Source organism: Anaerobium acetethylicum, assembly GCF_900096945.1.
Lineage (GTDB): Bacteria > Bacillota > Clostridia > Lachnospirales > Lachnospiraceae > Anaerobium > Anaerobium acetethylicum.
Genome location: NZ_FMKA01000007.1, coordinates 1 through 115,343, shown reverse-complemented (window position 1 = coordinate 115,343; position 115,343 = coordinate 1). Strand labels below are relative to the sequence as shown.

The 115,343-nt window shown below is 44.9% G+C and carries 95 protein-coding genes (1 of these 95 running past the window's edge); 71 read left to right on the top strand and 24 right to left on the bottom strand.

Going from position 1 to position 115,343, the window contains the following annotated elements; all coding sequences use genetic code 11:
• Both BJR36_RS08270 and BJR36_RS08265 read left to right on the top strand, forming a co-directional pair.
• A protein-coding gene (locus BJR36_RS08270) for a family 78 glycoside hydrolase catalytic domain (RefSeq protein WP_091232636.1) crosses the window boundary here: on the top strand, positions 1-67 show its 3' portion. Its footprint begins 2,471 nt before the window's first position; 67 of the gene's 2,538 nt are visible here — the last part of the coding sequence; its start codon lies off the left edge, out of view; the stop codon is at positions 65-67.
• Between the two features lie 521 nt (positions 68-588).
• Complete coding sequence (locus BJR36_RS08265) at positions 589-1,992, top strand: MATE family efflux transporter (protein ID WP_242875503.1); 1,404 nt, start codon at positions 589-591, stop codon at positions 1,990-1,992.
• Positions 1,993-2,062: 70 nt separating this feature from the next.
• Here BJR36_RS08265 and BJR36_RS08260 read toward each other — a convergent pair whose 3' ends face one another.
• The 3 genes from BJR36_RS08260 to BJR36_RS08250 all read right to left on the bottom strand — a co-directional run bounded on the left by BJR36_RS08260 (position 2,063) and on the right by BJR36_RS08250 (position 5,307).
• The gene (locus BJR36_RS08260; RefSeq protein ID WP_091232629.1) at positions 2,063-3,643 is read right to left on the bottom strand and encodes a response regulator transcription factor; all 1,581 of its coding nucleotides are present in this window, start codon (positions 3,641-3,643) and stop codon (positions 2,063-2,065) included.
• The gene (locus BJR36_RS08255) at positions 3,640-4,626 is read right to left on the bottom strand and encodes a sensor histidine kinase (protein WP_091232626.1); all 987 of its coding nucleotides are present in this window, start codon (positions 4,624-4,626) and stop codon (positions 3,640-3,642) included. Before BJR36_RS08255 ends, BJR36_RS08260 begins: the two co-directional genes overlap by 4 nt.
• 75 nt (positions 4,627-4,701) lie before the next feature.
• The gene (locus BJR36_RS08250; protein ID WP_169823633.1) at positions 4,702-5,307 is read right to left on the bottom strand and encodes a hypothetical protein; all 606 of its coding nucleotides are present in this window, start codon (positions 5,305-5,307) and stop codon (positions 4,702-4,704) included.
• A gap of 301 nt (positions 5,308-5,608) precedes the next feature.
• Here BJR36_RS08250 and BJR36_RS08245 point away from each other — a divergent pair, with 301 nt between their 5' ends.
• From BJR36_RS08245 to BJR36_RS08215, 7 genes are all read left to right on the top strand, one after another.
• Positions 5,609-7,144, top strand: a complete 1,536-nt coding sequence (locus BJR36_RS08245; protein ID WP_091232621.1) for an ABC transporter substrate-binding protein — start codon at positions 5,609-5,611, stop codon at positions 7,142-7,144.
• A gap of 246 nt (positions 7,145-7,390) precedes the next feature.
• On the top strand, positions 7,391-8,269 hold the full coding sequence (locus tag BJR36_RS08240; RefSeq protein WP_091232695.1) for an ABC transporter permease: 879 nt from the start codon (positions 7,391-7,393) through the stop codon (positions 8,267-8,269).
• A 2-nt stretch (positions 8,270-8,271) separates the two neighbouring features.
• Positions 8,272-9,171 (top strand): carbohydrate ABC transporter permease, encoded by a 900-nt coding sequence (locus BJR36_RS08235; RefSeq protein ID WP_091232619.1) that lies wholly within the window; start codon positions 8,272-8,274, stop codon positions 9,169-9,171.
• 31 nt (positions 9,172-9,202) lie between these two features.
• A complete protein-coding gene (locus BJR36_RS08230; RefSeq protein ID WP_091232616.1) occupies positions 9,203-10,219 on the top strand; it encodes an MBL fold metallo-hydrolase in 1,017 nt (338 codons plus the stop codon).
• A complete protein-coding gene (locus tag BJR36_RS08225) occupies positions 10,212-11,780 on the top strand; it encodes a nucleoside hydrolase-like domain-containing protein (RefSeq protein ID WP_169823632.1) in 1,569 nt (522 codons plus the stop codon). The genes BJR36_RS08230 and BJR36_RS08225 overlap by 8 nt, the downstream gene beginning before the upstream one ends.
• Positions 11,781-12,119: 339 nt before the next feature.
• The gene (locus BJR36_RS08220; RefSeq protein WP_091232612.1) at positions 12,120-12,350 is read left to right on the top strand and encodes a hypothetical protein; all 231 of its coding nucleotides are present in this window, start codon (positions 12,120-12,122) and stop codon (positions 12,348-12,350) included.
• A gap of 18 nt (positions 12,351-12,368) precedes the next feature.
• The gene (locus BJR36_RS08215) at positions 12,369-13,580 is read left to right on the top strand and encodes a helix-turn-helix domain-containing protein (protein ID WP_091232609.1); all 1,212 of its coding nucleotides are present in this window, start codon (positions 12,369-12,371) and stop codon (positions 13,578-13,580) included.
• 20 nt (positions 13,581-13,600) lie between these two features.
• Here the strand turns inward: BJR36_RS08215 and BJR36_RS08210 are convergent, their stop codons facing one another.
• From BJR36_RS08210 to BJR36_RS08200, 3 genes are all read right to left on the bottom strand, one after another.
• Positions 13,601-14,311, bottom strand: a complete 711-nt coding sequence (locus BJR36_RS08210; RefSeq protein WP_091232608.1) for an SDR family NAD(P)-dependent oxidoreductase — start codon at positions 14,309-14,311, stop codon at positions 13,601-13,603.
• A 209-nt stretch (positions 14,312-14,520) separates the two neighbouring features.
• Positions 14,521-15,156: a response regulator gene (locus BJR36_RS08205; RefSeq protein ID WP_091232606.1), complete on the bottom strand. Its 636-nt coding sequence runs from the start codon at positions 15,154-15,156 to the stop codon at positions 14,521-14,523.
• A gap of 18 nt (positions 15,157-15,174) precedes the next feature.
• Positions 15,175-16,335 carry a sensor histidine kinase gene (locus BJR36_RS08200; RefSeq protein ID WP_207648835.1) on the bottom strand — a complete coding sequence of 387 codons (1,161 nt, stop codon included), beginning with the start codon at positions 16,333-16,335 and terminating at the stop codon, positions 15,175-15,177.
• Between the two features lie 196 nt (positions 16,336-16,531).
• Here BJR36_RS08200 and BJR36_RS08195 point away from each other — a divergent pair, with 196 nt between their 5' ends.
• The 7 genes from BJR36_RS08195 to BJR36_RS08165 all read left to right on the top strand — a co-directional run bounded on the left by BJR36_RS08195 (position 16,532) and on the right by BJR36_RS08165 (position 28,186).
• The gene (locus tag BJR36_RS08195; protein ID WP_091232604.1) at positions 16,532-17,320 is read left to right on the top strand and encodes an SDR family NAD(P)-dependent oxidoreductase; all 789 of its coding nucleotides are present in this window, start codon (positions 16,532-16,534) and stop codon (positions 17,318-17,320) included.
• Positions 17,321-17,550: 230 nt separating this feature from the next.
• On the top strand, positions 17,551-20,082 hold the full coding sequence (locus BJR36_RS08190) for a family 78 glycoside hydrolase catalytic domain (protein ID WP_091232602.1): 2,532 nt from the start codon (positions 17,551-17,553) through the stop codon (positions 20,080-20,082).
• 13 nt (positions 20,083-20,095) lie between these two features.
• A complete protein-coding gene (locus tag BJR36_RS08185) occupies positions 20,096-21,403 on the top strand; it encodes a glycoside hydrolase family 1 protein (protein ID WP_091232599.1) in 1,308 nt (435 codons plus the stop codon).
• Positions 21,404-21,582: 179 nt separating this feature from the next.
• Positions 21,583-23,094 (top strand): MFS transporter, encoded by a 1,512-nt coding sequence (locus BJR36_RS08180; RefSeq protein ID WP_091232596.1) that lies wholly within the window; start codon positions 21,583-21,585, stop codon positions 23,092-23,094.
• A gap of 154 nt (positions 23,095-23,248) precedes the next feature.
• The gene (locus tag BJR36_RS08175) at positions 23,249-25,456 is read left to right on the top strand and encodes a glycoside hydrolase family 2 protein (protein ID WP_091232593.1); all 2,208 of its coding nucleotides are present in this window, start codon (positions 23,249-23,251) and stop codon (positions 25,454-25,456) included.
• Between the two features lie 15 nt (positions 25,457-25,471).
• The gene (locus BJR36_RS08170; RefSeq protein WP_091232591.1) at positions 25,472-27,220 is read left to right on the top strand and encodes a family 43 glycosylhydrolase; all 1,749 of its coding nucleotides are present in this window, start codon (positions 25,472-25,474) and stop codon (positions 27,218-27,220) included.
• Between the two features lie 93 nt (positions 27,221-27,313).
• Positions 27,314-28,186 carry a sugar phosphate isomerase/epimerase family protein gene (locus tag BJR36_RS08165; protein WP_091232589.1) on the top strand — a complete coding sequence of 291 codons (873 nt, stop codon included), beginning with the start codon at positions 27,314-27,316 and terminating at the stop codon, positions 28,184-28,186.
• Positions 28,187-28,460: 274 nt separating this feature from the next.
• Here the strand turns inward: BJR36_RS08165 and BJR36_RS08160 are convergent, their stop codons facing one another.
• The 3 genes from BJR36_RS08160 to BJR36_RS08150 are packed head-to-tail and all read right to left on the bottom strand — an operon-like array spanning position 28,461 to position 31,189.
• Positions 28,461-29,015 (bottom strand): FumA C-terminus/TtdB family hydratase beta subunit, encoded by a 555-nt coding sequence (locus tag BJR36_RS08160; RefSeq protein WP_242875502.1) that lies wholly within the window; start codon positions 29,013-29,015, stop codon positions 28,461-28,463.
• Positions 29,016-29,032: 17 nt separating this feature from the next.
• The gene (locus BJR36_RS08155; protein ID WP_091232583.1) at positions 29,033-29,878 is read right to left on the bottom strand and encodes a fumarate hydratase; all 846 of its coding nucleotides are present in this window, start codon (positions 29,876-29,878) and stop codon (positions 29,033-29,035) included.
• Between the two features lie 36 nt (positions 29,879-29,914).
• Positions 29,915-31,189: an SLC13 family permease gene (locus tag BJR36_RS08150; RefSeq protein ID WP_169823631.1), complete on the bottom strand. Its 1,275-nt coding sequence runs from the start codon at positions 31,187-31,189 to the stop codon at positions 29,915-29,917.
• Between the two features lie 432 nt (positions 31,190-31,621).
• Here BJR36_RS08150 and BJR36_RS08145 point away from each other — a divergent pair, with 432 nt between their 5' ends.
• The 15 genes from BJR36_RS08145 (at position 31,622) to BJR36_RS08080 (ending at position 49,222) form a co-directional block, all read left to right on the top strand.
• Positions 31,622-32,566, top strand: coding sequence for a LysR family transcriptional regulator (locus tag BJR36_RS08145; RefSeq protein WP_091232581.1), 945 nt, complete (start codon positions 31,622-31,624; stop codon positions 32,564-32,566).
• 57 nt (positions 32,567-32,623) lie between these two features.
• Positions 32,624-32,824, top strand: a complete 201-nt coding sequence (locus tag BJR36_RS20255) for a class III extradiol ring-cleavage dioxygenase family protein (protein ID WP_169823630.1) — start codon at positions 32,624-32,626, stop codon at positions 32,822-32,824.
• Between the two features lie 25 nt (positions 32,825-32,849).
• Complete coding sequence (locus tag BJR36_RS08140) at positions 32,850-33,815, top strand: YbgA family protein (protein WP_091232578.1); 966 nt, start codon at positions 32,850-32,852, stop codon at positions 33,813-33,815.
• 112 nt (positions 33,816-33,927) lie between these two features.
• Positions 33,928-34,632, top strand: coding sequence for an alpha/beta fold hydrolase (locus BJR36_RS08135; protein ID WP_242875501.1), 705 nt, complete (start codon positions 33,928-33,930; stop codon positions 34,630-34,632).
• A 197-nt stretch (positions 34,633-34,829) separates the two neighbouring features.
• Positions 34,830-35,057 (top strand): DUF1858 domain-containing protein, encoded by a 228-nt coding sequence (locus BJR36_RS08130; protein ID WP_091232574.1) that lies wholly within the window; start codon positions 34,830-34,832, stop codon positions 35,055-35,057.
• Positions 35,058-35,068: 11 nt separating this feature from the next.
• A complete protein-coding gene (locus tag BJR36_RS08125; RefSeq protein WP_091232571.1) occupies positions 35,069-36,283 on the top strand; it encodes a DUF438 domain-containing protein in 1,215 nt (404 codons plus the stop codon).
• A 99-nt stretch (positions 36,284-36,382) separates the two neighbouring features.
• Positions 36,383-37,675 carry a DUF2254 domain-containing protein gene (locus BJR36_RS08120; protein ID WP_091232570.1) on the top strand — a complete coding sequence of 431 codons (1,293 nt, stop codon included), beginning with the start codon at positions 36,383-36,385 and terminating at the stop codon, positions 37,673-37,675.
• Between the two features lie 117 nt (positions 37,676-37,792).
• Positions 37,793-38,398, top strand: a complete 606-nt coding sequence (locus tag BJR36_RS08115) for a lactate utilization protein (RefSeq protein ID WP_091232567.1) — start codon at positions 37,793-37,795, stop codon at positions 38,396-38,398.
• A gap of 155 nt (positions 38,399-38,553) precedes the next feature.
• Positions 38,554-43,434 carry a hypothetical protein gene (locus BJR36_RS08110; RefSeq protein ID WP_091232565.1) on the top strand — a complete coding sequence of 1,627 codons (4,881 nt, stop codon included), beginning with the start codon at positions 38,554-38,556 and terminating at the stop codon, positions 43,432-43,434.
• A complete protein-coding gene (locus BJR36_RS08105) occupies positions 43,427-44,626 on the top strand; it encodes a zinc ribbon domain-containing protein (RefSeq protein ID WP_091232563.1) in 1,200 nt (399 codons plus the stop codon). Before BJR36_RS08110 ends, BJR36_RS08105 begins: the two co-directional genes overlap by 8 nt.
• A gap of 26 nt (positions 44,627-44,652) precedes the next feature.
• Positions 44,653-45,591, top strand: coding sequence for a zinc-ribbon domain-containing protein (locus BJR36_RS08100; RefSeq protein ID WP_091232560.1), 939 nt, complete (start codon positions 44,653-44,655; stop codon positions 45,589-45,591).
• A gap of 64 nt (positions 45,592-45,655) precedes the next feature.
• Positions 45,656-46,180: a zinc-binding dehydrogenase gene (locus BJR36_RS08095; protein ID WP_091232558.1), complete on the top strand. Its 525-nt coding sequence runs from the start codon at positions 45,656-45,658 to the stop codon at positions 46,178-46,180.
• Between the two features lie 115 nt (positions 46,181-46,295).
• A complete protein-coding gene (locus BJR36_RS08090; RefSeq protein WP_091232556.1) occupies positions 46,296-47,138 on the top strand; it encodes a nitroreductase family protein in 843 nt (280 codons plus the stop codon).
• Between the two features lie 90 nt (positions 47,139-47,228).
• The gene (locus tag BJR36_RS08085; protein WP_091232553.1) at positions 47,229-48,131 is read left to right on the top strand and encodes an MBL fold metallo-hydrolase; all 903 of its coding nucleotides are present in this window, start codon (positions 47,229-47,231) and stop codon (positions 48,129-48,131) included.
• A 140-nt stretch (positions 48,132-48,271) separates the two neighbouring features.
• The gene (locus tag BJR36_RS08080) at positions 48,272-49,222 is read left to right on the top strand and encodes a PHP domain-containing protein (protein WP_242875500.1); all 951 of its coding nucleotides are present in this window, start codon (positions 48,272-48,274) and stop codon (positions 49,220-49,222) included.
• Between the two features lie 78 nt (positions 49,223-49,300).
• On the opposite strand, the gene BJR36_RS08075 is transcribed toward BJR36_RS08080, so the two are convergent.
• The gene (locus BJR36_RS08075) at positions 49,301-50,389 is read right to left on the bottom strand and encodes a serine/threonine protein kinase (RefSeq protein ID WP_091232550.1); all 1,089 of its coding nucleotides are present in this window, start codon (positions 50,387-50,389) and stop codon (positions 49,301-49,303) included.
• A 37-nt stretch (positions 50,390-50,426) separates the two neighbouring features.
• Between BJR36_RS08075 and BJR36_RS08070 the strand changes: the two genes are divergently transcribed.
• The 4 genes from BJR36_RS08070 (at position 50,427) to BJR36_RS08055 (ending at position 52,552) form a co-directional block, all read left to right on the top strand.
• Complete coding sequence (locus BJR36_RS08070) at positions 50,427-50,888, top strand: hypothetical protein (protein WP_091232547.1); 462 nt, start codon at positions 50,427-50,429, stop codon at positions 50,886-50,888.
• A 119-nt stretch (positions 50,889-51,007) separates the two neighbouring features.
• Positions 51,008-51,199 (top strand): hypothetical protein, encoded by a 192-nt coding sequence (locus BJR36_RS20555; RefSeq protein ID WP_091232545.1) that lies wholly within the window; start codon positions 51,008-51,010, stop codon positions 51,197-51,199.
• Between the two features lie 13 nt (positions 51,200-51,212).
• Entirely contained in the window at positions 51,213-52,151 is a 939-nt protein-coding gene (locus BJR36_RS08060) for a hypothetical protein (RefSeq protein WP_091232543.1), read from the top strand.
• A 23-nt stretch (positions 52,152-52,174) separates the two neighbouring features.
• Positions 52,175-52,552, top strand: coding sequence for a hypothetical protein (locus tag BJR36_RS08055; protein ID WP_091232540.1), 378 nt, complete (start codon positions 52,175-52,177; stop codon positions 52,550-52,552).
• Between the two features lie 173 nt (positions 52,553-52,725).
• Here the strand turns inward: BJR36_RS08055 and BJR36_RS08050 are convergent, their stop codons facing one another.
• The 4 genes from BJR36_RS08050 to BJR36_RS08035 all read right to left on the bottom strand — a co-directional run bounded on the left by BJR36_RS08050 (position 52,726) and on the right by BJR36_RS08035 (position 55,678).
• On the bottom strand, positions 52,726-53,406 hold the full coding sequence (locus BJR36_RS08050; RefSeq protein WP_091232537.1) for an ABC transporter ATP-binding protein: 681 nt from the start codon (positions 53,404-53,406) through the stop codon (positions 52,726-52,728).
• On the bottom strand, positions 53,399-54,556 hold the full coding sequence (locus BJR36_RS08045) for an ABC transporter permease (RefSeq protein WP_091232534.1): 1,158 nt from the start codon (positions 54,554-54,556) through the stop codon (positions 53,399-53,401). Before BJR36_RS08045 ends, BJR36_RS08050 begins: the two co-directional genes overlap by 8 nt.
• Positions 54,540-55,199, bottom strand: a complete 660-nt coding sequence (locus BJR36_RS08040) for a cobalamin B12-binding domain-containing protein (RefSeq protein WP_091232686.1) — start codon at positions 55,197-55,199, stop codon at positions 54,540-54,542. The genes BJR36_RS08045 and BJR36_RS08040 overlap by 17 nt, the downstream gene beginning before the upstream one ends.
• 68 nt (positions 55,200-55,267) lie before the next feature.
• Positions 55,268-55,678, bottom strand: coding sequence for a MarR family winged helix-turn-helix transcriptional regulator (locus tag BJR36_RS08035; RefSeq protein ID WP_091232531.1), 411 nt, complete (start codon positions 55,676-55,678; stop codon positions 55,268-55,270).
• A 266-nt stretch (positions 55,679-55,944) separates the two neighbouring features.
• On the opposite strand from BJR36_RS08035, the gene BJR36_RS08030 reads away from it, so the two are divergent.
• The 5 genes from BJR36_RS08030 (at position 55,945) to BJR36_RS08010 (ending at position 59,704) form a co-directional block, all read left to right on the top strand.
• Positions 55,945-56,769 carry a prenyltransferase/squalene oxidase repeat-containing protein gene (locus BJR36_RS08030; RefSeq protein WP_091232523.1) on the top strand — a complete coding sequence of 275 codons (825 nt, stop codon included), beginning with the start codon at positions 55,945-55,947 and terminating at the stop codon, positions 56,767-56,769.
• A gap of 85 nt (positions 56,770-56,854) precedes the next feature.
• On the top strand, positions 56,855-57,511 hold the full coding sequence (locus tag BJR36_RS08025; RefSeq protein WP_091232521.1) for a GyrI-like domain-containing protein: 657 nt from the start codon (positions 56,855-56,857) through the stop codon (positions 57,509-57,511).
• A gap of 67 nt (positions 57,512-57,578) precedes the next feature.
• Positions 57,579-58,508 (top strand): prenyltransferase/squalene oxidase repeat-containing protein, encoded by a 930-nt coding sequence (locus BJR36_RS08020; protein ID WP_091232519.1) that lies wholly within the window; start codon positions 57,579-57,581, stop codon positions 58,506-58,508.
• A 203-nt stretch (positions 58,509-58,711) separates the two neighbouring features.
• Positions 58,712-59,335: a 4Fe-4S binding protein gene (locus BJR36_RS08015; RefSeq protein ID WP_091232517.1), complete on the top strand. Its 624-nt coding sequence runs from the start codon at positions 58,712-58,714 to the stop codon at positions 59,333-59,335.
• A 54-nt stretch (positions 59,336-59,389) separates the two neighbouring features.
• Positions 59,390-59,704 (top strand): cupin domain-containing protein, encoded by a 315-nt coding sequence (locus BJR36_RS08010; RefSeq protein WP_091232515.1) that lies wholly within the window; start codon positions 59,390-59,392, stop codon positions 59,702-59,704.
• A 200-nt stretch (positions 59,705-59,904) separates the two neighbouring features.
• Here BJR36_RS08010 and BJR36_RS08005 read toward each other — a convergent pair whose 3' ends face one another.
• From BJR36_RS08005 to BJR36_RS07985, 5 genes are all read right to left on the bottom strand, one after another.
• Positions 59,905-60,582 (bottom strand): ferritin-like domain-containing protein, encoded by a 678-nt coding sequence (locus BJR36_RS08005; protein ID WP_091232513.1) that lies wholly within the window; start codon positions 60,580-60,582, stop codon positions 59,905-59,907.
• Between the two features lie 326 nt (positions 60,583-60,908).
• Positions 60,909-61,370 (bottom strand): ribose 5-phosphate isomerase B, encoded by a 462-nt coding sequence (gene rpiB / locus BJR36_RS08000; RefSeq protein WP_091232511.1) that lies wholly within the window; start codon positions 61,368-61,370, stop codon positions 60,909-60,911.
• Positions 61,371-61,457: 87 nt separating this feature from the next.
• On the bottom strand, positions 61,458-62,099 hold the full coding sequence (gene dhaL, locus BJR36_RS07995) for a dihydroxyacetone kinase subunit DhaL (protein WP_091232509.1): 642 nt from the start codon (positions 62,097-62,099) through the stop codon (positions 61,458-61,460).
• A gap of 204 nt (positions 62,100-62,303) precedes the next feature.
• Entirely contained in the window at positions 62,304-63,299 is a 996-nt protein-coding gene (locus BJR36_RS07990; RefSeq protein ID WP_091232506.1) for a dihydroxyacetone kinase subunit DhaK, read from the bottom strand.
• A 98-nt stretch (positions 63,300-63,397) separates the two neighbouring features.
• Positions 63,398-64,498: an alcohol dehydrogenase catalytic domain-containing protein gene (locus tag BJR36_RS07985; RefSeq protein WP_091232503.1), complete on the bottom strand. Its 1,101-nt coding sequence runs from the start codon at positions 64,496-64,498 to the stop codon at positions 63,398-63,400.
• Between the two features lie 546 nt (positions 64,499-65,044).
• Between BJR36_RS07985 and BJR36_RS07980 the strand changes: the two genes are divergently transcribed.
• The 7 genes from BJR36_RS07980 (at position 65,045) to fic (ending at position 72,473) form a co-directional block, all read left to right on the top strand.
• Positions 65,045-66,550 (top strand): sugar ABC transporter ATP-binding protein, encoded by a 1,506-nt coding sequence (locus BJR36_RS07980; protein ID WP_207648834.1) that lies wholly within the window; start codon positions 65,045-65,047, stop codon positions 66,548-66,550.
• Positions 66,550-67,512 (top strand): ABC transporter permease, encoded by a 963-nt coding sequence (locus BJR36_RS07975; protein WP_091232496.1) that lies wholly within the window; start codon positions 66,550-66,552, stop codon positions 67,510-67,512. The genes BJR36_RS07980 and BJR36_RS07975 overlap by 1 nt, the downstream gene beginning before the upstream one ends.
• Before the next feature lie 126 nt (positions 67,513-67,638).
• A complete protein-coding gene (locus BJR36_RS07970) occupies positions 67,639-68,652 on the top strand; it encodes a substrate-binding domain-containing protein (protein WP_091232492.1) in 1,014 nt (337 codons plus the stop codon).
• A 38-nt stretch (positions 68,653-68,690) separates the two neighbouring features.
• Positions 68,691-68,924 carry a hypothetical protein gene (locus tag BJR36_RS07965; protein ID WP_091232489.1) on the top strand — a complete coding sequence of 78 codons (234 nt, stop codon included), beginning with the start codon at positions 68,691-68,693 and terminating at the stop codon, positions 68,922-68,924.
• A gap of 289 nt (positions 68,925-69,213) precedes the next feature.
• The gene (locus BJR36_RS07955; protein WP_091232483.1) at positions 69,214-70,341 is read left to right on the top strand and encodes an ROK family transcriptional regulator; all 1,128 of its coding nucleotides are present in this window, start codon (positions 69,214-69,216) and stop codon (positions 70,339-70,341) included.
• A 362-nt stretch (positions 70,342-70,703) separates the two neighbouring features.
• Positions 70,704-71,786: a Fic family protein gene (locus tag BJR36_RS07950; protein WP_091232475.1), complete on the top strand. Its 1,083-nt coding sequence runs from the start codon at positions 70,704-70,706 to the stop codon at positions 71,784-71,786.
• A 78-nt stretch (positions 71,787-71,864) separates the two neighbouring features.
• Positions 71,865-72,473: a protein adenylyltransferase Fic gene (fic, locus tag BJR36_RS07945; protein WP_091232473.1), complete on the top strand. Its 609-nt coding sequence runs from the start codon at positions 71,865-71,867 to the stop codon at positions 72,471-72,473.
• 127 nt (positions 72,474-72,600) lie between these two features.
• Here the strand turns inward: fic and BJR36_RS07940 are convergent, their stop codons facing one another.
• The 3 genes from BJR36_RS07940 to BJR36_RS07930 all read right to left on the bottom strand — a co-directional run bounded on the left by BJR36_RS07940 (position 72,601) and on the right by BJR36_RS07930 (position 76,566).
• Entirely contained in the window at positions 72,601-74,028 is a 1,428-nt protein-coding gene (locus tag BJR36_RS07940; RefSeq protein WP_091232471.1) for a carbon starvation CstA family protein, read from the bottom strand.
• 118 nt (positions 74,029-74,146) lie between these two features.
• Complete coding sequence (locus BJR36_RS07935; RefSeq protein ID WP_091232470.1) at positions 74,147-74,869, bottom strand: LytR/AlgR family response regulator transcription factor; 723 nt, start codon at positions 74,867-74,869, stop codon at positions 74,147-74,149.
• Positions 74,869-76,566, bottom strand: a complete 1,698-nt coding sequence (locus BJR36_RS07930; protein WP_091232468.1) for a LytS/YhcK type 5TM receptor domain-containing protein — start codon at positions 76,564-76,566, stop codon at positions 74,869-74,871. The genes BJR36_RS07935 and BJR36_RS07930 overlap by 1 nt, the downstream gene beginning before the upstream one ends.
• A gap of 341 nt (positions 76,567-76,907) precedes the next feature.
• On the opposite strand from BJR36_RS07930, the gene BJR36_RS07925 reads away from it, so the two are divergent.
• The 23 genes from BJR36_RS07925 (at position 76,908) to BJR36_RS07825 (ending at position 104,215) form a co-directional block, all read left to right on the top strand.
• Positions 76,908-78,509 carry a potassium/proton antiporter gene (locus BJR36_RS07925; protein WP_091232466.1) on the top strand — a complete coding sequence of 534 codons (1,602 nt, stop codon included), beginning with the start codon at positions 76,908-76,910 and terminating at the stop codon, positions 78,507-78,509.
• Positions 78,510-78,931: 422 nt separating this feature from the next.
• Positions 78,932-80,059, top strand: a complete 1,128-nt coding sequence (locus tag BJR36_RS07920) for a calcium/sodium antiporter (protein WP_169823629.1) — start codon at positions 78,932-78,934, stop codon at positions 80,057-80,059.
• Positions 80,060-80,179: 120 nt separating this feature from the next.
• Positions 80,180-80,767: a helix-turn-helix domain-containing protein gene (locus tag BJR36_RS07915; RefSeq protein WP_091232463.1), complete on the top strand. Its 588-nt coding sequence runs from the start codon at positions 80,180-80,182 to the stop codon at positions 80,765-80,767.
• 254 nt (positions 80,768-81,021) lie between these two features.
• On the top strand, positions 81,022-81,996 hold the full coding sequence (locus BJR36_RS07910) for a Gfo/Idh/MocA family protein (RefSeq protein WP_091232459.1): 975 nt from the start codon (positions 81,022-81,024) through the stop codon (positions 81,994-81,996).
• A 76-nt stretch (positions 81,997-82,072) separates the two neighbouring features.
• Positions 82,073-82,744, top strand: coding sequence for a putative immunity protein (locus BJR36_RS07905; protein ID WP_242875499.1), 672 nt, complete (start codon positions 82,073-82,075; stop codon positions 82,742-82,744).
• A gap of 566 nt (positions 82,745-83,310) precedes the next feature.
• On the top strand, positions 83,311-85,773 hold the full coding sequence (locus BJR36_RS07900; protein ID WP_091232453.1) for a glycoside hydrolase family 3 C-terminal domain-containing protein: 2,463 nt from the start codon (positions 83,311-83,313) through the stop codon (positions 85,771-85,773).
• Positions 85,755-86,378 (top strand): hypothetical protein, encoded by a 624-nt coding sequence (locus tag BJR36_RS07895; protein ID WP_091232450.1) that lies wholly within the window; start codon positions 85,755-85,757, stop codon positions 86,376-86,378. The genes BJR36_RS07900 and BJR36_RS07895 overlap by 19 nt, the downstream gene beginning before the upstream one ends.
• A gap of 4 nt (positions 86,379-86,382) precedes the next feature.
• Positions 86,383-87,408 carry a glycosyltransferase family 2 protein gene (locus BJR36_RS07890; RefSeq protein ID WP_091232447.1) on the top strand — a complete coding sequence of 342 codons (1,026 nt, stop codon included), beginning with the start codon at positions 86,383-86,385 and terminating at the stop codon, positions 87,406-87,408.
• 67 nt (positions 87,409-87,475) lie between these two features.
• The gene (locus BJR36_RS07885; RefSeq protein WP_091232445.1) at positions 87,476-87,703 is read left to right on the top strand and encodes an HPr family phosphocarrier protein; all 228 of its coding nucleotides are present in this window, start codon (positions 87,476-87,478) and stop codon (positions 87,701-87,703) included.
• A gap of 362 nt (positions 87,704-88,065) precedes the next feature.
• Entirely contained in the window at positions 88,066-88,377 is a 312-nt protein-coding gene (locus BJR36_RS07880) for a putative DNA binding domain-containing protein (RefSeq protein ID WP_091232442.1), read from the top strand.
• 209 nt (positions 88,378-88,586) lie between these two features.
• A complete protein-coding gene (locus tag BJR36_RS07875) occupies positions 88,587-90,041 on the top strand; it encodes a family 43 glycosylhydrolase (RefSeq protein ID WP_091232437.1) in 1,455 nt (484 codons plus the stop codon).
• Positions 90,042-90,150: 109 nt separating this feature from the next.
• Positions 90,151-90,858: a LytR/AlgR family response regulator transcription factor gene (locus BJR36_RS07870; RefSeq protein ID WP_091232434.1), complete on the top strand. Its 708-nt coding sequence runs from the start codon at positions 90,151-90,153 to the stop codon at positions 90,856-90,858.
• The gene (locus BJR36_RS07865; protein WP_091232431.1) at positions 90,858-92,252 is read left to right on the top strand and encodes an ATP-binding protein; all 1,395 of its coding nucleotides are present in this window, start codon (positions 90,858-90,860) and stop codon (positions 92,250-92,252) included. The genes BJR36_RS07870 and BJR36_RS07865 overlap by 1 nt, the downstream gene beginning before the upstream one ends.
• A 144-nt stretch (positions 92,253-92,396) precedes the next feature.
• Positions 92,397-95,297 (top strand): glycoside hydrolase family 3 N-terminal domain-containing protein, encoded by a 2,901-nt coding sequence (locus tag BJR36_RS07860; RefSeq protein ID WP_091232428.1) that lies wholly within the window; start codon positions 92,397-92,399, stop codon positions 95,295-95,297.
• A 311-nt stretch (positions 95,298-95,608) separates the two neighbouring features.
• On the top strand, positions 95,609-98,008 hold the full coding sequence (locus tag BJR36_RS07855) for a glycoside hydrolase family 3 C-terminal domain-containing protein (RefSeq protein ID WP_091232425.1): 2,400 nt from the start codon (positions 95,609-95,611) through the stop codon (positions 98,006-98,008).
• A 111-nt stretch (positions 98,009-98,119) separates the two neighbouring features.
• Positions 98,120-98,719, top strand: a complete 600-nt coding sequence (locus BJR36_RS07850; RefSeq protein ID WP_091232421.1) for a hypothetical protein — start codon at positions 98,120-98,122, stop codon at positions 98,717-98,719.
• Positions 98,720-99,502: 783 nt separating this feature from the next.
• Positions 99,503-99,625: a hypothetical protein gene (locus tag BJR36_RS20875; protein ID WP_278276583.1), complete on the top strand. Its 123-nt coding sequence runs from the start codon at positions 99,503-99,505 to the stop codon at positions 99,623-99,625.
• 611 nt (positions 99,626-100,236) lie between these two features.
• Positions 100,237-100,593, top strand: a complete 357-nt coding sequence (locus BJR36_RS20040) for a hypothetical protein (RefSeq protein ID WP_207648833.1) — start codon at positions 100,237-100,239, stop codon at positions 100,591-100,593.
• Between the two features lie 9 nt (positions 100,594-100,602).
• On the top strand, positions 100,603-101,049 hold the full coding sequence (locus BJR36_RS07845) for a hypothetical protein (RefSeq protein ID WP_091232417.1): 447 nt from the start codon (positions 100,603-100,605) through the stop codon (positions 101,047-101,049).
• A 79-nt stretch (positions 101,050-101,128) separates the two neighbouring features.
• Positions 101,129-101,866 carry a hypothetical protein gene (locus tag BJR36_RS07840; RefSeq protein ID WP_091232414.1) on the top strand — a complete coding sequence of 246 codons (738 nt, stop codon included), beginning with the start codon at positions 101,129-101,131 and terminating at the stop codon, positions 101,864-101,866.
• 9 nt (positions 101,867-101,875) lie between these two features.
• Complete coding sequence (locus tag BJR36_RS07835; protein ID WP_091232412.1) at positions 101,876-102,352, top strand: hypothetical protein; 477 nt, start codon at positions 101,876-101,878, stop codon at positions 102,350-102,352.
• 118 nt (positions 102,353-102,470) lie between these two features.
• Positions 102,471-103,811: a sigma factor gene (locus BJR36_RS07830; protein ID WP_091232409.1), complete on the top strand. Its 1,341-nt coding sequence runs from the start codon at positions 102,471-102,473 to the stop codon at positions 103,809-103,811.
• Between the two features lie 104 nt (positions 103,812-103,915).
• Entirely contained in the window at positions 103,916-104,215 is a 300-nt protein-coding gene (locus tag BJR36_RS07825) for a hypothetical protein (protein WP_139133529.1), read from the top strand.
• Between the two features lie 121 nt (positions 104,216-104,336).
• Here the strand turns inward: BJR36_RS07825 and BJR36_RS07820 are convergent, their stop codons facing one another.
• Together BJR36_RS07820 and BJR36_RS07815 are read right to left on the bottom strand one after the other, a co-directional pair.
• Positions 104,337-105,401, bottom strand: coding sequence for a Fic family protein (locus BJR36_RS07820; RefSeq protein ID WP_091232404.1), 1,065 nt, complete (start codon positions 105,399-105,401; stop codon positions 104,337-104,339).
• A gap of 127 nt (positions 105,402-105,528) precedes the next feature.
• Complete coding sequence (locus BJR36_RS07815) at positions 105,529-110,076, bottom strand: DUF4214 domain-containing protein (RefSeq protein ID WP_169823628.1); 4,548 nt, start codon at positions 110,074-110,076, stop codon at positions 105,529-105,531.
• 422 nt (positions 110,077-110,498) lie between these two features.
• Between BJR36_RS07815 and BJR36_RS07810 the strand changes: the two genes are divergently transcribed.
• Entirely contained in the window at positions 110,499-114,935 is a 4,437-nt protein-coding gene (locus tag BJR36_RS07810) for a DUF4214 domain-containing protein (RefSeq protein ID WP_169823627.1), read from the top strand.
• Positions 114,936-115,343 lie beyond the last annotated feature (408 nt).

Below are 115,343 nucleotides of genomic sequence, written 5' to 3'. Positions count from 1 at the left end.
CTGCCGGCTGGAGCTGCCGGATGGGACAGTGAAGGTATATGGAAGCGGGTGGTATGAAAACCGCTGAGCCCTCCATTGGTACTACCCCCCCTATTGGTACCTGACACCATAAACAAAATTTAATGGTGTCAGGTACCAAAAAGGGTGGCAACAAGGTAGAAGCCAAAGAACTTTTTGTGAAAACAAAGTGTTCTTTGGCTTTTTCTGTTCGAGCTCCGGGCAGAGGACTGATGACAATTCTCAGAAGTACAGAATTGTCATTAGTTTTTTGTATTGTATGCAGCTTGGAACATTTTGATCGTTATCCGGTTCGTAGGAATTATATTTTATTACTATCGTGCCAGAAAATGATACTTTACTGTTGCTTTGAGTTAGCTTAACTCCGCAAGGAAATGATACATGATATAATACCGGCAGGCGGGTTATCATGGTGTCGAACGAGAGCGTTTCAAGTACGAAAGGGCTGTTGCAGAAGTTTGATACATTGATTGACAGACTAAGAAGAAAATCAGAAATTAAAGAAGGGGGCCCTGTAGATGTTTTTTCGGCATGTAGGATACAAGGCTGTAAGGTGGATTGATGAGTTTTTTGAGTGGATTGTTAGTTGATGACAGGAGTTTTTATAAGAAGACCGCAATTATCGCAATTCCGGTAACCCTGCAGTCTTTGATTGCAATTGGAATCAGCCTGATCAGTACGATTATGTTGGGTTCTCTTGGGGAAGCGCAATTAGCAGCAAGTTCCCTTGCAAATAATTTTGTGGCGATCTTCCAGATACTGTGTATGGGCATGGGGTTTGGAACAGCGGTTATGACAGCCCAGTACTGGGGGAGCAAGGATAAGGAAGCAATAAAATCCGCTGTTACCATCATGTATCGGGTTAATATTGTCACGGCACTGCTATTTATGACCATAACTTTGCTTGTGCCGGATGTTATCATGAATATTTATTCCAACGATTCTGAGATAATAGGTTATGGTATAAAATATCTGAGGATATTGGCAATGACCTATCTGCTCCAGGGGCTTTCATTGACTACAACCATAATCCTGAGGAGTTATGGCAAGGTTAAGATTCCCTTGTACTGCTCCATTGCAGCATTCCTGTTAACGATATTCCTGAGCTGGGTATTCATCTTTGGTAATCTGGGGGCTCCGAGAATGGAGATCGAAGGTGCCGCTGTTGCAGCACTTCTTGCAAGAGTTTTAGAGTTTGTGGTGATCATGGGGTATTTCCTGAAAGAGAAAGAGATTGGATATCGTACTTCAGATTTTTTTCGAAGGTGTGATGACAAGATGAAACCGTTTATGAAATATGCGGTTCCGGTCATCGTCAGTGACTTTTTGCTCGCCATCGGAATGAGCATGATTGCGATTATCGTCGGACATATCAGCTCCTCCTTTGTGTCAGCAAATGCTATCATCATGGTTGTACTTCAGATTTTTACCGTATTTACACAAGGAATATCAAATGCTGCCAGTATTATCATTGGTAACACCATCGGCGAAGGAGGCGCGGAACAATCATTTCGTCAGGGGGTTACTTTTTCGGTACTGAGTTCAATCATTGGCATCATATCCGTGCTTTTTGTGCAATTACTTGCACCTTCCGTCATAGGGTTCTACAAGGTCAGCGGTGAAACGAGGGAAATCGCATATCAGCTTATGAATGCGCTCTCCTTTACTATCATTTTTCAGACGGTCAGCAGCGTAATGACAAAGGGAGTGCTTCGTGGAGGAGGGGATACAAAATTCCTAATGATAGCTGATATTCTGTTTTTATGGGTTGCTTCAGTGCCATTGGGGATGCTGGCGGCTTATGTGCTTCATCTGCCGCCATTTTTTATTTACATCAGCCTTAGAATTGATAATTTACTGAAGACAATATGGTGCATCCATAGGTTGTTGGGGAAAAAGTGGATCAAGGTAATCGATCAGGGCAAAGTTGAGGGAGCGTATCTGCCACAGGATAGTATGGTTGATTTTGAATGACAGAAAAATCGGATGAAAGCTGGTACCTGACACCATAAACTGCATTTAATGGTGTCAGGTACCGGTATTTCTATTGATTTTTTCTGTACTCCTGCGGTGTTTTACCGGTCAGGCTCTTGAATTGCCTGGAAAAGTAGGATATATTCGGGAAGCCGCTGGTCAGAGCAATATCGCGGATACTTATTTTACTCATAAGCAATAATTCCTTTGCCCGCTTAATTCGTTCATTCAAGATGAAGGTTGTTAAGGATTCTCCGGTTCGTTCGCTGAATACATGGGACAGGTAGTCTGGGCTCAGAAAAACCAAAGCCGCTAGTTTCTTTCGGTTCAAATCATCCTCCAGGTGCTCGCGGATATATTTCTTGATCAGTTCGATGGAGGTATCGGACTGGTTGATTGCAGACAGGCAGTCAGCAAATACATCGATGGTGTGGATAATCCATTTTTTCATCAGTTCGATGGAGTTGCAGGCTTGATCAAAAATCTGCTCCGAGGTGTTGTTGTCGAATAATCTATGGGCAGACTTACCGTTTTTCTCAAGGATTGAATAGATGACCTGCATAAAATCATGATTAAACTTTATCAGATCACTTCGGCTTGCCATATTCGATTTTTGAAGTCCTGTCAGGAAGTTCAGGGCCTGAGCCTTTACCTCTTCAGGTTTGTTCTGCATCAGAAGATTAGACCATTCGTTCAGGGAAGGCATATTCTTATTGTAATTTTCTGATTTTGGCTGTGTGATATCAAAGACCTTGCGTTCCTCATTAATGTTATTGTAGGCATAGTTATGAAGACGTTGAAAGGAGCTGCCGATGTTCAGCAGGGACGTTGAATTTCCGAGATAGATCTGGAACAAGCCTGGTAATGAATTGGTCAGCGAACGGAGGATCTGGCTGCAGATTTTTTCGTGATCTTTATGAGCAGCAATATCAGTGGTGTTGATACATAATAGATACTGTTTTTCATTCACACGAGTCAGAACCGGATGAATATGAAACTTCGCTAATATTTCGAAAATAACATTTTTGATTGCATATTCGTACAAGTTGATTTCCCAACGTTCTTCTTCCTTCTTGATATGGGCCTGCAGAAGCGCGATATAATATGTCTGGTTCAATAAGGTCAGGGGAAGATGATAGCCTTTCAATTCCTTTGATATCTGCTCTGTATCCGGCGGAATGATCTGTAAGCATAAATCATTCCAGAACTGATCCTCCAATTTTTTCTTGGATATATCCCAGTACTTGGATTTTGTTTTGTATGATTCCTGAGTTTCCAATTGCCTTACTTTGTGGATTGCAGTCAGCATACAGGTATGCAGCTGTTCTGTATCGATTGGCTTTAATAAGTAATCGATACTCTGCAGCTTTATAGCGTTGCTGGCATAATCGAAATTGGCGTAAGAAGTCAGGAAGATTGTGACAGTAGGATATCCCTGGTCACGTACCCATTTTAACAGATCCAGTCCGCTCCCTTTGGGCATCTCAATATCACTGATCATAATATCAATCTGATTGGACTGATAAAACTCCTGGGCGTTCTGCATGCTGTAAGCGCAGAAGATATGCTCAAAACCAAGCTGCATATGTTCGATTGAAGAGCGCAACCCTTCAAGACTGTAATACTCATCATCAACCAACAATAAATTCAAAATGTCTCCTCCTTAATTACGCACGGGATAAATGGTAATACGATATCAATCCGTGCACCGCCTTCTGGTCGGTTTGAAAAGTGAAAATCGCAATTTTCAGGGTCGAATTGCAGGTAAGCGCGCTGCAATACATTACTGATGCCGATGTGTTTTGTTGATTCCTCATGCAAGTATTGATCTATGTTCTGCAGACGGTCGAGTAATTCTTTGTCAAAACCGCATCCTGTATCCCAAATGGTAATTGAAATAAAAGCATTGTTTTCTTTCTGTATCATGGAAGTGTTTATGTGGATCTCAATTACTTTTCCAAGGACAACCTCATATTTTATCGTATTTTCAACAAAGCTCTGAAGCAACAGCGGGATGACTTTAGCCTGTAGCGTCTCCGGGCTGATTTCGGAATGAAACGAGATACTGTCAGGGTAACGGATCTTTGACAACGCAATATAATTGTCTATATGCGTCAATTCCTGTTCTAAGGTAACTGTCTGTCCGGAGGAGATTGTGTACCGCAGATAATTGCTCAGATTTTTGAGCATCAGTTGTACCAGGTCCGTTCGGTTTATCTCAGCCAATTGATAAACCATGCTTAAACAATTGATTAGAAAGTGTGGTGTGATCTGCAGTTTGAGGTATTGGGTATGAATTCTCTGACGTACTATTTTTTCCTCATAAACGTCAATTTTTAATGACTTAATCTCATGAACCATTTCGTTAAAAGCATTGTTAACACCCTCATATTCCTCGCAGACGCCATCCGCCTGGATTTTTGTGTCCAAATCCCCGCTTTTGAGTGCGTTGATTGCTGAATTCAGACGATTCAGCGGAAGGATCACCCATTGATTGATGACGTAGCCTACCAGTGACATCAGGCAAAGAGCAAGAATAAGTATGAGGATTACAAAAGGGATGTATTTATTAATATCCATCATGAACTGGTTCTCGGGAATCAGCGAAACGATATAGAGATCGCCAAAATCCATTTTGCAGGATACGATTAAGTTATCTGCATTATCGATTTTGATATACTGATATTTCTCCTGTTCCGTTAAGGCCTGTTACGGTATTGTCCCCGCTGGTGGAATATTGCTGATTACTGTACCATTGGTATCAGACAAAAGTACGCTCTGGGTCAGTTCTTTTCCAACCAGAGGCTGGAGCATCTTTTCTGTGTCAATCCAGCAGCCAACGTAACTGTCGTGGATTTTAAAGGCACGGAACAGATAGTATTTGCCGCTTACCTTCAGGGAGAACCATTTGCCTTTGTTCGTATTTGTCAGAAAGGTATCGGACTTCATTTTTTCATAGATTACATTCTGTATGTTCCTGTACTTATCATAAGTGATTTCTGATTGTGTCTCTTCGATGTAGGTGTCGCCAGTTGTGGAATAAAGAAAAAATCCGTCCATATCATAAATGTTTAATGCAGAGCGGAAACTTTTTTGAACATGATAAATGGCGGAAAAATATTGCTCCGTCGACAAATCGTTTTTGTCAATAATCCGGACATCGACATCATCATAGGCATAATTTTTGAGATAGTTTTCTGTTGTTTCAAAACTTTCAGATAGTCTGTTCTGATAGATGACCAGAGTTTCTTTCATGGAATCATATATTTTGTTCTGAATCTCCCGGAAGACGATCAGGTTATTTGTCGTTATCAAAGCCAGCAGAAGAACAAAAACAAGGATAATAAAAGCAGCCAGACGAAAACGTAATGAGCGAGTATGGAAAAACTTCAAGTGATTTCCCCCCTGATTCAACTTATTTAATTGCATAATGATGATAACATATAGAAAATAGGCTTTCAACCTTAATGGGCAATGTCAAAGAAGGATACTAAATCACAGCATGATTGTGCAAATTCATAACAGAATAAGTCTTTTGTGAACAACATCCGCCAGTATATAATGTGTTTGTCAAAGCAAAGCTGACAAAACAAATCAGGAAAAGAGAGGGTTAATTATGAAAAAAGTTGTAGCACTGTTTTTAGTTCTAATGATGATTTTCGGTTTGGTTGCCTGCGGCAAAGCAGATAAAGGCAATGACGCCGGACAGACCTCAGAAGCAGATCAGGGATCAGACTCAGATACTGCAGGCGGTGAAATCACACATCTTGTCATGAGTTTTATGACATTTACGGGTGCACCTGCAGACACACAGAAAGTCCAGGATGCAATGAATGAAATATTAACAGAGAAGTACGGAATTGAAGTGGAGCTCCAAATTTCTGATTATGCCTCTTATAAGCAGAATATGACACTTGCTTTGTCAGGCGGAGAGCAGATCGACGTGTTCAATACAATCACAACCGGATATAATTCCATGGTACAGCAGGGATATCTTGTGGATCTGGAAGAAAATGACCTTCTGAAGAATTACGGTGCAGGAATCACGGAAGCGGTCGGCGAAGAATATATGAATGCCTGCCGTGTTAATGGTAAATTATACGGTCTGCCAAATAACCGTGATATGGCTCAGGGACGTGGTTGTGCTGCGATTGCGACAGAATACCTTGAGGGAATTGGTTATACCGTTGATAACAGTACGGAAATCATAAAAATACCTGTGGATGAACTGAATGAGATCTATGCAGAACTGCATGATAAGTATCCGGATGTTGAAGTTTACAGACCTACTATATTATCCATGAGCCAGTTCTCCAATGTTGACTTGCTTGGTAATAACGCATTTGGTGTATTGCTGAATTATGGTAAGGAACTTGAGGTAGAGAATCTGTTTACCAGTGATTTCTATAAAGAGTATTGTGCCCGCATGTATGATTACAATCAGAACGGTTATATCAGCAAGGATGCGGCAACGGATACAACAGCAGTGACTGAACTTGTGAAAGCTGGAACCTTGATGAGCTATACGACCGGTGGCAAGCCAGGCATCAAACAGCAGGAAACAAACCTTTGTGGACGTCCGATGACAATCTTCCAGACCCTGGATGATTATGTGAGTTCTGCAGCGGTAGCATCATTCCCATGGTCAATTTCAATCAATACTGTAAGCGCAGAAGCTTCCATGAAATTGTTAAATGCTTTATATACTGATCCGGATCTGGCGAACATACTTTCCTGGGGCATTGAAGGAACACATTATAAGGTTTTAGACAGCGGAATGAGCACCTTTGCAGATGGTGTAGATGCTACGACTTCCGGATGGAGCCACAATGTTACATGGCAGATGCCAAACCAGTTCATCACTTATGTATGGGAAGGCAATGACCCGGCTTTGTGGGAGAACATAAAAACATTCAATACAAATGCGCAGAAGTCATCAGCAAGTGGATTCACCTTTGACACGACCAATGTGGCAACGGAGATGACCAGCGTTCAGAATGTATACGATGAATACCAGAAGAGTGTGGAATATGGATTTGTTGATCCGGGAACAGGTATTGAAGAAATGAATGCGAAGATGCTGAAAGCCGGCCTTGATAAAATCATAACAGAAAAACAGACACAGCTTGATGCATGGGCTGCAGCTAAATAGTAATCAGATTTAAATATGTAGTAAGACAGGTAACTGTTCAGTAGTCCTGAATAGTTACTAAGATAGAACAGCAAAAAGGCCTGACAATTGACAATGAGGAATAACAGTCCAGTCATTTCCAATTGTCAGAGCCTAACCTAAGGAGATGATGGCGTGACGGATGTCAAAATACATAAAAGGGCAAATAATAACGAGAGCTCATCGAAAAAAAGAGCAAAACTAAAACGCTTTATTCCGATCTATATCATGATGCTTCCTGGACTTGTATATCTATTTATCAACAATTATATGCCGCTTCCTGGGTTGATTGTCGCGTTCAAACAATATAATGCTAAATTAGGTATTTATGGAAGTAAGTTTATCGGATTTAAGAATTTTGAATATCTATTTAAAACAACTGATGCATGGGTCATAACCCGCAATACCATCTTATATAATATTGCTTTTATCATCGTGAATACAGTAATGGCTATCATGGTAGCAGTTATATTAAGTGAATTGAACGGTAAAAGAAAAAAAGCATACCAGAGTCTCATCCTTTTACCGAATCTGATTTCAACAGTAATTATCGGATACCTGGTATTTGCATTCTTAAGTGTTGAAAATGGCTTTGCTAACAATACAATTCTGCCTCTTTTTGGTAAAGAACCGATTGACTGGTACAGTGAACCGAGATACTGGCCTTTCATAATTATCTTCGTAAGTGCATGGAAGAGTGTCGGATATAATTGCATTGTATATCTGGCAACAATTATGGGCTTTGACAGATCTTATTATGAATCAGCATTGGTGGATGGAGCTACGAGGTGGAAACAGTTTCAATATATTACCCTTCCGTTGTTAAAACCTACGATCATCATGCTTACCCTCATGGCGGTAGGAAGAATCTTCTATTCTGACTTCGGACTGTTCTACCAGGTACCGATGAACCAGGGCGCCTTGTATTCTGTTACAAATACAATTGATACCTATGTATACCGTGGATTGCTGCAGCTTGGCAATATCTCCATGTCCGCGGCAGCAGGTCTATATCAGTCGATTGTTGGTTTCATATTGGTGCTGAGCGCTAACATGCTGGTTCGCAGGCTTGATAAGGACAGCGCATTGATTCAAGGAGGGAATTGAGAATGAAGACAAGAGAAGACAAAATATATGATACGATTGGCCATGTAATCATGACGATTCTATCCCTGGTGGCGATTATACCGATTCTCCTGATGCTGGTATCTTCAGCGACGGACAATAATGCACTTCTGCAGAACGGGTATTCCTTTTTCCCGGAAAAATGGAGCTTGTTTGCATATGAATGGATCTTTAGTTCGAATAGTGCCGTAGTACTACGGGCATACGGAATGTCCTTTGTTCTGACTGGATCGGGTGTCACCATCAGTCTGATCATAACGACGCTACTCGCATATGGTTTATCAAAGAAGGATCTTCCATTCCGTGGGGCTCTGACCTTCATGGTATTCTTCACGATGCTGTTCAACGGAGGTCTGGTATCAACGTATATCAATTACACCAGGGTATTTCACGTAAAAGATACCTTTGCAGGTCTTCTGGTACCGGGCCTTTTGATGAATGCTTTTAACGTACTTTTGATGAAAAGCTACTTCGTTACCGGTGTTCCGGATGAAATCCTGGAAGCAGCTTATATCGATGGCGCAGGTGAGTTCCAGACAATGTATGCGGTAGCACTTCCCATGGCAAAGCCGATCATTGCTACAATAGGCATGTTTGTCGGCATCTCTTATTGGAACGACTGGAATAACGGTTTCATTTATCTGGTAAAGAACACGGATTTATATAGTATACAGAACCTGTTGAACCGATTGATGCAGAATATTCAGGCACTGTCACAGAATGCATCCAATCTAAGCGATGCCAGCCAGGGTCTGGCTCAGATCCCTACAGCAACTGTACGTATGGCGATGGCCACACTTGGAATCCTTCCAATTGTGATTATCTATCCGTTCATTCAGAAGAACTTTGTAAAGGGCATTACGCTTGGCGGAGTCAAAGGGTAAAAAACAGCAGAGAGTTAAGGGGGTTGGTTTCATGCGCTGGAAAAAGAATATGGATCCTTTGGATATGTCAAAGTTTCATGATGTCCTGATTGAGGATGAGGATGGAAGCATTCAGCCAAAGGATGAGCCTTATTTCAAGTCGAGATTAATAGCACCAGGGACATGGCAGGTACTCAGTGACGGTGATTATACCTATGTAATTGAAGGTGATGATGAACTCATTGCCATTGACAGTGGCATGGGTGCCGGAAACATCAGGGAGTTCTGTCAGACCTTGTCCGAAAAACCGTTGTATCGTCTTTTGAATACCCACAATCATTTTGATCATACCGCCAACAACTTTTTGTTTGATGTTGTCTACATGTCACCCAAGAGTTATGAAGGGAGATGCCAGGCGTTTGGCGGCTTTGAGGGCATGGATATTCCGGATGATTATCCCGTTGTTTTTCTTAAGGATGGCGATGTGATCAACCTGAATGGCCGTGAACTGGAGGTTTTTAATATAGAAGAACACTGCAGCGGTTCTCTTCAGTTCCTGGATCGTAAAGCACGCATCCTGTTCTGTGGTGATGAGCTGAACGGAAACTTTTTTGACAGCAGAATATCGGTAGAGCATTCATTCCGCAATGTCAAACGCTGGATGTCATTTCGGGATTCCTATGATCTTCTCTGTGCCGGAAACGGCATTCACGATGCAGACTATGTCGACAGATACTATGAGACCCTGAAGTATATTCTCGACAATCATGAGGACGAGGGAGAAGAATTCTACGCACCATATGAAGATCCCAGAGCATCTGTCGGCAGCAGGGATGGCAAGCCTGTTTTTGCGCGCCGCAGTCCTGATATGCAATTCGTGGCAGACGGTTTAAAGGCTGCTGGTTTCGAGAAACATCTTGAGCTTAGCGGTGGAAGAGGCTGCTTTTGCTTCATGAGAAAGCTGACTCCGGACGGAATCTTTGACAGGCAGCTAGAGAAGAATGGCTGCAGGGTCTGCTACTACCAAAATAGAATCTGGGATAAAAAGGAGAAAAGAAATAATGAATAAATCAAAGCCGAGGGCAATTATTACGACGGATCTGGAATGTGATGATATGAACTCATTGATCCATCTTTGCCTTTATCTGAATGAAATCGACATCGATGGTATTGTGTACACTTCGTCACAATTTCATTTTAACGGGGACGGGGAACATACGCTCGGAGAAGTAACTCCAAATTACCGCTGCATAGGGGAAGCCGCGTATATGACGCATGTAGGTTATCCGCACCCGGATCCTGAAGCGGAAAATCTTACGAGCTATCGGCCGTTTGAGGAAGGCTGGATAGAGTCCCTTTGGAAGAATGAATATGCTTTGGCATACCCTTACTTACTGAAAAACAATCCGGATTTTCCGTCGCCCGAACGATTGCTGAGCATTACAAAGTATGGGAATTTCGCATTCGAAGGAGATGTCAGGGAAGACACAGAAGGTTCTGATCTTATAAAAGAAGCCATTCTGGATAAAGATGAAAGAATTCTATACCTGCTTTCCTGGGGTGGAGTGAACACAATCGTCCGTGCGTTATTATCAATAGCAGAGCAATATAAAGGTACGGATCAGTGGGAGCATATTTATGCGTCAGTATGCCGTAAGGTCAGGATTCTGGGGGTAAATGATGGTGTCGGTCAGGATAATAGTTATAAAGACCACGCAGAGGCATTATTTCCGGACATAAAAATACTGAACACTGATTTTATGTATGGCGTATTTATGGCTTCCGTCAGTGAGCAGGCGGACTGCATCGAGACATTCCGCAGTGAATGGCTGAAGAAAAATATTAAGTTTGGTCACGGCGATCTGATGTCCAAGTATGGTCTTTTTGGAGACGGAACTTACTATGAAGGCGAGCCGGATATTTTTCAATATGGAAAGCAGCTTTCTTTGAACTGGGGATTTGACGCTGTTCCGAATGTAACGTTCAATCAATATGATTTCCTGGGAGAGGGAGACAGTGGGACCTATGTTCTGCTGTTTGATGTAGGATTAAGAGGACTTGAGAGCGGAAATTACGGCACATTACTGGGACGCGTTTTTGAAAGCGGCAAAAGACCGCAGAAGGGTTACAATTTCTTCACTGGAAGTGAAGGTAACCCTAATCGGTTTTTACGTGCGTATCAGGAGGAGTGGGCGGCCCGTGCAGAATGGTGTACGAAACCGTTTGAAGAGTGCAACCATCCGCCGATTGTCAGTGTCAGAAACGGGGATATAACAGCCGCCGCTGGCGAAGTCGTATTGCTTGAGGGAAGCGGATCAGATCCGGATGGGGATTGCTTAAGATCATACTGGTATGTATATCATCAGGGCAGTCAATATTCCGGGCTGGCTAACGATCTGCGCGTATGGGAACCGATGCGTTTCTGCACTAATTTTACGATTCCGGAAGATGCTGAACCGGGGGATTATTTTAATCTCATCCTGGAAGTGCAGGATGATGCTAAGAAACCAATTACCCGTTATGCACAAGTAATCGTGACGGTGAAAGAACCGGAAGATAATCAGGATGAAAAAAACAAAGCACAAAAGAAGAACTTTTTGGAATCGCTGTTTCGTGCAGGTGAGGAATAGCCAGATATTGGTACACCATATTGGTACCTGACACCATAAACAAAATTTAATGGTGTCAGGTACCAAAAAAGGTATTAAAAAGGCAGATGATTGCGCAAAAGACTGTAAAGATCTTGCTGAAATGCAGGGGATTACGGTCTTTTTGCATTAATACCCCTATTGGTACCTGACACCATAAACAGAATTTAATGGTGTCAGGTACCAATAAGGGGTATCAACGGTAAATGGTACCAGGTACCAAAACAATAATCAATAATCAAACATTTTATAGAATTAAGTAACCATATTTCCGCTATTCCCTGCTATAATAAGTATAAAAACAAGAACCGGAGGCCTACCATGCATATCAAAGAAAATATTAATCTAATTCAATTCCTGGAGACTGTCAGACTGTGTAAGGCAGAGGTTTATTTTGAAACCGCAGAAGGCGATTCTCTCGCCCTTCGTTCCGCTTTATGCCAATATATATTCTGCACCCTTTCAAACAAACCTGAAATCTTATATCGGGGTAATATCCGGTTTGATGATCCGGATGATGTAACTTTGGTATCCGGATATCTGAACGCTTAGTAGAAAGGAGTCACCCATATGAATATTGATGAACGGCTATCCTTCTTTCAGGGGCTTATCAGCTGCAACTACAGGGTCTATTTGTGGACATATGATGAAAAGGTCAACCTTCTGGATACAAACTGCCCGTCGGAACTGATTGCGAGCGATATGATCACGATGCTTGATTTTTCATCCATGCTTCTTGCACATGCGGGCAATGAGAATCCGTATCCGCTGATACTGGATACGGAGCTGGGGCTGATCTGGATTGCGGCATTTGAATTCAGGTCTGGCGCGCTGCACCGGATTCATGTGATCGGTCCGGCATTCACCGGGAAAAATTCGCATCTTTTTATCAAAAAGAAGCTGGACGCCTATAATCTTTCGGTTCAACTGCGGTCGCAGATTTTCAGGCAGGTGGATGATGTTCCGATCATCCCGTCAAATACGCTGCTTCAGTTTGCTGTTATGCTTCACTATTGCATCACGGAAGAACAGATTTCCATGGACTGCGTCTGCTTTAAGACAACCGGGGAGGATCAGGAATCGGATGAGATCAGACTGATCTCGGAGGAGCATCGCGGAATCTGGATCAGTGAGCAGAATTTATTGGCGATGATACGGGAAGGGAATCCAAATTATAAAAAGGAGCTTGAAAAAAGCAGGAACCTGAGCAGCGGTGTCAGGGCTGAATTCGGAGACAGTCTGAGGCAGCACAAGAATAATGTTCATGTGCTTCTGGTCCTGTGTTCCAGGGCCAGTATAGAGGGAGGCCTCTCGCCTTCTATCTCGTATTCCCTCCATGACTATTATGCCAAACTGATCGAAGAGTGCCGCAATATCTCTGAAACCACTTCTGTCGGCCGGAAAATGCTCGAAGATTACGTGCAGCGTGTGCGTCAGTCAAAAGAGTCTTCCGATGTGTCCGGGCAGATCCAGGATATCTGCGATTATATATCAATCCATGTGACTGAAAAAATAACGCTTTCGGAGCTGGCCCTTCGTGCGGGCTATACAGAGTATTATCTGTCTCATAAGTTTAAACAGGAGACGGGACAAAATATCAATGAATATATCCGCCATAAAAAAATCGAGGAGGCCAAGCTTCTCCTGTCAGGCACGCAGATGAGCATCCTGGATATCAGCAATGAGCTTTCCTTTGGAAACAGGAGCTATTTTTATTCCTGTTTCCAGAAAGAAACGGGATTATCCCCAAGCGAGTACAGGGATAAATTCTATAAGCATTAGCAGAAAAGGATGTTCAGCCGCTATTGAATGCTCATATATTTCCCTAACAGCCTGATTGCAAACTTAGGGCTGAATTTGTACATGATATTCAGCAGATTTGCATCTTTTCCGATGAATATCCGGAATTTATCTTTTTCGATTCCTGCGATGATCAGATCGGCTGCGTTTTTGGGCGTCAGCAGAAGACTGGTTCCTTTTGCACTCATATTGTTCGATTCGGTTGTAATGTTTGAATTGTTTAAGATATTCGTTGCAATGCCTCCCGGAATTACGGAAGTAACTCCTATGCTGGTACCGGACAGCTCCGCGTACAAGGCTTCTGTCAACAGCTTTACGGCCGCTTTTGATGCGCCATAGATGCTCTGCCCCGGAAATGGGAAAAAGCCGCCCATGCTCACCTGCATCACTTTTTGGACGATATCCATGTCGATCTCGCTGACCGGGATAAACGGCTGTATAATGCCTGCATTGTTGATCACCACATCGACACAGCCATGATATGCCTTTATTTCATCGACTACCTGGATCACGTTTTCTTCGGATGAGATGTCCGTCTGATGAATCGACATGCTTTTGTTTTTGCCTGAAAGCGCAAAGGTCGTGTTCAGGCCCTCGACATTTACATCCAGCGCAGCCACCTTTGCGCCCTTATTCAGCAGCGCCAATACTAGTTCCCTGCCTACGCCGTTACCGCCGCCGGTAACCACTACCACTTTGTTGTTTAATTCCATTGCAATCTCCTTTTGTAACGATTCAGGACCACTGAACAGTTACCTTCTTTTTCATAGTTTATCATTCAGATAGACATATTGTACCGGATGACTGCTTTTCTATCTATTGTACGTTTGGGCAATCCATTTTATGTAACTATTCAGAACAGCTGTTATTTGATTCAATCACATTATATGTGACTATTCAGAACAGCTGTCATTTGATTTAATCAATAAGTCACAAGTTTCCTCACGATTGCACATGCAACTGCTTCAGCCCTGGAACCAACATCCAGCTTCTGATAGATACTGGACAAATGCGCTTTGACGGTTCTTTCGGAGATGCCCATATCCAAAGCGATTTCTTTGCTTGCTGATCCCTTTACGATCCTGCCAAGAACAGACAGTTCCTTTGGAGTAAGCAGAGAGTCCTGTTGCAGCTTCCTTTTTGCCTGCAGGATATGCTGAAGTTCAGGCTGCAGGACGGATTCGCCTTTTGCAGTCCGCAGGACAGTCTGAATCATCTCCTTCCTTGCGGCATCTTTTAACAGGACGCTTTTTGCGCCTGCCTGGAGTGCCGCCTGGATATCGTCAGCATCATCCGATGTTGTAAGAACCATTGTGTTGATGCTGATTCCACGATCTTTCAGCTGTTCAAGAAACGTAATCCCATCCATGACCGGCATGCTGATATCTAAAAGGATCAAGTCAAATTTGTTCGTTTCAGCAAGAACCAGAGCAAGTGCTTCAGCGCCGTTCGATGCCTCGTCTTCGATGATAATGCTCTTCTCTGTTTCAAATATTAATTTCAGACCTTCCCTGACAATGGGATGATCGTCGACAATCAAAATCCTGTATTGTTCCATCGTGCTCCCTCTTTTCTCCTATACCGGGACGATCAGTGTAATGCAGGTCCCGCATTTTGCATGGCTTTCAATCGTGAGTTCTCCATGTATGGCTTTGGCTCTTTCCTTCAGGCCGATCAGGCCGTAATGTCCGTAAGAGGTTCCTGGACGGGAACAGGCAAATCCAATCCCGTTGTCTTCAATGCGCATATAGATCCTGTCAGCTTCCAAAGTAATATTGATCAATACTTTTGAGGCTTTTGCGTGCTTCTTAATATTGACCAGTACTTCCCTGACAATGTACAGAACATTTTTGCAGAGTGTGGTGTTAACAGATAGTTCGCCGCTGCAATTGCCGGCAATCAGAAGCTGCGTCTCGTTTTTAAAATATTCGATTTCCTGATCGATTGCAGTTCTTAGATTTTTGGAATCCTCCCGGCACAGCCGTAAATCCTGTATGATCGCCCGTGCCTCGTTCAGATTGCAGCGAACCTGCCGGGTGGTGCTTCTGATGATTTCTCTGCTTTTTTCCAGATTTCCGTTTTCGAGGTGAACTTCTGAAGCCTCTAATTTCATAAGAACGCCTGCAAGACCCTGAGACAACGTGTCGTGCAGGTCCCTGGCGAGCTTCTGTCTTTCCGCTTCTCTGGTCATGGCTTCAAGCTTATCATAGGCCGATTCCAATTCATACAGCAGACTCTGCGTCTTCTCGTGAGCCTGCAATTGTCTTGTGTAAAAATATCCGTAGGCCAGCATTGCGGATGAGATCAGCATCAAAAGTGAAAGCGCGTATAATCCATTTCGCAGTCCGTCAAACAGAATGCCTGTGAACATGTAAATTCCATAATAATAAAGCACTGCAGACATGATTTTTATTCGATCCTTCAGCAGATGAATGCATTGAGAAATGATTAAAGGGATCAGGCCTAAATATGCCGCCTGATAAAGTTCCTTAATAACCAGTGATAATAGAAAAATCAAAATCCCCTGTACAAAAAAGTAGATGCCAAGCCGGTTTTTGAAAAGCACCTTTCGGCAGAGATATAAGGCAGCATGCAGCACGATGAGGAAAGAAAATCCTAAAATTGAATTCAGATTCCAATTCGCCCTGTCCTGGAAAAAAATAGTTGCGGTGTAGACAATGAGAACGGCGCCCACGACCGGCAATTCAGGCGCCAGAATGTCTTTTTTGATTTTCATGGCATCAGCCAACCTTCCTGATCTATTTACCATTTATTTTAGCATAGTCCCCGGATCTGCATGTGTTCTTATTCGCTATTATGTTTTCGTTTTTGTGTTTTTTCTCTTAAATGCATCCGTTTCCCAAAAGTACAATAGTGAAGCGGTCTGAATAAAGCTACAATAACATGAGGATAACGAATCAGGGAGGTCTATGATGGATTTTGAAAGCGTGAGAGATAAAGTGGTAATTGTAACAGGCGGAGGCAGCGGAATAGGCAAAGCGATTGCAGTAAACTATGGCAGGCACGGGATGAAAGTGGTATGTGCTGATATAAATAGTTCAAAGGGTGAAGAAACTGTGGATCTGATCAATGAGAACGGCGGTGAATCTGTTTTCTGCCACACTGATGTGGGGGATTCTGAAAGCATAGAACGGCTGGTGAAGTCTGCAACGGAGCGTTTCGGAAGACTGGACGGAATCGTCAACAACGCAGGGATTGGCCTTGGCGGGTTCCCGCTTCATGAATACAGTATTGCAGAATGTGAGAATATACTTTCGCTGAATCTGAAGAGTGTTTTTTCTGCCATGAAATTTGCATCTGAGGCAATACTGAAGTCCGGGTCGGATGGCGGATTTATCATTAACATTGCCTCAGTTGCCGGGCTGGTGCCCCAGTCAGGACAAAGCCTCTACACTGCAACAAAGCATGGTGTTGTCGGAATAACGAAATCGGCTGCTATTGAATATGCGCCACACAATCTTACGGTGAATGCAATCTGTCCAGGATATATCATGACGCCGATCTTTGGGAATGCGCCTAAGGAGGCGATGCAGTATTTCAGCAGCTGCTGTCCTGCTGGTCGGATGGGGACGCCGGAAGACTGCGCAAACCTTGCCCTGTTCCTGGCATCTGATATGGCGCGCTATATAAGCGGCGCGTCGATTCCGGTCGATGGCGCATTATCTGCCGGAGCAAGAAATCTGATGCAGTGGAAAAAATAGGCATCTTCATTGTTGAGAAGATAATCGGGTTGATATCAGAAAGTTGACGTATAATCAAAGAGGAACATGAATCGCAAAAAACAAGCACGAATTATAAATTATAAACACGAATTATCAAACACAGGAACGAAGAACTTCCGGTATAATACAAAACAGGAGCATAACGATTCAGGCCTGCTGAACAGTTACGCAGCAACAAAGAATATGGAAAGCATGAGGAAAATGGAAGTATGATAGCAATCAATCTGAAAACCGATCATATGAGGAACCCCATGGGCATTGATGTTTCAAATCCCTGTTTATCCTGGAACTGCAAAGAGGGAATTACCCAGAGTGCCTATGAAATTGAGGCTGTATCAAATGGTGCGGTGATCTGGAACAGCAAAAAAGTGCAGACCCGTCAGATGCATGCAGTTTTTGGTGCAGAAACAGAGAGCAGGCAGAAGGTTTCATGGCGTGTCAGGCTCTGGGATGAACGGGACGAAGCGGGAGAATGGAGCGAAGAGGCTGCCTTTGAAATGGGGATTCTGGATAAGGCACAGTTTACTGCAAAATGGATCAATCCTGAACTTACCTGTGATCCGGAGATACATAAGCCGGCCAGTTATCTGAAAACTGCTTTTCAGGCACCAGCCGGCCAGAGTGCGAGGCTCTATATTACCTGTCACGGATTGTATGAAGCGTTCCTCAACGGCAAGCGTGTTGGCGAATTCGTTCTGGCACCAGGCACCAGTACCTATGATAAAAAAATAACCTGTCAGACCTATGATGTCACAGATTTGGTCAGGGAAGGAAACAATGAGGCTATGGTCATCCTGGGTGACGGATGGTATAGGAGCTGTTCAGGTGTTGACGGAGACCGGAATTTATACGGAGAGGATATCGCATTATTTTTCCAGCTGGAGATAGACGGTGTTCCCGTATGCGTGTCTGATGAAAACTGGCTGGCCAGCCAGGACGGGCCAATCCGGGAGAACGATATGCAGCAGGGCGAAGTATATGATGCCCGTATGGAGACGCCGGAAAACTGGCATGAGGTGAAAGTGGAGGAGTTTGGCACTGAAACCCTCGCTGCATCCGATTCTGTTCCTATTGTAGAAGCGGAACGTTTCCAGGGCAGAATCATCATCACGCCAAATGGCGAAACAGTCATTGATTATGGGCAGAATCTGGCAGGGTATATTGAATTTACGCTGTATGCCCGTGAAGGAGATACCATTGTTCTGACACATGGAGAATCCCTGGATGAAAACGGCAATTTCACGGCAGAAAATTTCCAGGACCGCAGCAGGCATAAGGAGGGCGGGACAAAGCAGCAGGTCAGGTTTACCGCGAAGGAAGGCCTGAATCATTATAAATCAAAGTTTACAATATGGGGATTTCGCTATGCAAAGGCAGAGACAGACATGGATCTGTCCAATGCAGCGTTTACTTCCATTGCAGTATATTCAGAAATGAAGCAGAACGGCTGGTTCGAGTGTTCCGATCAGGACGTGAACCAGCTGGTAAGCAACAGCAGATGGAGCCTGAAATCCAATTTCTGCGATGTGCCCACAGATTGCCCCACAAGAGAGAGGGCTGCATGGACCGGAGACATGGGAGTGTTTGTGGACGCCGGCATTTATCTGGAGGATTGCTATCCCGTCATCCGCAAATGGCTGGCGGAGTGCAGGCTGAACCAGTACGATGATGGCAAGGTGGCGAACATTGCCCCGAAAAACAATTTGCCCACAAAATTCACCGAGATGCTGGCTGGTTCTGTAGGCTGGGGCGATGCGTCAATCATTGTTCCTTATGCCCTGTATAAGAGGGACGGAGATGTCCGGATTTTAAAAGAAAATTACGGGATGATGAAAAAATGGTATGGCTTTCTGGAAGGGCGTGCCAGACAAAAAGGCGAGAAAAGCGTCATAGAGAAAGAGAATCCTTATGCATCCTATACCATCGAGACCGGCGTCGATTATGGCGAGTGGTGCGAGCCGGATGTAAACGGAATGATGGCAATGGCAAAGCCACAATACAAAGTGGCGACTGCCTATTATGCCTATTCGGGAAAACTCCTGGCAGAGATTGCAGAGATTTTAGGGAAGACAGAGGATGCTGCTCATTACAGGACAATTGCCGAACATGCATCAAAAGCGTTTCACCTGGTGGCAACGGAAAATGGGAAAATCAAGTCAGACCGCCAGGCTGAATATGTCCGGGCCATCTCATTCGGACTTTTATCCAGGGAAGAGGCACAGGAAGCGGCAAAGGACCTGAACCAGATGGTAATCGAGAATGGCTATCATCTCAATACGGGATTCCTGTCGACGCCTTCTCTGTGCAGCGTGCTGGCTGACTACGGATTTGTGGAAACGGCCTACAAATTATTGCTGCAGGACACCATGCCGGGCTGGCTTTATGCAGTGAAAAAAGGAGCAACAACGATTTGGGAAAACTGGGACGGAATCAATGAAAAAGGTGAAGTGAAGGCATCCCTGAATCATTATTCCTACGGAGCGGTCAGTGGCTGGCTCTTTAGCGGGGTGTGCGGAATCAAAGTAAATAAAGAGGAAGTGACCATTGCGCCCCAGCCCTGCAGGCAGCTTGCATATGCCAAAGCAGTCTATGAATCCCCGCTGGGTGAACTTACAAGTGGATGGAGATATGAAGGTGAGCAGATCACTTATGAAATTACCATACCTTCAAATGTAACAGCAAACGTGATTTTGCCGGATGGCAGACAGGAAAAGCTGTCAGCAGGCAGCTATATATTTTAAAAGGAGATAATTTATGAGAAAATTTTCAAGCGATTTTCTGCTTGGTGCAGCAACTGCTGCTCACCAGGTAGAGGGAAATAACACAAACAGCGATTGCTGGGCAATGGAACACATGGAGAATACCTGCTATACAGAACCATCTCTCGATGCAGTAGATCATTACAACCGTTACGAGGAAGATATAAGGCTTATGGCAAAGGCAGGCCTCAACGCATACCGATTTTCGCTGGAGTGGGCGAGAATCGAACCATCTGAAGGCGTCTGCGACGATCAGGAAATCGAACACTACCGGGACGTGATCAGATGCTGCAGAAAGTACGGCCTTGAGCCTGTTGTCACGCTCCATCATTTTTCCAGTCCCATATGGGTCATCCGTAAAGGCGGATGGGAGGCAGAGAGCATAATCGACGATTTTGCCCGTTACACCCATTACGTGGCTGCCAAGCTTGGCAGTGAAATGAATTATGTATGCACCATCAATGAAGCCAACATCGGTCTGCAGATTGCAGCCATAGGAGAGCGGTACAAGCGCCAGATGATGGCCCAGATGTCAAAAAACCAGGCTGATGCGGGCGCAGACAGCACAGACGGAGCTGTTCAGATGGGCATTAATCTGCAGAAAATGATGGATAACCAGAAGGCTGTCCTCGAAGAGAACAAAAAAATATTCGGGGTAGAAAAAGTGGATAATTTCACTTCCATGCGTACAGCGGAGGGCGATATCCTGATTATGAGAGTGCACCAGGCGGCAAAGGCCGTGCTGAAAGAACTCTGTCCGCACCTGCATGTGGGGCTTACGCTAAGCCTGCATGATATGCAGGTTGTGGAAGCGGGCGGAGAACGTTTTGCGGAAAAAGAGTGGGAGGAGGAATTTACCCACTATCTCCCATATATTATGGAGGATGATTTCTTAGGCGTACAAAATTACACCCGTTCTCTTTTTGGCGCAGACGGTGCCCTCCCATATCCAGACGGCTGTGAAATGACGCAGATGAACTACGAATTTTACCCGGAGGCATTGGAACATATCATTCGCAAGGCAGCTGCCAGCTTCAAGGGGGATCTGATCGTTACTGAAAACGGCATTGCCGTCGCGGATGATGAGCGCCGTGTTGCCTTTATCGAAAAGGCATTGGATGGCGTATCCAATTGCATCAGGGATGGAATCCCTGTAAAGGGCTACTGCTACTGGAGTCTGCTGGATAATTTTGAATGGCAGAAGGGCTATTCCATGACGTTCGGGCTGATTGCCGTTGACAGGGCAACGCAGACCCGTATGCCAAAAGAGAGTCTGGAGTATCTTGGAAGCTGGAGGCAATAAGGCTGAATCAGAGGTATGTTATCCGATTCACTAATATGTTCTGTTTTTTGCGATTGTGGAAAAACGAAATGAAATTACAAACAAATTGCGTATTTTTCAAACGTATCATTTTCTGAAATCCTATATACTTGTATCAAGAGGAAAGCTCTTGATAATAAAACGAATTGGAGGACTTTTTTATGGTCAATAAGAAACCTAGTCAGAGTGAAATTGATGGTGTTGAATACCGGCGTGCAAAGCTTTGGCAGATCATCCTGTATGCATGCAATGCATTCATCGGCATGAGCGTCTACTCGTTAATTAATCTTGCAAGCTACAGTGCAAGCATCGGGTTCGGAATCACTACTGCAGTCATCGGTATTGTCCTTACTGCAACGCGTATCTTTGATGGAATAACCGACCCATTATTGGCGTTTGTCTATGACAGGGTCAATACCCGGTTTGGGAAAATACGAATACTCATGATATCTGGCTTCCTGATTGAAGCATTGGCCCTGTTGGGCATGTTTGTATGGGCTCCCGGAAAGGGCCTGGGTCTTGTCGGATTTGCCGGATTATATGTCATCTATGTCATTGGATACACAATGGTAAATATGACGGCTCAGACGATTCCACCGCTTTTGACAAACGATCCAAAACAGCGCCCGACGCTGGGTGTATGGTCAACTGCTTTCAATTACCTGATTCCTATGTCCTTAAGTATTGTACTGAATGTCGTGCTGTTGCCGAGGGCGGGCGGATCCTATAACATTGTTTTTCTGGCGCTGGCCTGCAAGATCTGTCTTGTAATTGCATTTATCGGTCTGATCCTTGTGTGCATCGGAGTTACGCCTTTCGACAAGCCGGAAAACTTCCAGGGATTGAGAAAAGAGAAAAATCCGCTCAAGCTTAAGGATATGTTTGAAGTATTAAAAGGCAACCGCCCGCTTCAAAGCTATATCATATCGGCTTCGTCAGACAAGATTGCACAGCAGACTGCTGCACAGTCCATTATTGTAACGATGCTGGCGGGAATCATCATTGGAAACATGGGACTTGCAACTATTTTAGGTGTCGCAGGCATGCTTCCATCCATTCTGTTTGCTGTTTTTGGTGCACGCTATGCCGGAAAGCACGGCAATAAGGTAGCGATTATAAATTGGACGAAATACAGCATTGTTCTGGCTGTTATCATGTTCGCGTTCTTTGTCATGATTGACCCGCGCCAGATTGCGAACATGGGTGTTATGACTGGCATCTATATCGTTTTGACACTGCTGTTAAACGGTGCAAAAATGTGCGTTACGACGGCAAATACTGCTTTTATGGCAGATATCATTGATTTTGAGCTTGACCGAAGCGGGCGTTACATCCCGGCAGTCGTGACAGGCACATACAGTTTTATAGACAAGCTCGTATCATCTGCCAGTGCTGCAATTGCTGCCGGTTCCGTTGCGTTGATTGGCTATACGTCCACCATGCCGCAGCCTGGTGATGCAAGTACACCGCAGATCTTCTGGGTGACGATGATCATTATGTTCGGATTTCCGATTCTTGGATGGATCTGCACGCTGATTGCGATGAAGTTCTGCAAACTGGACAAAGCGGAAATGGTTGAAGTGCAGAAACGGATTGCAGAAAAAAAGGCTGCTGCAAAGGAAGCTGCTGCAAAGGAAGCCGTTGCAAAGGCGGAAGCTGAACTGGCGCTTTAGTAACTATTCAGGACTACTGGACAGTTCCGCCATTTATTTCAAAAGGCACCTGCTGTAATTGTGAAGGCAAGTGCCTTTTGTCATCTCACAGGGCATACTCCCCATGGGATGTGCAGCCGGGCTTAGGGTATTTTATTAAGGAAAGGAAACTGATATGAGGAATATTTCATCTTTTAATGACAACTGGATATTTGTAAAACATGCGTCCGATGCAATGGATGCGGTCCATTCTGCCGGGGAAGCCGTCGCGCTGCCCCACACATGGAATGCTGTTGACGGGCAGGATGGCGGAAACGACTACCACAGGGGACTCTGCTGGTATGCAAAAGAGTTTGCGAGGCCGGAAACGGATCCTGCTGAACGGGTTTACCTGGAATTTCTCGGCGCAGCAATGACTGCGGAGGTATTTTTAAATGGAGAAAAACTGGCTCGCCACGAAGGCGGCTATTCTGCTTTCCGTGTCGACCTTACGGATTCTTTAAAGGAAATGAACCAGCTTGCTGTTTCTCTGGATAATGGGGATAATGATACCGTATACCCGCAAAAAGCGGATTTCACTTTTTATGGCGGACTTTACCGCCCGGTCAATCTGATTATTGTTCCGGAAAGCCATTTTGCGCTGGACTATTGCGGAACGCCTGGAATCAAGGTGACGCCTGTTGTTGATCTGGAAAAGAAAACGGCAGAGGTCACGGTGGAAGCCTGGATAAGCGGTCCGGCTGACAGGGCCGTATTTACGGTATGCGATGAAGTGAAAGAGTCGGCGGTGGAAAACGGTTATGCCAGGGCGATATTCACCATTGAACAGGTGCATCTCTGGGATGGTATCGATGATCCCTTCCTGTATACAGCAACGGCATCCCTGGAAAGCGGCGACTCTGTAAGTACGCGTTTTGGCTGCCGTCATTTTGAAATCGATCCTCAAAAGGGATTCTTTTTAAACGGACGCAGCTATCTGCTTCGGGGCGTATCGCGCCATCAGGACTTCAAGGGTGCAGGCAATGCGCTGACGCCTGAGTTGCAGAAACTGGATATGGAGATCATCAGGGAACTGGGGGCCACGACCCTCCGCCTGGCACACTACCAGCATTCCCAGGAATTTTATGATCTGTGCGATGAAAACGGTATTGTGGTATGGGCAGAAATCCCGTACATCACCATGCATATGAAGTCAGGCCGCGCGAACACCTTATCCCAGATGGAGGAGCTTGTGGTTCAGAACTATCATCATCCCTCCATTTTCGTCTGGGGGCTTTCCAATGAAATTACTGCGGCAAGTGCCGTGAATGAAGATCTGATTGAAAACCACCGACTCTTAAATGAGATCTGCCACAGGCTGGACCAGATGCGCCCCACCACGATGGCAAATGTGTTCATGCTTGAGATTGAAAATCCGATCCTGGAAATCCCTGATATTAACAGCTATAACCTCTATTTTGGATGGTATCTCGGCGAGCTGGAACAGAATGATGAGTTCTTTGATGAATATCATGCAAAATATCCGGACCGCTGCATCGGCTTTTCCGAGTATGGCGCCGATGCGAACCCGCAATATCAGTCGGCCGCACCGGAACGCGGGGACTATACGGAATCCTATCAGGCAGTCTATCATGAGCACATGCTGAATATGATCGAGGAACGCCCGTGGCTTTGGGCAACCCATGTATGGAATCTGTTTGACTTCGCTGCCGACGGCAGGGATGAGGGTGGAAAACATGGAGAAAATCAGAAAGGCCTTGTGACCTTTGACCGTAAAATCAAGAAGGATGCCTTTTATCTTTACAAGGCGGCATGGAATAAAACCGAAAACTTTGTACATGTATGCGGACGCCGCTACGTTGGCCGCACGGAAGATCTGACGGAAATAAAGGTATATTCGAATCAGTCCCAGGTGGATCTTTTCGTTGATGGAAAGCATTTTGGCACCCAGAGCGGAAAAACAGTATTCAGATTCCAGGTGCCGATTAGCGGAACCCATATAATCGAGGCAAAATCCGGGTCATGCTCAGACCGTATACAAATACGTCATGTCCTGGAGCAGAATCCCGATTATCTTTTCATAAAGACAGCACCTGTCCTCAACTGGTTTGACGCGGATGAATTTGATCCTGGATGCTACTCTGTTTCTGATACCTTAGGCGATATCCGCTCCAATCCGGAAGCCGGGTCCGTTGTCAATCAGATGATGGCTCATGCGGCACAGAGCCGCGGGGATGTTGCTGATGCAGTCAAGGACAATCCTGCATTGCAGCGGATGATGAACCGGATCACATTGATCAGCCTTCTCAAGCAGGGCGGGAGCGATGAAGAGAGCGTGAAACAGATCAACAGGGTTCTGCAGGGGATAAGGAAGACAAGCTGAGGAAAGGAAACGAATATGGATAAAATAATCTGCAATCCACTTGATCTGGAGTATAGATATCAGTATCGAACCAGTCCCATGGGCGGCGTTTCCCTGTCGAGGGAGGCTGCCGATCCGACCATAGTTCTTTTCAAGGAAACCTATTACTTATTTGCGTCTATGTCCGGCGGATTCTGGTATTCTGATGATCTGCACGAGTGGAAATTCAAAGAAACACCAGAACTGCCCATCTATGACTATGCTCCCGATGTCCGCGAAGTTGCCGGCCGGGTCATATTCAGCGCGTCGCGCCATGGAAGTCCGTGCTCCTTATATGAAAGCTGCGATCCTGTGAATGAACCTTTTGTTCCATTAACGGAACTGTTTGAATTCTGGGATCCGGACATTTTCGAGGATGAGGACGGAAGGGTCTATTTTTACTGGGGCTGTACGAATACGGATCCTTTATGGGGGATCGAAATCGACCGTGAGACCATGCTTCCGATAGGGGAGAAGAAGGCGATGTTTGGTGAAAATGAAGCTGAGCATGGCTGGGAGCGCAAGGGCGAAAATAATAAGCTGAGTGAACCGAAGACAGAATACGAGCGCATGATTCGCCAGTACGTCGGAACCAAGCCGTTTATTGAGGGCGCGTACATGACAAAATACAAGGGGAAATACTACCTGCAGTATGCGGCACCCGGCACTGAGTGCAATGTATATGCGGATGGCGTATATGTTGGCGATGCCCCGCTGGGACCTTTTTCCTACCAGCCCCATAATCCGTTTTCTTCAAAACCGGGCGGGTTTATTACCTCAGCTGGTCATGGAAGCACATTCAGGGACAAGGATGGCAACTGGTGGCATGTTTCCACCATGCATATAAGTGAAAATGAAAGCTATGAGCGCCGCATCGGCCTTTTTCCCTGTGATTTTGATGAAGATGGAATCCTGCACTGCAATCAGAATTTTTCCGATTATCCATTTGCCCTGCCTGAAGGTGAGAGCATTCTGATGGATGCTGCGGCACCAGCCATGCAGCTCCTCTCCTATCAGGCAGAGGCAAAGGCCTCAAGCAATCAGGACGGGTTTGCGGCGGAGATGGCAGTTGATGAGAATATAAGAAGCTGGTGGGCCGCATCGGAAGACGATCCGGAACCCTGGTATGAAATAGATCTGGGCGAAAAGCAGTCCGTTGAAGCGATTCAGATAAACATGGCCGATCACAAAATGCCAGATACCCAAATCCCGGCAAATAATCAGGTCTTCACACGCGCAGGCGGACGTTTTATTTATACAAAACCGCAGCGGACGGCATATTTGCTGGAAGGATCGGCTGATGGCATAAACTGGGAAATGCTCCTGGACACACATGATGAAAACAGTGACCGGGCTCATTATTTATGGACATCAGAAAAACCAGTGGAACTTCGTTTTGTCAGAATCAGCAGCTTCATGATTCCTTTTGGCGGCGTTCCAGCCATCAGCGGCCTGCGGATATTTGGAACAAGCAACAGTCCCGCTCCGGCCCGAGTCAAAACCATAAACGCATCCAGAAGCGATGACGGAATCAATATCCTGCTCAGCTGGGAGGCGATTGCGGGTGCCGACGGCTATCAGGTACGTTACGGAATTGCCCCGGACAAGATGTACAGCAGCTGGCAGGTAATCGGTCAAAATGAGCTGGATCTAAGCACAATCAATAAAAACCAATGCTACTATATTGCTGTCGACAGCTACAATGCAGGCGGGGTGACCGCGGGTGCGGTAATTATGGTGGAATAACTTAACTGTTCAGTAGTCCGTGACTATGAAGGGCGCAGTCCTGAATAGTCACGAATAAACTTCGCAATACCATGTTTTAAGGAGAGATTTAAAATGCCAGTGAAAGCAGTTCAGCAATTTATGTTAGGTACAGTATTGAATAATGAAAAGCAGGCAAAAAGCACTCTGCATGCAGTGAAAAACGCAGGATATAATGGTATCGAACTCTGCAGCTTTATGATCCATCCGGCGGGCTGGCTGGTAAAGGCGCTTACAAGAGCGGCGGGAATGCCTGTTGGAAAAGGAGGAAAGCTGGATTGGCATAAGCTGATAAAAGAGTCTGGACTCCAGGTGATCAGCCTCCACAGCGATTTAGGAAGCATTGAGCGTAATCCCCATGCGGCTGCTGCAGAAGCCAGAAGTTTCGGCGCAACATACATTGTCATTACAGGAATGTACCGGTTTGATTATGGTGACGAAGCCTCGATGCACGAGCTCGCAAAGCGCCTTAATCAGGCAGGAAAAGCATTATCCGCTGAGGGAGTCAGCCTTTTATATCACAACCATAACTGCGAGCTGCGAAAAGTAAATGCTGGCCAGACGGCTTATGATATTCTGCTTTCGGAAACAGACCCTGAATACGTCAATTTTGAATTCGACAGCTACTGGTTTGCAGAAGGCGGGGCGGATCCCCTGCTATGGATGAAAAAGCTTGGCAGCAGAATGAAACTTTGGCATATCAATGACCGGGGGACCCGTATGAGCGGTTCCTCTATGACACCAATCATAAAGATGGACAGCATGGAACTGGGAACTGGAAACATGAATCTGGATGCCCTTTTTCAACAGGCTGAATCAGTGAATGTAGACGCTGTCATACTGGAGAGCCACCGGAACTGGATCGGTAATTCTCCTGTGAAGAGCCTGGAGATGAGCGCCGGGTGGCTACGCCAAAAAAAGGTACCTGACACCATAAACAAAATTTAATGGTGTCAGGTACCAAAAAAAAAATTTAATGGTGTCAGGTACCATAAACTGGAATTTAATGGTGTCAGGTACCATAAACATAATGGTATTAGGTACCATAAATAGGGTACCAAAAAACGGATAAGCCAGCATAATAGCATACTGTCTTATCCGTTTTTCTGCCTGAAACCATTTATATTAAACGTTACTTTATGCTTTGGCAGAAATTGGATTCACATTAACAAACGATTTCGCATCAAGCAAACACTAATATTCATGATTTATCTTTCATTTATTAACGCTTATACTTCTGGATCTGTTCTGACTGAAATACACGTCCCTTGCTGTCGATTCCAACAATCAGACGGAGCTTTTCCACTTGCAGCCTTTTGATTGATTCTGTTCCAAGGTCTTCATATGCAACGACATCACAGGTTTTTACCTGGTTAGAGATCATTGCAGATGCACCTCCAATGCTTAACAGATATACCCCTCCATACTTTTTGCAAAGTTCAGGCACAAAATCAGACCTGTCGCCCTTTCCAATCATCCCTAACATTCCCAGCTGAAAGGTCATTTCCACAAAGCTATCCATCCGCATGCTGGTCGTTGGCGCTATCGAACCCATTGTACGTCCCGGTTTCGTCGGACATGGTCCGGCATAGAAAATCAGCTGATCTTTGAAATCGACTGGCTGCGGCTTTCCCTCTGCGAGTGCTGTCTGCATCCTCTTATGGGCTGCATCACGAGCTGTATAAATTGTACCTGTTAACTCCAGTACATCTCCAATATTCAAATCCTTAATATCCTCTTTTGTCAAAGGTGTGTGCAGTTGAATAATCTTATTCATTGTCTTTTCCTCCCTTCTTATATTTCTGCTGATGCGTGTCGGCTGGCATGGCACTGCAGATTGACGGCAACTGGTAATGCTGTAATATGACATGGGAAATATTCAATATGAACATCCAGTGCGGTGGTCCTGCCTCCCATACCAAGCGGTCCGATCCCTAAATCATTGATTTTCTCCAGCAGTTCTTCTTCCATGCGGGCATAATGAGGAACTGGATTTCTCTCTCCAATTGGTCTTAAGAGTGCTTTTTTTGCAAGCCATGCACACTTATCCATGGTACCGCCAACACCTACTCCAACAATAATTGGAGGGCAGGTCATTCCGCCGGCATACTCAACTGTCTTCATAATAAAGTCTTTTACCCCTTCTTCACCCACTGCAGGTACTAAGGTTGTAAATGCACCCATATTTTCACTGCCGCCGCCTTTTGGCATCACGGTAATATGCACTTTATCTCCAGGTACGATCTCGGGATGAAATACACATGGGGTATTATCACCAGTATTCACACGGTCGAGCGGATCACGAACCATTGATTTACGGAGATATCCCTCTTCATAGCCTTTACGCACACCTGCATATACAGCTTCAACCAGCGGCATTCCGCTCCAGGATATTTCCTGGCCGATTTCCATTATTACAACCGCTGTTCCTGTATCATGGCAGCAGGCAATCTGCTCCTGTTTCGCATATTCTGCATTTTTTATCAGAAGATCAAGCGTATCTTTTCCGTAAGGAGACTCTTCCTGAGTATACGCTTTCTTCAATGCATCTATTAAGTTATCATTTAGTTCGTAACATGCTTTTTTGCATAAATCAGCAATAACCTCTATCACTTCACTTGTATCCATATTTCTTGTCATAATTATTCCTCCTGAAAATTTTTTTGATTCCGATCTTTAATAAAATGGATAAAAAATCGGAAGCAATATCATACTAACTACAAAACAAACTGCACTTACGGCAAGTCCAGGTTTCAGGAAATCCTTGAATTTCACATTTCCTGGTCCAATGATCATGGAATTCGCCGGTATCGCCATTGGTGTACAAACTGCTATGCTGCTCGCGATAAATACTGCTATTACTACCGCCCTTGGATCTGCGCCGATTGATTCGGCAATAGTCCAGCCGACGGGACATAAAAGCGTACATGCTGCAGTATTGCTCATCACCTGTGTCAGGGCCCATGTGAGCAGCCACAGAGAAGCCATTACAATCATAACTCCCGAATTTCCGGTAAGCTTGATCACTGCATCGGCAATCATTTTCCCGCCTCCGGTATTATTCAAAGCATTTCCCAATGGCATCATAAATGCCAGCATGAATACCGTTAATGTCTCAAATGATGCAAATGCTTCTTTTTGTGTCAATACTCCTGCAAGCACGATTACGATAGCGGCACAGGAAGCAGTGATATGCATCGGTGGAAGAAAACTGATATAATCAGCTAAAACCATTCCAGTAATTGCAAGTACAAATACGATTAGCGTCAAAGTACGGTGCCATGAGGGGATGTCACTGTAATCATTTTCGTCTGAGCCAGAACTCAGTGAACCGGCTTCGCGGTCAGGAATCAGCTTGGAACCGAAAAAGTACAGGAATATTGCTGTTGCAGCCAGTAAAGGAATACCTATTTTAGCAGGTTCAAAAAAGGCAATAGACATGGTACCCTTACTAAGTTCTTCAATTGTACTTTTTGCAACTAAATTTCCTGGTGAACCGATAATAGAAATATCTGCTCCGACTGTCGCACCAAAAACAAGGGGCATTAACAATTTAATCGGTTTGATATTACTGCCCACTGCAATTCCCATAACGATAGGCAGGAGCACTGCAACAGTACCGCTGTTGGAAACGAAGCCGGACATAATACCACCGACCAGAAAAACAACCACCATCAGTCCTTTTTCTGTTTTTGTATACTTGAGCAGCATCTGACTTGTGTTATAAGCCAGTCCGGTCTTGAAAAATGCTGCGCCCAGAACGCACATTGCCACAATCAAAATTACATTGGCATTTACGATAGATGAAAAAATTTCTTCTACTTCGATAACGCCTGTAAAATAAAGGGCAATCGGCACCATAAAAGCAATAAGACCCATCGGTAATTTGTCGCTGACAAACAAAGCAATTGCTACTACCAGAATGATCAGGGTAATAATAGCTGGTGACATAAGTATCCTCCTTAAAATATCGATTTTTAATTGTTTCAGTTGCCGTCAAAATCTCCCGGGCAGCAATTGTAATAATTGCTATAATTTTCTCGACTTCTTGACTCTAATTATACACATTGCACAGTATAAGTCAATTTGATTAAATTTATATTGCCATCAATAATATTGATAATGATTGCGATGGGCAATTTCCTTGATTTCAAATTTCAAACACGTATAATGAAACTATAGTAACAATTCAGGACTACGCCCTTCATAGTCACAGATGATTCACACAAATTGCAAAATCCGCAATTTGGCGCACGCATGTCTCGGGTTTTTATGCAAATTCAGCATAAAAACACCTCGCGAGACAGGGAGTGTGAATAGCTACAAACTATAAAATATAATGGAAATCGAATTATCCAATGCACCGTCTTGAGGAGGAATGGAATGCAGCATGAAATGAAATATATTCATACAATCTATGAAGAAGGAAGTTTTTCCAGGGCAGCCGAAAAGCTGTTCTTATCGCAATCTGCACTTAGTATGGCGGTCCAGCGTACCGAAGAAATGTTAGGCGATTCTATTTTTGACCGCAGCAAACGTCCGCTCAAATTAACGCCTGTCGGAGAGGCCTACATACAAAAATATTACGAAATACGTCAGTTGGAAAAAGAACTGGAAGAACAGATTAATGATATCCGTAATTTAGAAAGCGGAAACTTGACAATCGGGGGGACGCAATATATCTTTTCCTATATCCTGGCACCCGTTCTTCTACAATATACCACTCAATATCCGAATATAAATATTCAGCTTATCGAATATGGGTCGAATCAATTGGATGCTAAATTGCTGGATGGTACTATTGATATCTGTTTGAAATGCGATGAAGTGAAGCCCCCGCTGACAACATACGGTCATGTATTTTATGATAATTTATTCCTTGCAATGCCCAATTCTTATACCAAAAAATACAAGCTTCCCCCGGTAGGATTATCACGTGATCAGATTATAAGCGGTGAATTTCGCGCTGAAAAATATGATTATCTGCCTCCTTCCTATTGGGGCGATATCCCGTTATTATTGCTGACTTCCGGAAATAATCTGCGCGCACGGGCTCTCGAAATATATCAGGAAAACAATGTGACGCCAAATGTTACTTTGGAAATACAGCAGCTGGTGACAGCCTACCATCTTGCTGTCAGCGGTCTGGGTGCCACCTTTGCAACGGAGTTCATTATCGAAAAAAGCAGGGAACCGGATGCTGTCTATTTCAAATTGGATTCTCCACTAACAATCAGGGATTTTCAATTTGTCATGAATAAAAAGGGATATTTGTCAAAAGCTGCCTGTAAGTTTATGGAGATGGTGAAAACATACTATGGGACTTGACACTATTACCACGGTGGTACCTGCCACTTTGGTACCTGACACCATAAACTGCATTTAATGGTGTCAGGTACCAATAGGTGTGTCATTGATTATCAGCCAGCAGGAGAAGTGTCCAGACAGGCATTTTTCACAACGGAACATTTTTACCCTCTGCTTTATGTGCTCGGTGCCTCACGTCCGGATGACAGGCTGACGATCTTCACCGATTCCTGTACCCTGGGAGCAATATCAATGACAAGCTATTTGTTTGAGGCTTGACAACAATTCGAAAGGGGAGATTCCTATGTCAGATCTTCGAGATGAAAACAAACCTACAGTTGTGGTGAGCAGGTGCCTGGGATTTAGCAAATGCAGATACAACGGCGATGTAATTGAGAGCGATTTTGTGCAGGGATTAAAGGAGCATGTAAATTTTATTACAGTCTGCCCGGAAGTGGAGATTGGCCTGGGAATCCCGAGGGATCCCGTGAGGCTTGTAACGGAACAGGGGAAAATAGAACTATATCAGCCAGCCACCGGGAAACTATATACGCAGGAAATGAATCAGTATGCAAGCGATTTTTTTGAATCTGCAGACCGGATCAATGGATTCATATTAAAGGGAAGATCGCCATCCTGTGGAATCAAAGACGTGAAAATATATCTGGGCAAAGAAAAATCGTCAGCATCCATGAAAGGGGCAGGTTTGTTTGCGTCCCATGCGATGAAGCATTACCCATATCTCCCAATCGAGGAGGAAGGACGCCTTACGAATTATGCCATAAGAGAGCATTTTTTAACAAAATTATACACCTTCTTCAGATTCCAGAAGGTAAAAGATTCAAACTCCATGAAGGAGCTGGTAAAGTTTCATGCCGACCATAAATATCTGCTTCTCGCGTATAACCAGACCGAATCAAGAATTCTGGGCAAAATAGCTGCGAACCATGAAAAGAAGCCATTTAAGGAAATCATTGAGAAATATGAACTTCATCTGGGCCTGGCATTTGCGAAATTACCGAGCCGGAATAATTATGTGAATGCATTCCTGCATATATTCGGATATTTTTCGGACACGCTGACCAGCAAAGAAAAAGCATTTGTTTTGGACAGATTTCAAAAGTATAAAGAAGAAAAAATCCATATGAGCGTGGTTTTGAATCTGTTAAGGACCTATGTCATTAAGTATGATCATGACTATCTGCTGGACCAGACGATATGGGCGGCATACCCGGAAGAACTGCTGGATATTGGTGATTCTGGGAAATAGATATATTGGTACCTGACACCAGTGACTAAGTGACTAGGTACCTGACACCATAAACTTTTGTTTATGGTGTCAGGTACCAATATAAGGGGCCAATATAAAAAGGAGGAGACCTGTGAAAAAGCATCTTAGAATAGCCTTGATCGCCATAACAGCACTTATTATTTTATTGGGCGGTGCTTTTTTGATCTATGCATCTGATTATTACAGAGCAGATGATACAGCGATTGCAGTTATGCAAAGTGATTCGGATTTGCATATTCAGGATAACCTGGTAGTTCTGTCTTCCCCAGTATCCAGTGACACTGCGCTGATTTTTTATCCGGGCGCCAAGGTGGAATATCTGGCTTATCTGCCGCTTCTTGAAAAAATCAGGGAGAGCTGCGGGATCACCTGCATCCTGGTTGAAATGCCATTTAATATGGCTATTTTCGATAAGAATGCCGCCGACGAAATCATCAATCAGTTTCCCGAAATCAGGAACTGGTATATAGGAGGCCACTCCATGGGCGGCGCAATGGCCAGTGACTATGCCTCGAAGCACCAGGAAAAGGTAAAGGGGCAGATTTTGCTGGGGGCTTATATTTATGGCGATTACCCGGAGGAAAATGCGCTGACAGTTTACGGAACATTCAATACAAGCGTGGAGGAGAAGATAAACTACACTGAGAATATCGTTGTGATAGAAGGCGGAAACCATGCCCAGTTCGGAAATTACGGAAAGCAGAAGGGCGATCCAGACGCAACGATTTCAAGTGAAGAACAACAGAACATCACCGTTGAAGCGATTGGAAAATTTTTGGCAGACAGGAAACAGTGAATAGGTCTGTCATAGAAAGATTGCAGAAAACACGTTTACTGGTGAAAAAATATCCAGAGTGAATGCAGAACGGTGCCATATGAAGTGGGACATCTAAAACCAGATATAAAAAAGCCGGACAAAACAAGATTAATGTTTGAATTAACAGACAAATATATTATAATATAAGAAAATGTAGTGGCAAGGAGCAGAAGCCTATGGATAAAAAAATCAACCTAAACCACACCGTATATGAGATATGCATGGAATATCCGGAAGTCACAGACATTTTAAAGGAGATGGGCTTCCACGACATTGTCAAACCGGGCATGATGCAGACAGCGGGACGATTCATGACAATACCAAAAGGCGCATCCATAAAAAAAATCAGTCTGGATCTCATTAAGAATGCGCTGCAGGAAAGAGGATTCCGAATAGAAGAATAGGAGGAGACTGGATGAGTGAATTGATTAACAACAGGGAACTAAGGCAGAAAGCAATAAAAGACATTATCAAACAGCTTCATGAGGGAAAGACAGCAGATGAAGTGAAAAACCAGTTTGAAGAAGCTTTTGAAGGCGTATCCGCCTCTGAAATTTCGGAAGCGGAAGGGGCGTTAATTGCAGAAGGGCTTCCAGTGGAAGAAATTCAGAAACTCTGCGATGTTCATGCTTCCGTTTTTAAAGGTTCCATTGAGGAAATCCATCAGCCGGCTGATCCATCCCTGATTCCGGGCCATCCGTTAAACGTACTGAAGCTTGAAAACAGAGAGATCGAGAGAATCATAAAAGACGAGATACGTAGCAAGCTCAATCTGATCCATAGCGAAGCAGGCATCAGTGAAATCTGCTCCGGGATTGAAAGCCTTGGGAAAATAGGCATACATTATCAGAAGAAAGAGAATCTGCTGTTTCCTTATATGGAAAAGTATGGGATAACCGCGCCCCCTAAAGTCATGTGGGGAGTGGATGATGAGATACGGGCAGCCATAAAGGAAGCGAGAGGACTGTTCGAAGGCGGAAGCCGTGATGCAGAGCAGGCCGCGGCAAAGCTGGAGGAGGCTCTCACCAAGGTTGAAGAAATGATCTTCAAAGAAGAAAACATCATGATTCCGATGCTGATGGAAAATCTGACCCAGGATGAGTGGAAAATCATTGCAGATGAAAGTGGGGAAATCGGTTACCTGATTGAGAATATTCCGGTTTGGAATCCTGCACCTAATGCAGACTTCACACAGGCTGAAACCATTGAAGCAAAGGAAGCACCAGGGTTTATCAAGCTGCCGTCGGGAATATTCAATACAGAAGAACTGACCTGCATGCTGAATACGCTTCCTTTTGATATCACCTATGTCAATAAAGATGATGTGGTCAAATATTTTTCGGAAGGCAAGGAAAGAGCGTTCCCGAGAACGAAAGCGATTATCGGACGAAACGTATCAAATTGCCATCCGCCAGCAAGTGTACACGTTGTGGAGCATATTGTGGAAGACTTTAAAGCCGGCAGGAAAGATCAGGAAGATTTTTGGATCCATGCAGGAGAAAAGTATATCCTGATCAGATATTATGCTGTTCGGAATGAAAAGGGCGAGTACCTCGGCGTTTTGGAAGTGACGCAGGATATCAGGCCGATACAGGGGATTACTGGAGAAAAGAGATTGTTATCTGAATAGAGCAGAATTGAAAAAGCCGTTGAGAAGTCAGCGGTTTTTTCTTACTAAAATTTAATTTTGAAATAGAAATCATAATTATAAAGGGGGCAGCGTAAAGTTATGATCCAAAAAATAATCATGCTGTATAAAAATAAAAAGATATGGGTTATTTTAAGCGGGTATTTTGTCGTCGCCTTATTCTTGTCGATTCTTATTATTCTGATAGATCATAGAATACTGCCAGTTCAATCGTATATTCCTGCTATATTGTTTACTACTGTGGATTTGGCGAGACAGATTCTGGGAATGCTGTCTGGCGTTCTTTTGACAATCACAACATTTACCTTTTCTACAATTCTGGTTGTGTTGACAATGTATTCCTCTCAATTTTCGCCTCGTGTTGTGGAAAACTTTCTGACAAATAAAATAACGATGAAAGTTCTGGGCATATATGTGGGAGGTTTTTTTTACTGCATCACGAATTTGCTGTTTTTGAGAAATACAGATTTGGATTACCAGGTGATTTGTGCAGCTGTTGGTGTAATCTATTCCATCCTTTGCATGATCTATTTTGTTGTGTTTGTATACACCGTGTCATCATCGATACAAGCCAATAAATTAATTGAAAGATTATATGATGAATCAAAGCAAACCATAGAGAACACGATTTCATTACAAAAGGACAAGGAACGGAGCAGGCAGTACAGTTTTGACCAGAATGATCTGAAAATCGAGCTATTTTCAAAAAAAACCGGTTACCTGGATTTAATTGACTTAGATTTGATTTGGAACCTGATTAAAGAGTTTGAATATAAAATTTTTATACATACGGGCATAGGAGATTTCCTGTCGGAAAATCAGAAAATTGGAGTCTTATATTATCGTCAGGGCGAAATTGATGAGGATTTCATCAGCCAATTATCAGATTGTTTTACTGTGGGAGATGAAAGATATGCGTTTAATGATTATAAATTTTCGCTTCAGAAAATCATTGAGATATCATTGAGGGCGATTTCGCCAGGGATAAATGATCCTTACACGGCGATCCGCTGTATAAGGATGCTTGGGGTGTTGCTGGGGAAAATGGCTGGAATTGACGGCTGTTATACCGTTATAAAATCTGATGAATCGAAAGCCGCGATTATTTATGAAAGTGTAGATTTTCGAAAAGATCTTTATTACACATTCTACCAGATTATTCATTATGGCAAAGCGGATATATCAGTTGTCTTAGCGCTATTCGAGGCGCTGGAAATCATTAAAAGAACAGCATCCATATATAATCAGAGGGTTGTGAAAGAATTTGCGGAGTACATTTATTCCGTTTGTATATCTGAATACGAGCATAAAATGGATACAGATCTGATAAAGGAAAAAATGGACAGCATCAGGGAAGCAACAAGGCTTTCATGATTTTACGCTGTATACGCCGGTGCAGTTTCGGAATCTTTGAATTTGAAACGTATAGTCTGGTGTGTTAATATCAATGATAAGACGCATAAAGTGAAAGCTGCTATGGAGGATATAAAAATGGATATAGAAAGAACCATAAAAAACCTAAGACAGAAAGGCTACAAAGTTTCTTGTTTTGAAAATGCGGAAGATGCTGCTGCATATCTGAATCGTATCATTGATCAGAAATCCGTTGGGTTTGGTGATTCGACGACTTTATTAAGCATGAAGCTGTTTGAAAGGCTGTCTTCTCATAACGAAGTTTTGGATCCGCAAAATTGTGCGGCTGAGACGGACTTCATGGATACTGCAAAGCAATGCTTAACAACGGAAGTCTATCTTACGTCAATGAATGCTTTGTCAGAAAACGGCGAGATCGTGAACATGGATGGCACCGGCAATCGCATAGCTGGATCTTTGTTCGGCCATGAAAAGGTTTTTTTTGTCTGCGGAACCAACAAACTGGTTCCCACCCTTGAAGAGGCTGTCTGGCGGGTGCGGAATATCGCGGCGCCCCAAAATGCCATGAGATTAGGACTGAAAACCCCTTGTGCAAAAAGAGGAGACCGCTGCTATGATTGTTCCAGTCCAGAGCGGATCTGTAATGGCATGATGATTCATTTTAATAAAATGCATGGGATTGAAATGGAAGTTGTTTTGATAAATGAACAGTTAGGCTTTTGATGTTGTACTGACAGACCTTATAGCAATACCGTTTTGAACCATATAAACAGACTGGTGTGCTGACACATTGACACTTAAGCTAATGACCCCAACGTATCAGTGCACTAGAGCAAGAAAGGATTCGCTGTCCGTCATTTTGGGGCAGCAGGAGGATTATGAGAGAAAACAGCAATAAGAAAATCAATATACCAGACCCTGCAATGGGACCCATAAGATTCACGGCCGCAAGTTTCAAGAATGCAATTTCAGGACTCGGCGCACTTATAAAAAAACCGAAAATGTTAATGATTACGATATTTATTTCGGTCCTGCAGACCGTGCTGTCCTATCTGAAGATCCTGATGCCGTCTTCTGTGGCGGTTGCTTATGCCAGCTTCTTCACGTTCGCCCAGGGTGGGATGTACGCCGGACTTATAGGTGCCGTGGGTGGAATTATCGGAAAAGGAATCTATGCATGGTTTATCAACACCCTCATTTTCTCTGCGCTCACAGGGAAAAAGAAAAAAGCCAATGTTGAGAAAGAGCCGAAGATAAAAGGAGAATTTGTGCTTTCGCTGGCGGGAACCGGCATTGCGCTGATTGTCTATAATTTTCTGACGGGAAATGCCGCCCTTGAAAACAGCGTGATCGGGGTGACTGCAGTGGCAGCCTGTGTGCGTGCGCTTAAAAGGAAGAACGGATTTCTGATCGGATTCATATGCTCCTTCACCAGGGGGCGTATGACAAGGAACAGAGCAGGAAAGGTGATCAAGGGAATGATAGCCGGATTTTTGATCGGCGTTTTATCATCCTTAAAATTCAGCGGCATCCTTTGCTACATCGTCGGAGCCGTCATGTTGATGCTCGCCCTGGCTTTCATGATCGGAAGGAAGCGGGCAGCTGCAGCCGTGACTGCCATGCTGCTGGTTCTGAGTGCGGCACTTCCGGTATCTGCGTCATCGTCTCCTGATTCCGACGAGTGGCTTACTCCGCAGGAAGCGTATGGGATTCCGGGGGATACCCTTTCAAGCTATATGGAGCTTGCGAATGCAGTCAGCGCAGATCCGCCGGCATCCATGGAACTGACCCTTGTGGCAGTGGGTGCAAGAAACTTCGAGGAGTCCCTGCGGCTTGATAACCAGCAAGTCGTGGCGGAAAACGGAGAAAGCGGCGTATTTAATGTGAATGCAGCGTTTTCGGAATTCAGTTTTGACAGCACAGTAAGCCTTCACATGGAGGAGGATGGCTGGTATGCGGATTCCTCCACGTCCTATGCTGCAAACAACAGCTGGACAAATGATGAGACGGAAGAGGGGACATACAAAGACTACCAGAAATGTTATTTTTCGTCAGGCCATCTGGGAGCAGCAAATTATCTGTATGAACAGTACCTTGAGCCTGGAAAATTCTATATGGAAATCAATATCCCCTTCGCATATGGAGATGTTTTAGGTGAGAGCCAGGCAAGCAGTGCGACCCAGATCTTTGCCAGGGTCGACCGCGTGAAGAGAACGGAAGATGAAGGCGGAAGCGGCCAGGTGTCCGGAATCTGGGAGCTGAAGGGAACAGAGACATATATAATCAGGCAGGTCGACAGCAGCGTCAGTACAGCTGAAAAATTTACCGGCCAGTGGACGGGAAATGATCTGGTTGACGAGATGGATATAAGCGTCACGGGAAATACGATCACTTATATCAGAACGAGGGCATATTCCGAAGGCGAGTTCATAAATGACCTGACGGCAAGCTTCGGAGAGCCGCCGTCTCAACTGAAGGCATTCGACACCCTGCGCATATCGGTAAGTGAAGAGGGTACTTTTTATGACAGCGGAAACAACAGCAGCAGGGAGTTTGAAGGCGGTCTGGCATGTGCCGGATTTCTGCCAGGCACAAGAAGCGAGAGCTTCAGTACCAGGGAAAATGACAGTGATTTAATGGCGTATCCATTTGGAGCAGGACTTCAGCAAATCTGGTTCGAGAATGCAGACGGATTTCTTCAGTCGTCCATACCGCCGGGGCAGACACCGGGAGAAATGATGACCCTCGAGCTGGCATTTGGCGTGCATGAGCCCTATGACACATCCCAGGGAAGGATTTGGGAAATACCTGTCATTGCATACCTCTATGAATGGAAGAGCGGGGGCGTATTGCCGCCGGAATCGGAAGAGGAAGAAGAAGGTACCGGAGATCAAACAGCCTGGGGAGCCGATATCGAGATCGGCGGAGACTGGGATGAACATGCCAGCGGGGAAGAAACGGGCGTAATCAGTGCCCTGTCAGCCCTTTCAGCCATTGCGGGAGCGGCCGCAGCTGCAGCTGCAGCAGGCGGGTTCGGCGGAGGCCCCGGGGGCGGATCCGGAGGATATATAAAAAGGAATGAAGAGGATGACCTGGTCGTGAGGGATCCGGTAACGGGAGAGGAAAGCCTTTATGTAATCAACCGAAAGACAGGATTATATACAAATCCCCTGACAGGGGCGGATTACACGGAGGAAGAACTGACCGGACATATCGCTTCCCGGGCAGAAAATGCCGGCGTGCTGCGCCAGGACTATGAGAAGGCAGAACAGGCGAAAAATGAGCAGCGGGAAGACAACCAAAAACTCAGCCAGGCCGGGAACGAGCTGGAACTTGAAAAACGGATGAACGATATGAAAAAGAGCCTCGGTGAAAAAGGGGAAGAAGGCGATGAGATAGCTGCAGCCATGGCTGCAAAGCTTGACCAGCTTCATCAGCAGAAGAAAGCAACAGGATCCTTTAACCAAAAGGACCTGGAGCGTTTCAGACATACATACGGCAAATGGACAAGAGGAGATATTGCCGGAAGCAGCGGCCTTCCGAAGGCAGAAAACGAATGGGAAATCTTTAAGCAGGGAATGGCGAATACAGGCGAGGAAATTGCCAGAGGCGACAGCTGGAAAGCGATCGGACTTAAAGTCGCTGTTGGGCTTCTAACGGGAAGCCTGGTTGCACGTGCGGCCATATCAGCTGCTGCTGCCGCAGTTGCCGAGGCAGGCCTGGAAATTGCACAGGCCGGCTATGTGATGAAGGATTATGTGGATAAAGGCGGAAAGGACTGGAAGGAAGGCGCTCAGCAGGCGATTACAAAAACCCTTGTCGGAGAAGCGATCGGAAGGACCTTTGGCCTGGGATTAAAAGGCATTGGAATGGCTGCATCGAAAACAGGACAGGTACTGTCTAAATCAAAAGCCGGCAAATATATCGTTGACGGGATTGTCGATTCAGGCGAAGCGGCAGGCAAAGTGCTGAATGCAAACATTGGGGATGTGCCTAAGGTAATCAGACAGCTGGGTAAAGAGTCAGGAGAATCTGCAGTCGCAGCAAAGGCAGTAAATGCTGCAGCTGCAAAATTAAGGGATGCAGGTGCAAAGGGTGCTGACAGTGCCGGGAAGCAGGCGGCAGGAAGCGTGGAAAGTGCCGGGAAGCAGGTGGCAGGAAGCGTGGACAGTGCCGGGAAGCAGGCGGCAGGAAGCGTGGACAGTGCCGGGAAGCAGGCGGCAGGAAGCGTGGAAAGTGCCGGGAAGCAGGCGGCAGGAAGCGTGGAAAGTGCCGGGAAGCAGGCGGCAGGAAGCGTGGAAAGTGCCGGGAAGCAGGTGGCAGGAAGCGTGGACAGTGCCGGGAAGCAGGCGGCAGGAAGCGTGGACAGTGCCGGGAAGCAGGTGGCAGGAAGCGTGGATGATACTGCAAAACAGGCGGCTCCGGGGGCAGAGGATCTTGCAAAGAAGACTGAAGGCACCCCAAAGATGGTAAAAGATACGGATGCATATAAAAAAGTATCAAAGGAAATAGATAACAGTCTGAATAAATCAAAAGAAACGGCAGCAGAAAAAATCAATAAATTCAGAAGCAAGGCATCGGAAGATCCGGAACTGGCAGCCAGACAGGCAGCCCACGAAGAGGGCGGCAGAATAGGAATCGAAAAGGTTGAAAGGCTTGAGAATGCACGAAAAGAACTGGCAGGCAATCCCGATTCCCCGGAACTGAAGAAAGAATTTGAAAATGCGGTCAGAGATGTGCAAAAGAACAAGCATGCCCAAAAGGTAATGAATGAAAAGGAACTGGTGGGAAATGACACGCGTCAGGGCTTTAATGATTATAAGGTGAAAAAGGATGCGGTCATATCACTCAACACAAGTGAGCGTGTAGCGCTGAAATTGGGATTTGACCCTAAAAATGTAAGCAATGTACAGGCTACGAATTCCATGGATACCGGAGGAGTCGGTGACATAGCAGGCGTTGCAGGTAAGCGTGATTTCGGAACTCCAAGCGGGGAGGCACCGAGAACATTTTCGGAAAGCGATGTTGATGCAAATGGACTGGAAAAGAAAGGTGGAGAAAAAATCAGCATCGATCTGGACCAGACATACCGGGTGGAAATCAGGATGAAGGACGGTACGGTCATTTCGAAGGATCTACCTGCATCCGAGGTGCGCATGATCCAGAATGAAGAGGCATATAAGGCCTGGAACAACGGGGAATTGCCGCTGAAAAAAGATGGCACAATCGACCATGAGGCTGTCAAAAAATTTGCCGATGATATGGACTACACGGTAGTGGATGCAAGGAGTCCGGATGCTTATGGTATTCCAGGAGACCTGCAGCAGGCTTTGAAAAACGATGGTACAGTAAGGGAATATTCAGATCCTGAGGCTGTAAGCAAGACAATTTCCTATAAATCAGATGAGTGGTTAGAAAGAGGCGCTAAGAAGGCTGATGATGGGGATATAATCAATGCAGAAGGCGACGTGGCAGAGGGGATCAGGCAATCCACAAAGCAGTTCGACAGCCAGCTGGTTTACCAGGTAAAGGCAATCAATACCAGGGCAGGCACCACACGGGTGGTTATTCCGGAAAAACTGGCAGAGGGCATGTCCGTTTTGAAACAGATCGGCCATGGGCCGGGAAAGATCAGTCCTGCGGAGGCGGAAGCCGTACTGAATGAAATGGGCACGAATACGGAAAGCATTTTAAAGCTTTGCGCCGATGAGACAGAATTTATCAACAGATTAATTGTGGGAGGGTTAAAGAATGAATAACAGACCAACATTCAGCATTCCTAAAAATGCTGTTTCCGGGGCAGGAGATGTGCTGGGAATAAAAGCAAACCGGCTTGCAGGTTTTTTCGGACTCTCCGAAAGCAGGGAAAGGAAAATGCCGGAGGAGGGTGGGGAAACGATCCTGCCGGAAGAAGACTGGAAAACGATTCTCCCGGAAGAGGGCTGGAAAAAGATCCTCCCGGTCATTCTCAATCCTCGTAACTTTTCGGGGATCATAGCGCTGTTTCAGGATGACAGCATGCTTTTTACAAATGTCCTTACTGGCGAAGAGGATGCCGTGTTCTGCGGGGAAGAAGAAGGAAACCTGAAGGTGATGCCTATGACCCAGACAGAGATCATAGAGCTCCTGGCTTCCTATCTTGGTGAGACGGGAACTCCGTCAAAGATAAAACAGGAGCTTTCGGCAGATGCGTTGATTGCCATGCTGTCCATTGCCGACAGCATCAGGCGTGCAAGGCTTGAGAATATGCTTGATCCCTCTAAAAATGATTTTGAAATCACCGGAGAAAGCCTGGGAAGGGAATGTGAAAACGCGGTCAAATCAGGTGATTTGAGATGGCTTGCCCCTTTTATGGCAGAGCTTCGCTGGGAATCAAAGCCCGTGGATTTCACCAAAGCCCTCAGCGAGCTTAACCGGCTTGGTATCATCCGGTTCCAAAACGGCAAAGTCGACATAGACGAACGGGGAGAGGTCTTTTTTCAGGAACTGGCCAGCCGCAAGGCCATGATCGGCATCAGGAGCGTTTTTTATCACGAAGGAGTACTGAACTATCTTTCCATGGCATTTATGAGGACAGAGCATTATTTGTGGTACTTGGATGCTGCGGACAATGGATGCATGATGTCCCTGGAGCATGAGGAGCTGAAGGGAATGATAGGAACCATGATTGCACCCGGCGAGGCGCCGCCGGAAGCGACTGCAGCGGCCGGGATTAGCGAGGCGGTTGGGATTAGCAAGGCGGCCGGGATTAGCGAGGCTGCCGGGATTAGCGAGGCTGCCGGAATTAGTGAAGAAGCCGGATTTCTTGAGGAAACCGGAATTAGCAAGGCTGCCGGGAAATCCGACGAAAATAAGGAAGAAAGAACTACCCCTAAATTCTGCAAATATTGTGGAGGGAAATTGAATGAGGGTGCGAAATTCTGTAAAAGATGCGGAAATAAAATCGGATAAAACGGGAAAACATAGGAGGGCGAGATATGTTTTGTGAAAACTGTGGACATAAAATGGAAGAGGATGCCGCATTTTGTGAAAACTGCGGTCAGCCTGTAAATGGAAAGGCTGTGGAAAAAGAGCCTGAGGTTCGGGAAAGAGCTACAGAACAGGAATCTGCGGTTCAGGAAAGAGCTGCGGAACAGGAACCTGCGGTTCGGGAAAGAGCTGCAGAACAGGAACCTGCGGTTCGGGAAAGAGCTGCAGAACAGGAATATGCATTTCAGGAAAGAACTGCGGAACATGGGACAGGGGCTCGGGAAACTGTAAAGAAACAGGAAAAGACAGAGGCGGCAGGAGAACAGGATCAGCATGTTCAGGGCCACATCGTGGAGGAAGCAGGCACCTACAATTGGATGTATGAATTTTCCCTCTGGAAGAATCCCTCCGTATTCATTACCGTCTATAAAGTGATGCTGATTTCCCTGGCGTTTCCAGCGCTGCTCATGTTTTTCCTGACTTTGGAAGAGGGAGTGGAAGAAGCCTTTAAACTGCTGTTTGCCATGATCGGCTACGGCATTATCTTAATAACAGGGTTGACGATTGTGGCATATGTTTTTCTGGGCATCCTGTACGGAGGCAGGTACTACGTATTGTTTAAAATGGATGCAAAGGGAATCAACCACATTCAGCTGGAGAAACAGTACAAAAAGGCACAGGCTCTGGGCTTTCTTACGGCTTTAACAGGTGTTTCCGCAGGCAGCCTTTCTGCCGGAGGCGCAGGTCTTTTGGCAGCCTCCAGACAAAGCCTCTACACAAGCTTCAAGAAGGTAAAATCCATCAAAATATGCCCGGGAAGGAATACGATTTATCTCAACGAATCCATGGCACGAAATCAGATTTACGCAACGAAGGAAGAGTTCCAGTTTGTGAAGGAATATATTTTGAAGAATTGCCCGAAAAATGTAAGGGTTATCGAAAAGTAAAAAAAGGTACCTGACACCATAAACTCGCAGTTTATGGTGTCAGGTACCAAAATTCTTTGGACAAATGGCCATTCCTATTGCTAAAGCAATGGGACTTAAGGTGATTGTCAGTGGAAATCCGCAGGCATGCGAGCAAACAATCGAGATAGGTGCAGATCAATATATCGACTATACAACTGAAAATTATTGGGAGCTGCTTAACAACATAGATTATGTGATTGATACGCTGGGACCTGACGAATTTGATCATGAACTTTCGATTCTTAAACAGGGAGGCAGGCTTCTTTCTCTGCGGACTGGTCCTAACAAGCGTTTTGCAGCAGATCATGGATTTCCAGGTTGGAAACAAAAGCTCTTTGCTGTTGCTGGGGCTAAATATGATAATAAAGCGAAGAAAAAAGGTGTTCAATATCGCTTCATTTTTGTTCGAAGTGACGGAGCACAATTAGAAAAGCTTAAGAAAATCATTGAAGATAATGAGATTGTACCTGTTGTAGACCCGACAGAATTTCGTATTGAAGACATTAATAAAGCACTGAATCTCGTTGCACAAGGACATACAAAAGGGAAAGTTGTCATTAAATTTTAAGAAACGAATTTCTTGAATCGGTACAAGTTCGAATTTCTAATTAATGATAAATATATGAAGTATATAACTATTTAGAGCATTAAGACACAACCATTAAAAAAAGTGAGGCAGAAGAATGAAGATAAATATTCCTATAGAGGAAACGATTAAAAAGAGAGTTAGTACAAGAACGTATGATTCAAAACGACTTTCGAAAATTGACAAAGAAAAATTAGTGAATGAGATAAGCCGGTTAACGAATCCATTTGGAAAAAATGTTCGAGTTCATCTTATTGAAAAAGATACAGTATCGAATGGAGAAAAGCTAGGCACCTACGGGGTGATAAAGGGTGCCAATACATTCTTAGGTGTAACGACTGATAAAACAGAGTTAGGACTTGTGGCAGCCGGCTATCAGTTTGAAAATCTTGTGCTGATTGCTACTAATATGGGACTTGCCACCGTATGGCTTGCCGCTACTTTTAGTAGACAGCAATTCGAAAAAGCTATGGATATACAAGAAGATGAACTTTTTCCGGCAATTTCACCGATTGGATATGCAACCGTTAAAAAGAGCATTACAGAAAGCCTGATGAGAAAAGCAATGAAGTCGGATAAAAGGAAGCCATGGGAGGAAATTTTCTTTCAGGATTCTTTTGGAAATACACTTTCAAGGAAAGACGCTAATGAATATGTTGATCCATTGGAGATGCTTCGACTGGCACCGTCTGCTACCAATGCACAACCATGGAGAGTAGTAAAAAAACAAGGCTCATATCATTTTTTTGAGACACACAAAAGGAATGCAAGCGAAGATGAAAAAATGATTAAAAAAGTGGATCTTGGTATTGCTTTAAGCCATTTCCATCAGACAGCCTTAGAACATGGATTAGCAGGACGATTTGAAAAATTGGAAGATATAAAAATAGATATTTCAGAAAATACAAATTATATAATATCGTGGAAAGTAGAAAAATAAGAGTACCTGACACCATAAACTGCAGTTTATGGTGTCAGGTACCAAATGCGGGGTATCAATGCGCGGATACCAATATAAGGAGGAAATAAAATGGAGATAAAGCATATCAGAGGAAATACATTTTATATTGATACCGGTATGTCAACATTGCCTTTTTATAAGGTCAATGATGAGGAAATCATCATGCTGGATACAGGATGGGCGGAAGGCGAGAGGGCGGGAATAGAAGCGCTTCTGGAAGCCAATCATTACAAAGTATCCGGGATCATCTGCAGCCATTCCCATATCGATCACGTGGGAAATAATGCATATTTCAAACAGAAATACAATTCGACGATTGCAATGTCATCTTATTGCGCCCATGTCTGCGCATCGGAGGTGAACCTGAAGGTATATTACAGCAACCAGAACCTGACTGATGTAGCAGAGCATTTCGGGCATATGGTGTGTGAAACGGATATCATGATTACCGATGAACAGACGAAAATATATGTTTGCGGCATTAAATTTAAAATCCGCCACACGCCGGGACATAGTCCGTCTCATATATGCATTATAACCCCCGATGATGTGGCATATCTTGGCGATTGTCTGATCGGCTATGAAGTCATGAATGGCGCTAAAATGCCTTATGCATTTATACTCAGAGAGGATCTGAAAAGCAAGGAAAAGCTTCACGAGTTGAAGTGCAGCAAATATATCGTATCCCATAAAGGGGTTTTCGATGACATAACGGATCTGATCACTGACAACATAAATTTTTACAAGTTAAGGGCGGAAAAGGTCTGTGATGTCATAAAAGGCAGTATGACAATGGAAGAAATCATGAAAGAGATTATGATTGTTTTTCATATACGTGTGCAGACCACCCACAGATACGCAGTAATCGAGAGGATGTTAAGGTCGTTCATCGAGTATCTGAATGAAACAGGAGCTGTCGAGGCGAATATAGAGGACGGGTTCCTTAAGTATAGGCGGATCCGGAAGCTATGATTTTTCAGGCGCTTTTTGACCTGCACTGAACATGTCTGAAGTTGAAAATGAGGCATGAATGCTTGAAAAGGCTGCATTCATGGGGCATATCCGGTGGCGATCATTATACAATCAGACAAATGGCAAGGAGGGAGACTCTATTGAATAAGAATAATATACCTAATTTTCCGTGCGATCTGCATGGACATACCATAAGGTCAGATGGCTCAGATACGCCCCGGGAATTCATTGATCATGCAGTTGAGGCGGGAATGAAGATTGTTGCCATAACGGACCATGATGTGATTCCGCCGGAAACGATTGAAGTTGATGGAAAAGAGATGGATATTGTCCAATATGCAAAGGAAAAAAATCTGATTTTGATCAGAGGGATGGAGATATCCTGTGAGACTGAAATAGAGGATGTCCATCTTTTATGTTTCGGATGCGATTGGAAGGATGTCTTTTTTCGTGAATTTGAGCAGGATATGGCGAAATCCAAAATAGAGAGCTACAAAAAACTGGTTGAAAAATTAAATGCTGACGGAATCTGCATTTTCTGGCAAGAAGTGCTTGAACATAACGGAAGCCCGGTCAAGGAAGAGCGGGTTCAGAAAAAGATGATATTTGAATTAATGGCAGGGAAGGGATTTTCCAATGACTGGAAAGATGCAAAAATGCTGATTAAGAGCCGGCCAGAGTACCAGGTTAAAAGAAAAAAGCCCGATCCGGCAGTAATCATAAAGGAAGTGCACAGGTGCGGGGGAATCGTCATTCTGGCACATCCGTATCTGATTTGCGATAATCCGATTTTGAAGGGAATCCGGGTGACGAGAGATGAATATATAGACTGTCTGATTGAAAAAGGACTCGACGGTATAGAGGCTTCCTACACGTACGACAAAACCAGCTATGATGGAACAAAAAGCAAAGGTGAATTAGCCACAGAAATCCAGGAGAAATACGCAGACAGGGTCGCTGTTCTGTCAGGAGGATCGGATTATCACGCAGATCATAAAAAAGGCGTGAGAAATGCGAGGTATATTGGGGAATGCGGGATAACGGAAGAATATTTCTATTCCAACGATAAATTAAGGTACCTGACACCATAAACTCCAGTTTATGGTGTCAGGTACCAATTTTTTGCCACCATAATGGTGGCAACATAAATATGCTGCTAATGCTATAATCTAAATATGAAAGAATCCTAAAAGAATGACCATAGAAAACATCAATACAGAAATAAACATTACATTGAGTATTATTATTCCAATAAAATGTATAATATGGTTTTTGTGCTGGCACAATGGTATTATCTTTTGAATATTTAAGTAGTTGCTGCTGGAAAACACAACAGACAAAAATATAGATAAACAAAAGATTCTCTCGATCCAAAGACCAATACCCGTAACATCTTCTGTTTCTAATGTTAAACAAAGCCAAAAGATCAGCAGATATCCTATGGTTGCTAAAATCATACGCCAGGGAGTATGCGTGCGAAATCCGGGTGGAATAAGAGATTTCCATGATTCGATTTTTAGAAAACCCGCATTGTCATTGGTTTGTTCAGTGGAAAGTTTTGTCTGAAGTTCTGAAACTGACTTGAATCTGTCTGCCGGATTAATCTGCGTACATTTTGAAATTATATCATCGAATTCATGGGTTGGTGTTTTTAATGAGTATGCAAGTTCCTTCAGCAATACACCAATTGCATAGATATCCGTTTGCTGTGATGAAGAGCCAAAACCATATTGTTCAGGAGCAGCATATCCTTTTGTACCTAGCAGAACAGTATCAGATGACTTTTCGATTGTAAAATATTTGGCTGCATTAAAATCCAAAAGAACAACATGATTATATGATGTTATTATGATATTTGACGGTTTTATGTCTCTATGTATGATTGGCGGATTCAGGCTGTGAAGTTTGTTTAATATAATACAAAGTTCGTTAATATAGTGAGTTATGTCACTTTGCGCTAAAGAGCGGGCATCGATCTTATCTTGCAATGTTTCACCAGAGATATATTCTTCAATAATTTGAAGAGAATGATCGTCTTCATACATTTCTATGATTTGCGGAATTCCCACAATCGGAGTGGTTTGCAGGTGTTGATAAATGTCGGCATTATACACATTAAGAAATTTTTTTACAAATATTTTTTGGGATTCCTGATGTTGTACTAAATATACTTTATGTTCATCATTCAGGGTTGCTATACTTTTATAGTATGATATGGATAATCGTTTTGAGAAATCCAATAAATCAAATCCTTTCACAAATAGATGAGTTTATTATATCAGATAGGAGACTTTTATGAGTGAAAAAAATACACAAGAACTTGAGAGTGTCCTGGGAAGCACCCATTCCAGGGACTTTGAATCGTTTTACAAAAATAATAAGGGGAGTTTAATTGACGAAAAATCTGCATTTAATACATATGTCAAAGATTTGTTCAGGTCCAGAGGGCTGACGCAGCAAATTGTCTTTTTGAAGGCGGACATTCCAGAAAGATATGGATATAAACTTTTGTCTGGAGAAAAGCATACAAAGCAGAGGGATATCATTCTGAGAATTTGTTATGCGGCAGAGTTTACCCTTGAGGAAACTCAGAAAGCGCTAAAAAAATATGAAATGCAGCAATTATATGTAAAAATACCGAGGGATGCACTTTTGATGATTATTTTTAATGAAAGACCGGGAAGTATCATAGATGTGAATGGATTGCTGAAAAAGCACGGTCTTGATCCATTAAGGACCAGTGGTTTGCAGGATTAGTTTGAAATTCCCACCATAAAGGGGGCAACTGTTTTTTGCATAATTTGTTATAATACTAAAAAGCGCTAATATTATATAAATATATAAATCAAACAAAAAATAGGGTTTTTAGAAGGTTTGTGTTCGAATTTGATTATTGTTGGGGGGGGAATAATGCAGCAAGTCACGGAAGTATTTTCTTATGGCGTTTTTTCTTGTTCGCTATGGAACTTCTTCAGGTTACACCTGGCGCTGAAGGGAAATTTGATTTGTGCTATATTGCAGTTGGATTTCAAACTGAGGCAGTTGCTGTTTTATTTATAAAAAATTAAGGAGGAGTAAAAAATGAGGAAAAAAACAAAATGGGTGGCAGTTTTACTGAGTCTGGGTTTGGTTGTATCGATGGCTATGGGATGCGGCTCATCGGATCCGGCTGAAAAAAAGGATATCGTTACTACCGATAAGGGGGCAGCTGGCGATGAAGCAGCTGATGAAGCGGCTAATGACGAGACTGCTGAGGAGGATGCAGCAGGCAGCACGGATGTAACAATCGAGGAACAGGTTCTTGTTGACCAGAATGGAATTGTTATTAAAGCTACAGAATATACAACAGACTCTATTTGGGGAGATGGAATTAAGCTTGTTATTGAAAATAATTCTGATCAGAATGTTTCGGTCGGCTGTAAAGCATTAATCGTAAACGATTATATGATTACGGACTTATTTGTATCAGATATTGCAGCTGGCAAGAAAGCCAACGAAACAATGTATTTATCAAGCACTGAGTTGGAGGCTGCGGGTATAGATTCTGTTGGACAGGTTGAGGTTTATTTTCATGTATATGATAGTGCATCATATGATGATATCTTTACCACAGAAGCTGTGATTATACAGACATCAGAATATGCAAATATGGATACGACTCCCAATGATGCCGGAACAGAGCTTTACAACGAAGGAGGCATAAAAATCGTAGGTAAAACCGTCGATGAGGATAGTTTCTGGGGAACTGCTATCTTGCTTTATATTGAAAATGCATCTGGAAACAATGTAGGAGTACAGTGTGACAATATGTCGATCAACGGATTTATGATTTCACCATATTTCTCATGCGATGTATATGATGGAAAGAAAGCTTTTAATGAAATTACAATTATGGACAGCGATTTAGAAGATAATGGAATTGAGAGTATCGATGAGGTTGAATTACAGTTCCATGTCTATAATGTGGATACATATGATACAATTGCAGACTCAGATCCTATTAAATTTTCCGCACAATAATTTTAAATGGAGGTTTAAGAAAAATGAAAACTTGGAAATTAGTATCAGGAATTTTATCGATTATTTTATTTGTGGTTGTTACTTTTCAGTCATGTGCTGCAGGTGTTGTTAATGCCTTAGAGGAGAATGGCGGTACTTCCGGATCTGTAGGTTTTTTGGTTGCGGCGTTTATGCTTGCGGGTGGAATTGTCTCCGTAGCATCCAGAAAATCAGTTAAAAAGGGTGGAAACATTGCTCTTGTTATTTTGTTTGGATTAGCCGCACTTATAGGATTTGCAGGATATGGGAATTACAGTGATCTTGTTATCTGGTCCGTGTGGTGTTTGATTAACGCTATCCTGGCTGTCGCAGCTTTAATTACGGGAAAGAAAAAAGCTGATACAATAACTGATTCGTTATAAACGATCACATGAGAGGCAGGAAGGAATTATTAGCTTTTTGCCTCAGAAAAATTCAAAAAATATTAATGCCACAGGCTAATGATCAAGCTTGTGGCGTTTTTTTTGTGATAAATTAATGAAAAATTAATGGTACCTGACACCATAAACTCCAGTTTATGGTGTCAGGTACCAATTTAGATATCCAGCGCGATCCTGCCGTCCTTAATCTCAATGATGCGGTCCGCCGTCTCTGCGATGCGCCGGTCATGGGTGATGATGATGAAGGTGGTGCCCATTTCTTTGTTGATGTCCCGGAGCAGATTGTATACGGTCTCAGTGGTTTCCGAGTCCAGATTTCCCGTAGGCTCGTCGGCCAGGATGATTTTGGGGCTGTTCATGAGGGCTCTGGCGATAGCAGTACGCTGCTGCTGTCCGCCGGACATATTGGTTGCTTTGTTGTTCTTGACTTTTTCGAGCCCCACCAGAGCCATGAGTTCATTGGCTCTTTTCAGCTTGTCCGCCGGGACCTTGCCGTACTGGATGCGGTAAGGCATCAGGACGTTCTCCAGAGCGGTGAATTCCGGGAGAAGGTAGTGGAACTGGAAAATGAATCCGATGGTCTCGTTTCTCAGAGTGGCCAGTTCATTTTTGTTCATCTGGTCGGTCCTTTTTCCGTTGATGTAGACCTCGCCGTCTGTGGGCTGGTCCAGGGTGCCGATGATATTCAGCAGGGTGCTTTTTCCGCTTCCGGACTGCCCGATGATGGAGTTGAAGCTGCCTTCCTCGATGGCCAGGTCCAGGTCAAACAGAACCTGGGTCTTGACCTGGCTGCCGTAGATCTTGTTTATTTTTTTCAGTTCTATCACATTACGCATTTCGGATCACCTCGATTGGATTCAGTTTAGAGGATTTTCTTGCGGGAATGAGGGCGGCCAGTGTGGAAACCACGATTGCAAACCCTGCAGACAGTGCAATAAATCCTGGATTGATGTAGAGTGGTACGACTGGCGTGCCGTCGGGGTTCAGGGCAAAACGGGTGAAGACATAGGCAAGCCCCAGGCCTAATAAAATTCCAAGGATCGCGCCGGCAATTCCCAGCATGAGGCCCTGGAAGACGAAAATCAGACTGGCTGCGCTGTCGCGGATTCCCATTGCCTTGAGGATGCCGATCTGTCTGGATTTCTGAACTACGGTGATGGCCAGGACGCTGGCGATGCCAAGGAGCACGGAAATCATGACGAATACCTGGATCATGTAGCTGGAGACGCTCTGGCCATTCAGGCCGCTCAGGAGGGATGCGTTCTGGTCTTTCCAGTTTTCAGCCAGAAGGTCCTCGGGGAGGTCTGCCTGGATGTCGGATGAAATGGTATCTGCAAGGAACACGTCCTCCACCTGCATTTCGATGCCGGTGATCCGGTCGTCATAGGAGAACATGGACTGGGCGGTCTCCAGGGTGGTGAGCACCCAGGAACTGTTCAGGTTTGCCACCTGGAAGTCGAAGATGCCGGTGACGGTCAGCGCCTGGTTTTCGCCGGAGCTTGTCAGGACATCTACCTCATCCCCGATTTGGATGCCTGATTCATCCTTGAGCGTCGTTCCGATCAGGACTTCATTTTTGTTTTCTGGCAGGGAACCTTCCACCAGGCGTTCTTTTGTTTTATAGATCCCTTCTGCAGCTTCGAAGGAAAGGCCGCGGACGAGGATGCTGTAGTTTTCTTCGTCGGAAGTGACCAGGGCAGGTCCGTCAGCAGACGGAGAAACATGTTTCACGCCTTCATAGTCTGAAGAAATATCTGAAAGCCGGGACTCGTAGTCGCCGATGAGTTTGTCATCTGAAGTGCTCGTGATGGTGATCTGAGGCTGGCTCCCGATGGTGGTGTCCACCAGATCTATCTGCAGGCCCTGGATGAGAGAGCCTATGAAAATCTGGACAGAGACGCCGATTGCGATGCCCAGTGCAATAAGGAAGGTCTGCCCCTTGCTGGAGTTTAAAAAACGAAGGGCAATGTTAAATGATAGTTTCATGAGAGGTTCCTCCTTCCAGGTTTTCCAGTTCTTTTAAGGATGTCACGATATAGTCGGCCTTGAGAAGATCGGCGTGGGAGCCAGCTTTCTTGATTGCATTTCCACCCACGATGATTTTTACGGAAGCATCCTTCTTGCGGACCGCCTCTATGATATCCCTTGTGGAAACCAGATGATAGGGATTGGAGATGCTGATGGCGATGCAATCGATTTTCCGGATGTCCATTCCAGCTTCGATCACCCGCAGCGGCGTGTTGCTGTCCACGAAAATCGCGTCATAGCCCAAAATCGTCAAAATATCGGTGACCATGCGGGCCCCCACATTGTGATATTCCTCCGGGGGACAGAGCACTGCCACGGTCTTGCTGATGGAGATGCCCTTTTCCTCTTTTTCCTTCATGACATAGGGATAGGCATTCTCCAGGATCGTTTTGATGATGGAGGTTCTGACGTGTTCCTTCCAGATATCTACATTTTCATTTTCCGAGGGCACCATAAGGTTCAGGGCCGGGGCCAGGATTTCCTCGTATACCTCCAGGATGGAAAGCTCCTTCTTTTCCAGTCTGTCCAGGACAAACTGCAGCGCTTTATAACGATTTTCAGTTTCGATGATGCTTAGGAAGTCCATTAGATTCTTGTTCATTTCGACACCTCTTCTTTCGCTTTCTTGTTTAGTCGTAAAACATGATGAAATTGCCATTTTGCGGCCTTCTAATCCCTAACCAGGTTCCGGGTGATGATTTCGCTGGTTCTCTGGAACTGCTGAATTTCCTCTTTGGTAAGGCCATTGAAGCAGGCCGCTTCCCAGAGCGCGAGAGTCTCATGCAGCTTAGGGATCAGCAGATGTCCCTGATCCGCCAGATGGCAGGTCTTGTTCCGCTGATCGGCTGCATCTGTCTCGCGTCTGATCAGCCCTTTTTTCTCCATCATCTGGAGCAGCTTTGTTACATTTGCTTTATCGGTCTGCAGAAATGGAATTAAAAGAGCCTGCCCCATCCCCGGAACCTGTTCGAGGACAAGCATCACGACAAGCTCGCGCCAGTCGACTTTGAGCGGACAGAGCATTTCATCCAGCTTCTGTTTCCCGTACTTGTTAAACACGCTGATATCACATATGAACATAGTTTCACCTCGCTATTTTTGTGATCGTTGCATGATATGATTGTATAATACAACGATTAAAATTTCAAGGGCAGTTGGTGGTTTTAATGCGTTACCTTAAGGGGGTACCTGGTACCGCACTGATTTAATGCGGTAACGTGGAGAGGTACCTGACACCATAAACAGGAAAACCATTGCGCCGAAAGTCATGCAGGTGTATAACAGAATCATGGATAGAAGTGACGGAAAGAAATCCTAAAATCATTTGAAAGGTATTGGTGAACAGCATGTATGAAACAGACCTGGAAAAGATTCTCGCAACACGACATGATAATGGCGCGGATTTTTGGGCGACACCAGACGGGCGGATTGGCATAGAAAAGCCAATCAGCACCCTGACAGCCCTGTTGATCATGAGTGAATTGAAAGTAGATAAGTCTCATGAAGCGCTCCAGGGGGCGGCGGAGCTGGTCCTTCAGGCCATAAGGGATGATGGGCGGGTGCGCATTTCGCCGAAGGGCTCCATCTATCCCTGCCAGATGGCGCTTGCGGCTGCAGCCCTGTACAGAAACGGATATGCCGGTGACGAGCGCGTAAAGAAGGTGCTGGAATACCTCCTTTCCAACAGATTTGAAGATGGAGGCTGGAGATGCAGCAAATTCCTGTTCGGACGAGGTCCGGAAACGGATTTTTCAAATCCCGGGGTAACCCTTCTCGCCCTGGACGCATTCCGGTGTGCGGGAATGAACGAAGGGGCTCATGATCTTGACCAGGCAGTCGAAACCCTTCTTGACCATTGGACTGTCCGGGCGCCGACCGGTCCCTGCCATTATGGAATGGGGACGCTGTTCATGCAGGTGGAGTATCCGTTTCTGAGATACAACCTGTTCTATTATGTATATGTGCTTTCTTTTTATGAGAAGGCCCGCAGGGACAAGAGATTCAAGGAAGCGTTTGCAGCCCTGAGGGGGAAGCTGGACAGCAGCGGCAGGCTGATTGTCGAACGGCCGAACCGCAAGCTGGAGAAGCTGGATATCTGCAGGAAGGGCGAACCGTCGGAAGCGGCCACGGAGAGATATCTGGAAATCGTCAGGAATATGGGGAGTAAATAAATGATTGCAGCTGTTCGGAAAAAAGGTACCTGACACCATAAACTGCAGTTTATGGTGTCAGGTACCAATATAAGGAGGTAATATCATGCCGGAAAAATTAGATTACAAAAAGCACTACAAGAATCTCTATCAGCCAAAGACGGTTCCAGCGATAGTCGATGTGCCAAAAATGAAATTCATCATGGTCGATGGCAAAGGAAACCCAAATGAGGAAGCGGGAGAATATGCGAAAGCCATCGAATTGCTTTACGGACTGTCCTACACCATCAAAATGAGCAACAAGAGCGGGAAAGCCCCTGCGGATTTCTTCGACTATGTCGTGCCTCCGCTGGAAGGCTTATGGTGGACAGAGGAGGACAGGCCTTTTGAAACGGGGCAGAAGGATAAACTGATCTGGACTGCGATGATCCGGCAACCGGAATTTGTCACCGAAGAGGTTTTTCGGTGGGCGGTTGATGAGCTGCAGAAAAAGAAGCCGGAGCTGGACACTTCAAAAGCGAGGCTTGAGGAGTTCGAGGAAGGGCTCTGCGTTCAGATGATGCATCTGGGTCCATATGACACGGAAGCAGTAACTGTCAAGGCTATCGACGATTTTGCTATATCCAATGGATACGTAAATGCCATTTCAGAAGTACTTCCAGACGGTCATATCCGGAGGCACCATGAACTATACCTGAACGATCCGCGGAAAACGGATCCGGAAAAGATGAAGACAGTGGTCCGTCATCCGATCCGGAAATAATCATGAAGAGTTTTGACCAGTCACGATATCAGTTCGGAAAATGGAAGATCGGACGAGGAGGCGGGATATGGAACGAAATGAGATTGTCAGCTGGCTGCTGGAAGGTGATGTGTCAATCCAATACCAGACGCATCGGGATTTATTGAAATCAGAGCCGGACATATTGATTCCGTTAAAGAAAAGGATAGCGACAGAAGGCTGGGGATATGAGTTTCTGAAAAGGCAGCATCCGGAAGGCCACTGGGGTAAGGCTTTTTACCAGCCAAAATGGACATCGACCAATTATACGCTTCTTGATTTGAGAAATCTATGTGCCCCGTGTACTGCAGAAATAACGAAAGCCCTTGATGCCATAGTAGAGACCTGCAAGGCTGCGGATGGCAGCATAAACGGTTTTGTGAGCGTGCCGCAAAGTGATCTGTGCATCAATGGAATGTTTTTGAACTATGCATGTTATTTTGGCCTGGAGGAAGAAAAGATAAAGTCCGTCGTGGATTTTGTGATAAGCCAGCAGATGAAGGATGGCGCCTTCAATTGTCTGCTGAACAGGTCCGGGGCCAGACATAGTTCCATGCATACGACAATTAACACGCTTGAGGGGATCATGGAGTATATCCTTCAAGGGTACGGCTACAGGCGGGAAGAGCTGACCGGGATTGAAATGGAAGCACGAGAATTCCTTCTCCGGCATCATTTATTCCGGTCTGACAGAACAGGCGAAATTATCAATCCTGACATGCTCCATATGGCATATCCGACACGCTGGAGATACGATATTCTGCGTGCACTGGAGTATCTCCGTAAAGCGGAGGCTCCCTACGATGCAAGAATGCAGGAGGCACTGGATGTGGTCTGTAAAAAACGCACAAGTGATGGCCGCTGGAAAATACCGGCACATTATCCGGGTTCGGCAGTGCATTTTGAAATGGAGCAGGCTGGAACGGTCAGCCGCTGGAATACGCTCAGAGCCATGCGGGTATTGGATTATTTTACCTGATTAGGGGAATTTGAAAACGAATGCATATCACGAGATGATATCATATAACAAAATCAGACAAATAGTTACCATGGTAACACCTTTTTTCTGTCTGGATAAGTATAATAACTGTAAACCATGCATATTGAGGGCTTTCCGTACCTTGTCTTACGATTTGTTTTGGTTTCAGGCAATTGTATTTTGAAAAGAGAGGAGGAGGGTCAATGAAGTATGTGGCAACAGGAGTCAGGCTTCTGTTTTTGGGAATATTTTTATTTTTGGTCCTGAATGGGAAAATGGTGATCTGGCTTGGCATTTTTGCAATCAGCCTTTTGCTGGCATTGGTTTTCGGGAGAATTTACTGCGGTTATGCATGTCCTATGAATACGATCATGGGACCGGTGGAATGGCTCTCCAAAAAATTGAAGCTTCAGGCAAAAACGGCTCCGAAATGGCTTCTTTCAGATAAATTACCATGGATTTCACTGGCGGCCAGTGTTCTCGTTATGGTGGCAGCAAAGAAGACAGCCGGGCTGAACTTACCGCTCTTGCTGATCTGGCTGGTTATATCGGCATTAGTGACATTGAGGTACCGGCCATATGTATTTCATAATTACATATGCCCCTTTGGAGCACTGCAAAAATACTTTGGAAAGTATGCAAAATACTCGGAAACCGTAGACCGGAATTCCTGTATAGGGTGCAGGCTTTGTGAAAAAACGTGCCCGACAGAGGCGATAAAAGTAGCTGATGACAAGAAAGCGGCAATCAACAAGGCTCTGTGCCTGCAATGCACGAACTGCCAGCAGGTATGTCCGAAAACTGCAATCCACTATAAAAATAAGTAGCATAAGCGGGTTGCGCATAACCGCTTTGACCAAGATTAGAAGAGGAGGAATAATATGATAGAACAGATCTATAAAATATCAACAGGCAATGAAAAAGCCGTAGAAAAAGTAATCCAGGATGACAATGTACATTATATCCATATGGTATTCAACAAGGGAGAAGGCCTTCCGGAGCATTTTTCCAATTCCAATGTGTACATGACAGTTGTAAGAGGAATGCTTTCCATCGGATTGGATGATCAGGAGATCCATAAATACGAGGCGGGCACTGTGCTGAAAATTCCTGTTGATACGAAAATGAATGTTAAGAATCTTGATGAACCGGTGTTGGAGCTGATTGTAGTGAAAGCGCCGGCACCAGTGAAGTAGTTTGGGGAACACCTGTATTTGGTGTTACAAAGAACAAAATGCGCAGCAGGCGTTTGTTCAAAACTGGCAATTTCAGCGGGGATTCAGTAGTTACTAAAAGGGCTGTCGCTAGCGACAGCCCTTTTGGTTGATTGAAACCAAAATGAAAGATATGAAAGCAGAGAGACCAAGGTTTCTGGAATTTATTTAAGGAAATAAATTTAATCCAGCCTCTCAACCTGCTTCTGAAAAGCCAGCAGATGGCTGTCGGAGCCTCTCTTCAGGGAAGAGAATACTGTGGAGACATTTTCAGGCAAGTCGTAAGTCAGGAAAAGTTCGTACATCGCAATATTGTCGATTTCGGCCTGGACACCGATCTGTGCAGCTTCAAGCAGATCATCAGGTACAACAATATGATCGGCAGAGCCGTCGGACGGGAAATCGAGTCCATAGGAAAGGTATACTTCTTTCAAATATGCAAGATGTGTCTCCTCGGCACGAATGATATTGGAATAAGGTCTCTGGCTGCCGAACTTTTCTACGATGGCCAGATACTCCCCGTGCGCTAAGTATTCATCCTGAACTGCATACAGGAGCATATCGCGAATGGTCAGATCCTTATCGACGAGGGCGCCTTTTGCCCCGTATCCTTCAAGAGACAGAACCTGATCTTTATCTGTCAGAGGAGTGGGATCCATATCGACATTATGGTCGACGGGCTGGGTGGTTTCAGGTGTCTGGCTGGTGTCTTCCTGAACAGGCTGGGTGTTTTCGTTATCAGCGTCTTTGGCAGCGCTGCAGCCTGACAACATAAATATGCTGCTGACAGCAAGTGCTGCAGCCATTAGAACAGTGACAAAAAATCGATTGAATTTCAATGCGGATTTAGTTGTTCCCATAGCAATTCCTCCTCTGAATGGTTTTGAAAATAATCAGTAACATGTCAGGACTGCATCCTTCATAATTGCAATAATTATACCATGAAAGTGCTGGTACCTGACATCATAAAGTGCGGTACCTGACACCATAAACAAAAATTTATGGTGTCAGGTACCAAGCGAGGGCTACTGCGAAAGTGGTGGTACCTGACACCATGAACAAAGTGTGAATGGCCAGATGATATGCAAAAAAAATAAGGATTCCGCAGACTTGAACCTGCAGAATCCTTATTTATTAAGACAATGGAATATTAACTGGCATTAACTCCCTTGTCATTTGTTCTTTTTTACACGCAGCCCTTTTTCAGGTATTCCTGCTCGTATTCCATAATTCTGTCTACCTTGGGTGCTGATCCGCCGCCTGCGAAATCGCAGTTCAGCCAGATGTCCACCAGGTATTTTGCGAGTTCTACGCCGATTACCCGTTCGCCCATGCACATGATCTGTGCATCGTTGCTCTTTCTTGCGCGTTCTGCTGAAAATGGATCGTGGCATACCGCGGCTCTGATGCCCGGCACCTTGTTTGCGGTTATCGCCATGCCGATGCCTGTTCCGCATACCAGGATTCCTCTTTCGAATTCCCCTTTTGCCACGGCTTCTGCTACCTTTATAGCTACGTCGGGATATAATACGATATCACCTGCTTCAGCGCCAAAATCTACCACTTCTATATTCTTAGACTGAAGATGCTTCATGATCTCTACTTTAAGACTGTAAGCTGCTTCATCACATCCGATTGCTATTCTCATAGTGCTTTTTCCTCCTGATCCTGCCTTGCTGAAACTGGATGATCCAGTAAGGCTGTTATGCTGAAATCCGATGATCCAGCCCGAATTTTATGCGATGACTTCTTCGATCCCATCTGCCATAGCAGTAAGGATGATGCTGCATGACGTTGCACCTGCATCGAGCACGCCTCTCGATCGTTCGCCTAAACGGCTGGAACGGCCGAATTTTGCCACCATGTCTTTGGTCGAGTCTCTTCCGGCTTCGGCTGCCTTCTTCATTGCAGGAAGTGCTTCCCTGTAGTCTTTTCCTTCGGCGGCAGAAGATCTGATGACGTCTGCTGCAGGGGAAAGTGCATCTACAAGGGTCTTGTCGCCCACTTTTGCATCTACGATTCCGCAGAGGCCTGTGAGTCCTGCCGAAAGCATATTTCCGAAGTCTGCAAGGGAAATCTCTTCAAGGTCTTCGCCTGCTTCTGCCATTTCCATCAGGATGGTTCCGTAGATCGGTCCCATGGATCCGCCGATTTCGTTCAGCAGGATCATTCCCAGTTCTTCCAGGCCTTCGGTAAAGGAAAATTCCTTGTCCGCAAAACGGCTTTCGAATACTGAAAAGCCCTTATTCATGTTCATTCCATGGTCTCCGTCACCGATCAGGCCGTCGACTTCTCCAAGGTATGCCTTATTGTCCTGGATTGCTTTTACCATTTTAAGCAATATTTTTTTTCCATCTGCATTTTTGAATGTACTCATAGCGATTACCTCTTTCTCTATATGATTCAAACTAGTAACTATTCAGGAGTGCATCCTTGCGAAACTGGATACTTGAACAGCTGCTAAAATTTTTTTATCAGTTACACCCTTATTTATGTACCTATACGCCCTGTCAAAATGGTTATGCGCAACTCGCATAAGCTGCCTGCGCATAACCTGATTACCATTTCGCGGTATTTTGTTCTAGAATTGTTTCAATCCCATACTGTTTGCAGGCAGATCGATCAGTTCCTTCAGTTCCTCATCGACCTTCATCATGGTAAGAGTTGCACCCATCATTTCAAGTGATGTGAAATAGTTTCCGACATAGGAGCGGTGCGTTTTGATTCCCTTTTCTGTCAGGAGCCTGTCGATTTCATCGTAGAGCACGTATAATTCCATGATCGGTGTAGCGCCGAGTCCTGAAACCAGCACGACTACTTCATCACCTGCCACGAAAGGATAATCCGGCACTACTACGTCCACCATCCTCTTTGCCATCTGGGCAGCTGTTTCCAGTGCGCACACTTCGATTCCTGGTTCTCCGTGGTGTCCGATTCCCACTTCCATGGTTCCGTCTTTGATCTCGAAGTTCGGGTGTCCTACTGCTGGGAGCGTACATGGCGTGAGGCCGATTCCTACGCTTCTTGTATTGTCAATCGCTTTCTGGGCTGCTGCGATCACTTCATCCAGGGTTGCGCCTTTGGCTGCTTTCGCGCCTCCGACTTTCCACATCAGCACTTCTCCTGCAACGCCGCGGCGTTTTTCGCGCTGGTCCTTTGGCGCTGAGGCAACGTCGTCATTGGCTACTACGGTCTTTACTTCAAGTCCGGCTTTTTTCGCCATTTTAACAGCCATCTTCACGTTCATGTTGTCGCCTGAATAGTTTCCGTATAAGCAGGCAACGCCTTTTCCGCCGTCAGCCGCCTTGAATGCATCCAGGAATGCTGCCGCAGTAGGAGAGGAGCAGATTTCGCCGACTGCCACCGCGTCACATAAGTTTTCTCCTACATATCCGATAAATGCAGGCTTGTGGCCTGATCCGCCGCCTGTTACCACTCCGACCCGGTCGACAGGAGCCTTTACGGCTCTGACTACACGAGGGTTGTCTGTCTTTACGACTATATCGCTATGGGTTTTTAGAAACCCTTTCAGCATTTCATCTACTATATCATCTGCATCATTAAATATTCTCTGCATTTTTTTCTCCATTCCCGCCGTTTTAGCCAGGCGTATCAATTCTCGTGTCTGTTCAGAATCCCAGTCCTGAACAGCTGCACACACACTCTGTTTTCGGGTTACTTGCTTTCTGGAAGCATGTCCGGCACCATGATTACCTTGAGTGCGCCGTCTGCACCTGTCTTGGCAATTTCGAAAGCTTTTTCCCAGTCTTCTAGTGCGAATTTATTTGTGACCACGTTTTCGGTTGGAAGTTTGCCGTTGCCGATCCATTCGATTACAGTGTCATAACAGAAAGGACTCAGGTGGGCACCCAGCAGATCCAGTTCTTTACGGTCGGAAATGATGGACCAGTCGCAGGTTACTTCCTGGCCGAAAACGGAGAATTCAACAAAACGCCCCATTTTACGGATTGCCTGAAGGCCCTGGATCACGCTTGATGGATGTCCGGTTGCTTCTATATAGATGTCGCAGCCGTATCCGCCGGTCATTTCCTTGATTTTAGCAACGACGTCTTCCTTTGCAGGGTTCATAACGATGTCTGCGCCAAACTCTTTGGCTTTCGCAAGACGTTCGTCGTTCATATCAAGTACGACCAGGCATTTTGGGTTGGCCTGCTTGATCGCGCCTACCATGCCGAGTCCAAGCGTTCCAACGCCGGACTGTACAACGAAGTCTCTGGTTGTGATCTGCGCGCGTTCCACGCAGTGGAAGGAGCAGGCATATGGTTCGATCAAAGCGGCCTGTTCGATCGGCATATCTGCAGGTACGAGATAAGGAAGGGCTTCTTTTGTCAATTTTACGTATTCAGCCATGCCGCCGTTTACGTTCTTCTGGAATCCGAACAGATCGTGCTTCTCGCACATCCAGTGGCGTCCTGTTTTGCAGAACATGCACTCTCCGCATGGAACGATCTGCTCTGGGCAGATGCGGTCGCCCAGTTTCCAGCTTCCTTTTACGTTTGGTCCGAGTTCTACTACGGTACCTACAAATTCATGTCCCGGGATCATAGGTGCTTTTATGTAAGGGGGCTGTCCGTCGCCGCCCCAGAAGCTCTCGGCTCCTGCAAAGGCTTTTGTGTCTCCGGCACAGACGCCGCATGCTTCTACTTTCAGGATCATTTCTCCGTCTCCGGCCCTTGGCGTATCCACTATTTCAAAGCGATAGTCTCCAGGTGCGTAGGCAATAATTGCTTTCATTTTTTTTGGTAAAGTACTCATAGTGTTGGTCTCCTTTTTCTTTCAATAGAATTTTAAGTGAACTTGGTTTTAAAATACGCGCGTCAGATGAAAGTTATGTAAATGTTGTTTACTTAAGTGTAAGTTTAACTTCAAAATGTTTTTTAGTCAATTGTTAATGTTACACAAATAAAACATACAAAAATCGTGTATAATTCTTCGGGATCAGGCACAATAGAGCGGGATATGGGCGACGAAATGCTGTGAGGAAATCATGCAGGGAGAAGACGCTTATATAGAAGAAACTGCTGTCAGAGTGCAAATGACAGACTCCCCAGCTTGGGGAAGGTGTTGAAAAGTTGCAAAAAACAGGTGAAAAGGATGAAACATTGACAAATATATAACAGGTTAAAACATAAACGAACAAGTAAACATGGTAAAATAGCATAAAAAAACAAAAATAAATATGTGATAAATGGTCAATTGACACATTTGGATAAAGAAAGTATACTTGAGTAAATCAATCTAACAAAAGTAATTCGGTTTAACAGAAATGTAATGAGGCTTAACAGAAACGGAGGTATTATATTGCAAAGTGATAATATTCTGGAAATGAAAAAAATCAGTAAGATATTCCCCGGAGTAAAAGCGCTTGACGGTGTTGACTTCAATGTCAAAAAGGGAGAAGTACACTGCCTGATCGGCGCCAACGGTGCAGGGAAATCTACATTAATGAAAATTTTGTCTGGTGCCTATACGGAAGATGAGGGAGAAATTTTATTTGATGGAAAAGTTTTAAAGCCACATGGAACCCAGGAACGCAGGAAAGAAGGCATTTCTGTTATTTATCAGGAACTGTCCCTCTTTAATGATCTGACGGTCGGCGAAAATGTCTACGTTAACAATTTTCCAAAGACGGCGGCAGGCGCGGTGGACTGGAAAAAAGTGTATGACAACACGCAGAAGCTTGCAGACAACCTGAATATCAAAATCAATGCCCGGGCAAAGGTTTCGTCATTGAACATCGGGCAGCGGCAGCTGACGGAAATCATGAAGGCACTGGCATGTGACGCAAAGCTCATCGTTATGGATGAACCGTCATCTACCCTGTCCCAGTCGGAATTTGAAATCCTCGTCAAGGTAATCAAGGATCTGAAGGAAAAGGGAATCACGATCATCTATATTTCCCATCATCTGGAGGAGCTTTTTATAGTAGGAAACCGGATCACAGTTCTCAAGGATGGAAAATTCGTCGTATGCAAGAGAACGGACGAGCTAAACGAAAATTCGCTGGTAGAATATATGACAGGAATTACCATTTCCCAGATCGAGACAGAAGAGACGGAAGTACACAAGGTTTCGGAGGAAGTGGTCCTGGAGCTGAAGGATATGAGCAACTATAAAGTCTCGAATATCAACCTGGCTCTGCATAAAGGAGAGGTACTTGGACTCTACGGCCTGGTCGGGGCCGGCAGGACAGAGATCCTGCAGTCGATTTTCGGACTGGCGCCCATAACTGGCGGGGAAATGTACCTGCAAGGGGAAAAAGTGAATATCAAGGATACCCAGGACGCGATTGGACATAAGATCGGACTGGCGCCTGAGAGCAGGAAGACCCAGGGACTGGTGCTGATGCTCCCTGTATGGGAAAACATGTCCATGGTGGCGTTATCGAAGTTCAAAAAGAATGGAATCATACAATATAAGGATATCAATGAAGAATGTAAGAACTATAAAGAAATGCTCAACGTGAAGACGCCCTCTGTCAATACGATTACCCAGAACCTGTCTGGAGGAAATCAGCAGAAGGTAATCCTGGCAAAATGGATGATGCAGGATTGCGATATCCTTCTGCTGGATGAGCCAACTCAGGGTATCGATGTTATGGCAAAAGAAGAAATCTATAAACTGATCCGCGAGATGACAAATATGGGAAAAAGCGTGATCGTGGTATCTTCGGAATTACAGGAACTGCTTAGGATAAGCGATAACATTCATGTCATGTATGACGGAAAACAGATCATGTCCTCGAATAAAGCGAGCTTCAATTCGGACCAGATTCTGCATGCATCAGTGGTAGGGAGGATTGCCTAATGGAAAGTAAAATGAGTATCAGCACAGTGCTGAAGAAGTATAATCTGATTGTTATGTTAATTGTTTTTATCATTATTTCTGCAATATTGTCTCCAAGTTTTCTGACTCTGAATAACTTTTTAAATCTGCTTCAGCAGGCTTCGATTCCGGGTATTGTGGCGATCGGAATGACGCTTGTAATCCTGATCGGCGGCATCGACCTGTCGGTAGGATCTGTACTTGCATTCGCCGGCATGGTCACTTCCATGCTCGTGTACCGCATGTCGGGAAGCATGGCGGGAATCATTCTGGGATGCCTGCTTGGTCTTGCGGTCAGTGTTGCCATGGGTCTCATTACCGGTTTCCTGATCTCCAAATTCAACCTGCCGGATTTCATCGCTTCACTGGCGATGATGGAAATCGCAAGAGGAGCGGCATTGCTTACGACAAGCGGAAACCCGGTGTTTGGCCTGGGCGATGCCTTCCATGTAATGGGCGGCGGCTTCGCTTTTGATACGGTTGCCATAAGCGGTGTTTTCTGGATCATATTAACGATCACGTTTGCCCTTGTTTTAAAATATACCCTGTTCGGGCGCAGCCTGTTTGCCATTGGCGGAAACAGGGAAGCGGCCATGCTTTCGGGAATCAAGACAAAGCGCAATTATACGATTACCTACGTGCTGAGTGCAATGCTTGCAGGTTTTGCCGGTATTCTTACAGCATCCTGGATGTCCACCGGACAGCCAACTGCAGGAAACGGATATGAACTGGATGCGATTGCAGCAAGCGTAATCGGAGGCGCCAGCTTAAGCGGCGGCGCAGGTTCCGTTGTGGGAACCTTCGGAGGCGTATTCCTGCTCCAGATATTAACGAATATTTTCAATCTTGTAGGGCTGCCATCCTATTACCAGAGGATAGCAAAGGGAATCATCATCATTTGCGCGCTTCTGTTGAACAGGTTTGTTGCAAAAGAAAGAAAATAAGTAATAGTTCAGATCCTCATGAATGAAAAAGTGGCGGCTTCTATTCTAAGCTGACGGCTTTTACATAAGCTGACAGGTACACATGGTAATCTGATCAGTGCACAAAACGAAAAGGAGAATGAAAAGATGAAAATGAAAAAACTAGCAGCAATTGCAATGTCAGTCGCAGTTACAGTTTCTTTGGCAGGATGCGGAGGTACCACGGAAAAAGAGGCTACCGGCACGACTACCCAGAATGAGTCTGCAGAGGAAACGAAGGATACGTTTACCATTGGATTTTCTAACTGTTCACAGGACACCCCGTTCTTTGCGAACATGACTCCGATCATCGGGGATTATGGCAAGGAAAAAGGGCTTGAGGTAATTTCTCTCAATGCGGACAATGATGTTGCAAAACAGAACAAAGACATTCAGGATCTGATTTCACGCGGAATTGATGTGCTTCTGGTTAATCCTGTGAATGAAGATGGTCCTTCGGCAGGAATTGAAGCCTGCAACAAGGCAGGCATACCTGTCATTACTGTAGATAAGAATGTAAAAAAAGGATATGATGCCTGGGTCGGAAGAGATAACAAAGAGATGGGCAGACTTGTAGGAGAAAGACTGATTGAGCTCCTTGGCGGCAAAGATGCTGCAAAGGGAACGATCCTGGAGATCCAGGGAACTGCTGGCTCCACGACTATGATGAACAGAAGAGACGGTTTCGACGCAGCAATTGCAGAGGCACCAGGCCTGAAAATCGTACAATCTTCCTATTGTGATTACGACAGATCAAAAGCGATTCCTGCAACACAGGATTTATTACAGGCAAACAAAGATGTAGTTGCAATTTACGGACATAACGATGACATGGCTCTGGGAGCAGCTCAGGTCTGCGCGGAACAGGGATTCGCAGATGTTCTTGTATGCGGCGTGGATGGACTGATGGAAGCCGTATTGAAAATTGAAGAAGGCGGATATGCATGTACTGCTTCTAATGACCCTGTTCTTCTGGGACAGACAGCAGTGGATACTGCGATCAAAATAATGGCAGGCGAAAAAGTGGAAGAATTTGTAGATGCGGGAACAGTAGTTATTGATGCTGATAATGTTGCTGATTATGCAGACAAAGAACTTGATTTTGCAACCATGGTAAAATAAGGTCCCGACAGGAACGGAACAGGATGGAGGGATGAAAGGTGGTTACGAAAAAAATGATCAGGACCATTGATGAATTACAGAAGATCCAGCGGCTGGCAACACAATGTGCATCGGACGTGGCATTCCACAATACAGACAGCACCATCATTATTGATGCAAAAAGCTATATCGGCATGTATGCGTTGGATTTTCAGGAACCAATTTTAGTAGTCAGTGAGGATGAACAGTTTCATCGCGATATTGCTTCTATCGGAGAGACAGTGACAAGATAAAAGAATTTGACGCAGCTATCAAGGATGCAGTCCTGAACTGCTGCGATCTGACGAAGGTAAGGAGGGATGCACATGTTGGGTGTGCGTCTTTCCTTATCTTCGTAATAAGATGAAAGAAAACGTTACTGTTCACTCTGTAATCAGTAACAAGAAAACGCCCGGAGCTGCCAGCGGGATTTCCGACTGGACAAAGACGGATTCACTAGGTTATCATAGAAGTTATCAAAGTTTAAAGGAAGCTGTTTTCCAAGTGGCAGATCAGCAGATAAAGTAGTTCTGGAGGTGGGGTATGGATACGAATTTTACCGTTGCGGTATTAAAAGAAAAAAACAAGAAAAATATACTAGATTACATCTATAAAAATAAAGAGGTTTCCCCCCAGATGATTTCGGAGGATTTGAATCTGAGCCGCCCGACGGTGGCACAGGTTTTGAAAGAATGGCAGGAGGCTGATGTAATCTATCAAAAGGGAAATGTGGAATCGACAGGCGGGAGAAAGGCGAAAAAATATATTTTCAACAGCCTGGGAAAAATCGCCATTGGATTGGAAATGCTGAGCGACCGCTATGAAATCGTGGCGATCGATCTGTATGCCGATACGCTGAAATTTGAGAAATTCCAGTACCCTTTTTCTAATACAAAGGAATATTATGATACGGTCTGCGAATCGGTAAACAGGTTCATTGAAAGCCTGCAGACGACCCGGGATAATATTCTTGGAGTGGGAATCGCGCTTCAGGGGCTTATTTCTGCTGATGGTAAAGAGGTCATATACGGAAAAATATTGAACTGCACAGGCCTGACGATCAGTGAATTCACATCCAGAATTCATCTTCCCTGTACCTTTAATCATGATGCAGAGTCGGTCGCCAACGAAGAACTGTGGCTGAATCCGGAGCTGGATAATGCGATTTTCTTTAACATCCGGGACAATTTGAGCGGTGCAGTCATCATCAATGGCGAATTCTTCCGTGGAGGAGAACTGAAAAGCGGCGTTTTCGAGCATATGACGCTGGTTCCTAACGGACACCCTTGTTATTGCGGGAAAAAGGGATGCGTCAATTCCTACTGTTCGCTCAATGCCCTCCTTAAGCCGGGAGAAAGTCTGGAAATCTTTTTCCAGAAACTGCGAAATAAGGATCAGAAAATCGAAAAGCGATGGCATGCTTATCTGGAACATCTGGCGGTCGCAATCGACAATCTGCATATGTTCATCACCAGCGATGTCGTTCTGGGCGGTACCCTGTCAAAATATCTGACGGAGGAAGATGTTCAGGAGCTTCAGGAACTGGCATATCAGTGCTCTGCTTTCCCTTCCCGCGAACAGTATATTAAAATCAGCAAAAGTGTAATTATGCCGCTTGGAATAGGAGCTGCGATTCCTTTTGTGAAAAAATATATGGAGGAATTGAAGTAAATGAAGTGTCAAAAGCCCATTTACAAAATAGTGTTCGTCAATTTGCACAGCTTTCGGGAATGAGGACGTGATGCAAAACATGTTCATTCGCAGCGCGCTCTCGCTTAGATGAAGACGTAGTGGTACGTAAGGCCGCAAAGTACGCGGCCCAATAAGTGCTGGTACCTGACACCATAAACAAAAGTTTATGGTGTCAGGTACCAAACGGGGCTGGTAACAATGAGAGAATTTCAATGAAAAACGATAATTGCTGTGATAAAACAGCATGAAAAACACAAAAAATCACTGTTTTATAAAAAAACAGTGATTTTTTTGCTTCATCAGGATATAATATAACAAAAAGTGAAAGGAATTTCGGGAAAATGAAACCATATCAAGCCGATAAGTTACCAACAGAGTATAAAATAGATAAAGAATTGCTTCGATTACTAGCTGAATCAAATGAAAGATATGGAGAATATAAATCATTATTAAATACCCTGGAGTTTGATACGAAATATTTTCTGGATTCCGTCTTATTAAATGAAAGCTATAAATCCACACAGATAGAAGGCACTCAGATATCCCAGGATGAAATGTATTATTTAAAATATCTGGAGCAGACAGATGACAATCTGGAAATACAGAACTTGAAAAAAGCAGTTGAATTTGCATATGAAGAGCTGCAGGAACAGAAAAAAATAAACTTATATTTTGTAAATCAGATGCATCGTATTCTGCTGAATAGTGTAAGGGGTTCAGAAAAAACACCTGGACAGATCAGAACAACACAGAATTGGATTGGACCAAGGGGAGCTGGAATAGATGGTGCAATCTTTATTCCCCCAGAGCCGGAAGCTGTTCCAGAACTGCTGGGTAATTTGTTTGAATATATGAACGATGCGTTTATTGATCCGCTTTTTGTAAATGTAGCGATATCACATGCACAGTTTGAGACTATTCATGCATACAAAGATGGAAATGGGAGATTGGGAAGAGCTCTGATTCCGGTGCAAATGGCACTTTTAGAAGAAGGAAAGCCTGTTTTATTTTTATCAGAAATTATAGAATTATACAAACCGGCCTATCAGCGCAGTTTAATGGAAAGCAGGCGTGGTAATGTAGCAGGATTCATCAAATTTTTCCTGCAGTGCGTGATTGACCAGTGTAATTCATATATCTATAAAATAAATCGCATCAAGGAAATATACAGGGAGGATATGAAGGCGATAGAATGCTTCAGAGGTAATTCGGTCTATCGTATTATGCCTGTAATCATGCGCCAGATTGTATTTACAAAAAAAGAAGTGCAGGATGAATCAGGTGTGTCTGTAAATGTCGTGTCCAATATCATTAATCAGCTGGTGAAGATGGGGATTGTTGTAAAAGATAGTTCTGTTATAAAAAAGGGGTACAGATATCAGCGTATTTATGATGTGTTTGTGGGAAGGCATGACGCTTATTAGGGTTTTGCGTTGTTAAAAGATAAGTAACTGTTCAGTAGTCCTGAATAGTTACAAAGATGATTTTGAAAGGAGTAAGTCATGGCATTAGAAAATAAAATGGGTATAACGGATTCTTCGGAACTTGCCCGTATGGAAGAAAAAATCAGCAAGATGAAAGCCCTTGAGTTGTTTGAAAAGGAATTGTTGGATAAATTCGAAATTGGTACATTCGAAGGACTTGCAGAAATCCATCAGTATCTTTTTGGCGAAATTTACCCTTTTGTCGGAAAAATGCGTAATGTAAATATTGCAAAGGGTGGGTTTCGATTTGCACCCGTTATATATCTGGAAGCTGCTCTTAAAAATATTGATCAGATGCCACAGTCAACTTTCGATGAAATTATTGAAAAATATGTTGAGATGAATGTTGCACATCCATTCCGTGAAGGCAATGGCCGCAGTATAAGAATATGGCTTGATGCGATTTTGAAGAAGGAGATTAAGCGCGTTATAGATTGGAGTCAGGTTGATAAAGAAGATTATCTGCTTGCAATGGAACGCAGTCCTGTAAAAGATGTGGAAATTAAGGTTTTGTTAAAAGCTGCACTGACTGATCAGATTAATGACCATGAGGTTTATATGAAGGGTATTGATGCAAGTTATTATTATGAGGGGTATTATATCTATAATATAGAAAATATTAAATAAAGTGGCGTACCAAGTGGTACCACATGGTGGTAGCTCGCATGGTGGTACCCGCTTGGTACCTGACACCATAAACAAAAATTTATGGTGTCAGGTACCAAGCAATGTGGTGTCAGGTACCAAGCAGCCCCTAAGCAGTACCCTCTGCCTTCTTGTTAGCCTGATTCAGGTAGGTTTTCTTAACAAATACAAACAGGCAGACCACAGCGAACAGAATTCCTGCAAGGTAGGAAATTGTTGTGCTGAGTTTGAAGCCTTCCGGCGCCATCAGTATATAGGTAAGGCTTACCGCTGACATGAATGTGGCAGGAATGACGGCCATCCATGGATTGCGGTTGTTTTTGTAAAGGTAGGCACCGCCTGCCCATAATGCAAGCATTGCCAGGGTCTGGTTGCTCCATGAGAAATAACGCCAGATAATAGAAACGTCCATCTGAGTCAGAAGGGCACCGATTCCCAATATAGGAATGGTAAGAGCCAGTCTTTTCTTAAAGCTGGCCTGGTCGATCTTCAGCCAGTCTGAAATGACCAGTCTTGCGCTTCTGAATGCAGTATCACCTGAGGAAATCGGACATGCAATAACGCCGATCATGGCAATAACAGAACCTACAGGTCCAAGAAGCTTTGTGGTGATGTCATAGACTACAGGACCCTGTCCGCCGAGTTCTTTTAATGCAGACCCGAGGCCGCCGGTGGTTCCGTAGAATGCGCAGCCTGCAGCTGCCCAGATAAGTGCGATAACGCCTTCGGAAACCATTGCTCCATAGAAAATCCTCCTGCCGTCGCGCTCTGATTTCATGCAGCGCGCCATCAACGGAGACTGGGTTGCGTGGAAACCGGAAATCGCACCGCAGGCAACAGAAACGAACATCATTGGCCAGATCGGTGTATTAGCCGGGTGCAGGTTGGAAAGTGATATCTCAGGAATGGTATAACCCTTGACGATGATTCCGCCAGCAACTCCCAAAGCCATAAAAATCAGGGAAAGGCCGAAAACAGGATAGATTTTTCCGATAATCTTATCAATGGGAACAAAGGTTGCAATAAAGTAATAAGCAAGGATTACAACCAGCCAGAAAGTTATGTTTAATGCGTCCGGAGTCAGCATGGCAAGCAGCGCTGCAGGTCCGGTTGAGAAGGCAACGCCAACAAGGATGAGCAGTACGACAGAGAATATGCGCATGATTTTTTTCATGACAGGGCCAAGGTAGATGCCTACAATTTCTCCGATTGTGGCTCCGCCGTGCCGCATGGACATCATTCCGGAAAGATAATCATGAACGCCACCAGCGAATATGGTGCCGAGCGTAATCCAGATGAAAACGACAGGGCCCCATAAAGCGCCTGCAATGGCGCCGAAGATAGGTCCGAGGCCTGCGATGTTCAGAAGCTGGATCAGGAATATCCTCCAGTTTTCCATTACGACGTAGTCTGATCCGTCTGCCATTGTGATTGCCGGAGTTTCCCTGTCGTCAGGGGTGAAATTCTTTTCCACGATTTTTCCGTAAACAAGGTATCCTCCGATCAGTAATACAAGACATGTAAAAAATGATATCATATGTTTCCCGCCTTTCGGTTGTTTTTTTATAGGCGTATTTTAACATAAACAGGGCGGGAAGACTTTGAAATAGGTACAACATGCATAAAAGACCGTGCGAAATGCAGAAGTGGAGACATCAAATCCCGAATAGTTTTTTGAGAGTTTTGATCTGGGTTCTGCTGACGGGAAGGTTTGCTGTTTCAAATCCGGCCATTTTCACGCAGAAGGTTCCGTTGAACCAGGGATATATCTCAGAAGCGTATTTCATGTTGATCAGGTAACTTTTCTGGATGCGGAAGAAACCGCTGGTAGAAAGTTTGTCCTCGTAGCAGGAGAGGGTGGTGCAGTCCCTGTATTCCCCTGATCTGGTATGGATGATGCATATCCGGTTCTGTGACTCAATATAGACGATTTCGGAAATGTCGAGGAGGAGGATTTTCTTGTCAACGGTGACTGGGATTTTAGAGGTAAGGCAGCAGGATGCCTCTGCAGAATGAGCCTGCTTCTTCCTGCTGTACTTGTCAAGCATCTGCGTTACCTTTTTTGCAGAAAAGGGTTTTAGCAGATAGTAAATGGCATCTATCTCAAAGGCTTTTTCTGCATAATTATTATAGGCAGTGGCGAATACGATTTCCGCATCAGGTAGAATCTTCCTGGCCGTAGCAGCCAGAACGGTTCCGCTGATATCTCCGAGATTGATATCGATGCAGAGAAGGTCGAAACGTTCATTGGACAGTATTTCGAGTGCGGTTTCGCCATTTTCTATCTCTGTTATGATGGCTTCGGGAGCAGCTTCCCTGATCAGGTAGCTGAGTTCGCTTCGTGCCGGCTTTTCATCATCTATGATTGCGACTTTCATTAAAATTCCTCCAATCTTAAGCTGTTTTTTCTCACGGGAATGTGCAGACGGACCGTCGTACCCTCCGGTGTTGAGGAAATATCCAGCCCTCTGCCGTAAATATAGCGCAGGCGTCTTTCCACATTGGACAATCCGATTTTCCTGCAGTCCATGGTATTGGCTTTCAGGTGAAGGAGAAGGTCTTCCGGTATTCCGAGGCCGTTGTCTGAGACGGAAATAATTACGGTATCTTCCTGTTCTTCAGCGGTTATGCTTATGGTTCCCTGTTTCCGCTTCATCGCCCCGTGCTTGACGGCGTTTTCGACGACCGGCTGCAGAATCAGGCAGGGCAGCTGGCAGTCCAGGGATTCCGGTATTTCCGTAATAATCTGAAGCCTGTCTTCAAACCGTGCTTTCTCCAGCTGAAGGTAGGCTTCCACATAGTCAAGCTCGTCATAAATGCTTACGAAACCATCCTGTGTCTGAATGGAATTGCGGAAATAGGTCGCAAGTGCAATCAGGAGTTCCCTGGCTTTGCCAGGTTTTTCCCTGCAGAAAGCACTGATCGTATTCAGGGAATTGAAGATGAAATGCGGATTGATCTGAGACTGCAGTGCCTGAAATTCAGCCTTTTCCAAAAGCCTCTGCTGCTTCTCGATCTGGGATAGTTCAAGCTGGATGGAAAGAAACTTGCTGAGGCCGTCGGCGAATTCGATATCTGAATGAAGGGAAATCTTATATTTATTTGTAAAAATAATCATGCATCCGAAAACCTTGTCGTTCTTTCGAAGAGGCGCGGCTATGGCGACTGATTTTTGAAATGCCTTCGACAGGATATCGCCAGGTGCCGTCTCTTCGGCGATGCACACGCTTCCGCTGCAGATCGTTCGGCGTGCCAGTTCGGGGATTTCGTGGTGGCGGGGGATGTACATCAGATGTTTGCCCTCGGAGCTGAGGATTTCCGCTGTATCTGTAAAAATGATGCCCAGATCCTTCGTGGATTCCAGGATGATTTTGCTGATGCTGCGGCAGCTGTCCTGATCATACAGGCCGGTCTGCAGGATGGGCAGGCATTTCTTTGTAATATCAAATATAAGCCCGACCTTTTTGCCGATTTCATACTCTTGCTCCAGGATTATGTTTTTGAATACGCCTACAAACAGGACCATGCCGATAGAATTGAAAAGAATCATCGGGCCTGCGATAGCGCGCACCAGTTCCAATGCATGGGAGTATGGTTTTGCAATCAGCAGGATGATGACCATCTGAAGGATTTCGGCAATAAAGGTTAGCAGGAACAGGTCGGATTCCTGGTATTTCGTTTTTTTGACATAGCCGGTAAATGAAACGGCAATTATGCCTTCCGCCAAGGTCGAGATGGCGCATGCAAAAGCAGTAAACCCGTTGATGTCTATCAGGTACCGGTGGATAGAGGCGATGATTGCCGTGCTGATTCCGACGACAGGGCCGCCGATAAACCCGGCTGCCATAACACCGATTACCCTGGTATTGGCAAGGGCATCGTGGACGCTGATCCCCATGTGGGTGGAGAGAATGCTGATGGTTCCGAAGATGAGAATCATGATCATATTCTCGCGGAGCGTATGTTTCTGGCGCACCACGAATTTTTTGACGATGCGCATCCTGCCAAGAATCTGTGCAATCAGAACGAGCATGCCAATGTTAAATATTACACCTTTGAAAATTCCGATATCCATTTAGAGGATCCTGCCTTTCGAAAAAGAATCTTTATTTGTATTATGCTATCCGGGGGAAAATCAAGCAATCTTTGAAGGCTTCAAATGGTAAAAAACGCTTCCAGATTCCCTGCCTTTTCACTATACATGAAGATGATGCGGGAATCAAGTGCACTCCTTTTTCGATATCCATTCATGGTACCTGACACCATAAACAAAAATTTATGGTGTCAGGTACCATGAAAAGGTACTAAACAAATAGCGGTACCTGACATCATAAAGCCCGCATCCTTGACTCAACATCCCATATATCATACAATGTAAGTAGGATATATAAACAAATAAGACTAAAGGAGGGAAACATGTCAATCTATCTTTTCATAACCGCAGTCATAATCATAATCTGCATTCTGTTCAATAAAATATCAAGTAAAATCGGGATTCCGACCCTTTTTGCATTTATTCTTCTGGGAATGCTGTTCGGGTCGGACGGTCTGGTCAAAATTCCTTTTGATGATTTCCGGGCTGCCGAACAGATCTGTTCCATAGCCCTGATTTTCATCATGTTCTATGGCGGGTTTGGCACCAACTGGAACGAGGCCAGACCAGTGGCGGTAAAATCAATCCTTCTTTCAACCATAGGAGTGGCGGCAACGGCCGGCCTCACAGGCCTGTTCTGCCATTTCGTGCTTCATATCGGATTTCTTGAGAGCCTTCTGATCGGCTCTGTCATCAGTTCGACAGATGCGGCTTCCGTTTTCTCCATACTCCGGTCAAAAAGGATGAACCTGAAGTACAACACGGCATCCATGTTGGAAATCGAAAGTGGAAGCAATGACCCAGGCTCCTACATGATGACGGTCATCGTGCTTTCTGTCATGAATGGGCAGGCCAGCGCCGGACCGATTCTGTACACGGTATTTGCCCAGCTGGTCTACGGTGCTGTCATAGGCGTTGGAATCGCGGCAGCAGCTGTCTTCATACTCCGTCGCTTTCAATTCGCGACAGAGGGGTTTGACGCTGTTTTTGTATTTGCCATAGCTGTTCTGGCCTACGCCGTGCCAGGCCTAATAGGTGGAAACGGATATCTGAGCGCTTACATTGTAGGGATCATTCTGGGAAATTCCAATATAAAAAATAAGCAGGCTTTCATTCATTTTTTTGACGGGGTAACTGGAATTATGCAGATGCTCATCTTCTTCCTGCTGGGCCTTCTTGCATTTCCTTCCCAGCTTCCGTCAGTGCTGAAAACAGCCATTGCCATATTCCTGTTTCTGACGTTTGTGGCAAGACCGGCATCCATATTCCTGATCCTGTTTCCAGCAAAGAGCAGGATGAAGCATATGCTGTTCATGTCATTTGCAGGACTCAGAGGTGCCGCCTCTATCGTATTCGCAATTATGACGGTGGTGGATCCGGCCAGTACGAATCATGATATCTTCCATATCGTATTTTTTATCGTGCTTCTGTCCATTGCGTTCCAGGGAACGCTGCTTCCATTTATGGCCAGTAAGCTGGATATGATTGATGAGAATACAGATGTCCTTAAGACCTTCAACGATTATTCTGAGGAAACGCAGGTGCAGTTTATCCGGCTTGAAATAGGAGAGAAGCATCAGTGGAAGGGTAGGAAGCTCAAGGAAATCGTATTTCCACCGGATACGCTTCTGGCTATGATCATCCGTAACAACGAGACGCTGGTCCCCAACGGAAGCTCCGTCTTGCAGGAAAATGATGTTGCCATATTGAGTGCCCTGTCTTTCGATCAGAAAACCGAAGTCCATCTGGTTGAACTGCCGATCAGGACAGGAAACCGCTGGATCGGGAAAATGATTTCGGAATTTTCCCCAAATCCTGGCCAGATCGTCATCATGATAAAACGCGGAGAGCAGATTATTATTCCGAAAGGGCCCACAAGAATTCAGGCCGGAGACGTGCTGGTAATGAACAAATTTGGTACCTGACAAATTTGGTACCTGACACCATAAACAAAGACAAATTTGGTACCAAATTTATGGTGTCAGGTACCATGAAAGGTACCATGAACATCGCTTAGATGAAGACGTAGTGGTACTTGGGCCGCACAATACGCGGCCCAAGTACCAACGTCTTCATAAAGCTGCTCATTGAATCATGTTTTGCATCACTGCGTGATAGCTGGCGAATGTGCAAATTGACGAAGCCGAGGTTTAAGATGTGCTTTTGATACTTCTATTCTATAAGTTGCATTCTTTTTTTGCGCTGTTTTCCAGATGAGAGATTTTCGTTTTCATGGTAAAATAGTAGATAATTAAGGGATATTGATGAGCAGTCCCATAGAGTGGCTGAATAGAGAGGGTATTATTGCGTGACAGCTTTACTGAATTGTCCGAACACTTGGACCATCATGAAAGGAAGGTGGAAGCAATTGATAACCATATATCTGACATTGGCAGCTGGATTGCTGGTTTTGGTCAAGGGAGCAGATATCATGATCAGCGCAGCATCCAGGATCGCAAAAATATTAAAGGTCCCCGATTTTGTCGTAGGGTTGTTCATCGTCGCAATGGGCACCAGTGCGCCAGAAGCGGCGATTGGAATATTTTCGGGAATCCAGGGAACAAACCTGCTTACCCTGGGAGATGTGATGGGAAGCAGCATTGTAAATATTACTGTTATACTTGGATTGACAGCGCTGATCTTTCCAATTGAAGTGGATTCCCGGGTGCCGAGAAGGGAACTTCTGCTGTCTGTGCTTATTCAGACAGTGCTGGCTATTATGATAGTGACTTCAGGTACATTGTCCAGACTCGAGTCGGCGATCCTGCTGGCAGGAATGTTTCTGTTTGTGGGCTACATTGCGGTAAAAACAAACCAGGCATCGGAACATGAGAAACCTGATACGGTATTTGAGGATGACGTATTTGAGTACCTTGAAGATCAGGAGGTTTTGGTTGAAACTTCGGATGATGTGCCGGAAGAGGTAAGGGTGCCGGAAGAGATAAGGGTGGCTGAAGAGGTAAGGGTGCCGGAAGAGATAAGAGTACCGGAACAGGCAGAGGAAGAGAAAGCAGAATCCATGAAAAAGCAAGCGGTCTTGTTTTTTCTGGGTCTTGCGGGATTAGTGGGCGGAGCTATTTTTGCGGTAAACAGTGCGGTGAAAATCGCACATTCTCTGGGATGGAGCGAAGAGTTTATCGGGCTGACTGTGATAGCCTTCGGCACATCCCTGCCAGAATTGGTTGCCTGCCTGGTCGCTGCGCTAAAAAAGAAAGAGGATATTGCAGTTGGCAATATTATTGGAAGCAATATTTTAAATATCCTGTTTGTGCTGGGAGTCAGCGGGCTTCTGCATCCAATCAGGGTGGCAGGTCCGGATATCTTCTTTGATATGCTTGCCATGATTGGAGCATCTGTTCTGCTTATGGTACCGACATATCTGTATGGAAAAGTTTCCAAGAGAACGGGATTTGTCTTTATCAGTTACTACATCATTTATATGGCGATAAAAGTTAGCAGGTACCTGACACCATAAACAAAAATTTATGGTGTCAGGTACCAATGAACAGTGAACGAACCATGAACAGACAAACTCTACGGAACGTTTATTGTAATTCTCCTATAATCTGATATACTTTCCATGAGGTGAATAAAGATGGACTGCAGTAAAACAGGAGACCTGATTTCTAAAATCAGGAAAGAAAAGAAAATGACCCAGAAGCAGCTGGCAGAACAGCTGAATGTCAGCGATAAAGCGGTGTCAAAATGGGAAAGAGGACTTGGTTGCCCGGATGTTGTGCTGTTAAACGAACTGGCTGATCTATTAGGAATAAATGTGAAAGAACTCCTCTCAGGGGATCTGAATCTGAATGATATGGATGGAGGAAATATGAAAAAGACGAAATTCTATGCGTGTCCGAATTGCGGGAATATGATTGCAAGCACAGGTGAAGTAAGCCTTTCCTGCTGCGGCAAGAACTTACGGGAATTGGAACCAAAGAAAATGCAGGAAGAGGATCATGAGCTGACGGTAGAGACAGTGGACAACGAATATTATGTCCATCTGAAGCATGATATGCATAAAGGCCACTTTATTTCGTTTGTGGCTTATGTGACCTGTGACAAGCTCTATGTGAACAGATTGTACCCGGAGCAGAATGCGGAGGTCCGCTTCAGGAAATCAGGACATGGGATGATGTATGTCTTCTGTACGGAACATGGGTTGTTTCGAAAATTAGTCTGACGGATCGTTGTCAGAGCCGGCAAATAAGCAGAGCTATATGATACTGTTGAGGCATGCATACCTGTTATTCGGGCGTGCATGCCTCAATTTTAACGTGGCGGCCTATCTTTGGCGGCTGTTTATATCCTGCAGGCCCCGGGTTTTCATGATTTCAGTTTCGATACACTCACAAAAAATATCTTGTGCTATAATGAAAAAGAGTGGTAATTGCCGCAGAACGTATCTTAAGGAAAAGAGAGAAAGGGTGTACGAGAATGAAAATAAAATTCGGTATTATGGGACTTGGAGGAATTGCACACCGGTTTGCAAAGGTGATGAAGACCCTGGAAGGGGTCGAACTTACAGCAGTCGCATCTTCGGATGAAGACAGGTCAAGGCAGTTCGCGGATGAATATGGGGTGGAAAAGCATTTCGGGAATTATGCGGCACTGGCGGCAGAACCTTCCGTAGATGTGGTCTACATTGCCCAGACGCATGACCGCCATTACGAACTGATAAAGCTCTGTATCGAGCATAAAAAAGGCGTATTGTGCGAAAAGCCGATGGTCCTGACGGAGCAGCAGGCAATGGAGGTTACGGAACTGGCGAAAGAGAACGGCGTGCTGCTGATGGAGGCCATGTGGTCCAGGTTCATCCCGACCTTCCAAAAAGCGAAGGATTGGATTGCCGGGGGCAGAATTGGAAGTGTCAGGCTTGTGCAGGCGTCGTTCTGCTTCAATTTTCCGTTCGATCCGAAGCACCGTCTCTATAATCCGGATACTGCAGGAGGAAGCCTTTATGACGCCGGTATCTATCCGATTGAATTTACTACCGGAATCCTGGGCGAAAATCCGGTGGAAGTCAAGGCGGCAGCAACTCTGTGCGAGACCGGCGTGGACGACTACGTGGCCATGGTGATGAGATTTGAAAGCGGAGCCCTGGCAACGTTAAGCTGCGGCCTGCGCGCGGAAACGAACAGGGACGCATGTGTCTATGGTGATAACGGATACGTGGTGGTCTATGATTTCCTGGGATCCAGAAAAACGGAGCTTTACGACAAGAGCAACCAGCTGTGCGAAACCTTCGAATCCGAATTTGAAGATGGATTCTGCTATGAGATCCAGCATTTTGCGGAGCTTTTCAGGGATGGGAAGACAGAGAGCAAAATCATGCCGCACAAAGATAATGCCGCTGCGGCCAGGATATTTGAGGAGGTCATGGGCCAGATACATGGTAAACAGGTTCATTGAAAACCTGCAGAAACCCCGGAAACTGTTTAAGGTGTATGAATGGGACATTGGTACCTGACACCATAAACTTTTTTTAATGGTGTCAGGTACCAGACGGGTAGGTACCAGACGGAGGCAGGTGAGAAAAATGACCAGGGACATGAAATCGTCAATCGAACAGAAATACAAAAAAGGGAACCAGATCCTGTTTTCCAGGGACAGCGAATGCCTTCAGGAGCTGATACGCCTGATCGAAATGCAGAAGCACAGGACCCTTGTGATGTGGGCATTCGACTGCGTCCGCGCCCCCATCGAAATGCTGAAAGAGAGATATCCGGATGAGGCCAGACCGGGAAGGGCGCTTGAACTGGCCGAAGCATGGGCCAGGGGAAACGTAAAGATGCCGGAGGCCAGGAGGGCGATCCTGGATGCCCATGCTGCCGCGAAAGAGATGGAGGACAGAGCGGATATCGCCCTGGCGCACGCGGTCGGGCATGCCTCCGCAACTGTCCATGTGGAAACACATGCCCTGGGCCTGGTGTTCTATGAACTGACTGCCGTCGTATTACGTGCCGGGCTGGAATCATATGAGTCTGCCGTGGAGGAGAAGCTCCGGTACTACTATGACCGGCTGCTGTACTGGCAGGAAAATATCGACAAGATCCAGGTCTGTTGGGCAAAGTTCCTGTTGGACGATGCGCGGCCGAACAAGGAAAAGGTGCTGAATGAGAAAAGGCGGCCCGGAAAAAGGAGTAGCCGGCAGGAATGAATCCTGCCGGCTATTATGAAAAAGAATATATGAAAAATGAACGAATCATGTAATTGTCATTTGTTTGGAAAGTTTGTGTTCTTTTTGATGTTTTTATTATATCCATGGAATGTGTTAAAACTATGAACGTATTTTGAAAATTAAGTGAACGTACTGGAAAGTTTGTATGAAATGGTTCGCATGAGCGAAGGGTGAAAAATGATGAAACGGTGAAAAATGATGAAACGGTTATTGCGAGAAGAAGGTCGTAGTCCTGAATAGTTACAATAATAACAATAGATGCAGAAGAGACTGCGGACGGATTTTATGAAATCCCGTCCGCAGTCTCTTTTTATCTCAGGAAAGTTTGTCCTATGATATAAAAAACACCTCCCGAGACAGAGGTCCTGAACAGTTATTTGACAAGATACGTTAAAAAATCGACCAGTTATGTCAGAAATGAAAAACAGGACTGCATTTGTGATAAGTTTATGGAGAGAAAAACGGTGACATTCAGTCAAAAAAAATAGAAACGGTGAAGCATCCGGAAAAGGAATCATGTTCGGGTGGTGTGAAAGGTGTGGATTATGAAATATCAAAGTATAATCGAAAAAATGACACTGGAAGAAAAGGCGTTCATGATGTCGGGAAAAGGTACCTGGCAGACGGTAGGCTATGAAAAATATGGGATTCCATCCATGTTCCTGTCGGATGGCCCTCATGGCCTCAGACGTCAGGCAGGGGCTGCGGATCATCTGGGATTGAACGGAAGCCTTCCGGCTACCTGCTTTCCAACGGCGGCAACCATTGCAAACAGCTGGGATGAAGACCTGGGAGAAGAGATCGGGAGATGCCTGGGAGAAGAGGCTGTGGTGCAGGATGTGCAGGTCCTGCTCGGACCGGGGCTGAATATCAAAAGGAGCCCTCTCTGCGGAAGGAATTTCGAATACTTCAGCGAAGATCCGTACCTGGCAGGAAAGATGGCAGCAGGATATGTAAGGGGAATCCAGAGCCAGAAAGTGGCGGCATGCCCGAAGCATTTTGCCGTGAACAGCCAGGAGCTGAGAAGGATGGCAAGCGATTCCGTCATAGATGAACGGACGTTCCGTGAGATTTATACGACGGGCTTTGAAATCGCTGTGAAGGAAGGAAAGGCAAAGTCCATCATGTCTTCCTATAACCAGATCAATGGCGTCTACGCAAATGAAAACAGCCATCTGCTGCGGGAGATCCTGGTGGATGAATGGGGATTCGACGGCTTTGTGGTTTCGGACTGGGGAGCCAGCAATGACCATGCCCTGGGCGTGAAGAACGGAAGCCAGCTTGAGATGCCGTCCACCAGCGCAGCAGGAGCGAAGGAAATCATCGACGCCGTCAAAAACGGGACACTGGAAGAAAGCATTCTGAATGAAAGGCTTGACGAACTGCTGCAGGTCGTTTTTGACACCCATATGGAGAAAAGGCCTGAGAAATTCGATATGAAGAAGCATCATGAGGCAGCGAAAAGGGCGGCAGCCGAAAGCATCGTGCTGCTGAAGAATGCGGATCAGATCCTTCCCCTGGACGGAAAGGTATCAACGGCGGTCATAGGTGATTTTGCAGAGACGCCGCGCTATCAGGGAGCGGGATCTTCTGTGGTAAATCCGACAAAACTGGATACGACTCTCCAGCTGATCGGCGGATATAACATCAGTTATGCCGGATATGCAAAAGGATATGAAAGAACAGGAAAGACAAATCCTGGCCTGCTTGAAGAAGCGGTGAATCTGGCCAAAAGTGCCCAGGCAGTCCTGCTGTATATCGGACTTGACGAAATCAGCGAATCGGAAGGCATGGACAGGATCCACATGAAGATGCCGAAGAACCAGACAGATTTATTGGAGGCGGTTGCAGAGGTAAATGAAAACATTATCGTGATCATGTCAGCCGGTTCCGCAGTGGAAATGCCCTGGATCGGTTCCGTGAAAGCGGTGCTGCATGGTTATCTGGGCGGGCAGGCAGGAGCAGGCGCAATGCTGGATGTAATCACCGGAAAGGTGTGCCCAAGTGGAAAGCTGAACGAGACCTATCCCCTGCGGTATGAAGATACCCCGGCATACAATTATTATCCGGGCCGGGAAAGAAGCACGGAGTACAGGGAAGGGCTGTATGTGGGTTACCGGTATTATGAGACAGCCGGCATACCGGTACTGTTTCCGTTCGGGTTTGGCCTGAGCTATACGCAGTTTGCCTATTCCGATATAGAGGCGGCAGACAAGGCGGTATCCTTTACCCTTGCAAACACCGGAAGCTGCAGCGGAGCCGAAATCGCCCAGCTTTACATATCCGCGGATTCTCAGAAAATCTACAGGCCGGCAAAGGAACTGAAGGGATTCCGGAAGGTGTTCCTGAGGGCGGGAGAAAGCAGAAGAGTCACGATTCCATTGGACGACAAGGCTTTCCGCTACTTCAATACCAGTACGAATACCTGGGAAGTAGAGGCCGGAAGCTATAAGGTCCTGGTCGGGGCCAGCGTGCAGGATATCAGGCTTGAGGCCCAGGTCACTGCAGAGGGAACGGCAGGCGAGGTTCCGGATCTCAGGACAGATCTGACCGCTTATTTTTCCGGTACTATCCGGAATGTGGAAGATGCCGAATATGAGAAGCTGTTAGGACATGAAATACCTGATGGCAGCTGGAATTCGAATGGCATTCTGGATATCAATGATGCGATCTGCCAGATGTATGATGCAAAGAGTCCGCTTGCAAGATTTGCATGCCGGATCATGACAATCATAAAGGACAGGAGCGAGGCAAAAGGGAAACCGAACCTGAACATTCTGTTCATCTACAACATGCCGTTCAGGGGGCTTGCAAAAATGACCGGCGGCGCGATCAGCATGGAGATGGTGGAGGGCATACTGGAGATTGTCAACGGGCATTTCTTCAGAGGCCTGGCCAATCTGATTGGTGCGAAAAGAAGATTAACGAAGGCGAACAAAGAGCTCTCGCAGAAAATGAAAGATGCGGGAAAGGAACAGGAGGATAACAAATGGATGACTCAATCGTAAAACAGCAGAGGGCTATTGTAAGAAAGTGGAACGGCCTGAAAGATAAGCACCCGGCAATTGCACAGTTTCTGGTATTTTTTATTATCAGCAACGGGGTGACCGTGCTCCAGATGATCATGATGCCGCTTCTCAAATACATATTCGGATTCACCCCTCTGGTGAGCACGAATTTCCAGATCTGGCCGGTAGGACAGAATCTGGATGGAAGCGCCTATTATATTTTCGACTACGGCTCCGGGGCGATTGCCGGCGGAGGCGGAGGCGGCCTGGCCTATTTCCTGGCTGTGGAGATCACCCTGTTCATTGCACAGGTAATCAATTTCTTCCTGCAGAGGAATGTGACCTTCAAGTCCAAGACAGGAATCGGGAAAGCGGCATTCTGGTATTTCGTGGCATGGCTCCTGATTTCCGTGGGAGCATCAGCGATGCAGGGTCTGTATAAGACGCCGATCTATACATTCCTGATGGGAGCATTCGGAACATCACTGGGAACAGCATTGGCAGATATTGTGACAATGTTCATCAACTGTATCATTTCGTTCTGGGTATTTTTCCCGATTTTAAAAATCATATTCAATGAAAAATCAGAAGAAAAAGCAAGGTGACAGTATGAAACTATTATCCATCGTAATCCCCTGTTATAACTCGGAAGCGTATATGGCGAACTGCATCCATTCCCTGCTGACAGGGGGAGAAAAGGTCGAAATCATAATCGTAGACGACGGCTCCAAAGACAGGACCGGAGAAATCGCAGATGAATTTGCCCGCAGATATCCCACCATCATCAAGGCGATCCATCAGGAAAACGGCGGGCACGGCGAGGCCGTTAATACCGGCATCCGCAACGCCACGGGACTATATTTCAAGGTGGTCGACAGCGACGACTGGGTATGCATCTCGGCCTTCCGGGAGATTCTGAAGACGCTGATGGAGCTGGCAGTGGAGCGTGAGCCTCTGGATATGCTGCTGAGCAATTTCGTATACGAAAAAGAAGGCGCAAAACGAAGGAAAGTCATGAATTACAGGGGCGTATTCCCGCAAAACCGGATTTTCACCTGGGAGGATGTAAAGTTCCTGCGAAAAGGCCGTTACATTCTCATGCATTCCGTGATTTTCCGGACCAGACTGTTGCGGGAATGCAACCTGGAGCTGCCCGGACACACCTTCTATGTGGACAATATTTTTGTCTACCAGCCCCTGCCCCATGTCAAGACCATATACTATCTCAATGTGGATTTCTACCGCTACTATATCGGCCGGGAAGACCAGTCCGTAAATGAAAAGGTTATGATTTCACGGATCGACCAGCAGCTCAGGGTAAATTCGCTTATGATCAATGAATATAAATCAGCATATTTCATACTGCGGGAAAACAGGAAGCTGCGCCGTTATATGAGAAATTATCTGGAAATCATCATGGCGGTCTCCTCCATTATGCTGATCCGTTCAGGAACAGAAGAGAACCTGAAGAAAAAGCAGGAATTATGGGAATACCTGAAGCAGAAAGACGCCAGGACCTACTATATCTTAAAATTAGGCGTCCTTGGACAGACCATGAATCTGCCGGGGAGAAGCGGGAGAAAGATAGCGGAGGCGGCATACCGGTTGGCGAGGATGGCGGTTGGGTTCAATTAATAGAAGTGCTGACGGGATAAAAAGAAAGGTAGATGTTCACAGAGTGAACAGGGAAAGGAGAGTAGGAATGCAGAGAATACCAGTGCGTTTTTCAGGAATGGAACAAATCATACAGTTTGTAGAAGCGATCAATAAATTCGATTATCATTGCGATCTGCGTTGCGGAAGATATTTTGTAGATGCGAAATCATTGATGGGCGTAATTACCCTTCAGGGTTCTTCCAATGTGGAACTGGTGGTGCATGCAGATAAGGCAGATGCATTGATGGAGAGGATTTCAAAGTACTGCTGTTAAAAGAACAGAAGGATTAGCAATTTCGTAAAAATTTTTGATATCCATTTCAGGACATAGAAAAGGTAATATACAAGATACAGGACTATAAAGATTGAGCCAGCATTTTCCGGAAGGTAAATGTTGGCTCAATCTGTTGTATCTCCTTTTTAGGAAATGAGTTATGGTACCAGGTACCGCTGTGCTGCTTTACATGTCTCTTTACTATATTTGGAATTTAAAAAGCAAAGATAACGCACGCGTGCGTTTAAAGTATTGAACAAAGACACGAGATGTGTTAAAGCGCAATTATAGAGGTGTTTAGATGAGAACAATACCAGAGAAAGAAACACTAACGATAGAATTTAAAAGCGAATGTCGAAAAATTGATTGAAAGTGGACTTGTTGAAGCAAACGGAAATGGCAAGGCAAGAGTATATATTTTAAGTGCAAAGGTATATAGAGAACAGGATAATTCTGTGGGTTATGTAAGGCAAACAGGAATTGACAGGCTGAAATATGAAGAATTGGTTTTAAAGCTTGCAAAACAGCAGGGAAGTGTTACAAGAGATAATGTAAGAGAACTTTTAAATATAAGTGATAGCCAGGCGTATCGAGTATTGAAAAGACTGGCGGAAAAGAAAAAGTTTATTCTAATAGGTAAGGGAAGATCTGCAAGATACGAGTTAATAAAATAAATGTAACTATTCAGGACTACGTCCTTCATAGTCACATATGATGCACGAAAAATGCGTCATAAACGCATGCGTGCGTTTATTGCGTATGAAATAAGTAGTAGAATGATTTGCAGATTATGCGTCCCAATCATCAGGTTGTGCCCACCGTGATAAATCCCGGCACAGGTATGCTATAGTCAGGAAAAACAGATAGAAAGGGAAGCAATCAAATGAACAGACAGATCTTTAATCCGTATTTACCAGGCTACGAATATATTCCGGACGGGGAGCCCTATATCTTTGACGGCCGGCTGTACGTCTATGGGTCCCATGACCGGTTTGGAGCCCCCATGTTCTGCATGAACGATTACGTGTGCTGGTCGGCGCCGGTCAGCGACCTGAGCGACTGGAAATACGAAGGCGTCATTTTTAGGAAAAGCCAGGATCCGAAAAACCTTCTGGGGCTGCGTCTGCTGTTTGCGCCGGATGTGGTGCAGGGCGCCGATGGAAGGTACTATCTGTATTATGCCCTGGATTTTATTGGGATCATGGGGGTTGCGGTCTGCGACACACCGAATGGGAGCTTCCGGTTTCTGGGGCATGTCCGGCATGCCGATGGGAGACTATGGGGACGGAAAAATGGAGATTCCTTTCCCTTTGATCCGGGTGTGCTGACGGACGATGATGGGAGGATCTATCTGTATTCGGGATTCAGCCACCCGGTTCCCGCAGTTATGACGGGATTTCGCAGGCTTCAGTCAGGGGGAGGATATGTCCTTGAGCTGGAGCAGGACATGGTCACCATCAGGGAGCCGGAAAAACTGCTGTTCCCAAAGTCGGGAGAAGGTGCATTTTTTGGGCATGAGTTTTTTGAAGCCAGTTCCATACGAAAATACGACGGGCTGTATTATTTTGTATATTCATCAAGGCACAATCATGAGCTGTGCTATGCGGTCAGCGAGAAACCGACGGAAGGATTCCGTTTTGGCGGCACGCTGGTCAGCAACGGGGATCTGTTTCTGGAAGACAACAGGGATGAAAACAGGGCATCCAACTATATCGGCAATAACCATGGCGGCATGCTGAAGCTCGATGGGCAGTATTATATCTTTTATCACAGGCATACAAACCGGCACTCCTATTCAAGGCAGGCCTGCGCGGAAGCGTTGCAGAAAAATGAAGATGGCAGCTTCAGACAGGCGGAGATGACCAGCAGCGGACTGAACGGGAAACCCCTGGCAGGCCTGGGTGTGTATGAGGCAAGGACGGCATGCAGCCTGTGGGCAGAGTCGGGGACAGGAAGATATGATGTGAAACTGCCATGGCTGAAATACTGGAAGCATCCGTATTTCACGCAGGATGGAAGGGAACGAAGGGACAGTTATCCGGCACAATATATCGCCAACATGAGGAATGGATCAGCCACAGGCTTCAAGTACTTCCAAATGACAGGTGCAGATGAGATCAGCATACAGATACGTGGAAAGGGAACGGGAGAAATGCTGGTATCAGAAGACCGGGAGTTCAGAAGCATCAACGCACGTATTCCATTTGAGGTCAAGGGCAGAAGGATCAGGACTTTTGTGGGAGCCTTGGAGATTGGACAGGGGAAAAAGGCGCTCTATTTTAAGGTTTCCGGGCGGGGGAGGATTGATTTTTTTGCTTTTGGTTTAGCAGGGAAGTGATTCCAAAGCCCACCCCCACCTTGACAAAACCCCACCGAAAAGTTATGATACAACTATTTGAGAACAGCTTTCAGCCACCATTTAGAAATCATAAGACGGGGGAACGAAGATGGTACATATAGCCATTGTTGATGATGACGAAAAAAGCAGGATGACATTGCGTGAGTATACGGACAGATATCAGGAAGAATATAATGAGAAACTGAAAATCACCACCTTTACGGACGGGGCGGACATCGCAGAAGAGTATAAGGCAGAATATGACATCATCATTCTGGACATCGAGATGCGTTTCATGGACGGCATGCGCGCGGCAGAGCTGATCAGGAAGATGGATTCCGATGTCATCCTGATCTTCATCACGAATATGGCCCAGTACGCCCTGAAGGGCTACGAGGTCCAGGCGATGAACTACCTGCTGAAGCCGGTCAGCTACTTCGCCTTTTCCCAGGAGATCCACAAAGCAATCAGCTATGTGAAGACCAGGAAAAAGGCATACTTCTATATCCGGGTCGAAAGCGGCATGCTGCGGCTTAATGTGGAAGAGATCGTCTATGTGGAAAGCAAGCGCCACCAGATCATCGTCCATACCACCAGCGATTCCTACAGCACCAGGGATTCCATGAAAAATGTGGAGCAGATGCTTGCGGAATATAAGTTCGTCCGGTGCAACAACTGCTACCTGGTCAATCTCCGCTATGTGGACGGGGTAGTCCAGAATAATGTGATCGTCAATGGCGAGGAGCTGCAGATTTCACGTCCAAGGAAAAAGCAGTTCATCGATGCCGTGGCGGATTACGTGGGAGGTGGACGTTGATGTACCTGACCGAGGAGATTCCCCGCCTTTATACGGCGCTGGCGGAATGGGGGGCCTGCACGATCTATATCCTGTCCCTGAAAAGGAAGGTCGGAAACGGGAAGCTGGCTGTCATCGCGGGCTTCTGGCTTCTGCTGCAGGGCATGCTGCTGGGCCTGACCGGCAATGCGCCCATCGTGTTCTGGATACCGGTCATGATGCTTGCAGTGGCTTCCATGTTTTTCTATCTATATACGACCTGCGACATACCGAAGGCAGACATCGGCTTCTGCTGCGCGAGGATATTCGTGCTTGCCGAGTTTGCGGCTGCCCTGGAATGGCAGATCTACAGCTTTTTTGTGAACCAGGGAATGCCCCGGGATAACTGGCGGAGAAACCTGTTCTGCCTGGTCATCTACGGAGCGATCTTCCTGGGGGACTACCTGCTTGAAATCAGGAAGCTGCCCCATGACAAGGGCCTCGGGGTAAAATCCACGGAGCTGGTCAGCACGACGATCATTGCCCTGACCATCTTCATGTTCAGCAACATCAGCTTTGTGAACATCAACACCCCCTTCAGCGGGACGAACCTGCAGGAGATTTTCTACATCCGCACCCTGGTGGACCTGTGCGGCGTCCTGCTTCTCTACTCCCAGCAGGACGAGCGGCAGAAGCGCCAGCTGGCCTATGAGATGGAAGCGATCAATGAGATGCTGCTCAGACAGTATAACCAGTACGAGATGTCCCGAAACAACATCGAGGTGCTGAATCAGAAATACCACGACCTGAAGCACCAGATCATCGCGATCCGCCAGGAGACGGACCTTGAGAAACGGGACCATTACCTGCTGGAGATGGAGAACAGGATCAAGCTGTACGAATCGGAATTCAAGACGGGGAACCATGTGCTGGACATCCTGCTGACCATGAAAAGCGCATACTGCACCATGAACAACATCAATTTCACCTGCGTGGCGGACGGAACGGTGCTGAAATTCATGGACACGGTGGATATCTGCTCTGTCTTCGGGAATGCCCTTGACAATGCAATCGAAAGCGTGGAAAAGCAGGAAGACATCGAGAAGCGTCTCGTCAAGACTGCTGTCTACAGGAAAGGCCAGCTGGCCATGATACGGTTCGAGAACTACAGCGCGGAGCTGCCGGTGCTGGAGCAGGGGCTTCCGGATACGACAAAAAAGAACAAGGACTATCACGGATACGGCCTCAAGAGCATTGACATGATTACCAGGAAATATGGCGGAACCATGACCATCAATACGGAAGACAACTGGTTTGTCCTTAGGATACTGCTTCCAATTCCCAGGCAGGACAAGGGAAAAACGTTAGGCAATATCAACAAAACGGCAAATGAAAAAACATACAATATGCACAAAAAAGAAGATTCAAACACATAAAATGTTCAAAAAATGCTAAATAAACAACAGGTTGTGTCACACGTGGCGCAAGCTGTTGTTTTTGTATTATGATAGATACATCTTAAGGAATTCTTTCAAGGCGCCGGAGGATTTCAGATGCACAAATAAGGAGGAAATGAAAAAATGTTGAATATTAATATTGCAGACGTAATGAATATCTTAAATAACTGTAAACCACAGCTGATATTTTTTGCCGTCGTGTTGGTAGCAGCAATCGTTGCAATGGTTGTTTGCAGGAAAATGCAGAAACACAAGAAATATGTGGTAAGAACACAGGCAGGTATTGCCATCTTATTGGGACTGGTCATTACGATAAACGCAGTCGTTCTCGGACCTATGTCGACGATCGTATCTCTCGCAATGGGGAACGGAACGATTACAGAAGAAACTTCAGCAGAAGCAGAAGCACTGTGTGAAACGGTTGCCGAAGAGGGAATTGTTCTTCTGGAAAATAAAGACAACATTTTACCGATACAGGATACCACCAAACTGAACGTATTCGGATGGGCTTCCACGAATCCATGCTACGGCGGAACAGGATCAGGAGCCTTATCAGATGCATATCCTACAGTTTCGTTACTGCAGGGACTTGAAAATGCAGGATACAGCTTAAACAAGGAAATATCGGATTTTTATACCACTTACCGTGCGGACCGTCCGGTCGTAAGCATGTTCGCACAGGACTGGACACTTCCGGAACCAGCGGCAGACACCTATCCGGCTGAGCTGATGGAAAATGCAAAATCATTTTCAGACACAGCAATGGTAGTCATCACAAGAGTCGGCGGTGAAGGTGCAGACCTCCCGACTGATATGGATGCAATCACATTCACAGATAATACGGAAGATTACAAAGAATTTCCTGATGGCGCTCATTACCTTGAACTGAGCCAGAGCGAAAAAGACATGATCGACCTTGTCTGCAGCAATTTCGACAACGTCGTAGTCGTATACAACGGCGCGAATGCCATGGAACTGAATTTCGTGAAGGAATACAGCCAGATCAAAGGTCTCATCTGGTGTCCGGGTACAGGACAGTCAGGCTTTAACGCTTTAGGCGACATCGTGAATGGTACCGTAAATCCATCCGGTAAAGCCGCAGATACCTTCGTGTCAGATCTGACAGCAGCTCCAACCTATAACAACTTTGGAAATTTAGTATATGACAACATGAGCGAGTTCGAAGGAAATGCGTTCGGAGCTCCGACCTTACCGACTTTCGTAAACTACACAGAAGGCATTTATGTGGGATACCGTTTCTATGAGACGGCAGCGGCAGAAGGCCTGATCAATTATGACGAAGCAGTATTATATCCTTTCGGACACGGCCTTTCCTATACTTCCTTTACACAGGAAATGGGAGAGATGAAAGAAGATGCAGACGGAAACATCACGTTCGACGTGACAGTCACCAATACAGGTTCTGTTGCCGGCAAGGATGTGGTAGAAGTATATTACAATCCTCCATACACGGATGGCGGAATCGAAAAAGCAACGGCAAATCTTGTTGCATTTGAAAAGACAGATATGTTAGAGGCTGGGGCATCCCAGACAATCACTGTTACGTTCGCGGCTGAAGACATGGCTTCCTACGACGCAGCCGGTGAAGGATGCTACGTGCTGGATGCAGGCGACTATACGGTCTCCATCAACGCAGATTCACACACTGCAATCGATTCAAAAACCTACACAGTAGAAGAAAAGATAGTTTATGACGAAAGCAATCAGCGTTCCACTGACGAAGTGGCTGCTGAAAACCAGTTTGACAATGCAGCAGGCGATGCAACCTACTTATCACGTGCCAACGGATTTGCAAACTATGCAGAAGCGACTGCAGCACCATCCCTGACTCTTGCGCAGGAATATAAAGATACCTTCGTAAACAACTCGAACTATGATCCGGCAGATTACAACAACGATGCCGACGAAATGCCTGTAACAGGCGCAGACAACGGCCTCTCTCTCGCAGATATGCGCGATGCAGAATTTGATGATGCAAACTGGGATAAACTGTTAGACCAGCTTACAATCGATGAAATGAAGACCATGATCGCATTAGGTGGATACCAGACTGCAGCAGCAGATTCCGTTGGAAAGGTCTCCACAATCGACTGCGACGGACCAGCTTCCATCAACAACAACTTCACCGGAGTAGGATCCATCGGATTCCCATCCGCAGTTATGATCGCATCAACATGGAACAAAGACATTGCAGCACAGTTCGGTGACAGCATCGGAACAATGGCAGATGAAATGGGCGTATCCGGATGGTATGCACCAGCTATGAACATCCACCGTTCCGCTTTTGCAGGAAGAAACTTTGAATACTATTCAGAAGATGGACTTTTAAGCGGCGAGATTGCTTCGCAGGCAATCGCAGGCGCAGCGGAACACGGCGTATATGCTTACATGAAACATTTTGCACTCAATGACCAGGAAACCAACCGTCTGAGCATGCTCTGTACATGGTCAAACGAACAGGCAATCCGTGAAATCTATCTGAAACCTTTTGAAATGGCAGTAAAAGAAGGCGGCGCTATGGCAGTCATGTCTTCCTTCAACTACATCGGAACCACCTATGCAGGTGCATCCAGCGCCCTCCTGAAATCAGTTCTCCGTGATGAATGGGGATTCCAGGGATTCGTACTGACTGACTACTACGGCGTATACGGATACCAGGACGCTGATCAGCTGATCAGAAACGGAAATGACATCTGTCTTGCAAACTATGATGCAAAGACGAACTATGTAGACGATACAAGCGCTACCTCCGTAATCGCAATGCGTCAGGCATGCAAGAACATCATGTTCACGGTTGTCAACAGCCGCGCTTACAGCGCAGCGGCAATCGCGGAAAGCAGCAAGATTCCACAGTGGAAGATTATGCTTGCAGGTGCAGATATCCTGATCGTGGGACTCCTTGTTTCTCTTGAACTGTTTGTGGTAGTAAAAGGGTACAAGCGCAGGAAAGCGGATGCGGACAGCATCATTGCTCCAAGCGGAAGAATAGCAGAAGAAAACTAAAAAAAGACCATTCATGACTGCATCCCTCGTAGTCAGCTGTGGACAGAAACAGTTACAATTAATCATTCCAGCATCGCAGCAAGTTACCTGCGGTGCTGGAATATTTAAAAGCATGTGAAAGAGAATTTGATCAGTAACTATTCAGAGGGCCTGTCCCGCGAGGTGTTTTTATGCTGAATTTGCATAAAAACCCGAGACATGCATGCGCCAAATTGCTGATTTTGCAATTTGTGTGCATCATCTGTAACTATGCAGGACGCAGTCCTGAATAGTCAACTCGATCATTCTTCGGTGTTTATGAGGTAGAGCAAATGAAATACGAATCACTAATAAAGCAAATGACACTGGAGGAAAAGGCAAGCCTGCTGTCCGGAAAAGATTTCTGGCAGACTGTAGATATCGAACGGCTTGGAATCCCTTCCATCACATTATCTGACGGACCTCACGGCCTCAGGAAACAGGCAGGAGATGCAGATCATTTAGGATTAAACGCCAGCCTGCCCGCAACCTGCTTTCCCACAGCAGCGGCAATTGCAAACAGCTGGAATCCGGAGCTCGGGGAAGAGATAGGCGTCCATCTTGGAACAGAAGCCCTTGCACAGAGCGTAAACGTGCTTCTTGGACCGGGCCTGAATATCAAGAGAAGCCCCCTCTGCGGAAGGAATTTTGAATATTTCAGCGAGGATCCTTATTTATCTGGGAAGATGGCAGCAGGATATATCCGCGGCATCCAGAGCCAGGGTGTGGTTGCCTGTCCGAAACATTTTGCGGCAAACAGCCAGGAACTTAGAAGGATGTCCAATGATTCCGTAGTGGATGAACGGACATTGCGGGAAATCTATACAACAGGATTTGAGATAGCGGTAAAAGAAGGAAAAGCAAAATCCATCATGTCTGCCTACAACAAGGTCAACGGAGTCTATGCAAATGAAAACGCGCACCTTCTCCAGGAGATACTTGTGGACGAATGGGGCTTTGACGGATTTGTCGTGTCCGACTGGGGCGGAAGCAACAGCCATGCAGAGGGCGTGAAAAACGGAAGCCATCTGGAAATGCCAGCCAGCGGAATGGACGGCATACGGGAACTGGTCAAAGCAGTTGAAAATGGAACATTAAGTGAAGAACTTTTAGATAAACGAATAGATGAGCTGTTAAGCGTTCTCTTTGAGACCTGTGAGGCGACCAAAGAGAAGAAAAACCAGCCCTTCGATGTGGAAAAGCATCACACCATGGCAGAAAAAGCAGCGGAAGAGTCCGTCGTACTCCTGAAAAACGATGGGAAGACTCTCCCACTGAAGGCGGGAACAAAAGTTGCAGTCATCGGAGACTTTGCAAAAACGCCCCGCTACCAGGGCGCCGGCTCGAGTGTGGTAAATCCGACAAAATTGGAAACGCCCCTGGAAGCAATTGAAAAAAGCAGCCTTGTGATGACCGGATATGAACAGGGCTTTCAGAGAAATGGAAAACCAGATGAGGTTCTGAAGCAGCGGGCAGCCGAACTGGCAAAGAACGCAGATGCGGTACTGCTCTATCTGGGCCTTGACGAGCTTGCAGAATCAGAAGGAATGGACCGTGCCCACATGCAGATGGCGAAAAACCAGATTGAGGTCTTCGAGGCAGTGGCAGCGGTGAATCCGAATATCATCGTAGTGATGTCCGCAGGAGCCGCCGTGGAAATGCCATGGATCTCAAAAGCGAAAGCAGTCGTCCACGGATACCTTTCCGGCCAGGCAGGAGCAGTGGCAGTACTGAACATCCTTACGGGAAAGGTCTGCCCATCCGGAAGACTCAGCGAAACCTACCCTGTAAAATACGAGGATACGCCTGCCTTCCGGTATTATCCTGGAGAAGAAAAAACAGCCGAATACCGGGAAGGCCTCTATGTGGGATACCGCTATTATGAAAGCGCGGATATTCCGGTGCTGTTCCCCTTTGGATTCGGGCTCAGCTACACGACATTTGCCTACTCAGATATAAAAGCCGACAGGACACAGGTCAGCCTCAAGGTGACGAACACCGGAGAGATGGATGGCGCGGAAGTGGTGCAGATCTACATCGCGGCAAAAGACAGCATGCTGTTCCGCCCTGCAAAGGAACTGAAAGGCTTCAGGAAGGTATTCCTGAAGGCGAAGGAAACAAAAACAGTGACAATCGAACTGGACGACAAAGCATTCCGCTATTACAACAGCGGCACCGGAAGCTGGGAAGTGGAAGCCGGAACCTACGAGATCATGGCTGGCGCAAACGTCAGGGACATCAGGCTGACGGCCGAAGTGAAAGTGGAAGGAACCGGAGCCCCGCTTCCATATAGCAGGGAAGAGCTTCCATCCTACTACAATCACGACATCAGGCAGGTGCCGGATTCTGAATTCGAAAAGCTGCTTGGACATCCGATCCCAGACAGCAGATGGAATAAAGACGGCCTCCTGGAAATCAACGACGCCTTCTGCCAGATGTATTACGCAAAAAGCGGGCTGGCCAGACTGGTATGCCGGATACTGACAGGCATCAAAAACCGCAGCATGCAAAAAGGAAATCCGAATCTGAACGTCCTGTTCATTTATAACATGCCTTTCCGCGGAATCGCCAAGATGACGGGCGGAATGGTCAGCATGGAGATGGCGGAGGCGCTGCTTGAGGTCGTGAACGGACATTTCTTCAGGGGGATGAAAAACCTGATCAGAGGATTTTTCAGGAACAGGAAGAAATAACGGGACTGGAAGAAATGACAGGACTGGAAGAAATGACAGGACTGGTAGGAATAACGGGCCAGGAAGAAATATCTGGCCTTCAAAGAAATAACGGGAACAGGAGAAATAAAGATGGAAAAAACAACAGATACAGAACTGAAAACAGGAGCATGGAACCGTTTTGAAGAAAAGCATCCGGGGATTGCCCAATTTGTCCTGTTCTTTATGATAAGCAACGGGGTAACGGTGCTCCAGATGGTGATGATGCCGCTGATCAAATACATCTTCAGCTTCACATCACTGGTAAGCACGAATTTCCAGGCCCTTTCAGTGGGACATAACCTGGACGGAAGCATCTACTACATATTTGATTATGCGGCAGGGAGCATGACGGAAGGCGGCGGCGGAGGCCTTGCCTACTTCCTGGCAGTGGAGATCACCCTTCTGGTCGCTCAGGTCATCAACTTCTTCCTGCAGAGAAATGTGACCTTCAAGTCGAAGACGAACATAAAAAAAGCCGCAGCATGGTACTTCATTGCCTGGGTCATCATTTCCATAGGCGCCGCGGCACTGCAGGGACTTTACAAAACGCCGATCTACACAATGCTCATGGACCTGATGGGACAGAAAGCAGGCATGACGGCAGCGGACATCGTTACGATGCTGATCAACTGCGTGATTTCCTTCTGGGTGTTTTTCCCGATATTGAAGATTATTTTTAAGGAAAAATAGGAATGAATATCTGGGAACAGGGATGACATAAGATCCAGGATCGTTGAGAATTAGGTGATGGAAAATCCGGGAGCGATTCAGAGAGCTTAGATTGATGTATAAAAATAGAGAAGAACTGCCTTTGAGGAATCAAAAGGCAGTTCTTTTTGTGTAGCATGATTCGTTGTAAATACTGATTTTAATAAAATATTTGTCATTATCCTGCAATTCTTGTCAGCCGAGCCTCCAGGAGCACCTGCGAGAAGTTGATGCTTGGGCAAGGGCTGTCTCGTAAAGGGTACGAGGTGCTTCACTTGCATGAATATATTGACAGTATTCTGGTGGGAAATGTGATAAGTTTTCAGTTAAAATTGCTTGTAAAATGATATGAAATTGATTTTTTGTGCAAAAAAAGAGCATTATAGTGCAAATAAAAAGAATTTGATTTTGATTACAATAAATATGATAATACAATCATGTTCTTTAATAAACGGATATTTTCTTTTTTCAGTTACAGTTAGGACGATGTTTTTCTTTATAACATCTAATGCGTATAGTTTAGACTGGGGGTGAATTTATATTGATCCATTAACTGTTTATATGTATATCAGTTTAAGCGCACCAATTATTGGTGAAGTTAAGAGTGAATATAATAATTGGGATAATTTGTCGAAAGAATGAACGTATCAAAGCTATATGTAAATTCTACTGAGACATACATTGTTCATTCTTCTGTAAATAATGCTGCTGCAATGGATACCATATTGTATTAAAAAAATGTAATTAGCGAAAGGAAGGAAAATTATGAAAAAAGTAATTGCACAATTATTTAGTTTGATTTTAGTATTCTCTATGTTAAGAGCTCCAGCAAATTGTTTTGCGGTTGAGTCAAAATCTGATGAGACGAATAGATTAGAAAAGTTCTAAGTCAGGGGCTCAAAATCAAGAGCTTGAGAAATACTTCAAGCCCCTGATTTAGTACTTTTCCTTTGAACCAAGTCACGCATGCGGACGGTATATGCAGTTTTGAAGGTCTGCCAACAGATGTGGATATGCCATTTATCAGACAGACAGCTCAGATAAATCTTCTGTTGGAGGATGATATAGCAAAAATATATCCTGTTTATGGTATGCTTCATAAGCCGTCCTGTTTCAGGCGACTTTTCGGTTTGTCATTATCAGAGTTGTAAGGATGTCAATATGCTGTTTCAGATAGTTTGTATTTGCTTCATTCATGAAATGAGCCCTCCTGTAAAAGATGGTTGTTAAGTAACAAAAATCTTTACAGGCGGAGCACGAATAGACTTGAAAAAAGCTGAAAAAGACGATATACTCATACACGTAGAAGCCCTACAGTATGAGACGCGACGTCGGCAAACAAAGCACTCATCTGTGGGGCTATTCCTTTATCTAAGATGAGTTAATTGTAAAAGAAAAGCTGCTCCAAGGCAATATGGAACAGCAAAAAATAGAGAGGGCTATCACGCAGCATGCGTGATTTGGTTCAAATAAATGGGTATATTACCTTTACGAGTACATTGAATTATAATAGAAGTTATTACAATGGCTCTTATGACTATGTTTTGGTAAAATTGATTTCTTTTAAATTAGAACGAGAAATATATACTAGTGCTCCTTTTGACGGTTTTAGAAGAGCAACGGCCTTAGTTAGTCAAGTAGGTACTATTGGAGGTCCTGGAAATCCTGCAGTATTAAACAATCAATTAAAAACATATTCGAATATTTCTTATGGGACACTTTATGCTGCTCCTTCGGAATGGTTAGCAGTTTTAAGTGATTATGTTGAGGGATTTAAAGGCGTGAAATATTCCATACCGATCATATATGCAAATGGAACGACAAGCACTTGTACCTATATTCATAGTATGAGATAGGAGAAAATTATGATTAGAAAGAGAAAAACTATCATTAATTTAGGTATTCTAATTGTTGAATTTATATTCCTGGCTATATTTTTAGGCGATAAAATGGCAACTGCTAATTATCTGATATTTAGGTATTGTTCTTTATTAGCAAGATATTTATTTCTGCCAATGACTTACTTCACTGCAACATATCTGGTCATGGAACTTTTGAGTGTTGTTTTCCCATTAAAAAAAGGTATAAACAGATACTTAAAAAGAACAGGTAGAATTGTAATTGGTGTATTATTGGCTGTATATTTTATATTCCTGGGAAATTTGCTTGGCGTCATTCCTTATTTATTTAAGCCTGTATCAGCAGTTAGTATGGTGGTATTTTTCTGGAATTGCACATATAAAATACCTTACATCCTGATCTGGGTGGGAGCTGGAGCGATAACTTCTATATCTTGGTACCAGGTACCATAAAATTTCTCTGTAAATAATACTGCTGCAATGGATACCATATTGTATTAAAAAAATGTAATTAGCGAAAGGAAGGAAAATTATGAAAAAAGTAATTGCACAATTATTTAGTTTGATTTTAGTATCCTCTATGTTAATAGCTCCAGCAAATTGTTTTGCAGCTGAATCAAAATCTGATGATACAAAAATTTTAACAACTACAACAGTTATGATAGACGATAAAATGATTGAAGTACCAATGAGTATTGATGTTAAATCACTTTACACTACAGAAACCAAGACAAGTAGTGATTCTAAAATAAATAGTGATACAAAAGCATCTAATGATTCATGTACAGTATATATTCCTTATACTGAAGAAGCAAAAGAAAATAATGATAAAGTTATCTCTGACATAAAAGCTGCTAAAGGTTCTTCTGAATCTTTTACTTCACAATATGGCTACATCTATTTTACAAGTACCTTGAACTACTCTAGAACTTATTATAATGGAAATTATTCTCAACCTCTGGTGGATTTGATTTCTTTTAAATTAGAAAGAGAAATAATTACTTCTGCCCCATTCGATGGTTTTAGAAATGCATCTGCAAAAGCTCAACAGATAGGAACTATTGGTGATTCTGGTAATGCATCAGAATTATATGGTCAAACATTAAGTTTTTCATCTATAAATTATGGACAACTTTATTCGGTTCCGTCTTCATGGCAACCAATTATAGCTAATGTTCTTGATTATTATAAAGGTGTAAAATATAGTATACCGCTTATATATTCAAATGGAACTACTAGCACTTTAACATATACACATGAAATGCATTAGGTGAAAAGTATGGAAAATAGAAAGAAAAGGACAATAATTAATTTAGGAATTCTTATTGTTGAATTTATATTTCTGGCTTTATTTTTAGACAGAGAACAAACAATAATGTATGAGTCGCTAATATTTATAAGAGCTTCCTTAGTGGCTAGATTTGTAGTTCTGCCAATGACTTACGTTACTGTTACTTACTTGATTATGGGATTTTTAAGTATTGACTTTCTATCAAATAAAGGCGTAAATAGATATTTGACAATAATAGGCAGAATAGTCCTTGGAATAATATTTATTGGATATTTACTATTCTTTTTAAATGTAATAGGCTTCATTCCCTATTTGTTTCGCTTTATACCTATATCATCAATTTATATACTGGATTTTGTTTGGAAAAGTACTTATAAAATACCTTATTTATTAATTTGGGTATTAGTTGGAGTGATAGCATCTATATCAACAAGTAATTGGAGCACTAAGAAAACAAATTTATAAATGATTGGTACCAGGTACCATAAAATTTGAAATTAATCAAAAACATTAAAATTTGAATGTAAATTTTCTTTCATATCATTGTTTTAAAAGTATAGACAGAAGGGGGAGGGATTAAAACATGGAGAACGATGAACTTATTCAGTATTACCGGCAGCATTATCGCTCCTTATTTCTATTTGCCCTTTCCCTGACGAAACGCAAAGAAGATGCGGAGGATCTGGTGGCGAATGCTTTCTTAAAATCAATCTTATGTTTTGAAAAAGGGAATTTCAAGGCCTGGATTTATACAGTGATCAGAAATGAATTTATAAACCTTTATAAAGGCAGAAAGCGTTTTGTAAGCGGAGCAGAAATGAATGAAAAAGAATTTGAAGAAGCATTAAACCTGGACGAAGAAATGCCTGTGGATTTTTCAGCAGAAAAGAATCTGAAAAAGACGATGGAAAAGCAGATCAACAAAAGAGTGTTCAGAAGCGTCCTGCTTATCTTTCTTGGAATCGCCGGAGCTATTTTAATCATCTCCAATCTATTTGATCAGATTTTTTATAATCCTGAAAAAAGTTCGCCCTACCTGGAGTCGAAATTGGCGTATTCGGATTTCAACCTGTTGATGGATATTTATATCGGGTTGAATTATCCTGGAAGAGTATATTATCCGGTTGAAGAAGAGTCCGAGAGTTCAGGGTTTGGTAAGTATCTCGTAAAAGCCAAGGTTCAGGATGATTTTTCACCTTTGGTAATCAATGGGCAATATAATACTGTCTTTGAAGTGAAAAGAAACAAATTATCCATAGAAATGATATCAGATGAGACGAACCTGGCAGTAAAAATATCAGAGTTTTATAATGACAGTAAAGAAACCCCAAGTAAAAGTTATGTAAAAGGGATTCTGGGCATTACGGAAGAAAAGATAGAAGAAATCGAAAAACTGCCGGAATCAGCAGTGTTAAAGGCATCCATAAGCTTTCCTGAAAGTATCCCACTTGAAGAAACTTTAGAGTTCCTGAAAGTTTACCCTGATTCGAGATTTGTATGGATAGGCCTGGACTCAAAGGAGCGGTTTGTTGAAGGCACCTATGATGGAATTAATTTAATGCAGGTAATAGGATATGATTTTAATAATCAGGTGAAAGAAAAATATCCGTCGTTAATGCTGGGAAAAGATGCGTCAGAATGTACTGCGGAAGAACTAGAGGAGTGTTATCGTTCCAGGCTTCAGATCCTGAATGACAATCCAGACTTTATGAAGCTTATGAACAGCTGTATTGGGGATCCGGTTAATTTGGAAAGGGAACAGGAATTAAGAGAACTGAGAATATCTGAAATAGAGGAAGACGGACTTTATTCGATCGGAGTTTACGGGTATATAAGAAAACAGGACTTCTTGAATATGGTAAAAGACGGATCTGTGGTTTATGCTGATATCCAGGATGTGAAATTATCATTTTTTAACCATTAAGGATTACGTCTTTAATGGTTAAAAATGATGCATACAAATTGCAAAATCAGCAATTTGGTTGCGGCCAAATAACGCTACACCCTGCTTGCAGAAAGGAGAAACAGATGATCTTGAAGAAAAAAGAGCTATATAAGAAAAACATCAGTGCATTTATGAATAGAAAGAGCATCATAATTGCAATCAGGACGATTGGCTATCTATATTTAATAGCGATGCTCATAAATACCATCTTTTTTTATGACAAGTATTTGTATGAAACGTTCCTATCCACTCATTTATTCGGTGTTATCGATTTTTTTATGATTACTTATAAATGTCAGGATCATAAAAAGGAAAAGGGGTTGATAAAAAAGTTTTTCGATAAAATAGATGATTTGTTCAGTAAAATAAAGCCGCTAAGATAATTTGTTTTTTTGTTTTATGAAGCTATAAGTTGTTTATTGGCTAATTGTTCAGCGCCCCCGTTCTTCGAAGTGTCTTCTGTTGCCGCTTCAACTCTGGCATAATTGCCAGAGAACTGGAGAATCAGGGTTGTGAATGAATATCCTTTTTTATATAGGCGGTACCACGTCCTGCACCAATCTTCTCAAGATATCCCTCATTCAACAATTCGCTCAATGCCCTCTCAATCGTAATCACGCTGATATCCGGACACAGCTCCATAATCTCCTTTTTGGTGATCTTCCCTAGTTTCTTCTCAAAAACAGCCTTAACTCTTTCTGGTTTCGATAAATTGCGGTAGCGCAAATAATCCACCCTGTCCTGAAACTCTCTGTACGTTTTCAAAATGATTCCAAGATAGTATCGCACAAACGGAAGATATGTGTTTTTTTCTTCGTGCCAGCCAAACGAGCTTTCCTGCAGGACCTCGTAGTAAGTTTCTTTTGTCTTCTCTATGCTCATTTCAACACTGACATATTTTCCCGCAATATAGCCTGCACGATACAATAAAAGCAGTGTCAGTAATCTGCTCATTCTGCCGTTTCCGTCATTGAAAGGATGTACGCAAAGGAAATCTAGTATAAATATTGGAATCAGCAAAAGCGGGTCGTATTTTCCAGCTTCTACGGCAGAGATAAATTCGTTACATAATCTTTTCATATGGTCTGGTGTCTCAAAAGAGGATACTGGCCTGAAACGAACTTTCTTTTTGCCGGATGCATCTTCTTCTGTAATCTGATTATCTGCATTTTTCCAAGATCCGCCAACAGAAGACTCGCTGTATGAATACAGGTCTCTGTGAAGCTGCAAAATGGTGTTGGATCTAGGAGTTATATATTCATAGCTTTCGTGGATTGTGGTCAATACTTCCCGGTATCCTACTATTTCACGTTCGGAGCGATTTTTTGGCTCCGCCTTTTCTTTTATCAATTCGGCTAATCTGGCTTCAGAAGTATAAATCCCCTCAATTCTGTTTGATGCTCCCGTACTTTGGATTTTTGCAATTTCGAGTAAAGAGGTCAATACATCCGGCGCCGCTTCTATATATAATTCCTGTCTGCCTTTGTATTCATGAATCTGCGATATCATATTGAATATTTCAGGATCCATTAATTCTGCAGGTAGCGTCTTATAGTTGAATGCTCTCATGTTTTCTCCTTTTATTTGCATCAATAGTTGTTATTTGCATCATTTTATCACTATTTGATGCAAATAACAAGCTAATAAGGCATCTGACTGTATACCTTGTATGGGTATAATCTCAAAGGCTACATGACTATAGCCCGAACCCCTTCCTAATGTTCTCAAATTCAGGAGAAAAAGCAAATCCACGAAGAATGTCTTCCCTGCTTGTATGATTCGTAAGCCTGTTCAGGTGGTACTGCAGTCCCCCTTCGTCAAATTCCCTGCCCATAAAAGTCCTGTAGAGCACCTTTATGAACTCAGAATCTGACAGGTTCCGGCTCTCGAATTCCGGGGAGATGATGAAGTTCTGTGAGACCTGAACTGGTGATACTTCTCCAAGAATCAGCTTTTCCGCATAGTATTCAAGGCCTGGTATTTCCGGAGCCCTTCCCAGCGCTTCCAGATACATGCGGCTGATAAACATGGTCAGCTGCGGGTTTTTGTCCCGGTAGCTGTCTAATGCCACAGTTCCTCTTGTTATTCCGGTTTCACTGCAGATTCCGGTATATTCGGAAGATTCCACAAATCCCTTGAAGACAAATTCTCTGGAAACGCCATTGTCAAGGAAATTGACCCAGTAGGCCTTTCCATCAGCATCTGAACTTCTGTCCATAAAGGTATTGTAAAGGACTTCCACATAGTCGCCATTGGACAGGCTGCGGTCTGTAAATTCCTCACTGAAGATAAAGTTGTATCCGATCTGGGCTCCGGTCAGTGAATTGTTCACCAGAAGATCGTTGTAATAGGTCATGCCATCCGTATCAGGTTCCCTGTCCAGGATCTTGTTGTAAATTCTGGATATAAAGCGCTGTATATCGGTGAGATCCGGATCAGGGACGATCTCTTCTGCATCAGCAATGGCTCTGGTCAGTCCGGAAAGGGCTGCCGCTACCTCTGCACCTTCAGCCACCGGGCTGTTCAGGAGGGCTTTTGCAAAAACTGCTGTTTCAAATAAATCCTCATAGCCCTCTGGGACCATACCAAACTGGATTTCGTTTTCCCCAAGTAATTCTTCCGCTTCCACGACAGCAGTACGCAGCTGCGTCTTATCTACCGCTTCATAGACTTCGAATTCCTGGATGGAGTAGCCGTTTGCGCCGTTTCGGGCAATTCCCTGCATTTTCACGTATCTGGCGCTGGTGCCTGGTTCGAACTGCAGGCGGCTCAGGTCGCTGGTATTTCCTGTTACGGTAATGCTGTCAGTCCATGTTTTTCCATCATTTGAGGTCTGGATCTTGAAGCTGGAAGCATACCCTGGTGCGTTCCACTGGATCACCGCTTTGGACAGAGGATAAACTTTTCCAAGATCAAGGGTAAGGGAATCGGTGCCGTCATAAAATCCCATCCATTGGGAGTGGGGATCTGTGGTCGCTCCGGTATAGGTTCCGGGTGCCACGTTTCTGCCGTCTCCGTCTACTGCCTTCCAGGCCACATGGAGCTTCTTATCGACTACATCCTGGCTGCCCTGTCCCTTGCGCTGGGCATCTCCCGCAGCGCCCTTGTTCTGGGCAATGTTTACATATTCACCTGTCTCGGCGCCTGAAATGACTTCCGGTGAAAGGGCTTTGTTATAGGCCTTGATATTTGCCAGGTATCCATTAAATCCGGTTCCGATGGTTTTCAGCGGAAAACAGAAGGTGGTGGAGAGGTTGTCCTGGGACTCGTCTGTTTCTGCTTCATTCTGGCGGTACATGACCCTGAAAAGCTTCTTGTTAATGTAGATCTTGGTTACCTGGTAAGTGCCAACGACGGTAACACTGACCTTCTGGTCCTGTGGTACCTGATAGTGCAGACTCTGTTCAAATATGCCCCTGTTCAGGTACATGGCTCCATCCTCGGCGGCAATCTGCAGCCTTCCGTCATAGCCGGAAAAGAGGGAGGATTCAGGCGTGTTTTTCGCAGCATCCTCTGCCTTGACCTTCAAATCGAAGGAGACTGTATAAGGATAGCTTAAGGTCTCCAGGGGCGTGGTTACACTGGTATCGGAATCAAATTTCAGGTAGGTTACGCCGTCTTCTTTGACGAGAGACCCCCCATTTACAGTGGCATTATAATTGTTTCCGCTGGCATCGAACAGGGTAGAAGGCTCTGTTTCATGATCAGCAGCGGCTACATTTGCAAAATCGTAATCGGCAACAAGAGAGGAACGGCTTTCTATATTCATTCCAAGGCCTGTTCCCGGGCCTTCCTTCAGGCGCTGGGAGCGGAAGGTGAATGTCTCATAGGCCTCCATGCTGTTTTCATTCTGTGCACCCCAGGTTTTTTCGCTGATTACTGCAATAGCGCGGGTGATGCGGTCGCTGAAATCCTTTTCCGTAGAGCCTTTGCGGTTTACGTCTGCCCACACTGCCGTTTTGACGCCGAGCAGTCCCGGTTCGCCTTTTTTAACGGCAACTCCGCCGCTCATGGTATACGGGCTCCAGCTTTCATAAAGATGTTCGGCATTGACGGTATCCCTTTTGTTCCTGAGGGGATTGTTGTAAAGGTTATGGTTATCGACATTGACGATCTGGAAGCCTTCAGCAAGGCGTTTTGTCACATTGTCCCCGCCCTCGCCCTGAGAGCACCAGACGTCGAGTACGATATCCTTTAAGGCTTTGCGTTCCGCTTCCGGCAGGTTGCCGAAATAAGGTTCTATGTGTCCCCACATTCTCATGGTCTTTCCATTTTTTGTCAGCAGGTCGTGCATATCCCGGATATAGGATGCCATTGCCGTCTTTTCTTCAGCAGTTGCATTCCAGTATTCGTCCGCACCGATATGAACGGATTCATTGGTGAAGGTTGGATCGGCAGGATTTGTGTATTCTTCCATAAGGGCGGTGATGAACTGCTTTGCCCTTGCACCGCTGTCGCCTGTCAGAGACAGCTGTTCCCAGTTTCTTGCGCATTGGATGGACTTGTCTGTTCCAAGCCAGGAAATATCATCCGGGTTATAATAGGAATACTTTGTGAATGCCGCCGAATGTCCGGGCGCATCGATTTCAGTCAGTACCTGGACGCCCATCTGTGCCCCCAGTGCCTGGAGCTCCTTCCATTGCTCTTTTGTGTACTGCGGATTTTTATAGACGTTGTTGTAATAATCATATTTCGCTTCCGTATGGATGTCGGTTCCAAGGCTCTTGAAGGTAGTGCTTTCAAGGCGGAACATGGCCTCGACTCCCTGCCATGCTGACAGGCTGGCTGAATCCGCCGGACGGAAAAAGTTGTCGTTAATGTGGAGATGGAATTCGCTCATCTTGTACCAGGACATGGTTTTGGCGATGTCTTTTATAGCCTGGTAGCGGAAAGGCGCACGGGCCACATCCAGCATAAGGCCGCGTACCTGGAATTTCGGATAATCCCTGATGACGCCGCATGGGATGGTCAGGGATTCCCTGTCCTGGAACAGGATCTGTTCCACGGTGATGGTTCCGTAAAAGCATCCGGTGTGGGTGGAGGAATAGATTTTCAGCCCCGTTTCATCTGTTACCATATAATAGCCGTTGTCGCCGGTCTCATAGGTATCCGCCTCCTGGGATTCGATATAGATGTCGTTAGGACGGACATCCGCACTTGTTCCGGTCACGACAGCCGGCTCAAAACCGGTAATCTCCAGCAGGTCTTTTTTCATGCTCTGTCCGATATCAGTGATATCAAGATCGGCAGCATCATTTAAAATAATCCTGGTATCCTGGGTATATTGGAACTCGCCCTCATAGCCATACCATTCCTGGAGGGTCGGAATTACCTCTGGCTTCTGGTTCGGCGTGCCTGCGGACCTGTAGATCTGCGGATAGAGGGAGGTTTTGTCAGGAACAGTAATGACCATGTTCTTTTCCGCCTTATCGGAAGGGTCGGAATCATTCACTACCTGGACGATGACATCTACATTTCTGGCTCCGATGTTGTGGGAAGTGACTTTCCCTTCATTGGAAATGACGGGTTCCAGATCGCTTCCTCTCAGGGAAGCAGTATAACCCTCTGCCACCTCCGGAAACAGGACGTCTGTTGAAGTTAGGGTGAGAGTGGGAAGCGTAGTGATTCTGGACAGCTGTTCTGTCGCCGTCGTCTGAATGGCTCCGGTCTTCTGGCCGGTTACTTCAATCTCCCTGATGGAAAGGCAGTTCCATGCAGCCGCCGTATTGATGGCGGAGAATTTGAACCGAAGAAACCTTTTTGCCGTAGAGGGGGTGTCAAAGGTGTTCACCAGGTTCAGGGTTGCGCCGGCAGGCTGTGATTTTGTATATAGTGTCTGCCAGTCTGAATCTGTAGTGCTTTTTGTATCACAGGTCTGGATCACATATTCGGTGGACCAGACTTTTTTATAGAAGCTGATATCGATACCGCTTATCTGGGAAGAAGTGCTTCCCAGATCCATAATCACCCACTGGGCTGTAAATGGCTGGGTGGGTATGGTAGTAGTGGACATTGGCGCGGAGGACCATCTGGATGCGTCAGTGTCCTTGATTCCGTCTGCCATGGCAGATGCAGGCCAGCTGGCAGCGTTTTCCGATCCTGATACTTCGATTGTCGTTCCCAGTGCAATGTTCGTGTCTCCGGCTGCGGCCTCGACCCGGACCGGGCTGCCAAAGCCGACCGGTATTCCGCCGATCAGCAGGCTCATTGCAGCCAACAGGGCAGCTGTTTTTCTAAATTTCATAAAATACCTTCCTTTCGTTTCTCCTAAAGTTGAAATGCCCTCCATCAGGCATTTGTACAGGCTACTGTTTCTGGAATCGTTTCCATAAAAAATACCCCCCGGTAAAATCATATGGTAATTGGTACACAAAAATCAGAAACAGGCTGCACATATCCATATTGCATTGTGGGAATTCGACGGTCAACCCCTGCGTGAGCAAACGTTTGCGTAAAAAAATAGCTGGAAATCACAAGAGGGATGCTTGTGTATGTATCTGTAAAAGTGCACAAAAAAGAAGCGGAATAAAAAGAAGGAGTGTGTTTATTATACAAAAATCAGAGACTATCGTGTAAAGAAAAAGGTATTGGAATTGCTTATAATAAGTATGACAATAGGCGTTTTTTCGCCAAATAACCTTAAAACAAATGAAAAAGGAGAGAAAGATGAGAAAAGGAAGAAAAGCATTATCAATGTTACTGCTGATCTGTGTCTGCATAACGAGCTGCTTTGGTTATGCACCAATAAGCGCATCGGCGGCAGAATTGCCGGCACCTGTTCTGAGCTATCTGGCTGGAAACGAACAGGCAGTAGCGAACGGTACAAATTACTATGCGGTAACCAGCAGCGAAGATGTTAACCGTATTAAGAATCTGACAGATTTTACGATCTGCATGGAATATAAGACCACAAGCAGTGGACTCCAGTCAATATTTTTTGCAGATGGAAATGGTGCGACTACAAACCAGTATTTCAATATGTATATCTGGCCGCAGAATGTGACTGCAACTGGTTCAGATACAAAAGTTGGTATTGAAATCAGGGACGGATCAAAGAATCCGGCAATCTATTCAACGGTTGATGTACACAGCCTTGACGGAAACTGGCACAAGATTGCCATGACTTATAAAAGCGGTACAGGATATGACGTTTATCTTGATAACATAAAAGTCGGAAGCTTTACAGGTTCAGATTATAATACGAGATTTTTGAACAGCCTTGGCGTGGCAACGGATAATATGAGCTTTGGCTCTGGAACAAGAGTAAGTGGAAACAACTATCCATTTACCGGCTCTATCAGAAATATAAAAATGTATGACCAGGTACTTTCTTCATCAGATCTGGAGGGATTTATGACTGCAGGGATCACCATCGATTCCCCGACAGCACTTTTCACTTCGGCAGGAGAGAAAAAGCAGCTTCAGGCAACCGTAAAGCCTGCAGGGTCAGCAGTTACCTGGACATCCAGCGATACTTCAGTTGCAACAGTAAGCGAAACAGGCCTTGTGACAGCAGTTGCAAGCGGAAATGCCGCTATCACAGCAACTTCGGCAGATGGCAGTTCGGCTGTATGCGCAGTAAAAGTTGCAATTCTGACAGCAGCTCTTGAAAAAAGAGATCTGCACCTGGATGGAACAAGTGCAACAGTTGTAGATCTTTCAGCGGAAGCAGACAGTGTTAAAATACTTGAAAAAGGTACTATCACTGCAAGATACCGTTCGGACAGTGACATGACAAATTCCTCTGCCAACCTTATGACGCTTTTCAGCATCTCTGACAAAAACGCTTCGGGCACTTACATGAATTTCTTTGTTAGTCCTGCAGGCAACAGTGTTGGATATGAACTGCAGAAAAATGATACGGCTGTAAGCAACCTCAGAGTTTCAGCAGGTTTAAACCTTACAAACACAAAATGGCACACGGTCTCCTATGTGTTTGACAAGGCGAACAGCATTTTCGTGATTTATGTGGATGGAAAAGTCATCAAAAGCGAGAATGCCCAGAAAGATTTCTTATCAGCACTCTCAGCTGAAGGAAACTGCGTCAGAATCGGTGATATGTCCAGAGCAACAAAAGGCGATCACTTATGGCCATTCAAAGGCGATATCGAATTTTTACAGGTTTCAGGCGATGTGTGCACGGCAGAACAGATTGCTGGCATTCACGAAGCAACTGTAGACAAAACAGTAACGGTGGTACCTGAAATAGCAGACAGGGCAGCTGATGTCGACCTGTATACACCAGGCGTCGGTTCAGTTGCATACAGGATCCCATCCCTTCTTACTACAAAAAAAGGAACTGTATTAGCAGTTGCTGACAGAAGAAACAGTGGCTGGGGAGATTCAGGCGACATTTCCTTTGCTGTCAGAAGAAGTACGGACAGTGGAAAGACCTGGAGTCCTATGCAGATCGTCTATGATCCACCGGCAGATACGACGCCGGGAAGCGGTGGAAATTCATTGCTGATCGATGCGGTTATGGTGCAGGATCAGACGACAGAAGACATCTACTGCATGATGGATTTCTTCCCTGAATCCAGTGCATTGATGGGACCAACCGAAACGAATTCGGGTTATACACAGGTTGGAGACAAGAGATATCTTACCCTTAAATTCGGAGACGGGACAATTGCAGGAAGCACAGGCTCCTATGTGTTAGGCGATGATCAGGCAGTCTACCTATTAGAAAGTGATGGCACAACTCTTACAAAAAGCGAATATACGGTACCTGACTTCAAGGCAGGAACGATTCTGAGAAATGGAGCAGATGCAGGAAATATTTTCTTATACGGAGAAACGAATGACTCTTTAAATATTATCAAGACAAATTATCTGTGGATGTTTAAGAGTTCAGATGAAGGTCAGACATGGTCGGATCCTGTTGATGTTTCAAAATACCTGAAAAAAGACTGGATGAAATTCCTCGGCACCGGCCCTGGCGTTGGCATGCAGATCGAAAATGGCGAACATGCAGGACGTCTTATCATCCCGGTATACATGACCAATTCAAATGTTGGTGCCAGCCAGTCTTCAGCTGTTATGTACAGTGATGACCATGGCGTTACCTGGACGTTGGGAGAGTCAGCAAATGAAGGAAGAAATGGCATTGTAACAGAAACCATGACGGGCGGCGGACTCCTTACGGAATCCCAGGTTGTTGAAGTTGGAAATTCAGGCGTCCTGAAACTGTTCTGCAGGAACAGCGGCGTCGGCGGTGGCAAAGTGGTAATCTGTACAAGTACGGATGGCGGAGCTACATGGAATGATACAGTCCAGATTGACCCGGCTTTAACCGAAGTATATTGTCAGCTTTCGGTTATCAAATGGCCTGAAAAGATTGATGGTAAAACAGCTTATGTATTTGCAAACGCAACTGTAACCGACAGAATGAATGGTAAGGTAAGGATCGGTTTCTATGATGAAGCGACAGACAAATTCACATGGCCATATGAACAGCTGATCGTGAACGGCAAATATGCCTATTCCTGTCTGACAGCACTTCCAAACGGAAGAATCGGTCTTCTGTACGAAGGAGAGGCTGCAAACGGCCAGTGGCATCGTATCATGTTTGCGGATTTCAATGTTGAATGGGTAACGGCACAAAGACAGTATATTGAACCAGCACCATCCATCACCAATGTGGAAATGGCAAAAGCGGATGGAAAGCTTACATTTAATGTAACCTTCGACCAGGCGATGATCGCCATGAAAGCTCCTGTATTGAAATTCCAGTTAAACGGAGTGGATCAAACAGCCGCTTTGGTATCTTCCGGAAATGCAGGAAAAGAATTTGTGTTTGAATACGCACTTGCAGGAACAGAATCAGGAAACATCGTTGTGACAAATGTGGCAGCAAACCCTGCACAGGCAGCTTCTTCAATCGGAAACTATGCAAACCAGATGCCTGCGGATGTTGCAGAAACATTTGCTCTGGAAGGAACAGAAGTTCCGGCTGGTGATAAAACAGCACTTGCTGCTTATATTGCTGCACTTGGAAATAAAACAGCTTCTGATTATACAAGTGGAAGTTTTGCAGCTTACACAGCAGCACTTGCAGCAGCAAATACAGTAAATGGGAATGCACAGGCAACCCAGGATGAAATTGATGGGGCAAAGGCAGCACTGGAAACAGCAGTGGCAGGACTGGTCAATAAGACAGCACTTACCCAGGCAATTGCAGCAGCAGGAGCAAAGATAGCAGATGACTATACAACTGAAAGCTTTGGAGCATATACGACAGCACTCGCAGCAGCAAATGCAGCAGATGCAAAAGCAGATGCGACAGCGGAAGAAATCAGCAAAGCAGTAATGGATCTCAATGCAGCGGTAGCAGGACTGGTTGAGATAACAATAATCGTTCCAGAAGATCCAACAGTAAGCTTCATCAACAGGCTCTACGAGTTGGTTCTTGGAAGGGAAGCAGAGGATGATGGGGTCGCATATTACGAGGAAGCACTTGCCGAGGGCGATACCACCGGTGCAGATCTTGGATACAGCTTCATTAAGAGCCCGGAATTCACGAACCGCAACATGAATAATTCCGACTATGTCGAAGTGCTCTACAATACCTTTATGGACCGTGCTTCTGATGAAGGCGGAAAAGCATACTGGATGAACATGCTTGAAAATGGCGTTTCAAGGGATTATGTATTCAAAGGATTTGCTGAATCAGAAGAATATAAAGACATCTGCGATTCCTACGGAATCATCAGTGGAACAGTAACGCTTACTGCAGAGAGAGATCAGAATGCACAGCTTACCATGTTCATCAACCGGATCTACACAAAGGCATTGGGAAGAGCCGGAGAGGAAGAAGGAATTGAATACTACGCAAAAGCAATAAATTCCGGAGAAATCGATCCAATCCAGGTAGCAAAGAATTTTATCTTCTCACCTGAGTTCGAAGATAAAAATCTTGCAGATGAGGAATATGTAAAAGTTCTTTACCGTACCTTTATGGACAGGGAATATGATGCAGGAGGATTGCAGTACCACCTTGATCGTATGGATAATGGAGTAAGCAAAGAAGATATTCTGGACGGATTTGCTTTTTCACCTGAGTTTAATGAAATCATGAGTGGTTTCGGATTAGTTACAGAATAAGGAATTATGAAAGCACCCCTGGCGCCTGTTGAGAGCGCCAGGGGCTTTTTAAGGGGTACCTGACACCATGAACAAAAATGAACAAAAAATGAACAAATAATGAATAAACAATGAATAAACAATGAATAAACGGCGAACGAATTTCATCTTGATCAATACTCGGAATAATGCACAGAAAATCTTTTTTACAAAAAGTAAAAATGTATTTATTATACAAAAACAAAGGACTATCGTGTAAATCAAATGTCTTTGTGTTTGATTATAATAAGTATGACAATAGGCGTTTTTTCGCCAAATGACCTTAAAACAAATATAGGTAATTGATAAATGTTTTTCTCCTTTTGTGTGGATAACTATCCCGTATATAAGGAGAGAAAAAGGGTCATTATTCAGAATAGTTTCTGGATT

Coding starts and splice junctions, on each gene's coding strand:
- BJR36_RS08255 (WP_091232626.1), bottom strand. CDS start 4,626: ATGGATTTTGGCGATCTCTATATCGTTTCGCTGATTCCCGAGAACCAG.
- BJR36_RS08245 (WP_091232621.1), top strand. CDS start 5,609: ATGAAAAAAGTTGTAGCACTGTTTTTAGTTCTAATGATGATTTTCGGT.
- BJR36_RS08240 (WP_091232695.1), top strand. CDS start 7,391: ATGATGCTTCCTGGACTTGTATATCTATTTATCAACAATTATATGCCG.
- BJR36_RS08235 (WP_091232619.1), top strand. CDS start 8,272: ATGAAGACAAGAGAAGACAAAATATATGATACGATTGGCCATGTAATC.
- BJR36_RS08230 (WP_091232616.1), top strand. CDS start 9,203: ATGCGCTGGAAAAAGAATATGGATCCTTTGGATATGTCAAAGTTTCAT.
- BJR36_RS08225 (WP_169823632.1), top strand. CDS start 10,212: ATGAATAAATCAAAGCCGAGGGCAATTATTACGACGGATCTGGAATGT.
- BJR36_RS08220 (WP_091232612.1), top strand. CDS start 12,120: ATGCATATCAAAGAAAATATTAATCTAATTCAATTCCTGGAGACTGTC.
- BJR36_RS08215 (WP_091232609.1), top strand. CDS start 12,369: ATGAATATTGATGAACGGCTATCCTTCTTTCAGGGGCTTATCAGCTGC.
- BJR36_RS08210 (WP_091232608.1), bottom strand. CDS start 14,311: ATGGAATTAAACAACAAAGTGGTAGTGGTTACCGGCGGCGGTAACGGC.
- BJR36_RS08205 (WP_091232606.1), bottom strand. CDS start 15,156: ATGGAACAATACAGGATTTTGATTGTCGACGATCATCCCATTGTCAGG.
- BJR36_RS08200 (WP_207648835.1), bottom strand. CDS start 16,335: ATGAAAATCAAAAAAGACATTCTGGCGCCTGAATTGCCGGTCGTGGGC.
- BJR36_RS08195 (WP_091232604.1), top strand. CDS start 16,532: ATGGATTTTGAAAGCGTGAGAGATAAAGTGGTAATTGTAACAGGCGGA.
- BJR36_RS08190 (WP_091232602.1), top strand. CDS start 17,551: ATGATAGCAATCAATCTGAAAACCGATCATATGAGGAACCCCATGGGC.
- BJR36_RS08185 (WP_091232599.1), top strand. CDS start 20,096: ATGAGAAAATTTTCAAGCGATTTTCTGCTTGGTGCAGCAACTGCTGCT.
- BJR36_RS08180 (WP_091232596.1), top strand. CDS start 21,583: ATGGTCAATAAGAAACCTAGTCAGAGTGAAATTGATGGTGTTGAATAC.
- BJR36_RS08175 (WP_091232593.1), top strand. CDS start 23,249: ATGAGGAATATTTCATCTTTTAATGACAACTGGATATTTGTAAAACAT.
- BJR36_RS08170 (WP_091232591.1), top strand. CDS start 25,472: ATGGATAAAATAATCTGCAATCCACTTGATCTGGAGTATAGATATCAG.
- BJR36_RS08165 (WP_091232589.1), top strand. CDS start 27,314: ATGCCAGTGAAAGCAGTTCAGCAATTTATGTTAGGTACAGTATTGAAT.
- BJR36_RS08160 (WP_242875502.1), bottom strand. CDS start 29,015: ATGAATAAGATTATTCAACTGCACACACCTTTGACAAAAGAGGATATT.
- BJR36_RS08155 (WP_091232583.1), bottom strand. CDS start 29,878: ATGACAAGAAATATGGATACAAGTGAAGTGATAGAGGTTATTGCTGAT.
- BJR36_RS08150 (WP_169823631.1), bottom strand. CDS start 31,189: ATGTCACCAGCTATTATTACCCTGATCATTCTGGTAGTAGCAATTGCT.
- BJR36_RS08145 (WP_091232581.1), top strand. CDS start 31,622: ATGCAGCATGAAATGAAATATATTCATACAATCTATGAAGAAGGAAGT.
- BJR36_RS20255 (WP_169823630.1), top strand. CDS start 32,624: ATGGTGTCAGGTACCAATAGGTGTGTCATTGATTATCAGCCAGCAGGA.
- BJR36_RS08140 (WP_091232578.1), top strand. CDS start 32,850: ATGTCAGATCTTCGAGATGAAAACAAACCTACAGTTGTGGTGAGCAGG.
- BJR36_RS08130 (WP_091232574.1), top strand. CDS start 34,830: ATGGATAAAAAAATCAACCTAAACCACACCGTATATGAGATATGCATG.
- BJR36_RS08125 (WP_091232571.1), top strand. CDS start 35,069: ATGAGTGAATTGATTAACAACAGGGAACTAAGGCAGAAAGCAATAAAA.
- BJR36_RS08120 (WP_091232570.1), top strand. CDS start 36,383: ATGATCCAAAAAATAATCATGCTGTATAAAAATAAAAAGATATGGGTT.
- BJR36_RS08115 (WP_091232567.1), top strand. CDS start 37,793: ATGGATATAGAAAGAACCATAAAAAACCTAAGACAGAAAGGCTACAAA.
- BJR36_RS08110 (WP_091232565.1), top strand. CDS start 38,554: ATGAGAGAAAACAGCAATAAGAAAATCAATATACCAGACCCTGCAATG.
- BJR36_RS08105 (WP_091232563.1), top strand. CDS start 43,427: ATGAATAACAGACCAACATTCAGCATTCCTAAAAATGCTGTTTCCGGG.
- BJR36_RS08100 (WP_091232560.1), top strand. CDS start 44,653: ATGTTTTGTGAAAACTGTGGACATAAAATGGAAGAGGATGCCGCATTT.
- BJR36_RS08095 (WP_091232558.1), top strand. CDS start 45,656: ATGGCCATTCCTATTGCTAAAGCAATGGGACTTAAGGTGATTGTCAGT.
- BJR36_RS08090 (WP_091232556.1), top strand. CDS start 46,296: ATGAAGATAAATATTCCTATAGAGGAAACGATTAAAAAGAGAGTTAGT.
- BJR36_RS08085 (WP_091232553.1), top strand. CDS start 47,229: ATGGAGATAAAGCATATCAGAGGAAATACATTTTATATTGATACCGGT.
- BJR36_RS08070 (WP_091232547.1), top strand. CDS start 50,427: ATGAGTGAAAAAAATACACAAGAACTTGAGAGTGTCCTGGGAAGCACC.
- BJR36_RS08060 (WP_091232543.1), top strand. CDS start 51,213: ATGAGGAAAAAAACAAAATGGGTGGCAGTTTTACTGAGTCTGGGTTTG.
- BJR36_RS08055 (WP_091232540.1), top strand. CDS start 52,175: ATGAAAACTTGGAAATTAGTATCAGGAATTTTATCGATTATTTTATTT.
- BJR36_RS08050 (WP_091232537.1), bottom strand. CDS start 53,406: ATGCGTAATGTGATAGAACTGAAAAAAATAAACAAGATCTACGGCAGC.
- BJR36_RS08045 (WP_091232534.1), bottom strand. CDS start 54,556: ATGAAACTATCATTTAACATTGCCCTTCGTTTTTTAAACTCCAGCAAG.
- BJR36_RS08040 (WP_091232686.1), bottom strand. CDS start 55,199: ATGAACAAGAATCTAATGGACTTCCTAAGCATCATCGAAACTGAAAAT.
- BJR36_RS08035 (WP_091232531.1), bottom strand. CDS start 55,678: ATGTTCATATGTGATATCAGCGTGTTTAACAAGTACGGGAAACAGAAG.
- BJR36_RS08030 (WP_091232523.1), top strand. CDS start 55,945: ATGTATGAAACAGACCTGGAAAAGATTCTCGCAACACGACATGATAAT.
- BJR36_RS08025 (WP_091232521.1), top strand. CDS start 56,855: ATGCCGGAAAAATTAGATTACAAAAAGCACTACAAGAATCTCTATCAG.
- BJR36_RS08020 (WP_091232519.1), top strand. CDS start 57,579: ATGGAACGAAATGAGATTGTCAGCTGGCTGCTGGAAGGTGATGTGTCA.
- BJR36_RS08015 (WP_091232517.1), top strand. CDS start 58,712: ATGAAGTATGTGGCAACAGGAGTCAGGCTTCTGTTTTTGGGAATATTT.
- BJR36_RS08010 (WP_091232515.1), top strand. CDS start 59,390: ATGATAGAACAGATCTATAAAATATCAACAGGCAATGAAAAAGCCGTA.
- BJR36_RS08005 (WP_091232513.1), bottom strand. CDS start 60,582: ATGGGAACAACTAAATCCGCATTGAAATTCAATCGATTTTTTGTCACT.
- rpiB (WP_091232511.1), bottom strand. CDS start 61,370: ATGAGAATAGCAATCGGATGTGATGAAGCAGCTTACAGTCTTAAAGTA.
- dhaL (WP_091232509.1), bottom strand. CDS start 62,099: ATGAGTACATTCAAAAATGCAGATGGAAAAAAAATATTGCTTAAAATG.
- BJR36_RS07990 (WP_091232506.1), bottom strand. CDS start 63,299: ATGCAGAGAATATTTAATGATGCAGATGATATAGTAGATGAAATGCTG.
- BJR36_RS07985 (WP_091232503.1), bottom strand. CDS start 64,498: ATGAGTACTTTACCAAAAAAAATGAAAGCAATTATTGCCTACGCACCT.
- BJR36_RS07975 (WP_091232496.1), top strand. CDS start 66,550: ATGGAAAGTAAAATGAGTATCAGCACAGTGCTGAAGAAGTATAATCTG.
- BJR36_RS07970 (WP_091232492.1), top strand. CDS start 67,639: ATGAAAATGAAAAAACTAGCAGCAATTGCAATGTCAGTCGCAGTTACA.
- BJR36_RS07955 (WP_091232483.1), top strand. CDS start 69,214: ATGGATACGAATTTTACCGTTGCGGTATTAAAAGAAAAAAACAAGAAA.
- BJR36_RS07950 (WP_091232475.1), top strand. CDS start 70,704: ATGAAACCATATCAAGCCGATAAGTTACCAACAGAGTATAAAATAGAT.
- fic (WP_091232473.1), top strand. CDS start 71,865: ATGGCATTAGAAAATAAAATGGGTATAACGGATTCTTCGGAACTTGCC.
- BJR36_RS07940 (WP_091232471.1), bottom strand. CDS start 74,028: ATGATATCATTTTTTACATGTCTTGTATTACTGATCGGAGGATACCTT.
- BJR36_RS07935 (WP_091232470.1), bottom strand. CDS start 74,869: ATGAAAGTCGCAATCATAGATGATGAAAAGCCGGCACGAAGCGAACTC.
- BJR36_RS07930 (WP_091232468.1), bottom strand. CDS start 76,566: ATGGATATCGGAATTTTCAAAGGTGTAATATTTAACATTGGCATGCTC.
- BJR36_RS07925 (WP_091232466.1), top strand. CDS start 76,908: ATGTCAATCTATCTTTTCATAACCGCAGTCATAATCATAATCTGCATT.
- BJR36_RS07920 (WP_169823629.1), top strand. CDS start 78,932: ATGAAAGGAAGGTGGAAGCAATTGATAACCATATATCTGACATTGGCA.
- BJR36_RS07915 (WP_091232463.1), top strand. CDS start 80,180: ATGGACTGCAGTAAAACAGGAGACCTGATTTCTAAAATCAGGAAAGAA.
- BJR36_RS07910 (WP_091232459.1), top strand. CDS start 81,022: ATGAAAATAAAATTCGGTATTATGGGACTTGGAGGAATTGCACACCGG.
- BJR36_RS07905 (WP_242875499.1), top strand. CDS start 82,073: ATGGTGTCAGGTACCAGACGGGTAGGTACCAGACGGAGGCAGGTGAGA.
- BJR36_RS07900 (WP_091232453.1), top strand. CDS start 83,311: ATGAAATATCAAAGTATAATCGAAAAAATGACACTGGAAGAAAAGGCG.
- BJR36_RS07895 (WP_091232450.1), top strand. CDS start 85,755: ATGGATGACTCAATCGTAAAACAGCAGAGGGCTATTGTAAGAAAGTGG.
- BJR36_RS07890 (WP_091232447.1), top strand. CDS start 86,383: ATGAAACTATTATCCATCGTAATCCCCTGTTATAACTCGGAAGCGTAT.
- BJR36_RS07885 (WP_091232445.1), top strand. CDS start 87,476: ATGCAGAGAATACCAGTGCGTTTTTCAGGAATGGAACAAATCATACAG.
- BJR36_RS07875 (WP_091232437.1), top strand. CDS start 88,587: ATGAACAGACAGATCTTTAATCCGTATTTACCAGGCTACGAATATATT.
- BJR36_RS07870 (WP_091232434.1), top strand. CDS start 90,151: ATGGTACATATAGCCATTGTTGATGATGACGAAAAAAGCAGGATGACA.
- BJR36_RS07865 (WP_091232431.1), top strand. CDS start 90,858: ATGTACCTGACCGAGGAGATTCCCCGCCTTTATACGGCGCTGGCGGAA.
- BJR36_RS07860 (WP_091232428.1), top strand. CDS start 92,397: ATGTTGAATATTAATATTGCAGACGTAATGAATATCTTAAATAACTGT.
- BJR36_RS07855 (WP_091232425.1), top strand. CDS start 95,609: ATGAAATACGAATCACTAATAAAGCAAATGACACTGGAGGAAAAGGCA.
- BJR36_RS07850 (WP_091232421.1), top strand. CDS start 98,120: ATGGAAAAAACAACAGATACAGAACTGAAAACAGGAGCATGGAACCGT.
- BJR36_RS20875 (WP_278276583.1), top strand. CDS start 99,503: ATGAAAAAAGTAATTGCACAATTATTTAGTTTGATTTTAGTATTCTCT.
- BJR36_RS07845 (WP_091232417.1), top strand. CDS start 100,603: ATGATTAGAAAGAGAAAAACTATCATTAATTTAGGTATTCTAATTGTT.
- BJR36_RS07840 (WP_091232414.1), top strand. CDS start 101,129: ATGAAAAAAGTAATTGCACAATTATTTAGTTTGATTTTAGTATCCTCT.
- BJR36_RS07835 (WP_091232412.1), top strand. CDS start 101,876: ATGGAAAATAGAAAGAAAAGGACAATAATTAATTTAGGAATTCTTATT.
- BJR36_RS07830 (WP_091232409.1), top strand. CDS start 102,471: ATGGAGAACGATGAACTTATTCAGTATTACCGGCAGCATTATCGCTCC.
- BJR36_RS07825 (WP_139133529.1), top strand. CDS start 103,916: ATGATCTTGAAGAAAAAAGAGCTATATAAGAAAAACATCAGTGCATTT.
- BJR36_RS07820 (WP_091232404.1), bottom strand. CDS start 105,401: ATGAGAGCATTCAACTATAAGACGCTACCTGCAGAATTAATGGATCCT.
- BJR36_RS07815 (WP_169823628.1), bottom strand. CDS start 110,076: ATGAAATTTAGAAAAACAGCTGCCCTGTTGGCTGCAATGAGCCTGCTG.
- BJR36_RS07810 (WP_169823627.1), top strand. CDS start 110,499: ATGAGAAAAGGAAGAAAAGCATTATCAATGTTACTGCTGATCTGTGTC.